This window comes from Pseudomonas sp. dw_358 (assembly GCF_018449655.1).
In the GTDB taxonomy this organism is placed as follows: domain Bacteria; phylum Pseudomonadota; class Gammaproteobacteria; order Pseudomonadales; family Pseudomonadaceae; genus Aquipseudomonas.
The window spans coordinates 1-112,198 of the sequence record NZ_JAAVUX010000018.1 but is presented as its reverse complement, the minus strand read 5'-3'; the positions used below and the strand labels follow the sequence as shown (position 1 = coordinate 112,198).

The 112,198-nt window shown below is 63.8% G+C and carries 109 protein-coding genes (1 of these 109 cut by a window edge); 39 read left to right on the top strand and 70 right to left on the bottom strand.

The features are described 5' to 3' along the window. The 10 genes from HB675_RS21560 to HB675_RS21515 all read right to left on the bottom strand — a co-directional run. Positions 1-539: the start of an ABC transporter permease gene (locus HB675_RS21560; protein WP_213881164.1), read on the bottom strand. The gene continues 547 nt to the left of window position 1, outside the view; only the first 539 of its 1,086 coding nucleotides appear in the window; the start codon lies at positions 537-539; the stop codon falls past the left edge of the window. Next, positions 532-2,040 carry an ABC transporter ATP-binding protein gene (locus HB675_RS21555; RefSeq protein WP_213881163.1) on the bottom strand — a complete coding sequence of 503 codons (1,509 nt, stop codon included), beginning with the start codon at positions 2,038-2,040 and terminating at the stop codon, positions 532-534. The genes HB675_RS21560 and HB675_RS21555 overlap by 8 nt, the downstream gene beginning before the upstream one ends. A gap of 5 nt (positions 2,041-2,045) precedes the next feature. After that, positions 2,046-3,008, bottom strand: a complete 963-nt coding sequence (locus HB675_RS21550) for a BMP family protein (RefSeq protein ID WP_213881162.1) — start codon at positions 3,006-3,008, stop codon at positions 2,046-2,048. A 141-nt stretch (positions 3,009-3,149) separates the two neighbouring features. After that, positions 3,150-3,542, bottom strand: a complete 393-nt coding sequence (locus tag HB675_RS21545) for a RidA family protein (protein WP_213881161.1) — start codon at positions 3,540-3,542, stop codon at positions 3,150-3,152. Then, positions 3,542-4,660, bottom strand: coding sequence for an LLM class flavin-dependent oxidoreductase (locus HB675_RS21540; protein ID WP_213881160.1), 1,119 nt, complete (start codon positions 4,658-4,660; stop codon positions 3,542-3,544). Before HB675_RS21540 ends, HB675_RS21545 begins: the two co-directional genes overlap by 1 nt. A 15-nt stretch (positions 4,661-4,675) precedes the next feature. After that, entirely contained in the window at positions 4,676-5,482 is an 807-nt protein-coding gene (locus HB675_RS21535) for an alpha/beta fold hydrolase (protein WP_213881159.1), read from the bottom strand. Between the two features lie 132 nt (positions 5,483-5,614). After that, complete coding sequence (locus tag HB675_RS21530; protein ID WP_213881158.1) at positions 5,615-6,517, bottom strand: LysR family transcriptional regulator; 903 nt, start codon at positions 6,515-6,517, stop codon at positions 5,615-5,617. A 336-nt stretch (positions 6,518-6,853) separates the two neighbouring features. Beyond that, positions 6,854-7,534, bottom strand: a complete 681-nt coding sequence (locus tag HB675_RS21525) for a peroxiredoxin-like family protein (protein ID WP_213881157.1) — start codon at positions 7,532-7,534, stop codon at positions 6,854-6,856. A gap of 30 nt (positions 7,535-7,564) precedes the next feature. Continuing rightward, on the bottom strand, positions 7,565-8,536 hold the full coding sequence (locus HB675_RS21520) for an ABC transporter substrate-binding protein (protein ID WP_213881156.1): 972 nt from the start codon (positions 8,534-8,536) through the stop codon (positions 7,565-7,567). A 64-nt stretch (positions 8,537-8,600) separates the two neighbouring features. Beyond that, complete coding sequence (locus HB675_RS21515) at positions 8,601-9,671, bottom strand: LLM class flavin-dependent oxidoreductase (RefSeq protein WP_213881155.1); 1,071 nt, start codon at positions 9,669-9,671, stop codon at positions 8,601-8,603. A 256-nt stretch (positions 9,672-9,927) separates the two neighbouring features. Here HB675_RS21515 and HB675_RS21510 point away from each other — a divergent pair, with 256 nt between their 5' ends. From HB675_RS21510 to HB675_RS21500, 3 genes are read left to right on the top strand one after another with little or no spacing between them, the layout of a single operon-like run. Then, positions 9,928-11,022, top strand: a complete 1,095-nt coding sequence (locus HB675_RS21510) for an ABC transporter substrate-binding protein (RefSeq protein ID WP_213881154.1) — start codon at positions 9,928-9,930, stop codon at positions 11,020-11,022. Next, positions 11,009-12,007, top strand: a complete 999-nt coding sequence (locus HB675_RS21505) for an ABC transporter permease subunit (protein ID WP_213881153.1) — start codon at positions 11,009-11,011, stop codon at positions 12,005-12,007. Before HB675_RS21510 ends, HB675_RS21505 begins: the two co-directional genes overlap by 14 nt. Continuing rightward, complete coding sequence (locus HB675_RS21500; protein ID WP_213881152.1) at positions 12,001-12,777, top strand: ATP-binding cassette domain-containing protein; 777 nt, start codon at positions 12,001-12,003, stop codon at positions 12,775-12,777. Before HB675_RS21505 ends, HB675_RS21500 begins: the two co-directional genes overlap by 7 nt. A gap of 1,091 nt (positions 12,778-13,868) precedes the next feature. Here the strand turns inward: HB675_RS21500 and HB675_RS21495 are convergent. The 5 genes from HB675_RS21495 to HB675_RS21475 are packed head-to-tail and all read right to left on the bottom strand — an operon-like array spanning position 13,869 to position 19,344. Next, a complete protein-coding gene (locus tag HB675_RS21495) occupies positions 13,869-14,810 on the bottom strand; it encodes an SMP-30/gluconolactonase/LRE family protein (RefSeq protein ID WP_213881151.1) in 942 nt (313 codons plus the stop codon). Continuing rightward, the gene (locus tag HB675_RS21490) at positions 14,807-15,760 is read right to left on the bottom strand and encodes an ABC transporter permease (RefSeq protein WP_213881150.1); all 954 of its coding nucleotides are present in this window, start codon (positions 15,758-15,760) and stop codon (positions 14,807-14,809) included. Before HB675_RS21490 ends, HB675_RS21495 begins: the two co-directional genes overlap by 4 nt. Continuing rightward, positions 15,757-16,770 carry an ABC transporter permease gene (locus HB675_RS21485; RefSeq protein ID WP_213881149.1) on the bottom strand — a complete coding sequence of 338 codons (1,014 nt, stop codon included), beginning with the start codon at positions 16,768-16,770 and terminating at the stop codon, positions 15,757-15,759. The genes HB675_RS21490 and HB675_RS21485 overlap by 4 nt, the downstream gene beginning before the upstream one ends. Then, positions 16,767-18,242 (bottom strand): sugar ABC transporter ATP-binding protein, encoded by a 1,476-nt coding sequence (locus HB675_RS21480; protein ID WP_213881148.1) that lies wholly within the window; start codon positions 18,240-18,242, stop codon positions 16,767-16,769. Before HB675_RS21480 ends, HB675_RS21485 begins: the two co-directional genes overlap by 4 nt. A 46-nt stretch (positions 18,243-18,288) precedes the next feature. Then, positions 18,289-19,344 (bottom strand): substrate-binding domain-containing protein, encoded by a 1,056-nt coding sequence (locus HB675_RS21475; protein WP_256737636.1) that lies wholly within the window; start codon positions 19,342-19,344, stop codon positions 18,289-18,291. A gap of 205 nt (positions 19,345-19,549) precedes the next feature. Between HB675_RS21475 and HB675_RS21470 the strand changes: the two genes are divergently transcribed. Continuing rightward, entirely contained in the window at positions 19,550-20,800 is a 1,251-nt protein-coding gene (locus HB675_RS21470) for an ATP-binding protein (protein ID WP_345945789.1), read from the top strand. After that, positions 20,801-21,538 (top strand): response regulator transcription factor, encoded by a 738-nt coding sequence (locus HB675_RS21465; RefSeq protein ID WP_213881147.1) that lies wholly within the window; start codon positions 20,801-20,803, stop codon positions 21,536-21,538. 127 nt (positions 21,539-21,665) lie between these two features. Here HB675_RS21465 and HB675_RS21460 read toward each other — a convergent pair whose 3' ends face one another. The 8 genes from HB675_RS21460 to HB675_RS21425 all read right to left on the bottom strand — a co-directional run bounded on the left by HB675_RS21460 (position 21,666) and on the right by HB675_RS21425 (position 32,399). Beyond that, positions 21,666-22,241, bottom strand: a complete 576-nt coding sequence (locus tag HB675_RS21460; RefSeq protein ID WP_213881146.1) for a hypothetical protein — start codon at positions 22,239-22,241, stop codon at positions 21,666-21,668. Positions 22,242-22,816: 575 nt separating this feature from the next. Then, complete coding sequence (locus HB675_RS21455) at positions 22,817-23,614, bottom strand: SDR family oxidoreductase (RefSeq protein WP_213881145.1); 798 nt, start codon at positions 23,612-23,614, stop codon at positions 22,817-22,819. Between the two features lie 15 nt (positions 23,615-23,629). Next, on the bottom strand, positions 23,630-24,385 hold the full coding sequence (locus HB675_RS21450; RefSeq protein ID WP_213881144.1) for an alpha/beta hydrolase: 756 nt from the start codon (positions 24,383-24,385) through the stop codon (positions 23,630-23,632). 18 nt (positions 24,386-24,403) lie between these two features. Then, positions 24,404-25,303, bottom strand: a complete 900-nt coding sequence (locus HB675_RS21445) for an SDR family oxidoreductase (RefSeq protein WP_213881143.1) — start codon at positions 25,301-25,303, stop codon at positions 24,404-24,406. A 170-nt stretch (positions 25,304-25,473) separates the two neighbouring features. Further along, positions 25,474-26,901 (bottom strand): TolC family protein, encoded by a 1,428-nt coding sequence (locus HB675_RS21440; protein WP_213881142.1) that lies wholly within the window; start codon positions 26,899-26,901, stop codon positions 25,474-25,476. Then, the gene (locus tag HB675_RS21435) at positions 26,901-30,092 is read right to left on the bottom strand and encodes an efflux RND transporter permease subunit (protein WP_213881141.1); all 3,192 of its coding nucleotides are present in this window, start codon (positions 30,090-30,092) and stop codon (positions 26,901-26,903) included. Before HB675_RS21435 ends, HB675_RS21440 begins: the two co-directional genes overlap by 1 nt. Before the next feature lie 12 nt (positions 30,093-30,104). Further along, entirely contained in the window at positions 30,105-31,346 is a 1,242-nt protein-coding gene (gene mexE / locus HB675_RS21430; RefSeq protein WP_213881140.1) for a multidrug efflux RND transporter periplasmic adaptor subunit MexE, read from the bottom strand. Between the two features lie 150 nt (positions 31,347-31,496). Further along, entirely contained in the window at positions 31,497-32,399 is a 903-nt protein-coding gene (locus HB675_RS21425) for a LysR family transcriptional regulator (RefSeq protein WP_213881139.1), read from the bottom strand. A gap of 113 nt (positions 32,400-32,512) precedes the next feature. Here HB675_RS21425 and HB675_RS21420 point away from each other — a divergent pair, with 113 nt between their 5' ends. The 4 genes from HB675_RS21420 (at position 32,513) to HB675_RS21405 (ending at position 34,826) form a co-directional block, all read left to right on the top strand. Further along, a complete protein-coding gene (locus tag HB675_RS21420; RefSeq protein ID WP_213881138.1) occupies positions 32,513-32,929 on the top strand; it encodes a VOC family protein in 417 nt (138 codons plus the stop codon). Then, complete coding sequence (locus HB675_RS21415) at positions 32,926-33,513, top strand: glutathione S-transferase (RefSeq protein ID WP_213881137.1); 588 nt, start codon at positions 32,926-32,928, stop codon at positions 33,511-33,513. Before HB675_RS21420 ends, HB675_RS21415 begins: the two co-directional genes overlap by 4 nt. Positions 33,514-33,587: 74 nt before the next feature. Beyond that, complete coding sequence (locus tag HB675_RS21410; protein WP_213881136.1) at positions 33,588-34,046, top strand: RidA family protein; 459 nt, start codon at positions 33,588-33,590, stop codon at positions 34,044-34,046. Positions 34,047-34,115: 69 nt separating this feature from the next. Further along, complete coding sequence (locus tag HB675_RS21405; protein ID WP_213881177.1) at positions 34,116-34,826, top strand: FadR/GntR family transcriptional regulator; 711 nt, start codon at positions 34,116-34,118, stop codon at positions 34,824-34,826. A 5-nt stretch (positions 34,827-34,831) separates the two neighbouring features. On the opposite strand, the gene HB675_RS21400 is transcribed toward HB675_RS21405, so the two are convergent. Then, positions 34,832-35,782, bottom strand: a complete 951-nt coding sequence (locus HB675_RS21400; RefSeq protein WP_213881135.1) for a 2-hydroxyacid dehydrogenase — start codon at positions 35,780-35,782, stop codon at positions 34,832-34,834. A 187-nt stretch (positions 35,783-35,969) separates the two neighbouring features. Here HB675_RS21400 and HB675_RS21395 point away from each other — a divergent pair, with 187 nt between their 5' ends. Beyond that, positions 35,970-36,467: a GNAT family N-acetyltransferase gene (locus HB675_RS21395; protein WP_213881134.1), complete on the top strand. Its 498-nt coding sequence runs from the start codon at positions 35,970-35,972 to the stop codon at positions 36,465-36,467. Positions 36,468-36,665: 198 nt separating this feature from the next. Continuing rightward, on the top strand, positions 36,666-37,484 hold the full coding sequence (locus tag HB675_RS21390; RefSeq protein WP_213881133.1) for an alpha/beta hydrolase: 819 nt from the start codon (positions 36,666-36,668) through the stop codon (positions 37,482-37,484). Between the two features lie 40 nt (positions 37,485-37,524). On the opposite strand, the gene HB675_RS21385 is transcribed toward HB675_RS21390, so the two are convergent. The 7 genes from HB675_RS21385 to HB675_RS21355 all read right to left on the bottom strand — a co-directional run bounded on the left by HB675_RS21385 (position 37,525) and on the right by HB675_RS21355 (position 46,062). After that, a complete protein-coding gene (locus HB675_RS21385; RefSeq protein ID WP_213881132.1) occupies positions 37,525-37,866 on the bottom strand; it encodes an FKBP-type peptidyl-prolyl cis-trans isomerase in 342 nt (113 codons plus the stop codon). A gap of 17 nt (positions 37,867-37,883) precedes the next feature. Beyond that, positions 37,884-38,918 carry an ABC transporter substrate-binding protein gene (locus tag HB675_RS21380; protein WP_345945788.1) on the bottom strand — a complete coding sequence of 345 codons (1,035 nt, stop codon included), beginning with the start codon at positions 38,916-38,918 and terminating at the stop codon, positions 37,884-37,886. Then, positions 38,915-41,050, bottom strand: coding sequence for a TonB-dependent siderophore receptor (locus tag HB675_RS21375; RefSeq protein ID WP_213881131.1), 2,136 nt, complete (start codon positions 41,048-41,050; stop codon positions 38,915-38,917). Before HB675_RS21375 ends, HB675_RS21380 begins: the two co-directional genes overlap by 4 nt. 11 nt (positions 41,051-41,061) lie before the next feature. Beyond that, the gene (locus tag HB675_RS21370) at positions 41,062-41,829 is read right to left on the bottom strand and encodes an ABC transporter ATP-binding protein (protein WP_213881130.1); all 768 of its coding nucleotides are present in this window, start codon (positions 41,827-41,829) and stop codon (positions 41,062-41,064) included. After that, positions 41,826-42,848, bottom strand: a complete 1,023-nt coding sequence (locus tag HB675_RS21365; protein WP_213881129.1) for an iron ABC transporter permease — start codon at positions 42,846-42,848, stop codon at positions 41,826-41,828. Before HB675_RS21365 ends, HB675_RS21370 begins: the two co-directional genes overlap by 4 nt. A gap of 177 nt (positions 42,849-43,025) precedes the next feature. Further along, positions 43,026-44,291 carry a 3-phosphoshikimate 1-carboxyvinyltransferase gene (gene aroA, locus HB675_RS21360; RefSeq protein ID WP_213881128.1) on the bottom strand — a complete coding sequence of 422 codons (1,266 nt, stop codon included), beginning with the start codon at positions 44,289-44,291 and terminating at the stop codon, positions 43,026-43,028. Between the two features lie 148 nt (positions 44,292-44,439). Beyond that, positions 44,440-46,062: a methyl-accepting chemotaxis protein gene (locus HB675_RS21355; RefSeq protein WP_213881127.1), complete on the bottom strand. Its 1,623-nt coding sequence runs from the start codon at positions 46,060-46,062 to the stop codon at positions 44,440-44,442. A 311-nt stretch (positions 46,063-46,373) separates the two neighbouring features. Here HB675_RS21355 and HB675_RS21350 point away from each other — a divergent pair, with 311 nt between their 5' ends. Next, a complete protein-coding gene (locus tag HB675_RS21350) occupies positions 46,374-46,655 on the top strand; it encodes a DUF1652 domain-containing protein (RefSeq protein WP_213881126.1) in 282 nt (93 codons plus the stop codon). Positions 46,656-46,661: 6 nt separating this feature from the next. Here the strand turns inward: HB675_RS21350 and HB675_RS21345 are convergent, their stop codons facing one another. Next, a complete protein-coding gene (locus HB675_RS21345) occupies positions 46,662-46,880 on the bottom strand; it encodes a hypothetical protein (RefSeq protein ID WP_213881125.1) in 219 nt (72 codons plus the stop codon). A 112-nt stretch (positions 46,881-46,992) separates the two neighbouring features. Next, entirely contained in the window at positions 46,993-47,268 is a 276-nt protein-coding gene (locus HB675_RS21340; RefSeq protein ID WP_213881124.1) for a peptidylprolyl isomerase, read from the bottom strand. Positions 47,269-47,431: 163 nt separating this feature from the next. Between HB675_RS21340 and HB675_RS21335 the strand changes: the two genes are divergently transcribed. After that, on the top strand, positions 47,432-48,595 hold the full coding sequence (locus HB675_RS21335) for a PilT/PilU family type 4a pilus ATPase (protein ID WP_213881123.1): 1,164 nt from the start codon (positions 47,432-47,434) through the stop codon (positions 48,593-48,595). A 9-nt stretch (positions 48,596-48,604) separates the two neighbouring features. Here the strand turns inward: HB675_RS21335 and HB675_RS21330 are convergent, their stop codons facing one another. From HB675_RS21330 to HB675_RS21300, 7 genes are all read right to left on the bottom strand, one after another. Continuing rightward, the gene (locus tag HB675_RS21330; protein ID WP_213881122.1) at positions 48,605-49,375 is read right to left on the bottom strand and encodes a 3-hydroxybutyrate dehydrogenase; all 771 of its coding nucleotides are present in this window, start codon (positions 49,373-49,375) and stop codon (positions 48,605-48,607) included. Between the two features lie 42 nt (positions 49,376-49,417). Beyond that, positions 49,418-50,995, bottom strand: a complete 1,578-nt coding sequence (locus HB675_RS21325; RefSeq protein WP_213881121.1) for an ABC transporter ATP-binding protein — start codon at positions 50,993-50,995, stop codon at positions 49,418-49,420. A gap of 13 nt (positions 50,996-51,008) precedes the next feature. Continuing rightward, a complete protein-coding gene (locus HB675_RS21320) occupies positions 51,009-52,025 on the bottom strand; it encodes an ABC transporter permease (protein ID WP_213881120.1) in 1,017 nt (338 codons plus the stop codon). Then, positions 52,025-53,098, bottom strand: a complete 1,074-nt coding sequence (locus HB675_RS21315; protein WP_213881119.1) for a microcin C ABC transporter permease YejB — start codon at positions 53,096-53,098, stop codon at positions 52,025-52,027. The genes HB675_RS21320 and HB675_RS21315 overlap by 1 nt, the downstream gene beginning before the upstream one ends. Then, entirely contained in the window at positions 53,098-54,960 is a 1,863-nt protein-coding gene (locus HB675_RS21310; protein WP_213881118.1) for an extracellular solute-binding protein, read from the bottom strand. The genes HB675_RS21315 and HB675_RS21310 overlap by 1 nt, the downstream gene beginning before the upstream one ends. Before the next feature lie 123 nt (positions 54,961-55,083). Continuing rightward, positions 55,084-55,365 (bottom strand): peptidylprolyl isomerase, encoded by a 282-nt coding sequence (locus HB675_RS21305; protein ID WP_213881117.1) that lies wholly within the window; start codon positions 55,363-55,365, stop codon positions 55,084-55,086. A 62-nt stretch (positions 55,366-55,427) separates the two neighbouring features. After that, a complete protein-coding gene (locus HB675_RS21300) occupies positions 55,428-56,333 on the bottom strand; it encodes a LysR family transcriptional regulator (RefSeq protein WP_213881116.1) in 906 nt (301 codons plus the stop codon). A gap of 108 nt (positions 56,334-56,441) precedes the next feature. On the opposite strand from HB675_RS21300, the gene HB675_RS21295 reads away from it, so the two are divergent. Next, positions 56,442-57,614 carry a saccharopine dehydrogenase NADP-binding domain-containing protein gene (locus tag HB675_RS21295; protein ID WP_213881115.1) on the top strand — a complete coding sequence of 391 codons (1,173 nt, stop codon included), beginning with the start codon at positions 56,442-56,444 and terminating at the stop codon, positions 57,612-57,614. Positions 57,615-57,662: 48 nt separating this feature from the next. On the opposite strand, the gene HB675_RS21290 is transcribed toward HB675_RS21295, so the two are convergent. Beyond that, positions 57,663-59,132 carry an aldehyde dehydrogenase family protein gene (locus HB675_RS21290; protein ID WP_213881114.1) on the bottom strand — a complete coding sequence of 490 codons (1,470 nt, stop codon included), beginning with the start codon at positions 59,130-59,132 and terminating at the stop codon, positions 57,663-57,665. Positions 59,133-59,234: 102 nt separating this feature from the next. On the opposite strand from HB675_RS21290, the gene HB675_RS21285 reads away from it, so the two are divergent. Next, positions 59,235-60,086, top strand: coding sequence for a LysR substrate-binding domain-containing protein (locus HB675_RS21285; protein ID WP_213881113.1), 852 nt, complete (start codon positions 59,235-59,237; stop codon positions 60,084-60,086). A 264-nt stretch (positions 60,087-60,350) separates the two neighbouring features. Here the strand turns inward: HB675_RS21285 and HB675_RS21280 are convergent, their stop codons facing one another. Together HB675_RS21280 and HB675_RS21275 are read right to left on the bottom strand one after the other, a co-directional pair. Continuing rightward, on the bottom strand, positions 60,351-61,898 hold the full coding sequence (locus tag HB675_RS21280) for a UbiD family decarboxylase (protein ID WP_213881112.1): 1,548 nt from the start codon (positions 61,896-61,898) through the stop codon (positions 60,351-60,353). Positions 61,899-61,904: 6 nt separating this feature from the next. Continuing rightward, on the bottom strand, positions 61,905-62,303 hold the full coding sequence (locus HB675_RS21275) for an SRPBCC domain-containing protein (protein ID WP_213881111.1): 399 nt from the start codon (positions 62,301-62,303) through the stop codon (positions 61,905-61,907). A 231-nt stretch (positions 62,304-62,534) separates the two neighbouring features. On the opposite strand from HB675_RS21275, the gene HB675_RS21270 reads away from it, so the two are divergent. Next, the gene (locus HB675_RS21270) at positions 62,535-63,482 is read left to right on the top strand and encodes an aldo/keto reductase (protein WP_213881110.1); all 948 of its coding nucleotides are present in this window, start codon (positions 62,535-62,537) and stop codon (positions 63,480-63,482) included. Positions 63,483-63,533: 51 nt separating this feature from the next. Here the strand turns inward: HB675_RS21270 and HB675_RS21265 are convergent, their stop codons facing one another. Next, entirely contained in the window at positions 63,534-64,445 is a 912-nt protein-coding gene (locus HB675_RS21265) for a LysR family transcriptional regulator (RefSeq protein ID WP_213881109.1), read from the bottom strand. A gap of 99 nt (positions 64,446-64,544) precedes the next feature. On the opposite strand from HB675_RS21265, the gene HB675_RS21260 reads away from it, so the two are divergent. The 4 genes from HB675_RS21260 to HB675_RS21245 all read left to right on the top strand — a co-directional run bounded on the left by HB675_RS21260 (position 64,545) and on the right by HB675_RS21245 (position 67,988). Continuing rightward, positions 64,545-65,405 carry an aldo/keto reductase family oxidoreductase gene (locus HB675_RS21260; RefSeq protein WP_213881108.1) on the top strand — a complete coding sequence of 287 codons (861 nt, stop codon included), beginning with the start codon at positions 64,545-64,547 and terminating at the stop codon, positions 65,403-65,405. A gap of 316 nt (positions 65,406-65,721) precedes the next feature. Next, positions 65,722-66,321 (top strand): TerD family protein, encoded by a 600-nt coding sequence (locus HB675_RS21255; RefSeq protein WP_213881107.1) that lies wholly within the window; start codon positions 65,722-65,724, stop codon positions 66,319-66,321. Positions 66,322-66,339: 18 nt separating this feature from the next. Continuing rightward, on the top strand, positions 66,340-67,386 hold the full coding sequence (locus HB675_RS21250; RefSeq protein ID WP_213881106.1) for a TerC/Alx family metal homeostasis membrane protein: 1,047 nt from the start codon (positions 66,340-66,342) through the stop codon (positions 67,384-67,386). A gap of 26 nt (positions 67,387-67,412) precedes the next feature. Further along, positions 67,413-67,988, top strand: coding sequence for a TerD family protein (locus tag HB675_RS21245; RefSeq protein ID WP_213881105.1), 576 nt, complete (start codon positions 67,413-67,415; stop codon positions 67,986-67,988). Positions 67,989-68,065: 77 nt separating this feature from the next. Here HB675_RS21245 and HB675_RS21240 read toward each other — a convergent pair whose 3' ends face one another. The 6 genes from HB675_RS21240 to HB675_RS21215 all read right to left on the bottom strand — a co-directional run bounded on the left by HB675_RS21240 (position 68,066) and on the right by HB675_RS21215 (position 73,043). Further along, positions 68,066-68,596 (bottom strand): DUF1523 family protein, encoded by a 531-nt coding sequence (locus HB675_RS21240; protein ID WP_213881104.1) that lies wholly within the window; start codon positions 68,594-68,596, stop codon positions 68,066-68,068. 94 nt (positions 68,597-68,690) lie between these two features. After that, entirely contained in the window at positions 68,691-69,482 is a 792-nt protein-coding gene (locus HB675_RS21235) for an ATP-binding cassette domain-containing protein (protein ID WP_213881103.1), read from the bottom strand. Positions 69,483-69,509: 27 nt separating this feature from the next. Continuing rightward, positions 69,510-70,247 (bottom strand): ABC transporter permease, encoded by a 738-nt coding sequence (locus HB675_RS21230; RefSeq protein ID WP_213881102.1) that lies wholly within the window; start codon positions 70,245-70,247, stop codon positions 69,510-69,512. 9 nt (positions 70,248-70,256) lie between these two features. Next, complete coding sequence (locus HB675_RS21225; protein WP_213881101.1) at positions 70,257-70,973, bottom strand: ABC transporter permease subunit; 717 nt, start codon at positions 70,971-70,973, stop codon at positions 70,257-70,259. Positions 70,974-71,039: 66 nt separating this feature from the next. Further along, positions 71,040-71,897 (bottom strand): transporter substrate-binding domain-containing protein, encoded by an 858-nt coding sequence (locus HB675_RS21220; RefSeq protein ID WP_218626624.1) that lies wholly within the window; start codon positions 71,895-71,897, stop codon positions 71,040-71,042. A gap of 366 nt (positions 71,898-72,263) precedes the next feature. Beyond that, positions 72,264-73,043, bottom strand: a complete 780-nt coding sequence (locus HB675_RS21215) for a YkgJ family cysteine cluster protein (RefSeq protein ID WP_213881100.1) — start codon at positions 73,041-73,043, stop codon at positions 72,264-72,266. 275 nt (positions 73,044-73,318) lie between these two features. Between HB675_RS21215 and HB675_RS21210 the strand changes: the two genes are divergently transcribed. From HB675_RS21210 to HB675_RS21190, 5 genes are all read left to right on the top strand, one after another. Beyond that, positions 73,319-73,738: a response regulator gene (locus tag HB675_RS21210; RefSeq protein WP_213881099.1), complete on the top strand. Its 420-nt coding sequence runs from the start codon at positions 73,319-73,321 to the stop codon at positions 73,736-73,738. Positions 73,739-74,005: 267 nt separating this feature from the next. Continuing rightward, positions 74,006-74,614, top strand: a complete 609-nt coding sequence (locus tag HB675_RS21205) for a paraquat-inducible protein A (protein ID WP_213881098.1) — start codon at positions 74,006-74,008, stop codon at positions 74,612-74,614. Beyond that, positions 74,611-75,225 (top strand): paraquat-inducible protein A, encoded by a 615-nt coding sequence (locus HB675_RS21200; protein WP_213881097.1) that lies wholly within the window; start codon positions 74,611-74,613, stop codon positions 75,223-75,225. The genes HB675_RS21205 and HB675_RS21200 overlap by 4 nt, the downstream gene beginning before the upstream one ends. Beyond that, on the top strand, positions 75,218-76,882 hold the full coding sequence (locus tag HB675_RS21195) for an MlaD family protein (protein ID WP_213881096.1): 1,665 nt from the start codon (positions 75,218-75,220) through the stop codon (positions 76,880-76,882). Before HB675_RS21200 ends, HB675_RS21195 begins: the two co-directional genes overlap by 8 nt. 3 nt (positions 76,883-76,885) lie before the next feature. After that, positions 76,886-77,488, top strand: coding sequence for a PqiC family protein (locus HB675_RS21190; protein ID WP_213881095.1), 603 nt, complete (start codon positions 76,886-76,888; stop codon positions 77,486-77,488). A 10-nt stretch (positions 77,489-77,498) separates the two neighbouring features. Here HB675_RS21190 and HB675_RS21185 read toward each other — a convergent pair whose 3' ends face one another. Beyond that, positions 77,499-79,433: a DNA topoisomerase III gene (locus HB675_RS21185; RefSeq protein ID WP_213881094.1), complete on the bottom strand. Its 1,935-nt coding sequence runs from the start codon at positions 79,431-79,433 to the stop codon at positions 77,499-77,501. Between the two features lie 179 nt (positions 79,434-79,612). On the opposite strand from HB675_RS21185, the gene HB675_RS21180 reads away from it, so the two are divergent. Further along, positions 79,613-80,173, top strand: a complete 561-nt coding sequence (locus HB675_RS21180) for a DedA family protein (RefSeq protein WP_213881093.1) — start codon at positions 79,613-79,615, stop codon at positions 80,171-80,173. A gap of 4 nt (positions 80,174-80,177) precedes the next feature. On the opposite strand, the gene HB675_RS21175 is transcribed toward HB675_RS21180, so the two are convergent. The 4 genes from HB675_RS21175 to HB675_RS21160 form a co-directional block, all read right to left on the bottom strand. Further along, complete coding sequence (locus tag HB675_RS21175) at positions 80,178-80,483, bottom strand: DUF6482 family protein (RefSeq protein WP_213881092.1); 306 nt, start codon at positions 80,481-80,483, stop codon at positions 80,178-80,180. A gap of 80 nt (positions 80,484-80,563) precedes the next feature. Continuing rightward, complete coding sequence (locus HB675_RS21170) at positions 80,564-80,854, bottom strand: YkgJ family cysteine cluster protein (RefSeq protein WP_213881091.1); 291 nt, start codon at positions 80,852-80,854, stop codon at positions 80,564-80,566. A gap of 300 nt (positions 80,855-81,154) precedes the next feature. Further along, complete coding sequence (locus tag HB675_RS21165; protein ID WP_213881174.1) at positions 81,155-82,255, bottom strand: MltA domain-containing protein; 1,101 nt, start codon at positions 82,253-82,255, stop codon at positions 81,155-81,157. Between the two features lie 160 nt (positions 82,256-82,415). Continuing rightward, a complete protein-coding gene (locus tag HB675_RS21160; RefSeq protein WP_213881090.1) occupies positions 82,416-82,856 on the bottom strand; it encodes a CBS domain-containing protein in 441 nt (146 codons plus the stop codon). Positions 82,857-83,149: 293 nt separating this feature from the next. On the opposite strand from HB675_RS21160, the gene HB675_RS21155 reads away from it, so the two are divergent. Beyond that, the gene (locus HB675_RS21155) at positions 83,150-83,395 is read left to right on the top strand and encodes a hypothetical protein (RefSeq protein ID WP_213881089.1); all 246 of its coding nucleotides are present in this window, start codon (positions 83,150-83,152) and stop codon (positions 83,393-83,395) included. On the opposite strand, the gene HB675_RS21150 is transcribed toward HB675_RS21155, so the two are convergent. Then, on the bottom strand, positions 83,389-84,678 hold the full coding sequence (locus tag HB675_RS21150; protein WP_213881088.1) for an aminotransferase class I/II-fold pyridoxal phosphate-dependent enzyme: 1,290 nt from the start codon (positions 84,676-84,678) through the stop codon (positions 83,389-83,391). The two genes, HB675_RS21155 and HB675_RS21150, sit on opposite strands and share 7 nt — an antisense overlap. Positions 84,679-84,811: 133 nt before the next feature. On the opposite strand from HB675_RS21150, the gene HB675_RS21145 reads away from it, so the two are divergent. From HB675_RS21145 to HB675_RS21130, 4 genes are all read left to right on the top strand, one after another. Further along, positions 84,812-85,663 carry a LysR substrate-binding domain-containing protein gene (locus HB675_RS21145; protein ID WP_213881087.1) on the top strand — a complete coding sequence of 284 codons (852 nt, stop codon included), beginning with the start codon at positions 84,812-84,814 and terminating at the stop codon, positions 85,661-85,663. A 68-nt stretch (positions 85,664-85,731) separates the two neighbouring features. Then, positions 85,732-86,277 carry a DUF4174 domain-containing protein gene (locus HB675_RS21140; RefSeq protein WP_213881086.1) on the top strand — a complete coding sequence of 182 codons (546 nt, stop codon included), beginning with the start codon at positions 85,732-85,734 and terminating at the stop codon, positions 86,275-86,277. 202 nt (positions 86,278-86,479) lie between these two features. Next, on the top strand, positions 86,480-86,752 hold the full coding sequence (locus HB675_RS26010) for a helix-turn-helix domain-containing protein (RefSeq protein ID WP_345945787.1): 273 nt from the start codon (positions 86,480-86,482) through the stop codon (positions 86,750-86,752). Between the two features lie 60 nt (positions 86,753-86,812). Then, positions 86,813-87,691 (top strand): LysR family transcriptional regulator, encoded by an 879-nt coding sequence (locus tag HB675_RS21130; protein ID WP_213881085.1) that lies wholly within the window; start codon positions 86,813-86,815, stop codon positions 87,689-87,691. On the opposite strand, the gene HB675_RS21125 is transcribed toward HB675_RS21130, so the two are convergent. Then, complete coding sequence (locus HB675_RS21125; protein WP_213881084.1) at positions 87,684-88,616, bottom strand: cupin; 933 nt, start codon at positions 88,614-88,616, stop codon at positions 87,684-87,686. The two genes, HB675_RS21130 and HB675_RS21125, sit on opposite strands and share 8 nt — an antisense overlap. Before the next feature lie 201 nt (positions 88,617-88,817). Here HB675_RS21125 and HB675_RS21120 point away from each other — a divergent pair, with 201 nt between their 5' ends. Further along, positions 88,818-90,215 (top strand): ATP-binding protein, encoded by a 1,398-nt coding sequence (locus HB675_RS21120; RefSeq protein WP_213881173.1) that lies wholly within the window; start codon positions 88,818-88,820, stop codon positions 90,213-90,215. 6 nt (positions 90,216-90,221) lie between these two features. Here the strand turns inward: HB675_RS21120 and HB675_RS21115 are convergent, their stop codons facing one another. The 3 genes from HB675_RS21115 to HB675_RS21105 all read right to left on the bottom strand — a co-directional run bounded on the left by HB675_RS21115 (position 90,222) and on the right by HB675_RS21105 (position 93,180). Continuing rightward, positions 90,222-91,001: an ABC transporter ATP-binding protein gene (locus HB675_RS21115; protein WP_213881083.1), complete on the bottom strand. Its 780-nt coding sequence runs from the start codon at positions 90,999-91,001 to the stop codon at positions 90,222-90,224. Then, complete coding sequence (locus HB675_RS21110; protein WP_213881172.1) at positions 90,998-92,002, bottom strand: iron ABC transporter permease; 1,005 nt, start codon at positions 92,000-92,002, stop codon at positions 90,998-91,000. Before HB675_RS21110 ends, HB675_RS21115 begins: the two co-directional genes overlap by 4 nt. 68 nt (positions 92,003-92,070) lie before the next feature. Beyond that, a complete protein-coding gene (locus HB675_RS21105; RefSeq protein WP_213881082.1) occupies positions 92,071-93,180 on the bottom strand; it encodes an ABC transporter substrate-binding protein in 1,110 nt (369 codons plus the stop codon). Between the two features lie 193 nt (positions 93,181-93,373). On the opposite strand from HB675_RS21105, the gene HB675_RS21100 reads away from it, so the two are divergent. Continuing rightward, positions 93,374-94,081, top strand: coding sequence for a response regulator transcription factor (locus HB675_RS21100; RefSeq protein WP_213881081.1), 708 nt, complete (start codon positions 93,374-93,376; stop codon positions 94,079-94,081). Here the strand turns inward: HB675_RS21100 and HB675_RS21095 are convergent. The 9 genes from HB675_RS21095 to HB675_RS21055 all read right to left on the bottom strand — a co-directional run bounded on the left by HB675_RS21095 (position 94,074) and on the right by HB675_RS21055 (position 103,741). Further along, positions 94,074-95,267, bottom strand: coding sequence for an amino acid aminotransferase (locus tag HB675_RS21095; RefSeq protein ID WP_213881080.1), 1,194 nt, complete (start codon positions 95,265-95,267; stop codon positions 94,074-94,076). The genes HB675_RS21100 and HB675_RS21095 overlap by 8 nt on opposite strands. 77 nt (positions 95,268-95,344) lie before the next feature. Then, positions 95,345-97,462, bottom strand: coding sequence for a TonB-dependent siderophore receptor (locus tag HB675_RS21090; protein WP_218626623.1), 2,118 nt, complete (start codon positions 97,460-97,462; stop codon positions 95,345-95,347). 196 nt (positions 97,463-97,658) lie between these two features. Further along, positions 97,659-98,909: an NAD(P)/FAD-dependent oxidoreductase gene (locus HB675_RS21085; RefSeq protein WP_213881079.1), complete on the bottom strand. Its 1,251-nt coding sequence runs from the start codon at positions 98,907-98,909 to the stop codon at positions 97,659-97,661. 161 nt (positions 98,910-99,070) lie between these two features. Beyond that, positions 99,071-100,003, bottom strand: a complete 933-nt coding sequence (locus tag HB675_RS21080; protein ID WP_213881078.1) for a glyoxylate/hydroxypyruvate reductase A — start codon at positions 100,001-100,003, stop codon at positions 99,071-99,073. Positions 100,004-100,005: 2 nt separating this feature from the next. Then, positions 100,006-100,443, bottom strand: a complete 438-nt coding sequence (locus tag HB675_RS21075) for a type II 3-dehydroquinate dehydratase (protein WP_213881077.1) — start codon at positions 100,441-100,443, stop codon at positions 100,006-100,008. 32 nt (positions 100,444-100,475) lie between these two features. Further along, positions 100,476-101,090, bottom strand: a complete 615-nt coding sequence (locus tag HB675_RS21070) for a glutathione S-transferase family protein (protein WP_213881076.1) — start codon at positions 101,088-101,090, stop codon at positions 100,476-100,478. 13 nt (positions 101,091-101,103) lie between these two features. Beyond that, positions 101,104-102,114: an NAD(P)H-quinone oxidoreductase gene (locus HB675_RS21065; protein WP_345945786.1), complete on the bottom strand. Its 1,011-nt coding sequence runs from the start codon at positions 102,112-102,114 to the stop codon at positions 101,104-101,106. Positions 102,115-102,128: 14 nt separating this feature from the next. Further along, positions 102,129-103,289 carry an ABC transporter ATP-binding protein gene (locus HB675_RS21060; protein ID WP_213881075.1) on the bottom strand — a complete coding sequence of 387 codons (1,161 nt, stop codon included), beginning with the start codon at positions 103,287-103,289 and terminating at the stop codon, positions 102,129-102,131. Between the two features lie 26 nt (positions 103,290-103,315). Next, positions 103,316-103,741 carry a RidA family protein gene (locus HB675_RS21055; RefSeq protein ID WP_213881074.1) on the bottom strand — a complete coding sequence of 142 codons (426 nt, stop codon included), beginning with the start codon at positions 103,739-103,741 and terminating at the stop codon, positions 103,316-103,318. A gap of 250 nt (positions 103,742-103,991) precedes the next feature. Here HB675_RS21055 and HB675_RS21050 point away from each other — a divergent pair, with 250 nt between their 5' ends. The 5 genes from HB675_RS21050 to HB675_RS21030 all read left to right on the top strand — a co-directional run bounded on the left by HB675_RS21050 (position 103,992) and on the right by HB675_RS21030 (position 109,458). After that, positions 103,992-104,966, top strand: coding sequence for a LysR family transcriptional regulator (locus HB675_RS21050; protein WP_213881073.1), 975 nt, complete (start codon positions 103,992-103,994; stop codon positions 104,964-104,966). Positions 104,967-105,356: 390 nt separating this feature from the next. After that, the gene (locus HB675_RS21045) at positions 105,357-106,880 is read left to right on the top strand and encodes an amino acid ABC transporter permease/ATP-binding protein (protein ID WP_213881072.1); all 1,524 of its coding nucleotides are present in this window, start codon (positions 105,357-105,359) and stop codon (positions 106,878-106,880) included. Between the two features lie 52 nt (positions 106,881-106,932). Beyond that, on the top strand, positions 106,933-107,805 hold the full coding sequence (locus HB675_RS21040) for a phytanoyl-CoA dioxygenase family protein (RefSeq protein WP_213881071.1): 873 nt from the start codon (positions 106,933-106,935) through the stop codon (positions 107,803-107,805). Positions 107,806-107,832: 27 nt separating this feature from the next. Continuing rightward, a complete protein-coding gene (locus HB675_RS21035) occupies positions 107,833-108,663 on the top strand; it encodes an ABC transporter substrate-binding protein (protein WP_256737635.1) in 831 nt (276 codons plus the stop codon). 63 nt (positions 108,664-108,726) lie between these two features. After that, positions 108,727-109,458 (top strand): class II aldolase and adducin N-terminal domain-containing protein, encoded by a 732-nt coding sequence (locus HB675_RS21030; protein ID WP_213881070.1) that lies wholly within the window; start codon positions 108,727-108,729, stop codon positions 109,456-109,458. Between the two features lie 36 nt (positions 109,459-109,494). Here HB675_RS21030 and HB675_RS21025 read toward each other — a convergent pair whose 3' ends face one another. Then, on the bottom strand, positions 109,495-110,631 hold the full coding sequence (locus tag HB675_RS21025) for an alpha-hydroxy acid oxidase (protein ID WP_213881069.1): 1,137 nt from the start codon (positions 110,629-110,631) through the stop codon (positions 109,495-109,497). A 363-nt stretch (positions 110,632-110,994) separates the two neighbouring features. Between HB675_RS21025 and HB675_RS21020 the strand changes: the two genes are divergently transcribed. Beyond that, on the top strand, positions 110,995-112,198 hold a 1,204-nt coding region (locus HB675_RS21020; RefSeq protein ID WP_213881067.1), incomplete at its 3' end, for an ESPR domain-containing protein.

The window sequence follows — 112,198 nt, the reverse complement described above, 5'->3', positions numbered from 1 at the left end:
GAGCCGGCCGGGCGCATCGGCCCTTGCACCAGGTACTTGAGGAAGTAGATGGCGATGAAATTCATCAGCAGCGTGACGATGATCTCGTCGGCGCCGCGCCACAGTTTCAACAGCGCCGGAATCACCCCCCACAGGGCGCCGCACACCGCCCCACTGAGCACCGCCAGGGGCAGCAGGGCCGGACCGATGTCACCGAAGGCCAAATACGGCAGCATCGCGCCGATGGCGCCCATTTGCAGCTGGCCTTCGCCGCCGAGGTTGAACAGGCCGCCACGGATGGCCACCAGCGCACTGAGGGCCACCAGCAGCCGTGGGGTCATGAACACCAGGGTGTCGGCGATAGCGCGGGTGTCGCCGAACGAGCCCTCGGCGGCCACGCGCATGGCCGGCAGCAGCGGCACGCCGAGGCTGACAATCAAGGCCAGGCCGATCAGCATCGAGCCGATGAAGGCCGACAGGGTGACCCGCAGGGGCAGGGGCACCGTGAGTCGGGCCAGCAGCCGGCGCAGCCCGGCCATGGGGGATGTACGCTCAGGCATCGAGAGGCTCCAGGGAGGGGGTCGGAAGGGGATGGTGAAGCGTCATCAGTGGGCCGATGGCCTTGACCGACAGGCCCGCGCCGCTGACTTCGCCGGTGATGCGCCCGCCGTTGAGCACCACAATACGGTCCGAGACGCGGATGAGCTCTTCAATGTTCGATGAGATGATCACCACGCAGGTGCCGTTTTCGGCGGCCTCGGCCAGGCGTGTCAGCACCGCTTCGGCAGCCGCGACATCGAGGCCGCGGGTGGGCTGGTAGACGACGACAATGCTGGCCTGCTGATCCATGGCCCGAGCGATCACGATCTTTTGCTGGTTGCCGCCGGACAGCGAGCGAGCCGGGCTGTTGGCCGACCAGGTGCGGATGTCGGCGGCGTCGATCATCTGCTGGGCCTGCTTGCCGATGGCACGATGGTCCAGCAGGCCGAAGCGGCGGAACTGGCCGTCCATGATCCGTGGGTAGAGCAGGTTCTGCGCCACCGACAGGTCCAGCGACAGCCCCTCGTGATGACGGTCCTGGGGCACCAGCGCCACGCTGACTTCGGGGCCGCTGCGCAACACGTGTCCGGTTTCGGGTTGGCGCTGTCCGGCCAGCAGGCTGAACAACTCGCTCTGGCCGTTGCCCTCGACCCCCGCCACCCCAAGGACTTCGCCGCCGCGCAGGGTCAGGTCGACGCTGTGCAGGCCGGGCGAGCCGCTGCTGGGCCGCAGCGATGCGCCGGCCAGGCGCAGGCGCTCGCTGCCCGGCAAGCGAGGCGCGCCGATGCGCGCGTCGTTGGCCACGGCATGGCCGACAATGCGTTCGACCAGCTGTGCCGAGGTGGTGTCTGCCGTCAGCCCGCTGCCGTTGGTGCGGCCGCGCTTGAGCACGCTGTAGCGATCGACGTGGGTCAACACCTCGTCGACATGATGGGTGACCACCGCCACCGCCGTGCCCTGGTCGGCAATCCGGCGCAGGGTGGCGTAGAGGTTTTCGATTTCGGTCGGGGTCAGGATGGTGGAGGGCTCATCGAGCAACAACACCTGGCTGTCGTTGATCAGCGCCTTGAGAATTTCCACGCGCTGCTGCAAGGCCAGGGGTAGTTGGCCAACCACAGCGGCGGGGTCCAGGTCGACGCTGTAGCGGGCCATGAAAGCGCGCACGTCGGCCGGGCGGCGCAAGGTTTTGCGCCGCTCGCCGTTGGCCACCAGCGCCAGGTTTTCAGTCACGGTAAACGGCATCACCAGCTTGAAGTGCTGGTGGACCATGCCGATGCCATGGGCAATGGCATCGGCCGGGCGCCGGTGAATCACCTGGCGGCCGCTCATCAGAACGCCCCCTTCGGACGGCTCATGGACACCGTAGAGGATGTTCATCAGCGTCGACTTGCCCGCCCCGTTCTCGCCCAGCAGGCCGTGGATCTCGCCGGCATGAAAGGCCAGCGAGACCTGCTCCAGGGCCAGGAAGCCGTTGGGGTAGCGTTTGGAGACGTGGTCAAGCTCGATGATCGGGGCGTTCATGGGGCTCACTCTTCGATTTTGATCTTGCCGGCCGCCAGGTCCGCCATGACCTGCATGACCTTGGCCTGGACACCGGCATCGACGTGGGCGAAGGGCGTGGTCAGGGACCAGCCCTTGGACGCGAGGTTCTCGGTCACGATGTGGTTGCCCAGCTTGCCGGCGGCGTAGGCCTTGCCCATGTCGGCGTAGGATTTGCCGAAGTTCATGACGGTGGAGGTCATCACCGCGTTGGGGTAGAGCTTGGACTGGTCGCCGTACTCGCCCATGGTCAGCACACCTTCTTCGTCGGCGGCCTGCTGGATACCCGCGTCGGCGGTGTCGGCGGACGGGATGACGAAGTCGGCACCGCGGGCGATCAGCCCGGTGGTGATTTCCTTGGCCCGGGCCACGTCTTCGAAGGAGCCGACGTAGGCGCTGTCCACCTGGACCTTGGGGTTGACGTAGGCGGCGCCTTTCTTGATGAACTGCAAGGTGCGCTCGGCCGACGGAATCGGCTCACCGGCCACCACTGCGATGTGCCCGGACTTGCTGGCGGCGGCGGCCATGGCGCCGAGGATGAAGCCGTACTCGTCCCAATCCACCGACCAGGCCGTGTAGTTGGGCAGGTTGGCGGTGGAGCCCTCATAGGAATACAGGACAAACTGGGTCTTGGGGAAGGACGGTGCAACCTCCTTGATCGCGGCCGAGTAGCCCGACGAGTGCACGATGATCAGCTTGACGCCGTCCGCCGCCAGTTGGCGCAACGCGGCCGGGGCGGCCTCGTAGGTGGTGTGTTCCAGGTAGCTGGATTTGAAGCCCTGGGCATCGGCCATGGCCTTGAAGCCGTTGTAGCCGCCGCTGTCCCAGGTGCCCTGAGACACCGCGCCGGTGAACAGCGCCGCCGTGCGCGTGGCATCGGCGGCCTGGGCAAGGGAGACAAAGCCCAGGGTAGCGGTGACGGTGAGGGCCAATAGTGTTTTAACGGTCATGTCGAGACTCCTGGTCGCCTGGTGGTTGTCTGTCAGTTTTTCTCTGGAAGCTATCGGCCCAACTCTGTAGGACCAAGCTTGCTCGGGAACGGTGTTGGCCGAGTTCCCGAGCCAGCCAGGTCCTGCAGAAACAGGCCACGTTTACTCCGGCAAGATCACCGTCACCTCGATCTCTGCCAGCAAATCCGCATCGGCCAACCCAGCCACCATCACAAAGGTGCTGGCTGGCAGGTCATGCCCGGCGAAAAACGCCGCGCGGGCCCGGTGCAGCGAAGGGATGCTGTCGCGCGACAATGCAAAGGTCGTCAGCTTGACGATCGCTTCCGGCCCCACCCCCAGTCCCGTGATCGCCAAACCAATGTTTTCCCAGATCTTGTCTACCTGGGCATCGATGTCGCCTTTGCCGACCACGCGGCCGTCCGCGTCCCAGGCCACCTGGCCGGTCAGAAACAGCGGCTGGCCCCGGCGCACCACGCCATGGTTGTAGTAGGTCTGCTGCTTGACCCCTTGGGGGTTGAATGGACCGTCCTTCATCAGCGGTTCGCCTTCTGGTAAGCCCGCGCGTTGGTCTTTACGCCGTGGTGCTCAAGCACTTCCAGCACCTCGGTGCCGACCGTGCGCAGATCGTCGATGAAGTCCGGGACGATCACGGTCACGCCGTCCAATTGTGCGCCCTTGACGATGTGCGCCAGCTGATTGCCGATGGTCTCCGGCGAGCCCACCAGGGCGGCGCGGGTCATGGAGTTGCGCTGTTCGCCCTGGGAAACAAAGCGCTGTGCCATGGTGTTCTGTTTGAAGCTCTTGTCGCCGGAGTACTCGCGGGTCTGGTTGTCCAGCGCCACGGCGTCGACGCCGGCGTCATACAACGCGACGCGCTCGCGGGCCTCGGCATCGGTGGCGCCGGGAACGATGGTAAACAGGCCGTAGGTCTTGAAGTCCGGTTTGCCTTGCTGAGCGGCGAGCTCCTTGGCGCGCAGGCCGGTCTTGATGAAGTCGTCCTGGTCTGAGCCGAGCATGAAGCTGCCGGTGCAGTTGGCAATGGTGAACAGAAAGCCGCGGTCCGAGGCGCCGGCGCAGATGATCGGCGGCGCGCTGGCCGGCTTGGGGTTGGACATGCAGTCGGTGAGCTGGAAGTGCTTGCCCTGGTGATCGACCCGGTCTTCGCTCCACAGGCGCTTGAGTACCGTCAGCCATTCTTCGGCCATTTCGTAGCGTTCGGAATGGTCCAGGTCCATCCACAGGCCCATCTGCCCCTGATCGGTGGGGTTGGAGCCGGAGACGATGTTGAGGCCGAAACGGCCCTTGGAAATCTGGTCCAGCACGGCGCTCATCTTCGCCACCACGGCCGGGTGAAAGACCATGGTATGTACGGTGCCCCAGACGCCGATGCGCGAGGTGGCTTCGGCGATCCCGGCCATGGTGGTGAGGCTTTCCAGGGTTACGTCCCAGTGTTTGGACGGGCCGCCGTAGCCACGCCATTTGGCCATGGACAGGGCGAAGTCAAAGCCCAGGTTCTCGGCCAGAATGGCCACTTGCTTGTTGTAGTCGTAGGTGGCCGGCAGTTGCGGGCTGGTGGTGGAGGTGATCCAGCCGCCGTTGCCGACTGGCAGGAAGACGCCGAACTCGACGGTTTTTTCATCTTGGCCAGGCATGAAGCGCTCCTCGCTTTAAAGGACGGATGCGGCGTGGGCCGCAAAGAAATCGCGCGCAATGGCGTTGAACATGTGGGTCTGCGTTTCTGAAAAGCTATGGCCGCCCTTGGCGACGATGCGCAGCTCGGCGTCGGCAATGCCTTCGGCCAGCAAGCGTGACTGGTAGGGCGGGGTGAGGATGTCGTCCTCGGCGCACACCACCAGGGTCGGGATGCGGATCTGCGCAAGCAGGGCGCGGGCGTCATGGGCGGTGATGGCGTCGATGCGCGCCAGCACCGTTTCGCGCGCCGGGAACCTGGCCACCGAGGCCAGCAGCGCCGGGGACAGGGTTTCGGCGTGGGTCTGGACATACTCGGGCGGGTAAAGGAACAGCGCGCTGCCGTGCACATACTCTTCCAGCGAGGTGCCGGCGAGCAGCGCCCGGCGCATGCGGAAGCACCATTGGAAGTGCGCGTCGGAGAACGCCCAGCTGGCGTACTGGATCATCCCGCTGAGCAGTTCGGGTTCACGGGCCGCCAGCACCTGGCCAATGGCGCCGCCGGTGGAGTGGCCGATGAGCAGCGGGCGCACCAGACCAAGGCTTTCTATCAACGCTTTCAAGTCATCGGCCAACTCGCCGATGCTGTAGGGCCCGGCAGGGTGCTCGGAGCTGCCGGCACCGCGCTGATCGTAAGTGACCACGGTGTAGTCGTTGGCAAAGGCTTCGATCTGCGGCTTCCAGTAGGCCCCGGTGCCCCCCAGCCCGGAGGCAAAGACCAGCGCCGGGCCGCTGCCCTGCATCTCGTAGTGAGTCTGGATTCCATTGGTGATGATGCTCGGCATCTCGCTTCCCCTGTTCGGTGTCGGCGCGAAGGTGGGTGCAATGACTTTCGCGGATGACCTATTTAGGCACGGGCCTGAAAAGAGCGTGTAACCACCTTTGCTGCATGCCGTGTTGACCAGATTCGAACACCCCTACGCGCTGGCCACGAGCGGAAAGCGGCTTTTGAGAAACTTGACGAAAGCATTGGCGGCGTAGCTCGGCACCCGCTCCTGATGCACACAGACCGCCGAGCGCACATTGGCAAACGATTCCAGGTCGATAGGGATGGCCTTGAGCAGCCCGGCGTCGATCTCGCGGCGTGCGGAGATTGCCGGGCCGATGGTCACGCAACGTCCTTGCACGGCCATGGCCCGGAGAATGTCGAGGTTGTTGGCTTCGACGACAATGCGCAGCTTGTTCTGCCGTGCCTCGGCGGTGCGGTCGAACAACTGGCGCAGACCAAAGCTGGGGCGGGGCAAGGCAAGCGGACGCTTGCACAGTTGCTGCATGCTGACCCGCGACAGACCGGCGAACTCATCATCGGGGGCCACCAGGCACACCACCGGTTCCTTGCGCTCGGCAGCCACGTCGATTTCGAAGCGCAGCTCGGGGTTATAGATGATGCCGATGTCGGTCTCGTCGCGGATCAGCGCTTCCATGATCAGGTCGCTGGAACAGGTGGTGACCTGGAAGTCGATGCCGGGATGATGCTCCATGAAGGCGCAGATCGCTTCAGGCAGAAAATTGGAGAGCACGCCCTCCATGGCGTGGATCTTCACCTCACCCTGGTCCAGCGAACGGAATGCGGCAATGCCTTCGCGCACCCGATCAAGGTCGCGAAACAGGCGGCGGGTATAGCGCTCCAGCATGACCCCGGCGGCGGTCAGCTCGACGCCGCTTTTCGTGCGCTCGAACAAGGGCGCACCAAGCTGGTGCTCGAGCAGCGAAATCTGCCGGCTGATGGCTGACGGGGTGACGTGCAACCGATCGGCGGCACGGCGGATTGCCTTGGAATTGGCGACCTCGTTGAAGTAGCGAAACGCAGTAAAATTCACGGTGCACTCCGCAACAGCCCCGGCGGCAGACTGCGTCGCGACTGTTGCTATTTAGGCAACAGGCAAGGGAGCGCCTGCCCGCAGTGAAGCGGTAGGCGTGGCCCTGGGTAGGGAGGGACGGAGTGATCCAAGCATAAGTTGTGCCAAAGGGCTGGCAGCGCAGTGGCCGGACTTGCCTGCGATAGGATGACTGACTGTGCACAACCCACCTGAGCCGATCAATCATCAGGCGCATGTCCAGCACCCGCGAGCGCCAGCACAGCGGAGCACCCGAAGGGCCGTGGCCGTGGGGAAGCAGGATGATGGGCAGGTGGGTGCCGGTGGCTCGCTATTCCATCAGACTGCTACCTCGACCTCGCTGCCCACCAACGCCCTGACCGCCTCGATCACCGGCTGCACCTCTGCGCGTACCAGCCAGTCCGGGCTGACCTCGGCAAAGTACACCACCCGGTCCTGACCGATGACGACCACCGTCGGCTGGGGCAGTTCCCAGGTTCCGGTGCCAGTCACCTCGCCAATGCCCTTGCCTTTGGCCAAGGCCGCGGCCTTTGAGGCCTCGTCGAATTCATAGACGATGCCCAGGCGCCGAGCCAGGGTGTTGTCGGGGTCGCTGGCCACTTGCAAGGTCAAACGATGGCGCTCCTTGATCTCGATCAGCCGCTCCGGCACCTGCGGGCTCACCGCCACCAGCGGTATCCCCTGAGCCCGGAGCCACGGTTGCAGTTCCCGCTCGTAGTGGGGGATGGCCAGGTTGCAGGCCGGGCAGCCGGCGAAGCGAAAGAACACCAGCACCGCCGGGCCGTCGCTGACCAGGGCGTCGAGGCTCAAGGTCCCACCTTCCAGCTTCAGCAAGTCGAAAGGCGCCAGGGAGTCGCCGGCTCGCACGAAGCCACGACCCGGCGCTTCGTCCACCAGACGCTGGCGTTGCCGGACGTTTACCGCCAGCGCGGCCGGGTCCCAGCTGCGCTCGCGTTCGGCGTGCAAATCGGCCAGTTGCTGATTCAGGGATTCACTCATGGCAGCTTTCCTTAGAGGGGGACAAGAGGGTTACTGCGCCTGCGCCAGTCGTGCGCTGGTGTTGAAGCTGGGGTCGAAACCCTTGGAGACGTCCACGGGTTTGTCGAGGATGCCTTCGGACAGGTACAGGTCGGCCGTCTTCTGCAGGCCCTGGATGACGCTGTTGTCGATCTCGACCCGCTCCAGGTGGGTGTTTCTAGCGGCGGCGAGCTGGACGTCCAGGGGCAGGCCGGTGACCTTGGCCATGGCCGTGGCGTATTCGGTGGGGTGGTTGTTGACCCATTGCCAGGCGCGGTCGACCCGCGCGACGAAGTCATCCAATTGCACCCGCTTGTTGGCGATGGCCTGGCTGGTGGCGGCCATGTACAGGTGGTTGCTCAGCAGTTTCTCGCCGCTGATCAGCACCCGCTCTTCGCCTTGGGCGGTGGCCACGGTGGTGTAGGGGTCCCAGGTGGACCAGGCGTCGACGCGGCCACTCTCCAGGACCATGCGCGACTCGCTGGGCATCAGGTAGGTGAAGCTGACATCCTTGCCGGTCAAGCCTTGCTCGTGCAGGGCCTTGATCACCAGCAGGTGGCCGATGGAGCCTTTGGTGGTGACGATGCGTTTACCCTTGAGGTCGCTGACCTGGTTGATCGGCGAGTCCTTGGGCACGAGGATGGCGGTGGTGAGACGGCCTTGCAGGTGGGTGATGCTGATCACCTTGAGTGGCGCGCCGGCGCCCAGGGCGAAGACGTAGGGGCCGTCACCCAGGCCGCCGACATCCACCGCGCCGGCGTTGAGGGCTTCGCCCAGAGGGGCGGCTGCCGGAAACTCGGAGAAATCGAGGGTGTAGGGCACGTGTTCCAGCTCGCCGGACACTTGCAGCAGCACCTTGAGCGCGGACTTCTGGTTGGCAACCTTGAGCGGTGCGAGGTCGGCGGCCTCGGCGGTCACGGTCAGGCCGACGAACAGCAGGGCTGCGCTGGAGAGCGCGGCGCAGAGAAGGCGGGGCAGCGACATGGTTTGAGGTCCAAAAACAGGGGGAAAGCGGGGGCAGCAAGCGCCCCCGTAGCGCGGAGCGTGATCAGGCCACTTGTGCCTGACGCTGGGCCACCAGCTGGCGTGTCAGCGGGATCAGCGTGCGGCCATAGTCGATGGCGTCTTCCAAGGGGTCGAAGCCGCGGATCAGGAACGTGGTGATGCCCAGGTCGTAGTAGTCCAGCAGGGCATCGGCCACTTGCTCGGGGGTGCCCACCAGCGAGGTCGAGTTGCCTTGGGCGCCCAGCAGGCCGGCGATGCCGGTCCACAGGCGCTTGTCCAGGCGCGAACCTTTGGCTGCCGCCGCCAACAGCCGGCGCGAGCCTTCGTTTGGCGGTTCACGACGCACAAAGCCGCGCTGTTCGGCGAGCTCCGTAGCCTTGGCCAGGATGCGTTCGGCGCGGGCCCAGGCTTTTTCTTCGGTTTGCGCCAGGATCGGCCGCAGCGACAGGCTGAAACGCACAGTACGCCCGTGTTTGGCGGCTTCGGCGCGGACCTGGGTGACCACCTCTTTGACTTGTTCATAGGTCTCGCCCCACAGCGCGTAGACGTCGGCGTGTTTGCCGGCGACGGCGATGGCTTCAGCGGAGGAACCGCCGAAATACAACGGGATGGGCTTCGCCGGTTTGACCAGCGATTGGGCGCCTTCGAACTGATAGTAGGCGCCCTTGAAGTCGAACGGCTTGTCGCTGGTCCACTCCTGGCGCACCACGGTGAGGTATTCGTCGGTGCGGGCGTAGCGTTCTTCCTTGTTCAGGTAGCTGCCGTCGCCGCGCAGTTCCGTGTCGTCGCCGCCGGTGATGATGTGCACCGCCGTGCGGCCGCCGTTGAAGGTGTCGAGGGTAGCGAACTGACGGGCGGCCAGGGTCGGCGCGACAAAGCCGGGACGGTGGGCGATGAGAAATTGCAGCTTCTTGGTGACGCTGGCGGCATGGGAGGCGATCAACGTGCTGTCCGGGCTGTTGGAGTGAAACGCTACCAGCGCTCGGTCGAAGCCGGCTTCCTCATGAGCCTTGGCGACCTTCTCGACGTACTCCGGTTGCAGCACCGGGCCTTGGGCGGGGTGGATTTCCGAGGCGTGATGGCCGGCGATGTAACCGATGAATTCGATGCTCATGACAGATGTCCTTATGGCGTACGGGTGGGCCGGCCGCCATCCCGAGTGGCGCGGCCGTCATGGGAGACGAACATAAAGCGCAGTCACGGGGCTGTGAAATTCGATTTTTGCATAACCTAATTATTAAATGATTCGCATATTAGGATATGACGAAAATGAATTTAGAGAATATACGGTCTAGCGGTAAGGTTATAAGCATCTGTCTAAATCAAAAAAACACTTATAACCATACGCTGACTACCCAGGAAGAGTACCGATGGCCGGTTCCGTCACACAGAGTTTATCCCGTCGCACCTTGCTGGGCTTGGGGGCGGTCGCCCTGGCCAGCCCACTGCTGTTGTCGCTGCCGCGCAATGTCTGGGCCGCCGAGGCATCGGACAGCATGGCTGGCATGCCCGGCATGAGCCCGCTGGAAGGCGAGCCCAAGGGCACCGGTGAGTTCATCAAGCTGGACGCCCCGTACAAACTGAAACTGGCCATCAACCTCAACGCCGTGTGCCTGGCCCCGGTGGTCATCGCCCAGGGCCAGGGCTTCTTTACCAAGCACAACCTGGATGTGGAGTTCGTCAATTTCGGCAACTCCACCGACGTGCTGCTTGAAGCCATCGCCACCGGCAAGGCCGACGCCGGCATCGGCATGGCCCTGCGCTGGCTCAAGGCCCTGGAGCAGGGCTTCGACGTCAAGCTCACCGCCGGCACCCACGGCGGCTGCATGCGCCTGCTGGCGGCCAGCAACAGTTCGATCAGCACGCTGGAAGACCTCAAGGGCAAGACCATCGGCGTCACCGACATGGCCGCCCCCGACCGCAACTTCTTCTCCATCCTGCTCAAGAAGCACGGCGTCGACCCGGTGCGCGAAGTGGAATGGAAACTGTACCCGGCCGACCTGTTGAGCACCGCGCTGGACAAGGGCGAGGTGCAAGCCATCAGTGGCGCCGACCCGTTCATGTATCGGCTGATCAACGCTGGCCAGGCGCGCGAGCTGTCCAGCAACCTGGCGGACGAATATGCACACCTGTCCTGCTGCGTGGTGGGCGCCACGGGCAAGCTGGTGCGCGACAACCCCAAGGCCGTGGCCGCGCTGACCCAGGCCATCCTCGAAGCCCACGACTACGCTGCCCATCACCCGGATCAGGTGGCCAGAGGTTTCCAGCAGTTTGCCCTGAACACCAACGCCGCCGAAGTGGAGGCCATCCTGCATTCCCACACCCATGGCCACCATGCGGTGGGCGAGGCGCTGACCCAAGAGATTGTCACCTACGTCAGCGACCTGAAAACCGTCGAGGTGTTCGACGCCAGCACTGACCCGCTGCAGTTTTCCAGGGAGATTACCGCCGATGTCTTCAGTTGAATCGAGCAAGGCCTGGCCGATTACACCGGCCACCACCGCACGCGTCGGGTTCAAGCCGGCCGTGGCCGTGATCGCCTGGCTGGCCGCGGCGCTGCTGACCCGCTTCTATCCCGACGCCGCCCGGCACTGGCCGCTGACCGAGGGCCTGGCCAATGCCGAGCTGGCGCTGGCGCTGGTCATCGGTGCTCTGGCCCTGCTGGCGCCGCGTTCGCCACGCTTGCTGCGACGCTTGCGGTATCTGTCGCCGTGGCTGCTGGCGCTGGCGGTGTTGCTCAGCCTCTGGGAGCTGCTGACCGCCAAGCTGGGCCTGTTGCCGGTGCCGTTCTTTGCGCCGCCCCAGGCGTTGATTGCGGTGTACGTGCACGACTGGCCGCGGCTGCTGGACAGTCTCTGGCACTCGGCGTTGTTGCTGGGCAGTGGCGTGGCCCTGGGCGCGGTGTGCGGGTTTATCGCTGGCGTGTCCATTGGCTGGTCCAGCGCCATCGGTTACTGGTTGCACCCAGTGCTGCGCATCCTGGGGCCTGTGCCGTCCACGGCCTTGCTGCCGCTGTGCTTCTTCCTGTTTCCCAGCAGTTGGAGTGCCAGCGTCTTTCTGATTGCCCTGGCGACCTGGTTCCCGGTCACGGTGCTGACCTGGTCGGGGGTGGCCGGGGTCGACAAAGCCTACTATGACGTGGCCCGCACCTTGGGTGCCAAGCAGGGCTTTCTGATTTTCCGGGTGGCGATTCCCGCCGCATTGCCCCATGTCTTCGTCGGCCTGTTCATGGGCCTGGGGGCGTCGTTCTCGACCTTGGTGGTGGCGGAAATGATGGGGGTCAAATCAGGCATCGGCTGGTACCTGCAATGGGCCCAGGGCTGGGCCGCCTATTCGAATATGTATGCCGCGTTGCTGCTCATGGCCTTGGCTTGTTCAGGGCTGATCTCGGCGCTGTTCAAAATACGTGACCGGCTCTTGGCCTGGCAGAAAGGAGCGGTGAAGTGGTAGCGCTGAAGAAAACCGAGCTAGCCGGCCTGGCCCTGAGCATCGAGGGGTTGAGCCATGCGTTTCATCTGGACGACACACCGTTGCCGGTACTGGACAACGTCAGCCTCGACGTCGCCCCCGGCGAGTTCGTCGCCTTGCTCGGACCCTCCGGCTGCGGCAAGTCGACCCTGCTGCGGCTGGTGGCCGGGCTGGAGCCTGCCGATCATGGCGCCTTGCACGGCGACGGCGCGCCGATCACCGGGCCGGACCCCAGCCGCGTGGTGGTGTTCCAGGACCCGACGCTGTACCCCTGGCGCCGCGTGTGGGACAACGTCGCGCTCGGCCTGCAAGCCCAGGGGCTGCTCAAGACCCAGCGGCCCAAGGTGGATGCGGCGCTGGCCAAGGTCCACCTCAGCGAATTCGCCCGCGCCTGGCCGCGCCAGCTCTCGGGCGGCATGGCGCAACGGGTAGCGCTGGCGCGGGCGCTGGTCAACGAGCCACGCCTGCTGATTCTCGATGAACCGCTGGGCAAGTTGGACTCCCTGACCCGCATCGCCATGCAGAAGGAACTGACCGAGTTGTGGCAGCGCCAGGGTTACACGGCCTTGTTGGTGACCCATGATGTGGAGGAGGCCTTGTTGCTGGCCAACCGGATTATTGTTTTCAGCGAACGACCGGCCCGGATCAAGGCGCAGATTGTGGTGGAGCGTGGCTATCCGCGGCGGCGCGATGATCCATATCTGGTGGGCTTGCGGGGAGAGATTCTGGGGTTGTTGGGGTTGGGGGATTGAGGTGCTTTCTGCATCGCTCTCCCACTCCCGCGCTGCTCCAGGCGGCTTGCTGAGGGCGCGGACCATCAAGATCACAAGCAGATCAAAAGCCAGAGCCAAAGCAACAGCCAGAGCCAGAGCCAGAGCCAGAGCAACAGCGTTGCCGCGACCTCAGCCACGATCCGCTGTTGATCTGGCTTTTGATCTTGATTGTCCGCGCCCTCAGCAGGCCGAACGGAACAGCGCGGGAGTGGGGGAGCGAGGCAGGAAGCCGAGCTAGCGCCGTAGGCCATGGATGGCCGTACGGCGCGACCCCACGGAGCGCTGTGGAGTGAGGGAACCCGGAGCGAAGCGCAGGGCCAATGCGGGCGCGGAGGCCTTTTGCTTCCTTTTGGGCCTTTCCAAAAGGGAGTCGCCGTAAGGGCGAAAAGGTGAGTCTGCACCACTGCGTAAAACGGATTCGCTCACTTGAATTCGGGTCGCCATGACGATCTCAGAGTTGCTACTGAAATGCGGCTGGCTTATCCGGCATCTCCAGAGTGACCGAAGGCCCCTTTCGCTTTTACAGCGACTCCCTTTTGGAAAGGCCGGAGTGCCGGCCCAGCCAAAAGGAAGCAAAAGGCCTCCGCACCCGCATTGGCCCTACGCTGCGCTACGGGTTCCCTCCTTGCGCATCGCTCCGTGGGGGTCGCGCTGTACGGCCATCCATGGCCTACAGCGCTAGCTCGGCTTCCTGCCTCGCTCCCCCCACTCCCGCGCTGCTCCAGTCGGCCTGCTGAGGGCGCGGACCGTCAAGATCACAAGCAGATCAAAAGCCAGAGCCAAAGCAACAGCCAAAGCAACAGCCAGAGCAGCAGCAACAACAACAGCACCCCCACGCGCCCCGGGGCGCTGTGGAGTGAGGGAACCTGGAGCGTAGCGCAGGGCCAATACGGGCGCGGAGGCCTTTTGTTTCCTTTTGGCTGGGCCCGCACTCCGGCCCTTCCAGATGGGAGTCGCGGTAAGGATGAAACGGTGACTGCACACCGCCGCGTAAAATGAATTGGCTCACTGGGATTCGGGTCGCCATGACGATCTCGGAGTGGCGACTGAAATCTCCCCGATCCCCCTGTTCAAGGCCGCTGAATTCCTCCCACCGCCACATGAATCAAATACAACGAAGTATTGGCCGTAATAAACAACTGATTCCTGCGAGGCCCGCCAAAGGTCAGATTCGCCACCTTCTCCGGCAAGCGAATCTTGCCCAGCAAAATCCCCTCCGGCGAAAACACCTGAATCCCGTCCCCGGCGCTGGTCCACACATTGCCCATCTCGTCCACCCGCAAACCATCGGGAATCCCTGGCTCGATCTCGGCAAACACCCGCGAGGCGCCGAGCCGGCAGTGGTCCACCACTTCCATGGCGCGGATATGGTGAGGCCCGTCGGGCCGGTGGCTGCGGGCCGAGTCGGCGATGTACAGGGTGCGGCCATCGGGGGAGAAGGCCAGGCCATTGGGTTGGACGAAGTCGGCAGCCATGCAGGCCAGTTCGCGGGTCAGCGGGTCGACCCGGTAGACGTTGCGTGTCTCCTGCTCCGGTGTCGCCTTGAAGCCTTCGTAGTCACTGAGAATGCCGTAGGTCGGGTCGGTGAACCACACGCCGCCGTCGCGGTGCACCACCACGTCGTTGGGCGAGTTGAGGCGGCGGCCGTTGAACTGGTCGGCCAGCACAGTAAGGCTGCCGTCCGGCTCGGTGCGGGTGACGCGGCGGGTGCCGTGTTCGCAGGTGATCAGCCGGCCTTGCAGGTCGCGGGTGTTGCCATTGGCGAAGTTCGACTGGCTGCGAAAGGTGGTCACGCCGCCGTCCGGGGTCCAGCGCAGGATGCGCTGGTTGGGGATGTCGCTCCACAGCAGGTAACCGCCGTCGTTGAACCACACCGGCCCCTCGGCCCAGCGGCAGCCGCTGTACAGGCGCTCGAGTTGGGTGTTGGGCAGCACCAGGCTGTGAAAGCGCGGGTCGATGAATTCGTAGAAGTCGTCGGATACCAGCGGCTCTCGATGCAAAAAGCCATTCATGGGCGGGCTCCCTTGCGGCCACTCATGGCGGTGATCACGGCGATGATGATGACCCCGGTGAGAATCAGGCGCACCCCGGCACTGGCACCAAAACTGTTGAGCATGCTCACCAGCAGATAGAGAAACAGCGCCGCGCCCCACAGGCCCGGAATATTGGAAAAACCACCGGCCACTGAAGTGCCGCCGATCACCACCACGGCGATGGAAGCGAGCAGGTATTCGTCCCCCATGCTCAACGACGCGCCGCCGGAGAACCCCGCCAGTAGCAGGCCGCAGACGCTGGCGAACACGGCGCTGAGCACGTAGGTGGCAAAGCGCACCCGGCCCACCCGCACCCCGGCCAGTTCGGCGGCGCGTGGGTTCTGGCCCACGGCCAAAGTCCAACGCCCGTACAGGGTACGGCTCAGCACGTAGCCCATCAGCAGCGCCAGCAACATGACCGCCAGCGCCACGTAGGGAATACCCAGCACCCGGCCGGTGGCGAAGGCGTAGAAATCCTCCGGCGGCTGGATGCGCACGCTGCGGCCGTAGGCGATGGCCATCGACTGCAGCAGGAAACTGGCCGACAGCGTGGCGATGATCGGCGGAATGCGCAGCAGGCGGATCAAGGCATAATTCAGGCAGCCGATGAGCACCCCGGCGCCGAGCACCCCCAGCACGCCGAGCCAGATCAGGCCGTTCTGGCTGTCCATCAGCTTCATGGCGATGGCGCCGGTGAGGGCGACGTTGGCCGGGATCGACAGGTCGATGTTGCCAGGTCCCGTGCTGATCACGAACAGTTGGCCGATGCCGACGATGACGAAGAACGCCGAGAACGCCAGCGCTGCGGTCAGTAAAGAGCCGGCACCCACGCCCTGGCTGGCCACCAGGCTGGCGATGAAGATCAGCCCGGCGGCCACGTAGGACCACAACCAGGGTTTGCTTTTTACACTGTGCAGACTTAGGTTCATGGCTGACGCACCTCCAGGCGGTTGACGAAGGCTCGCAGGGCCAACACCAGAATCAAGATGGCGCCCTGGGCACCGATCTGCCAGTCCGGCGAAATGCGGATGAAGGACAACAGCGAGCCGGCCAGCACCAACGTCAGAGCGCCAAGTACGGCGCCGATGGGCGATACCCGGCCGCCGACGAATTCACCACCGCCCAGGATCACCCCGGCAATCGAAAGCAAGGTATAGCGCAAGGCGACATTGGCGTCGGCGGAGGTGGTCAGGCCCACCAGAAACAGCCCAGACAGCACGCCGAAACCGCCGGCCATGGCGTACAGGGTGACCTTGATGCGCAGCAGCGACCAGCCGGCCTTGGCAATCGCCAGCGGATTGCCGCCCGCGCCGCGCAGCACCACGCCCAGGGTCGAGCGCATGAGAAAGGCGTGCACCGCCAGCGCCAGCACTACGCAGACCACCACGGCGAAGGGCAACCAAGGCGTCTTGATTCGCACCAAGGTCTGCAACCAGGCCGGCGCGGTACCGCCCGGTGCCGGCAGCAAGAGCACGGCGGCCCCGGTCCAGATGAACGACATGCCCAACGTCACGACGATAGAGGGCAGGTTGCGCGCATGGATCAATGCCCCCAGCAGCGCATACACCAACACGCAGCCCACCAGCGCGAGCACGCCCAGCAGCGGGTGGGTGTCGAGCAGGGTGGCGGCCACGCAAGCGACGAAGCTGATGAAGCTGCCCAACGACAGGTCCAGGTCGTTGACCGTGATAATCAGCATCTGGGCGATGGTGGCGAGGGCAATCGGCACCGCCAGGTTGAGCATCAGGTTCATGCCCATGTAGCTCATGGCCCGCGGCTGCATGATGAAAATGCTGCCCAGGAGCACCACCAACGACAGCGCCGGCAGAGCACTGCGCAACAGACGCGCGCGATGGCCGGCGGGGGCCTTGGCGGCCGTGGGCAAGGGCGCGGCCACCGGCTTGCTGTGGGTCAGGTTCAGGGATGTGGGCAGGTTCATGCGCTCTCCTCGGCAAAGGAGCCGCGCAGGATGCGCTCCTCGCTCAGTTCGTCGCGGGGCAGGTCGACCACGGCCTGGCCGTCGCGGAACACATAAATGTGGTCGCAGTAGTCGAGCTCTTCAAGCTCCGTGGTGTACCAGATGAAGGTGCGGCCACGGGCGGCTTCTTCGAGAATGATCGAATACACCTCGCGCTTGGTGCCCACGTCCACGCCGCGCATGGGGTCGTCCATCAGGATCACGTCGCTGGACGAACCCAGGGCCCGGGCAAACAGGGCTTTTTGCTGATTGCCGCCCGAAAGCGACAGAATGCCGTTGGACATGTCCGGGGTGCGGATGGCCATGCGCTGCTGCCATTGCGCGGCCATGGCCGCGCTCGCGCCGGGGTTGATCAGGCTGCCGCGCTTGAGCTGGCTCAGAGAGCTGATGGTGATGTTTTCGGCGATGGACCACAGCGGGAACACTCCGTCGGTCTGCCGGTCGCCCGCCACCAGTGCGGCGCCGGTGCCGGCCTTGATGCGCTGGCGCAACACCTGGGTCAACAGCTGGCTCTGACCGTGGCCGGCGAGCCCTGCCAGGCCGACGATTTCGCCGCGATGGGCGACCACCGAACGGCCGTCACGCTGGGCAGCGGGTCGCTGGTCGATCACCGGGCTGCCGTGTGCGCGTTTGGAAGCAAAGCCGCCGGCCTGCTGGCTGGCACCCTTGGCCGCGCTGCCCATGCTTTCCACCAAGGTCGCGTGGGTGAAGCCGCTGGCGGCGCGAGTGTCCACCACGCGGCCATCGCGCATCACGGCGATACGGTCACAGGTGGCGAGCATCTCGCCGAGAATGTGGCTGATCAGGATGATGCTGCCACCGCTTGCGACGAAGCGCCGGACGAAGGCCAGCAACTGCCCGGCCACCCGCGAGTCCAGGGAGGAGGTGGGCTCGTCGAGGATGACCAGCGCCACCTGTTCATTGACCTGGCAAAAGGCCCGGGCGATTTCCACCATCTGCCGTTTGCCGATGGGCAGGTCGGCGACTACGTCCTCGGCGGCGATGCCGTGGCCGGGAAAGATCTCGTCCAGGCTCGCCTCGATCAAGGCACGGGCCTTGCGCCGCCAGCCGAAGCCGCGCACCGACGGGCACATTAACCGGGTATTTTCCGCCACGGTGAGATTGGGGCACAGCGACAGTTCCTGAAACACGCAGCGGATGCCGCACTGACGCGCCTGCTGCACGCCGTAGTCGCCGCGCCGGTCGGCACCGCCGATCCACAGGGCGCCGCAGTCGGCGGCCAGGGTGCCGGCCAAGACCTGCATCAAGGTGGATTTGCCGGCGCCGTTGTGGCCGATCAGGCCCAGGCATTCACCGGGCTGGACACACAGTTCGACGTCGTTCAGCGCACGGACGGCGCCAAAGGATTTGCCGGTCCCCTTGAAGGTGACCAAGGGGGTTGAATCAATCAGGGGGGTTGCTGAAGCAAACATGCACGCCTCCTCCTGGCCGCGCCCGCTGGCACGGCCCGGTGCGGGTTTATCGAGCGGCCGTGGCCTGCAGTTTGGCAACGTCGTCGACGCTGTAGACCTGGCTGACGATGCCACCTTTTTCCACGCCCTTGAGCGAGGATTCCAGGCTGTCCTGAGTCACGCTTACGGCAGGCGAGGTCAGGTCATGGGGCATCTGCTTGCCATCAAGCAACTGTTGCGCGACCCAGAAGGCCAGGCTGGAGATGCTGGGTGCGCTGGAGATGGAAAAGCTCTGGTAGCCGGTGGCGTCTTTCTGCTTCTTCCACCACGACAGTTCTTCTTCGCGGTTGCCGAAGATGATGGTCGGGGTCGGCCGGCCCGCCGCCGTGAAGGCCTGGGCGGCGCCGTAGCCGTCGTCGCCCTGGGTTACCACGGCGTCGATTTTCGGCAGGCTGGGCAGCACGCCGGCCACGGCTTTCTGGGCGGCGGTCTGGGACCAGTTGCCATTCACCGAGCCGACGATTTTCAGGTTGGGGTGCTTCTGCGCCCCGGCTTCGATCCCGGAGTGGATCAGCTCGTCCACCGAAACCCCGGCCAGTCCGCGCACCTCGAGGACGTTGGCGCCGGTGGGGTATTTTTTCGCCAGAAAATCCATCTGGTCCACGCCGCTTTGCTTGAAGTCCATGGAGATGCGGTAGGCGCAGGGCTCGGTGACCACACCGTCAAAGGACACCACGACGATCCCGGCGTCACAGGCCTGCTTCACCGCACCATTGAGGGCGGTGGGGGAGGCGGCGTCGATGACGATGGCGCTGTAGCCTTGCAGGATCAGGTTCTGGATCTGCGCGGCCTGTTCGGTGGCCTGATTTTCCCCGGTGGTGAAGGAGTCGGCGCTGGCGATCACGCCGGTCTTCACCGCTTTGTCCGTGGTCTGCTGCCAACTGGTCAGCATGTTCTGGCGCCAGGCGTTGCCGGCGTAGTTGTTGGACAGCGCAATGGTTTTGTCGGTGGTGGCCGCGTGGGCCGCGATGACAGGCGCGAGGAGCAAGGCACTGGATAGCAGGACACACCGCAATGGGTGACGTTTCATGGCAAGACCCTTGTTATTGTTGTGGGCTTTCATCGTCCACTCCCTTGGGGGAGTTGGCCGTACGGCATGAGTGACCAGTCTGCGCCGCGCCGACGGCCGGCGTCTTGGGCGTTCGGCGCAGATCGCCTGCGGGATCCCGCACACCGGTGGCGTTTCCGTGCACTGCTGCCACGCGGCCGTGGCAAATGTTTGCAGAGCGCGTATCGTGATCGCATAACGACAAATAGCAGGCACCATCGTGCAACGACCCCTGATCCAGGCCGAGAGCGTGTTGCATCACTTTCTCGGCATTTCCAGAGCCCTGGCCGGGCAGTTGGACTTCCAGTCGATGATCGACGCGGTGTCCGAGGAAATCCGCCACATCCTGCCCCACGATCACCTCGACGTGAGCTTGTTGTTGCTGGACGGCGAAAATCACCTGCAAGCCTATGAAAGCGGTGTGCACACCGCGTGGGGCGATTTCGTCTACCACCCGCTGCCGATTGTCGAAAGCCCGATCCGCACGCTGTTGCTGGGCGAGGTGCCGTACCTGCTCAGTGACGACGCCACCTGCGACCCGCGCTTTCAGTTCCCCAGCGCCTTCAACCAGCCGATCTTCGACGCCAACCTGCGCAGCCGGCTGCACGTGCCGTTGCGCGCCCAGGGTCTGATCATCGGCGCGTTGAGCTGCTCCAAGCACACCACCTGTTTCTACACCGAGGACGACGTGCGCCACACCCAGCACGTCGCCGACCTGTTGGCCTCCTATGTCTACGCCCTGCGCCAGACCGATCAGGCGAAGAAGCTGGAAATTGCCCAGGCGCAGATCCGTGCCCGGGAGGAGGGCCTGCGGCTGGGGGCACTGCGCCTGACCGAGGAGCTGGAAAACGAACGCCAGCGCATCGGCATGGATTTGCATGACCAGACCCTGGCCGACATGACCCGCCTGCATCGCCGCCTCGGTCGTCTGCAGTTGCACGAGTCGCTGCCCGGCAGCGATCTGCTGCCCATCAGCCAGGCCTTGCAGGAGAGTATGCAGGAGCTGCGCGGCATCATCGATGCGGTCAAGCCGACGGTGCTGCAGCTGTTCGGTTTCGAGGAAGGGCTGGAGGACCTGCTCCTGCGCAGTGTGCGCAACAGCGGCCTGCACATTGCCACGCACTTGCATGACCTCACCGACGGCGAGGCCAACTGCTTGGCCGAGCCGCAGAAAATTGCGCTGTTTCGCATCGTCCAGGAGGCGGTCAATAACGCCATCAAACATGCCTGCCCCGAGACCATCGACATCCACCTTGATTGCCAGGACGGCCAATTGGCCCTGACCATTGTCGACGATGGCCTCGGGCTGGACGACGAAGACCGGCGCAACAGCGGCGGCATTCAGAACATGCAAGTGCGCGCCCAGCTGTTGGGTGCTCAGGTACGGATCGACAGCGGCCCGCAGGGTAAGGGCACGCAGGTGCATGTGAGCCTGCCGATGCCGGCGGTGCTGTTGACGGAGGAAGCGTGAATGGACGTGCTGCTGGTGGAAGATGACCCGGTGCACCGGGTGTTTCTCAAGGAAGTGATCGAGCAGGCGCTGCCGGAATGCTCGCGCCTGTTCGAGGCCGAGGACGGCGTCAGCGGCGAGCGCCTGGCCCACGAACATCGGGTGGCGTCGGTGGTGATGGACTTGCAGATGCCCCGGCGCACCGGGGTGGAGGCGGCGCGGACCATCTGGAAAGAGCGGCCCGAGACCTCGATCCTGTTCTGGTCCAACTACGCCGATGAAGCTTACGTACGAGGCATCTCGCGCATCGTTCCCGAAGGCGCGGCCTACGGCTACATTCTCAAGACCGCCTCCGAGGAGCGCCTGCGCCTGGCCTTGCGCAGCCTGTTCATCGAGCAGCAATGCGTGATCGACCGGGAGATTCGTGGCGTGCAGCAAAAGGCTCAGGACCACCTGCTGGGCCTGAGCGACACCGAATATGAAGTGCTCCAGGACATTGCCCTCGGCCTGACCGATCGCAGCATCGCCCAACGCCGCAATCTGTCGCTGCGCAGCGTGCAGAACCGCTTGCAGCAGTTGTATGAAAAGCTGGGGGTGTATCAGCCGGATGTCTCGGGGGAACGTAGCTCTGCCTTCAACCTGCGTTCACGCGCGGTCAATGTGGCGCTGCTGCGCAAGGTGCTCAACCGCACGGCGCTGGAGCAAGCCGAGAGCGAGTTGCAGGAATGGTTGCGGGATCCGCGGTACCGCGTGGGCTGACAGAAAGTTCTGTAGGGCGTTCGTGTTCGTGCCGACGATTGCGGCCGCACAGCACGTGCCGGGCAAGGTGCGCCGCTCCATCGAACGCTGTGCAAGCGCTGGCGGGCACACCCGGCTGGGACACGGGTCAAACCGCTTCGGCCACTTCTTCTTCCAGCCGCGGGGTGAACACGGCAGGATGCAGCGCCCTGGGCCGCACGGCCTCGGGCAGCATGACGGTGGACGACCACCTGGCGACACCGCCGCCCTCGAGGCTGGCACCGAGGATGACCACTTCGACCAAAAACGCCTGGCTGTCAGACAGATTCAGCGGGTGGGCGAACAGCGCGGTGTCACCGGGCACCAGGGTCATGGCGTAGTCTTCATCGGCCTGGCTCGGCCACAAGGTCGGCAGGTGGCTGGCGCTGGTGCGGGAAGGTTGCAGGACAAACTTCTGCAGGCGCATGCGTTGTTGCAGGGGCTGGGTGTCGTGGGACACGGGGCTGATGCGGATGCTGATGTCTTGAATCCACAAACGGTCACGCGAGCTCTGATGCAGCCCGACCCTTGCACACAAATAGTCGCGCTCATCGGCGCACTTCACGCGTGCCAGGTCCACGGAGACTTTCAGTTGCGGGGCGTAGGCGTTCTTCCAGTTTCGACCGAGATACAGGCCAGCAGCAATCACGAGCCCGATTGCGATATTGATGATCATATAGTCCATGTGTGACGCACCTTTAGCGAGCTGGAGATCAGGCCGTACGACATGGAATGCTATGAACAAACCGGCACCTGGCTGGGAGTAGCCTTCACGGTAATGCGAGGCTGGACCGGCTTCGTTGCAGAAGCTACTTGAGCATAGGATCGGTTAGGAAAAGCACAAGGGTGTTTTGAAAATTTTCTTACGAGGGCGGGAACGAGTTTCTTGAATGTTGTCTAAAGCGCCGGTCTTGCGCTCTCGGGACCAATTGTGGGGTTGAGCGCGCGCTGATGAGAGCCGGCGGTGATGAAAGTCCTGCAAGCACACGAGGGTGCTCAGACTTGAAGTACCACTTCTGGCCGATTTAAAGGTTGCCTGCAAGAACTTAGGCTGGCACTGCCTCCGGTGGGAGCAAGGCTCGTCTGCGATGGCATCAACGCGCAAGACCGACATACCTTGTTGCCTGCGGTGCAGGCAACAAGTTTCTACTGTCCTTTGCGGTGATGCTATCGCGCCCAAGGACTGGTCCCACAGGTGGACTTCGAAGAGGCGATCAACCGTTCAGTCTTGCTGAGTTTGCCTCTGACTTCGACCACACCTCAATTCTGCACCGCCTGCACCGACCCGCCATCCACCCGAATGTTGCTGCCGTTGATGAACGACCCGCGTTCCGACACCAACAATGCAATGGCGGCTGCCACTTCTTCAACCGTGCCCCGGCGTTTCTGTACGATGCCCGGCCGTTCTTCATCGAGAAAGCTCTTCACCGCCTCATCGAAGGACACGCCTTTTTCCTCGGCACGTTTTTTCATCATGCCGTCGGTCATGCCGCTTTCGATGAAGGCCGGGGCCACGGTGTTGCAGAGCACGCCATGGGCGGCTTCTTTGTACGACAGGTTCTTGACGAAGGCGGCGAGGGCGGCCTTGGCCACGTTGTAGACAGCTTCTTCCCAGTACGGTTGTACGGCGTTTTCAGACGTGATACCGACAAACCGCCCCCACTTGCGGCTGCGCATGGCCGGAATAGTGGCGCGGGCCACGCGCACGGCGGAGAAGAAGTCAGTGCTCCAGGCTTTCTGGTAGTCCTCATCCGAGAGCTCCAGGGGGTCGCCTTTGGCCCCGGTGACACCGGCGGTGTGAACGACGATGTCGATCTTGCCAAAGCGCGCTTCACCCTGCTTGACCAGATGATCGATCTGCGCCTGCTGGGTCATGTCGGCGACCAGCAGCAGCGGTTCGCCTGGCAGCACTGCAGCGGCTTTTTCCAGCGTGGCCTGATCAAGGTCGCTGAGGACCAGATGCACACCTTCCTCACTGAGCAGCTTGGCGGTGGCCAGGCCCATGCCGCCGCTGGCACCGGTGATCAGCGCCACGCGCCCTTTGATTCCCAGATCCATAAAACACCTCGTTGATTAGTGAATATCGCGGGCGAAGTCCAGCATCAGCTTCGCCAGTGCCTGGGGCGTTTGCAGGGGCATCAAGTGCCCGGCCCCGGGGATGATTTTCAATTGGCTGTTGGTGAACGGCGCCAGCGTCGTACGCCGCTGCTCTTCGCTGCCTGGCACCTGTTGGTCATCGGCGCCGCACACCAGCAAGACCGGCAGATCCTGCGGCGCGATCCGCTGGCTCCAGTCTTCGCGACTGCCATGGGCGACCCAGGCGCGCCAGGCTTCGAGGTTGAGGCGCTGGGCGTCGGCGATGGCGACCTCGCGTATCGCGTCGGGCAGGCGATGGGCACTGGCCTGGTCGACGAATGCCTCGGCTTCGGCGCGGGTCTTGCCGTAGCTGAGTTGCTGCGCGCGCTCATCGTCGGTCATGGGCTGGGGGCTCGGTGGCGAGGGGCCAACCAGCACCAGCCCGGCCAAATAGTCCGGCCGACGCGCGGCCAGCACCACGGCCACCTTGCCGGTCATGGAGTGCCCGACCAGAATGCACCGCGTGATGCCCAGGCCACGAATGGTCGCGTCCACCTGATCAGCCATGGCGCTGACGTCATAGCCGCCCTCGGCACCGGCAGCATCACCGAAACCGGGGGTGTTCAATGCCACGCACTGATGGCTGTGGTCCAGATACGGCAAGGTCGGAAACCAGGTGCGGTGCGAGCCGCCGAGAAAGTGCATGAGCACAAATGTGGGCGAGCCTTGGCCTTGTTGGCTATGGGGCAGCATGGGCGTCTCCGAGCAGGTTCAGGGCAGGGTGTTGCCGCCGGTGACACCGAACACTTCGCCGGTGATATAGCTCGATTCCTGGCTGGCCAGCAGCACGTAGATCGGCGCGCATTCGGCGGGTTGGCCAGGGCGGCCGTAAGGCGTTTCCGAACCGAAGGCCGGGATCTTGTCCTGTGGCTGGCCACCGCTGGGTTGCAACGGCGTCCAGAACGGCCCCGGTGCCACGGCGTTGACCCGGATGCCCTTGCCGATCACCTGTTTGGACAAGGCCTTGGTGAAGGCGACGATGGCCGACTTGGTGGGGGCGTAGTCGAGCAGGGTTTCGGACGGCTGGTAGGCCTGGATCGAAGCCGTGTTGATGATGGTTGCGCCAGGTGGCAACAGCGGCAGGGCAGCCTTGCAGATCCAGAACAGCGCGGTGACGTTGGTGCGAAAGGTCAGCTCGAACTGCTCGGTGGTCAGGTCGGCGATGTCTTTCTGGGCGGTCTGTTTGCCGGCCACGTTGGTCACGATGTCCAGGCCACCCAATGCTTCGGCGGCTTGCTTGACCAAGGCTTGGCAGAAAGCTTCGCTGGTGATGTCGCCGGGAATGGCCACCGCCTTGCGCCCGGCCGCTTCGATCAGCGCCACCACTTCGCGGGCGTCGGCTTCTTCCGAAGGCAGGTAGTTCAGGGCGATGTCCGCCCCTTCGCGGGCAAAGGCAATGGCGGCCGCGCGTCCGATGCCGGAGTCGGCACCGGTAATCAGCGCCTTGCGCCCGGCCAGGCGGCCGAAACCTTTGTAGCTGGTCTCGCCGTGGTCAGCCTTGGGTTGCAGTTCATGGACAGTGCCGGGAGCCGTTTGTGGCTGTTTCGGGAATTCGGGTTGTGGGTACTGGGTCAGGGGGTTCTGCAGGGTGTATTGGTTTTCGGTCGCCATGGTGGCTGCTCCTGTCAGGATGAATGAGTCCTAATTGGGAGGCAGCAGGGCGCTTGAACGTTCATTTTGATTTACAGAGCGGTCTTTCCACGCTGCAGGACCGAGCAAGCAAGGTCCTGCAGGCAGCAGTCATTCGGGCGAAGCGCAACCGTGCCCAAGGGCCGGCGCAGTCAACGCACCGAAGCCACCTCCGGCCCCGGCACCTGCCACCCCCCACCCAGTGCCTTGTAGATCGCCACAATCCCGCGATACAGGTCGGTCTCGCCCTGGGCCTGGGCGTCTTCGGCGCTCAGGCGTTCACGTTCGGCGTCCAGCAGCACCAGGTAATCGGTGGTGCCTTCACGGTACTGGATCGAGGCCAGGCTGGCGGCGGCGCGGCTGGATTCGCTTTGTTTGATCAGCGAGACCAGCCGTTGTTGGCGCTTGCCGTAGTCGCTGAACGCATTTTCCGATTCTTCCAGCGCCAGCAGCACGTGCTGCTCGTAGTTGGCCAGCGCGCCTTCGGCCTGGGCATTGGCACCACGCAAGCGTGCGCGCACGCTGCCCATGTCGAAGGCCGGCCAGGTGATGCTCGGGCCCAGACCCCAGGCCGACGCGGCGCCGGAGCCGATCTGCGAGCCGCGGGCGGCGGTGAAGCCGAGGAAGCCGCTGAGGCTGACCCGCGGGAACAGGTCGGCGGTGGCCACCCCGACATTGGCCGTGGCCGCCGCCAGTTGCCGCTCGGCGCTGCGCACGTCGGGGCGGCGGCGCAGCAGCTCGCCCGGATCGCCAATGGGCAAGGCCTTGGAGATGGCCGGCAGCTGACGTGGGCTCAAGTCCACGGTCATCTGTTCCGGCCGCTGGCCGAGCAAGGTGGCGATACGGTTGCGCTCGCGCACCTGGTCAGCTTGCAGCTGGGGCACCGTGGCTTCGACAGCGGCCAGGCGCGCATCGGCGCGGACCACGTCCAGCTCGTTGCCCACCCCGTTATCCCGCAGGCTGACGGTGATGGCCCGCGAGTCCTGCTGGTTCTTCAGGTTGTCCAGGGCGATCTTCTCGCGCAATTGCGCGCCGCGCAGCTGGCCGTAAGCGTCCACCAGTTCGGCGATCATGCTGACCTGCAATTGATGGAGGTCTTCGCGGGTGGCATCCCGTTGCGCCTTGCTGGCTTCCAGCTCGCGCTGGATACGGCCGAACAAGTCGATCTCCCAGGCCATGTCCAGGCCCAGGTCATAGCGCTCGACCCGGACCCGGCTGTCGGTCTGGCCGGGCTGCTGGGCGCGACCGTTTTCGCTGCTGGCGCGGCTGGTGACCACCGGCCGGGCGTCGTTGGCCACGTCGTCGACGATGGCCCGCGAGGCTTTCAGGCGGGCGAAGGCCACCTGCAGGTCACGGTTGCCTTGCAGGGCCGTGGTGACCAATTGGTTGAGGGTCGGGTCATCGAACTGCTGCCACCAGACGGCATCGAACTGGCTGCGGTCGTAATGGGCCTGGTGGGTATCGTTGGCCTGGTCCAACGTGGCGGCGGCGGTGGCCGGGGCCTTGTAGTCCGGCCCTACGGCGCAGGCGGCGAGGGCCAACACCAACAGGCTCGGCATGAACAGCTTCAGGTGTTTCATCAATGAGCCTCCACAGCAGGCGTGGCACGGTGCAGCGTGCGAGCAGCCTTGCGCGCCTCGCTGCGTTCGACATGACGGCGGATCAGCACAAAGAACACCGGCGTCAACAACAGGCCGAAGAAGGTCACCCCGAGCATCCCGGAGAACACCGCCACACCCATGGCGTGACGCATTTCCGCGCCGGCGCCCGTGGAGGTGACCAAGGGCACCACCCCCATGATGAAGGCGAACGAGGTCATCAGGATCGGCCTTAGCCGCAGCCGGCAGGCTTCCAGCACGGCGGCGAGGGGATCGAGGCCTTCCTGTTGCTTGTCCTTGGCGAACTCGACGATCAGGATCGCGTTCTTGCACGCCAGGCCCACCAGTACGATCAGGCCGATCTGGGTGAAGATGTTGTTGTCGCTGCCCGACAGGATCACCCCGGTAATGGCCGACAACAGGGTCATGGGCACGATCAGGATCACCGCCAGCGGCAAACTCCAGCTTTCGTATTGCGCCGCCAGCACCAGAAAGGCCAGCAGCACGCACAGCGGGAATACCAGCAGCGCGGTATTGCCCGAGAGGATCTGCTGGTAGGTGATCTCGGTCCACTCATAGGTCATGCCATTGGGCAACTCGGCCGCGAGCAGTTTCTCCACCGCTGCCTGGGCCTGGCCGGAGCTGTAACCGGGCGCAGCCGCGCCATTGATTTCGGCGGTGACGAAACCGTTGTAGTGCATCACCCGGTCCGGCCCCGAGGTGGGGGTGACCTTGATCAGCGTGGCCAGCGGGATCATCTCGCCGCGATCGTTGCGCACTTTCAACTGGCCGATCTGGTCCGGCTCGAGGCGAAATTGCTGTTCGGCCTGGACGTTGACTTGGTAGGTACGGCCAAAACGGTTGAAGTCATTGGCGTACAGCGAGCCCAGGTAGACCTGCAACGTGTCGAAAATGTCGCTGATGGGCACGCCCAGGGTCTTGGCTTTTTCCCGGTCGATATTGGCCTCCACCTGAGGCACGTTCACCGTGTAGCTGGTGAACAGCCCGGCCAGTTCCGGCACGCTGCGGCTCTTGGCGATGATGTTCTGGGTCTGCTTGTACAGCTCGTCATAGCCCAGGTTGCCACGGTCCTCGACCTGCAGGCGGAACCCGCCGATGGTGCCCAGGCCTTGCACCGGTGGCGGTGGAAAGATCGCCATGTAGGCGTCCTGGATATTGGCGAACTGGCCGTTCAACGCACCGGCAATCGCACCTGCCGACAGGCTCGGGTCCTTGCGTTCATCAAATGGCTTGAGGGTGACGAACACCACGCCATTGTTGGGGCTGTTGGTAAACCCGTTGATGGACAGGCCCGGGAAGGCCACGGCGCTTTCGACGCCCGGTTGCTTGAGGGCGTAGTCGGACATGCGCTTGATCACATCCTCGGTGCGGTCCAGGCTGGCGGCGTCCGGCAACTGGGCGAAGGCCACCAGGTATTGCTTGTCCTGGGCCGGCACGAAGCCGGTGGGCGTGCTGGCGAAGCCGAAATACGTCAGCACCATGAACCCCGCGTAGAGCACCAGCGCAATACCGCTGCCGCGGATGACCCGCGCCACGGTGCGTACATAACCGTTGCTGGCCTTGACGAAAAAGCGGTTGAACGGACGGAACAGCCAGCCACCCAGCAGCCGGTCAAGCACCTTGGAAAAACGATCCTTGGGCGCGCCATGGGGCAACAGCAATACGGCGGCCAGGGCCGGCGACAGGGTCAGCGAGTTGAACGCCGAGATCACCGTAGAGATGGCAATGGTCAGGGCGAACTGCTTGTAGAACTGTCCGGTGAGGCCGGAGATGAAGGCGGCCGGCACAAACACGGCACACAGCACCAACGCTGTGGCAATGATCGGGCCGGTCACTTCCCGCATGGCCCGCTCGGTGGCGGCCACCGGTTGCAGGCCCAGTTCGATGTTGCGCTCGACGTTTTCCACCACGACGATGGCGTCGTCCACCACGATGCCGATCGCCAGCACCAGGCCGAACAGTGACAGGGCATTGAGGGAAAAGCCGAACAGGTGCATCACGGCAAAGGTGCCGATCAGCGACACCGGTACCGCCACCAATGGAATGATCGAGGCGCGCCAGGTCTGCAGGAACAGAATCACCACCAGCACCACCAGCACCAGCGCTTCGAACAGGGTGTGCACCACGGCCTCGATGGAGCCACGGACGAAGATGGTCGGGTCGTAGACGACGCTGTAGTCCATGCCTTCGGGGAAGCTCTTCTTCAGCTCGGCCATCTTGGCCCGCACTTCATTGGAGATCTGGATGGCGTTGGAGCCTGGGCGCTGGAAGATCGGGATGGCCACCGCCGGCTGGTTGTTGAGCAGCGAGCGCAGGGCGTATTGGTTGGAGCCCAGTTCGATGCGGGCGATGTCCTTGAGGCGGGTGATCTCGCCGTCCGGGCCGCTGCGCACGATGATGTTCTGGAACTCTTCCTCGCTGACCAGACGGCCCTGGGTGTTGATGGACATCTGGAAGCTGGTGGCGTTGGGCGAGGGCGGTGCGCCCAGTTGCCCGGCGGCGACCTGGCGGTTTTGCTCGCGAATGGCGGTCACTACATCGGTGGCGGTGAGATTGCGCGAGGCGGTCTTGTTCGGGTCCAGCCAGACCCGCAGCGAGTAGTCGCCCATGCCGAACAACTGCACGTCACCCACACCGCCCAGCCGCGCCAGTTCATCCTTGATGTTGAGGATGGCGTAGTTGGACAGGTAGAGCATGTCGTAGCGTTTGTCCGGGGAGGTCAGGTGCACCACCATGGTCAGGTCGGGAGAGGCCTTGTCCACGGTGATGCCGATACGGGTGACTTCCTCCGGCAGCTTGGGCTCGGTGCGGGTCACGCGGTTCTGTACCTGTACCTGCGCGTTGTCCAGGTCGGTGCCCAAGGCGAAGGTGATGGTCAGGGTCAGCTTGCCATCGGCAGTGGATTGCGAGGACATGTAGAGCATGTTCTCGACGCCGGTGATGGCCTGTTCCAGAGGCGCGGCCACGGTTTCGCCGATGACCTTGGGGTTGGCGCCGGGAAAGTTGGCGCGCACCACCACTGTGGGCGGGACCACTTCGGGGTATTCGCTGATGGGCAGCTGGAACAGCGAGATGGCGCCGGCGATCAGGATCAGCAGCGACAGCACGGCGGCGAAGATCGGGCGCTTGATAAAGAATTGCGAGAAGTTCATCGGTTCAGTCCTTTAATCGCGCGCGGTCGCGACGCCGTCGGCCTTGACGGCCGGCGCATCCTTGACGGGTAGCAGGTTGTTGGCTTGCAGCGCCTGGCGTTGTTCAGCCAGGGCGGCGAGGGTGGCGGGGTTGGCCATGTCGGTGCTTTGCGGGTCGACCTGGGCACCGGGACGGACCCGTTGCAGGCCGTTGACGACGATGGTGTCGTCCTTGCTCAGGCCGCTGCGCACAATGCGCAGGCCTTCGAGCTTGGGCCCCAGGTCGACGTTGCGATAGACCGCCTTGTTATCCTTGTCCATCACCAGCACGAACTTCTTGCCCAGGTCCGTGCCCACGGCTTCGTCCTTGATCAGCACGGCCGAATAGGTGGCGCTGCCCACCAGCTTCAGGCGCGCATACAGCCCGGGGGTGTAGCGCCCGTCGCTGTTGTCGAATACCGCACGGCCACGGATGGTCCCGGTCTTGGGATTGACCTGGTTGTCGACGAAGTTCATCTGGCCCAGGTGCTTGTCATCGTCTTCGTTGGACAGGCCCATGTACACTGGGGTGGTCTGGCCACGCTGGCCGTCGCGGGCCAGTTGGTTGTACTTGAGGAACACGCGCTCGTCGGCGTCGAAGTAGGCGTAGACCTTGTCGGTGGAGACCACCGAGGTCAACGGCGTGGTGTCGGCACTGACGATGTTGCCGGCGGTGATTTCGGCGCGGCCGACGCGCCCGGAAATCGGCGCGGTGACATGGGTGAAGCTCAGGTTGAGGCGGGCCAGGTCCAGCTGTGCCTGAATCGCGGCGACGCCGGCGCGGGCTTCCTGGGCAGTGGTGGTGCGGGTTTCGGCCAGTTCCGCAGAAATGGCGTTGGCGCTGCGCAGGCGTTCACCGCGCTGGGCTTCGCTTTCGGTGCGCACCACAGTGGCCTTGACCTGTTGCAGCTGCGCTTCCAGACGATGGACCTCGGCCTCGAAAGGCCGTGGGTCGATCTGGAACAGCAGGTCGCCTTTTTTCACCAGCGCGCCATCGGTGAAAGCCACCCGGTCGATCTGCCCCGAGACCCGTGGGCGCACTTGTACGGTTTCCGGCGCCTCCAGGCGCCCGGTGAATTCGTCCCATTCAGTAATGGGTTGCTCCAGCACCTTGGCCACACTGACCTTGGGAGCAGGGGGCGCACTGGCCACTGGCGGCGTCTTGCCGCAAGCACTCATGACCACGACCGCGAGCACCGCCAGGGGAAAACGAAAAGACTTTATTGACTGTTCCATGGGCTCGTCCGCCGGTTATCGAGAATGGGCGGATTCTGTGCGCGCGGCTGACCATCGACGAATCGAATGGTTCGAAGATAACTATCAGCCGGAATGATACGAAAGGGCCGCAGCCCTTGTGGGACGGGGCTTTCGTAAGCTTGCTAACGATTATTCGAGGCGTGGATCCGGCACCGATGCAGGCAGCTGAGCACTGGCCCATTCGACAAAGGTTCGCACCCGTGGCGATAGCTGCAGCGAATGCGGATAGACCAGATGGATCGGCAGGTCCGCCGGCTCGAAGTTCGTCAGGATCCGCACCAACTGCCCACTGGCCAGCGCGTCGGCGATCTGGTAATGCAGCAGCCGCGTCACCCCCAGGCCCTGAATACAGGCCGCCGCGACAGCACGCACCTGATTGCAGATCAACCGTGTGGTGACCTGAGCCGTCAACTCCTTGCCGTCCTGGCGGTAATGCCATTGGCGTCCTTGGGCCGCACTGGCGATGCAGGGATGCTCCGACAGTTGCAGCGGGTGCTCGAGGGCGGGGGCGCCCTCCAGGTAGGCTGGGCTGGCACAGGTCACCAGCCGGGTTGCGCCGACCTGGCGGGCCAGCAGCCCGGAGTCGGGCAGGTGGCCGATGCGCAGAGCCAGGTCCAGGCGTTCGTCCAGCAGGGGTACCACCTGATCATTGAAGTGAAGCTCGGCAGTGATCGCCGGGTGCTGCTGGAGAAACCCGTTGACCAGCGGCGCCACGTAGCGCTGGCCGAACTCCACCGGCGCGGTGATGCGCAGCAGGCCGCGCGCGACACCATCGCGGCCTTCCAGACGCTGCTCCATGTCATCGAAATCGGCGAGCATGCGCCGGCTCCAGGCCAGGTACTCCTCGCCCTCGACAGTCAAGGCCATGCGCCGCGTAGTGCGGTTGAGCAGGCGTACGCCGAGGTGCTGTTCGAGCGCGGCCAGCGAACGCACCAGCGAGGCCACCGATTGCCCGGTGGCTTCGGCCGCCGAGCTCAGACTGCCGCTCTCATTGATGCGCACGAAGTTGGCCATTGCCTTGAGTCTGTCCATGGTCACCCTTGTCATTAGTGCGATACCTGCACAGCTGTTGTCAGCCCGGCACCATAGGTGCGCTGCGGACTTGCAAGGATACTGCACCCACACCGTTCAATTGGAGTCAGATCATGAACCCTGCTCGTATCCTGGCCTACGATCATGTCGGCATCCGCGTCACCCGGCATGACCGCTCAATGGCTTTCTATGAAGCCTTGGGCTTTACCGAGAGCGCCCGCTTCAGCCGCAGCGAAGCCAATGAGATGGTCAGTGCCGATGGCGTACGCATCAACCTGATCTTCAACGGCAGCCATCTGCCCGAGCGTCATAACGTCCTGTTGGATGCGCCGGTCAAGTGGCCCGGCATCACCCACCCGGCCTTCATCGTCGATAACCTTGAGGCGCTGCAAGGCTGGCTGCACGAGCGTGGCATCGCCATCACCGAGGGCCCGCACCCGATCGGGCCGAGAAGGGTGGCACTGTTCATCCGCGACCCGGACGGCAATGTGCTCGAGTTCAACCAACTGATTGATGGAGTTGCGCAATGAAACTGTACAACGTCGACCCCTCCGGCAACTGCTACAAGGTGCGCCTTTTCGCCAGCCTGGCCCACATCGAACTGGATATCGTCGCGGTGGATCTGGCCGGTGGCGAGCATCTGCGCGCGCCGCTGATTGACATGAACCCCTTGGGCCTGCTGCCCATCCTGGAAGACAACGGCTATGTGCTGCGCGACTCCCAGGCCATTCTGGTGTATCTGGCCGGGGCCTGTGGCGGGCTGGCGTGGTGGCCGGGCAACCCGCACGGGCAGGGCGAGATCATGCAGTGGCTGTCGTTTGCCGGCAACGAAGTCCAGCACAGTGTCGCTACCGCCCGACTGGTGCAGCAGTTCGGCTACGACCTGGACAAGGCCCAGGCGCTGGCCAAGGCACCGCGGGTGTTGGGGGTGCTGGAGCGGCATCTGGCCGAGCGTGACTGGCTGGCCATCGGCCGTCCGAGCATTGCCGATTGTGCAGTCTATCCCTATGTGGCGCTGGCGCCGGAAGGGGGTGTGGATTTGACGCCTTATCCACATATTGCCAAGTGGATGGCGCGCATAGAAAGCTTGCCGGGCTATTTGGCCAAGCCATGACGCAAGCCTATGGACCCTGTGGGCTGCCCATGGGGTTACTATTGCCCACCGTTCACTGATCAAGGAATGCTGACATGACCGTACTTGAACGCCTGGCCGAACTGGGCCTGAGCCTCCCCGACGTGCCGACGCCGGTGGCCAACTACCTGCCGGGCAAGCGCGTGGGCGATCTGCTCTACCTCTCTGGCCAAGGCCCGCGCAACGAGCAGGGCGGCTACCACCTGGGCAAGGTCGGCAGCGACGTCAGTGTCGAGCAGGCCTACGAGCACGCCCGGCTGGCCGGGCTGGCGCTGCTGGCGGCAGCGCAGTCGCTGGTGCCGGACCTGGATCGCCTGGAAGCGGTGAAACTCCTCGGCATGGTCAACGCCTTTCCCGAGTTCGGCCAGCACCCGCAGGTGATCAACGGCTGCTCCGATCTGTTCGTGCAGGTGCTCGGCGAGCGTGGCCGGCATGCGCGTTCGGCAGTGGGCATGGGCTCGCTGCCCAACAACATGACCGTGGAGATAGAGGCTATCTTCAAGATTCACGACTAGCGTTTTCTCAGGTTCGAGGCGGGGAAGGTGAGTGCTACCATGCCGCCACCTACCGCCCTCGGATCGCCCATGCCAGAACACAGCAACACGCCCGCCCGCAAACGCGCCCCAGGCCTGGCCAATGACCTGGTGGCGCAACTGAGTCAGCGGATCCTCTCCGGCAGCATTCTGCCGGGCGAAAAAATGCCGTCCGAATCGATGATCGTCCGCGAGCATGGTGTCAGCCGTACGGTGGTGCGCGAGGCTATTTCCAAGTTGCAGGCCGCAGGTCTGGTCGAGACCCGCCACGGCATCGGCACCTTTGTGCTGGAGCAGGCGCAGCGCGAAGGCTTTCGCCTCAAGAGCGACACGGCGCTGAGCATTCGCGGAATTCTGGAATTGCGCATGGGCCTGGAGACCCAGGCGGCGGCCCTTGCTGCGCGGCGCCGTAACGACGCACAACTGGCGACGATGCGCCTGGCGCTGGACGAATACCAGGCGGCTTCAGGCGATGCCGAACGCACCGTGCAGGCCGACATCCGCTTTCATCGGGCGATCGCCGAGGCCACGGGCAACGCGTACTTCACCGAGATCATCTATCACCTCGGCAATTCGATGATCCCCCGCACCCGCATTCAGCCGGACGAGCGTGGCAGCCAGGACCTGACCCTGCTGGCGCTGGCCGCGATTGCCGAGCACGAGGCAATTTATGCGGCCATTCGCCGTCAGGACGCTGACGCGGCCCGCGCGGCCATGTTGCTGCACCTGTGCAACAGTCTGGAGCGCTTTGCCGGCGTGTGAGGGGCTCAGGCGACCCGGGTGATCAGCGTGCCGTCCTTGAGGAAGCCTTGCAGGTTGGCAAACACCAGATCGGCCATGGCCTGGCGAGTCTCGAAGGTGCCGCTGCCGATGTGCGGGGTGAGCACCACATTGTCCATGCTTAGCAGTTCGTCCGGCACGTTGGGTTCGTCCTCGAACACATCCAGCCCGGCGCCACCCATCTCGCCGGCTTGCAGCGCGGCGATCAGGGCTTTCTCGTCCACCACCGAACCCCGTGCGACGTTGATCAGCAGGCCTTTGGGGCCGAGGGCCTTGAGCACCTGGGCGTTGATCAGGCGCTCGGTGTCGGCGCCGCCGGGGACGATGATGACCAGGTGATCGGCATCGCGGGCCAGCGCCTCCAGGTCGGCGTAGTGGGTGTAGGGCACGTCGGGGTATGGCTGGTTACGCCGGTAGTAGGCGATCTTCATGTCGAAGGCGGCCGCGCGGGTGGCGATGGTCTTGCCGATCTTGCCCAGGCCGACAATGCCGCAGGTCTTGCCGGCCAGATCGCTGCCCAGCGGGAATTTGCCTTTGGGCCATTCACCGGCACGCACGAAGCGGTCGGCCAGGCTGATCTTGCGCGATACGGCGAGCATCAGGCCCAGCGCCGTTTCGGCCACGGCATTATTGAGCACGTCGGGGGTGTTGCTGACCGGGATGCCGCGGTCGGCCAGGTAAGCCATGTCCAGGGCGTCGTAGCCCACGCCAAAGCTGGTGACCACGCGCAGGTGGGGCAGGCGCTCGAGCACCGCGATCTCCGTACCATAGACACCGCTGGTGACGATGGCTTGAATGTTTTCGCCGTGCTGGTCGAGCCAGTGGTCCAGGTCAGCGATTTCCCAGCGGTTGTGCACCGTGTAATCGCGGGCCAGGTTGGCGGTCAGGGCGGCATGCATGGGGCCCCATACGAGAACGTCTGCGCGGGTGTCGGACATCTGCAACTCCTTTTTGTAATGGGCTCGGTCTATTGTCGGTTGTCGTACAACATTCAGTTGATCATAGACTGAGGGGGCTGTCATTCAAAGCCTGCGCTTGAGCCCTTTCGCCAATGCGCTTCATCGCTTAAAGTCATGGCTTTTTTCGGCCGAGCATTCGGCCTGTATTCAGGGGACGGTTGAGGCAATGGATAGGGAAGCACCCGAAGTACTGGTCTTGCAGGCAAGCTACAGCAATCCGCTGCATGCCAGATCGCTGGGGTTTTTACTGGATCATTACGCGCGTGACGCCATGGGCGGCGGCCACGGCCTGCCGGCCGACGTGCGGGAGAACCTGGCCCAGGAATTGAGCAAGCGCGCTCATGCATTCAGCGTGCTGGCGTTTGTTGCCGGCGAACCGGTGGGCCTGGTCAATTGCTTCGAAGGCTTTTCGACCTTCGTCTGCCGTCCGCTGGTGAACATTCATGATGTGGTGGTACTCGACGGCTTTCGCGGCCTGGGGATTGCCCAGAAGATGCTCGCCGAAGTGGAAAAGATCGCCCGCCAGCGCGGCTGCTGCAAGCTGACCCTGGAGGTGCTCGAAGGCAACGTCGGGGCGCAGGCGGCGTATCGCAAGATGGGCTTTGCCGGGTATGAACTGGACCCGCAGATGGGGCGGGCGATGTTCTGGCAGAAAGGCTTGTAGGCACCCCCGCAGGACCGAGCTTGCTCGGGCAGGCCTCGCCGCGAGCGGTCTTGAAAAATCGCGGTGGCGTGTTCCCGAGCAAGCTCGGTCCTGCAGAGACTGGCGCACATCCTCACCATTGCAGGCACGCCTATTCAATACCAGGGCGCTCGCAGCGTTCATGATCAGCTCATTCCCTTCCCATACCCGGAGCACGGCATGAGCACCTTCATCACCACCGACAACACCGAGATCTATTTCAAGGATTGGGGCACCGGCAAGGCCGTGCTGTTCAGCCATGGCTGGCCGCTGGATGGCGACATGTGGGACTCGCAGATGACTTACCTGGCGTCGCGCGGCTACCGCACCATTGCTTTCGACCGGCGCGGTTTCGGCCGCTCCAGCCAGCCGTGGGAAGGCTATGACTACGACACCTTCGCCGATGACATCCACCAGCTGATCGAGCACCTGCAACTGACCGAGGTGACCCTGGTAGGCTTCTCCATGGGCGGTGGCGACGTGGCGCGCTATATCGCCCGCCATGGCTCGGCCAAGGTCGCGGGGCTGGTATTGCTGGGGGCGGTCACGCCGATCTTCATCAAGACCGACGACCACCCCGAAGGCGTCGACCCAGCCGTGTTCGACGGTATCCGCGCCGGCCTGCTGAAAGACCGTGCCCAGTTCATTGCCGACTTCAACACGCCGTTCTACGGCATCAATGCCGGCCAGACCGTTTCCGAAGGCGTGTTGACCCAAACCCTCAACATCGCGCTGATGGCGTCGCTCAAAGCCACGGTGGATTGTGTCACGGCGTTTTCCGAAACCGATTTCCGCCCGGACCTGGCCCGCATCGACGTGCCGACCCTGGTCATCCACGGCGACGGCGACCAGATCGTGCCGTTCGAAGCCACCGGCAAGCAGGCCGCCGAATTGATTCGTGGCGCCACCCTGACGGTGTACGAAGGCGCGCCCCACGGTTTTGCCGTGACCCATCAGGACCGGCTCAACGAAGACCTGCTGGCATTCCTCTCGCGCTGATCGGCGCCAGCCTTGCGTTTCCTGCCCGTTGCTGCATCAATCAATCGTCCCGGGTCAGCACTTCCAGCAATTCGATTTCAAAACTCAGGTGGGAATGCGGTTTGATCAACGCGCCCATCTGCCGCTCGCCGTAGGCCAGATGCGCCGGTACCCAGAGTCGGCGCTTGCCGCCCACCTGCATGCCCATGAGTCCTATGTCCCAGCCCTTGATCACCCGTCCGGTGCCGATTACGCACTGGAACGGCTTGCCCCGCGAGCGGGACGAGTCGAACTCGCTGCCGTCTTCCAGCCAACCGGTGTAGTGGGTAGTGATCAGTGCGCCCTTGACCACGGCCTTGCCGTCGCCCGGGTGCAGGTCTTCGATGTGCAGTTCGTCGTTCATGCCGGTCTCGCTTTCGATCACTCAGGCCGCAGGCCGGCCATCATACGCCCGGCCTGAGCTGGCGTCAGGGGGTAGTCGAAGAAGCGCTGGTAGAAGTCCACGGTCATGGCATTCAGGTCGATGTCCTTGAACAGGTCCGGGTGCAGCTGCTGGGCGGCCCAGGGCAGTTGCAGGGCGATCTCGGTGCCGTAGCGATCCCACGGGAAGACCCCGGCGGGGTTGCGCAGGACGTGGCCCTGGCGCACGGCGGTGAGTTGTTGGAGCAGGGCGCTGGCGGGGGACTGAGCAATGTCGCCGGCATCGGCGGCGAGGATCAGCACGTCCGGTTGCCAGGCCAGTAGCTGTTCCGGGGAGACCAGTTGCAGGTTGCCGTGCAGCCCGGTGGCGGCATTGCGGCCGCCCGCCAGGTGAATCCAGTCGTCGATCAGGGTGTTGTCGCCATCCACCTTGAGTGGGTTCAGCGAGGCGATGTGCAAGACGCGCGGGCGTTGCTGTTCGGTCAGGTTGGCCGTGCGTGCCTTGACCGTCGCCCGTTGTTTTTCCAGGTAAGTGTTATAGGTGGCCGCGCGCTGCACGGCCACCGGGTCGCCCAAGGCCTGGGCGGTCAACGTCAAGGCATGCTCCAGCCCCGCCAGGTCCTTGAAGCCGACCCGCACCACGGGAATGCCGGCCTGCTGGTAGGCCAGAGCGTTGCGGTCGCCCGTGCTGACGAAGGCCAGGTCGACCTTGGCTGCCAGCAGGCTTTCGCCGCTGAAGGCAGTGCCGGGCACGCTGACGGCCTGGCGCAGCGACGGCTGCACCTGGAACATCCACGGCTGGGAGCGCTCATGGTTGACCGTGGCGACGATCTTGCCGCCGGCGCCCAGGGTCATCAGCAACACGTGGTGAGCGTACCAGCCGTCGGCGATGCGTTGGGCCTTGGCCGGGACTGTGACCGTTTGCTGGCTGTCGTCCAGCACCGTATGCGCCGGGCCCGCCCAGGCGAACGCAGCGCCGAGGCACAGGCTGATCAGACAGGGCGCGGCGAAGCCCAGCCAGGGATGCGGCCTCACAGGTCCACCTGGATCGACGCCTGGACTTCCCGCGGATTGCCCAGGGAGGCGCTGGTGGTGCCGGCGCCGGAGTAACCGTTGAGGGCGCCGGGCACGATGTTGGTCCAGTAGCGGCGGTTGGTCAGGTTCTCGACTTCCAGGCGGTAGGTGGTGTTGCGGTGCCACAGGGTGGTGGCCAAGCTTGCGCCGGCGTCGAAGGTGCTGTAGCCCGAGGCCCAGGACGAGTCATCGTTGGCCGTGGCGCGACGGTCGACGTAGCGGCTGTTGAGGTTCAGCGACAGGCCGCGCACTTGCGGGATGTCCACCACGGTCAGCAGGTTGGCGGTGTACTTGGCCAGGCCGACGATCTGGGTGTCTTCGGTGCTGGCGGTGCCGGTGTCGAGCAGCTTCGGGTCGAGCCAGGTCACGCCGCCGAACAGGTGGACGTTCTGCGAGGCCTTGCCGTCGGCCATGAACTCCAGGCCCCGGTTGCGTTGCTCGCCGCCCACGGCATAGGTGCCGTTTTGCACGTAGGCGTACGGGCGCTTGATCTGGAAGGCGGCCAGGGACAGGTTGATGCGGCCCAGTGCCCATTTGGCACCGACTTCGTCCTCGCGGCTGCGGTAGGGGGCGAGGATGACGTTAGGGTTGTTCAGGGTGCTCGAAGGGGCCGTGTCGCCCTGCTGCAGGCTGTCGGCGTAGGTGGCGTAGAGGGTCAGGTCCTCGATCGGCTTGTACAACAGGCTCACGGCCGAGCTCCAGCCGCTGTCGGCGGAACCGGGCTGCACGGTGATGCCAGTCTTGGCGTAGTTGCGGCTGGTCAAGCGGCTCTGGCTGCCGGTCAGCATCAGGCTCCACTGCGGGGTGAAGGTCAGGGTGTCGCCGATGATGATCGCCCGTTGGGTGGCCACGGCCGACTTGTAGCGGTCGGTGAAGTCCGGGTAGTCCGGCTCGGCAATGTTCTGCGGGTCGGCCAGGCTGGACGTGCCGATGTTGCGGTTGGCGCCGTCGACCGGGTTGTAGTTGCTCCAGCTGAAGCCGCTCAGGCCCAGGGTCAGGTCATGCTTGACCGGGCCGGTCCATTCACTGCCGTTGAGGCTCACCAGGTAGCTGTTGATCGTGAAGCGGCTGGCGGTGGCCGTGCCCACACTGGTGGTGTACTGGCCGGTATTGGAGGTCAGGGTGTTGGTCACTGCGGTGGCTTCACGGTCGGCAATCTGCCGCAGGCCGCCCACGTCCAGTTTCCAGTTGCCGTTGAAATCATGCTTCCAGTGGACGCTGCCGGTCTCGGTGGTGTTGTTGTCGCCCGCATAGCTCTGGCCGAGGTTGTTCAGGGTCGGGTTCAGCGCATGGGGCAGGCTGACACCCGTGCCCAGGGCAAATTTGCCCGGCAAGCCCTTGTCCAGGTAGTTGTAGTAGCTGAAGTTGGTTTCCAGCAGGTCCTTGTCGGTGATCTGGAAGTCCAGCGCCAGGCTCACCAGTTGGCGGCGCAACTGGCTGCCGGGGTTGTAGCCCTGGCCCTGCTCGTCGAGCAGGTTCAGGCGGTACTTGATGCGCCCGTTCGGGTCGAAAGGCCCGGACAGGTCGGCTTCCTTGAGCCAGGTCAGGCCGGTACCGACGCCCACGGTCACGCGGTTGCGGGTTTCATCGGTGGGGCGCTTGGAGACGAAGTTGAAGGTGCCTGCCGGGTTGGCCGGGCCGTACAACGAACCGGACAGGCCGTTGAGCACTTCGATGCTGGAAAACTGCTCGGCCGGGTAATCGGTGGTGGAGACAATGTTGAGGCCATCCAGCCGCGTGTTCTGCACCACGCTGCCTTGCATGCCGCGGGTCTGCGGGCGGGCGCCATCGCCCTGTACCGACGGCATCAGGCGCAGGATGTCTTTGAAGCTCTTGTACTGCTGGTTGTCGATGATGTCCTCGCCGACCACGCTGATGGCGTAGGGGATGTCCTGCAGCTTGCGCTCGCCCAGCGGACCCAGGGCCGTGGTGGTCTTGTCTTTGGCCAAGGGCGTGTCGTCATCGCTGGACGGGTTGGCCGTCACGTCGATGGGCGCCAGTTGCACCGTGTTGGAATCGGCAGCCTGGGCAATGCCCATGGAGACTGCAAGGCACAGTGGAGACAGAGCAAGACGGGCAAAAGTCGAGGGCATGGCGGCGAGGCTCACAAGGGGACGAAAAAACGGTGGGGCGGCAGGTCGATCTGACCGACTCGCCGTTGATAGAGACGTTCGATCAGGGGCGCGTCGATCACCTCGAACGGCGTGCCGTCAGCGATCAACTGGCCGTGTTCCAGCACCCATACCCGGTTGGCCCAGGCCAGCGCATGTTCCGGGTGATGGCTGCTGCACAGGATGCTCAGGCCCTGGGCGGCCAGGCGCTGCAAATGTTCCAGCAGGCGTTGCTGGTGGCCGTAGTCAAGGCCCGCCACCGGTTCGTCGAGGACGATCACCTGGGCTTCTTGCACCAGGGCCCGTGCGATCAGCGTCAGCTGGCGTTCGCCGCCGGACAATTCGGTGTAGAGGCGTGGCGCGAGGTGCTCGATGCCCAGTTGCGCAAGGGCCTGGTCGACCGCGAGGTGGTCGGCGGCGTTCGGGCCACGGCCCAGGCCGGTGCTGGGCAGGCGCCCCTGGCTGACCACCTCGCGGACCCGGTAGGGAAAGCTCGGCACATGGCTTTGCGGCACGTAGGCCAGGCGTCGGGCGATGTGCCGACGGCTCAGGCCGGTCAGCGGCTGACCGTCCAGCAGGACCTCGCCGTCATCGGTCTTGAGCAGCCCGAGCAGCAGGCGCAACAGCGTGCTCTTGCCGGCCCCGTTGGCGCCGAGCAGGGCGATGCAGTCTCCTTTGGCGACCTGCATGGACACCCTGTTCAGCACAGTGCGCGTGGCGATTCGGTAGCTCAGCCCTAGGGCTTCAAGAATCAGGCTCATAGCCAGCCCCGGCGCACGCGGCTGAGCACCAGCACAAAGGCCACGGCGCCGAACAGTTCGGTAATGATGCCCAGGGGGATTTCCCCGGCGCTGAGACTGCGGGCGATCGCGTCGGCCGCCAGCAGAAACACCCCGCCCAGGCAGGCGCTGATGGGCAGCAATCGAGCGCTGTTCGGCCCGACCAGAAAGCGCGCCAGGTGCGGCACCAGCAAGCCGACCCAGCCGACCATGCCGGCGATGCTGACGGTCAGGGCGCTGATCAGGGTGGCCAGGGCGATCACCCCGTAGCGGATCAGGTGCACTGGCACGCCGAGGCTGTGGGCTTCGTCGTCGCTCAGAGACAGCGCGTCGATGACTCGCCCCAGCCCGCACATCAGCACAATGGCCAGGGTCAGTACCGGTGCGGTCAGGGCCAAAGCATGGTGGTCCACGGCACTGAGACTGCCGAGCATCCAGTAGATGATGGTGGGCAATTGCTCCTGTGGGTCGGCCAGGTATTGCACGATGGACAACAGCGCGGTGAACAGGGCATTACTGACAATCCCGCCGAGCACCAGCATCAGTATCGACGGGCTGGTAAACAGCGCCGCCACGCCGACCCCGACCGCCACCGCCAGCAGCCCGGCCACGCAGGCCAGCACCGAGATCCACAGGCCGTGCAGCCCCAGCACGATGGCCAGCGAGGCACCCAGCGCGCAACCGCTGAGCACCCCGAGCAGGCCGGGGGACACCAGCGGGTTGCGAAACACCGCCTGGTACGCCGCCCCGGACACCGACAACCCGGCGCCTACCAGCGCAGCGGCGAGGATACGCGGCAGGCGGGTGTCGATGATGACGCTGTGCAGCAGGGACACGCGGTCGGCCGGCAGATTGCCGCTGGCGGTGAGGAAATGCAGCAGTTCGCCCAGGCTGATGGGGTATCGGCCCAGGGTCAGGGAGACGAGAGCGGTGACGAGAAGCAGGGCAAGGGCACTGATCAGCCAGGCCGAAAAACGGCGCGAGGGGTCTGGCACGGGCATCGAGAAAGCTCAAGGAGGAACGCTGTATAGAAGATCATATAGCGATGCCCGAGGCCTAATTGTCAGGGTGCTACATATTGTCGCACCAAGCCACCGACGCCTGTAGGACCGAGCTTGCTCGGGAACTGCTCAGTGCAAGGCTCCCCACTGAACACCGAGCAAGCTACAGCGCTGTGCTCAGGCCTTTACCCACTCCAGCTCCACCCCCAGCGACTCCAGCGCCTTCCAATACTGCGGGTAAGTCTTCCCCACGCACAGCGGGTCCTGGATACGGATACCGCTGACCTTCAACCCGGCCAGCGCAAAGCACATGGCAATGCGGTGGTCGGCGTGGGTGTTGATCGAGCAGTCGCTGTGGCTGCCGGCCAAGGCCGGGTCGGCGGCTACCAGCAGGTCATCGCCCTCGACCGTTGCCAGGCCCGGGCGAATGGCGTTAAGGCCGTCGTAGAGTGCCTGGACGCGGTCGCATTCCTTGACCCGCAGGTTGGCCAGCTCGACGAAACGCACCGGCGTACGGTTGAACGCGGCGAGCACGGCCAGGGTTGGAATGGCGTCCTGCATCTGCGAGCCGTTGATCTCGGCCTGCATGTTCGGGAATTGTGCGATGAAAGTCTGGGCCCGGGCGTCCGGCTGGGTGAAGGTGTCGCTGGCCACGCCGAGGTCGATGGCGCCCGCGGTCAGGGCTTCGGCGGCCCAGAGGTAGGTGGCGGCCGAGGCATCGGGCTCGACGTAGTAATCGGTGGCGACGTAGCCGGTCGGGGCCACGCGCCAGGTGTTGGCATCCAGTTCGGTGACGTCGGCGCCAAAGGCGCGCATGCAGGCCAAGGTCAGGTCGACATAGCCACGGGCACCGATGTCGTGGCCGATCAGGGCCACGTCCACCGCCTGCTCGCCACAGGCCGCCAGCATCAGCAGCGCCGAGACGTACTGGCTGGAAAGGCCGCCGTCGATCTCGAAGCGGGTGGCGGTGATCTTGCCACTGCCGCGCACCTGGATCGGCGGGCAGCCGGTGGGACTGTCGACGCTCAGGCCGGCCTGGCGCAAGGCCTGCACCAGCGGCCCGATGGGGCGCTTGCGCATGTAATCATCGCCGTCCAGGGTGACGCTGCCGTCCACGCTGGTCACTGCGGCGGTGAGAAAGCGCACAGCGGTGCCGGCGTTGCCGAGAAACAAGGCGGCCTCGGGGGCCTGCAAGCGGCCGCTGCCGGTAACGACGAAAGTCGTGGCGTCGGGCTCTTCGATGCTCACGCCCATCTGCCGCAGGGCGTTGGACATGTGCCGGGTGTCGTCACTCTTGAGGACGCCGTCCAGGCGGCTGGTGCCCTTGGCCAGGGCGGCCAGCAGCAACGCGCGGTTGGTGATCGACTTGGAACCCGGAGGGCTGACCTGGCCTTTGAGAGGCTGGCCCTTGGGGATCAAAGTGACGGTGTCATTTACGCTCATCGGATCGATTCTCTTGAAGCGGCAGTCGGAAAACGACAATGGTGCCAGTTCAAGGGGGTGGGGGCCAGTGTTGCGGGTAAATCGATGGTAGGGCGGCTGGCCTCATCGCAGGACAAGGCCTGCTCCCACAGTGTGCGGCGTATGCGCTTTACAACTTGAACCGCCCGACCATTCGGCTCAGTTCATGGGACAACCCGGACAACGCCTGGCTGGCGCTGTCGATCTGACTGGCGCCTTCGGAGGTCTGCAGCGACAGGTCGCGGATGTTGACCAGGTTGCGGTCGATTTCCCGTGAGACCTGAGCCTGCTCTTCGGCCGCGCTGGCGATCACCAGGTTGCGTTCGTGGATCTGCGAAATCGCGCCGCTCATCTCGTCCATGGCCTGGCCGGCATGCTGGGCCGAATCCAGGGTGGTGCGCGCCTGCTCGCTGTTGATGTGCATGGTGTCGACCACCTTGGCGGTGCCGGCCTGGATCGCGGCCACGACCTGTTCGATTTCCTGGGTCGAGCTCTGGGTACGGCCGGCCAGCGCCCGCACTTCATCGGCCACCACGGCAAAGCCGCGCCCGGCTTCCCCGGCCCGGGCCGCTTCGATGGCCGCGTTGAGGGCCAGCAGGTTGGTCTGTTCGGCCAGACCGCGGATCACGTCGAGGATCTTGCCGATATCGGCCGAGTGAGCCGCCAGTTGCTGCACCTGGGTCGCGGTCTGGGCCACGCGCTCGCTCATGTGGCGGATGGCGGCGATGGTGGTGTCCAGCCGCTCCCGGCCCGTGCGGGCTGCAATGGTCGAAGCCTGGGAAGCGTCGGCGGTGGACACCGCGTTGCTGGCCACTTCGTCCACGGCGCTGCTCATCTCGGTGACGGCGGTGGCGGCCTGCTGGATTTCTGCGTCCTGGTTGCCCAGGTCGGTAGACGTCTGGTGGGTGATGGCCGTCATTTCTTCGGCGGCTGCGGCCAGCTGGTGCGATGAATCGCTGATGGCGCGCAGGGTATCGATCAGGCTCTGCTGCATCACCGCCAGGGACTGCTGCAACTGGGTGGCTTCGTCGTTGCCGCTGACCTGTATGCGGCTGGTCAGGTCGTTGCTGGCGATGCGTTCGGCCAGGCCGATGGATTCACGCAAGGGCACGACGATGCTGCGGGTCAGGCACCAGGCCAGGAAAATGGTCAACAGCACAATGCCCGCCTGCATCGCCACGGTGGTGGTGATGGCCGTGTCGTAGCGGGCCTTGGCGGCGGCGGTGTAGTTGGCACCTTCCTGAGCGTTGATCTTCACCAGTTCGTTGAACAGGTCGCCGGTCTGGTTGGACAGGTCCTGAATGGAGCCGTTGAGCAGGGCCTGCATGGCCGCTATGTCATTCTGGTCGGACAAACTTTGGTAGCGGCCCAGCAGCTCCTGGTACTGGCTGACCACCTGCTTCATGCGCCCATAGGCACTTTGCGCCGCATCAGGCACGACGCTCGCATAGCCTTGCAAGGCCTTGTCCAGCTCGCCACGCAGAAAGGTCACGCGGTCGATGCCGGGTTTGAGCACGGCCGGGTCGCGGTTCATCATCAGGCGGAATGTCATTACCCGGATGCCCAGAGAGTTGTCGCGGATGCTGCCCAGGTAGCGAGTGCCCGCGTGGGACACTTCTTCGGTGTGCACCACGGCTTCGCGCATGTGATTGATCTGGACGATGGCGAAGGCGCCAAAGCCGAGCATCAGCACGCAGATGATGCCGAAGCTGAGGGCGGCTCGGGTGGAGATACGCAGTTGGCGCAGGTTCATGGGGCAGGTCCGTTACGCAGGAGGTTCCACCACCTATCGGCCCGCGATGCATGGACTTGAGGCGCAAATCACCAGGGCGGCGGGCTGTTTCGGTGCATGGCCCGGTCTAGACACGTCGCGTTGATTGGACCTTGCTCGGCGCCTTGACTGATGGCAGCTTGATATCCTTCGCCGTGCCACGGCGATGGACGCGCATAGCGCTGGCAGGGTATTTGCTGTCTATATCCCCAGCATTCGCCAGTTGCCAGAAAACCGCCGCAGAGAGGTCAGGCTTTGATCATGCTTTTTATTGCCTATACGGAGGTTCTGCCATGATTCCCACAGTCGAGCTGCGCCGCATCATCGAGGCGAGCTTCAACCCCATGACCTGCCACTGCACCATCAACCCGGGGGGCAACCTCACCGTTGAGGTCACCGATCCCAAGACCGGGCAGGTGGATCTGCTGGTGGTCGGCATTCCCACCGAGTCCCTGGCCACCGTGCGTGACATCAATGACTTGCTCGCGCAGCTGCGCGAGGAGCTCAAAGCCAATCAGGAATGGTTCCAGGCTGACTTCCACGGCCGCAACCTGTTACAGCGCCGGCATCACTGACCGGTATCAGCGCTTGCCCATCGACCGGCGTGTGCCATTGGGTGCACGACCAGGCGTCTTGTCGTGGGTGGATTTACCGGCGCCAGGGTAGTTGGGCGCCTTTTTCGCGGCATCCGCGAACTTCGCCGGGTTGAACGGGAAGCTGAACGCCGGCACGGCGGTTTTTTCAATGCCGACGGCTTCGGCGGTTTCGGCATCCGGTATGTCCGGGATGTGGGCGGTCATGGCATTCTCTCAAGGCTGGGCAGACGGGCGCGCGAGTATACCGACCGGCAAGGCCTTGTACAGCGGCTTTCGCCTGCCGCCCGTCAACTGGCCCAGGGTTGATCGCGGCACGTCAGTCGCGGTAGAACACTTGCACCAGGTGATAGCCGAACTTGCTCTTGATCGGCCCATGGACGACCCGCAGCGGCTTTTTGAAAATCACCTGATCGATCACCGAGACCATCTGCCCCGGACGCACTTCGCCCAGGTCGCCGCCGCGCTTGCCGGACGGGCAGGTGGAATATTGCTTGGCCAGCACATCGAACGCTTCGCCATTGGCGATGCGCTGTTTGAGGGCCTCGGCCTGCTCGGCGGTCTTGAGCAGAATATGACGAGCCTGTGCTTTCATGGAACGCTCCGGGCAAAAAGTCGCGGATTATGCCGCAAAGTGGCGTGCCGTGCGACGGCGTTGGTCGCCGCAGCCCTGCCATCCATAAGGTATCCTTTGTCTTTGTCGCCACTTGTGGCCAAGCTGCAAGCTTATCGCCTCTCCATTGTATTGCGGACCGCTTATGGAACTCCAAGCCCTGCTCAAGATTCTCGCCACCCAGGATGGGTCGGATCTGTACCTGTCCACCGGGGCGCCGCCCTGTGCCAAGTTCAACGGGGTGCTCAAGCCACTCAGTGGCGAAGCCCTCAAGCCTGGCGAGCTGGCGGTGGTGGCGGCTTCGATCATGGATGCCGAGCAGAAGATCGACTTCGAGCGCGATCTGGAAATGAACCTGGCGCTGTCGGTATCCGGGGTCGGCCGGTTTCGCGTGAACATCTTCAAGCAACGCAACGAGGTGTCCATCGTCGCGCGCAACATCAAGCTCGACATTCCGCGCTTCGAAGACCTCAAGCTGCCGGTGTCCCTGCTCGATGTGATCATGCAAAAGCGCGGCCTGGTGCTGTTCGTCGGCGCCACCGGTTCGGGCAAGTCCACCTCGTTGGCGGCCCTGATCGATTATCGCAACCGCAACAGCAGCGGGCACATCATCACCATCGAGGACCCGGTGGAGTTTATTCATCGGCACAAAAAATCGATCATCAACCAGCGCGAAGTCGGGGTCGACACCCGCAGCTTCCAGGCGGCCCTGAAAAACACCCTGCGCCAGGCGCCGGACGTGATCCTCATTGGCGAGATCCGTGACCGCGAGACCATGGAGCACGCTTTGGCTTTCGCCGACACCGGGCACCTGGCGATCTCTACCCTGCACGCCAACAACGCCAACCAGGCGCTGGACCGCATCATCAACTTCTTCCCGGAAGACCGCCGCCCGCAACTGCTCAACGACCTGGGCAACAACCTGCAGGCGTTTGTCTCGCAGCGCCTGGTGCGCACCACCGACGGCAAGCGCCGGGCAGCGGTGGAAGTGATGCTGGGCTCGCCCACGGTGCGCGACTTCATTCACCGCAACGAATTTTCCGAGCTCAAGGGCATCATGGAAAAGTCGGTGAACCTGGGCATGCAGACTTTCGACCATGCCCTGTTCGAACTGGCGGTGGAGGGCGCTATCGACGAAGAGGAAGCCCTGAAGAACGCCGACTCGGTGAACAACCTGCGCCTGCGCCTCAAATTGCATCGCGAAGGCGGTGTCGAGCAGACCAGCGCACCGGCCGCTCCCATTGCGGCCGCAGAGATCACCAGCGCCGACTGGGGCCTGGTGTCGGACCGAGACACGCCGGGCCAATAATGCTCGGCATCATTGCGCGAGCCAACCGCCGTCCATGTTCCACGCCGCACCTCGTACCTGGCTGCCGGCGTCGCTGCAGAGAAACAACACCAGTTCGCCGAGGTGCTGAGGCGTGACAAATTCCAGCGACGGCTGTTTTTCCGCCAGCAGGTCTTCGCGTGCCTGTTGTGGCGCGGTACCCGTCTGGACCCGCTCATCGATCTGCTTTTGCACCAGCGGCGTCAACACCCAGCCGGGGCAGATGGCGTTGCAGGTCACCTGGGTGGTGGCGGTTTCCAGCCCCACCACCTTGGTCAGGCCGATCACCCCGTGCTTGGCCGCGACGTAGGCCGCCTTGCCGGTGGAGCCGACCTGACCGTGGACTGAGGCGATGTTGATGATCCGGCCCCAGTTGCGTTCGCGCATGCCCGGCAGGGCCAAGCGGGAACCGTGGAACACCGACGACAGGTTGATGGCGATGATTGCGTCCCAGCGCTCGACGGGAAAGGCTTCGACGGCGGCCACGTGCTGGATGCCGGCGTTGTTGACGAGGATGTCCACCGGGGCGAACTGTTCGCTGGCGTAGGCAAACATCGCGGCGATCTGCGCCGGGTCGCTGACGTCGGCGGGGTGATGGCCGATGCGCGTGCCGTATTGCGCCAGGTCGGCGACCACGGCGCTGGCGTCACCAAAGCCGTTGAGTACGACATCGGCGCCTGCTTGAGCCAATACACGGGCGATGCCCAGGCCGATACCGCTGGTGGAACCGGTGACCAGTGCGGTCTTGCCTTTGAGGGTCATGTTGTTTTTGTCCTCTTTTCGGGGGGGTTGAGGCTGCCCTGTTCAATCCACATGCGCCGCCCGTAGCAACTCCTGGGTATAGGGATGCCGGGGTGCCTCGAACAGGTCATGGCTGGCGCCGCGCTCCACCACCTGGCCGTCGCGGACCACAATCACATCATGGGCCAGGGCGCGGATCACGGCCAGGTCGTGGCTGATGAACAGGTAGGTCAGGCCGTGGCGCTCCTGCAACTGGCGCAGCAGGGCGACCACTTGTTTCTGCACCGTGCGGTCCAGCGCCGAGGTCGGTTCATCCAGGAGGATCAAGGCCGGCTTGAGCACCAGCGCGCGGGCAATAGCGATACGTTGGCGCTGGCCGCCGGAAAATTCGTGGGGGTAACGAAACCGTGTGGCCGGGTCCAGGCCGACTTCCTCGAGGGCGCGGATCACCTCGGCGTCGCGCTGGCCGGCGTCGAGCTGTGCATGCACCTCCAGTCCTTCGCTGATGATCTGCGACACGCACAGCCGTGGGCTGAGGCTGCCGAACGGGTCCTGAAAGACCACCTGCAAGTGCTTGCGCCAAGGCCGCATCTGGTCGTTGCTCAAACCCTGCAAGGCCTGACCCTGAAAGTGGATGCCGCCTTCGGAGTCAAGCAGGCGCAGGATGGCCTGGCCGAGGGTCGACTTGCCCGAACCGGACTCGCCGACGATGCCAAGGGTCTTGCCCCGCTGCAACGACAGGCTGATGCCGTCCACGGCCTTGACGTATTCCCGAGGCCCGCGAAACAGGCCGCCGCCGATGGGGTACCAGACCTTCAGTTGGTCCACCTCCAGCACCGCCTCGCGATCGTCCCTGGGCAGGGCCTCACCCGCCGGTTCGGCGTCGAGCAACAGCTGGCTGTAGGGATGCTGCGGCGTGCAGAACAGGGTTTCACTGGCGGCCTGTTCGACGATTTCACCGGCGCGCATGACGCACACGTGCTGGGCGATGCTGCGCACCAGGTTGAGGTCGTGGCTGATCAGCAGCAGCGACATGCCCAGACGCTCCTGCAACGACTTCAGCAGCTTAAGAATGCGCCGCTGCACGGTCACGTCCAGCGCCGTGGTCGGCTCGTCGGCAATCAGCAGGTCCGGCTCGCAGGCCAGGGCCATGGCAATCATCACCCGCTGGCGCTGGCCCCCGGACAGCTGATGGGGGTAGGCCTTGAGGCGCTGCTCGGGGTTTTTGATACCCACCAGCTCCAGCAACTCGACGGTGCGCTGCAACGCCGCCTTGCCACTCAGGCCCTTGTGCACCAGCAAGGTTTCGCCGATCTGCTTGCGCACGGTGTGCAGTGGGTTGAGCGAGGTCATGGGCTCCTGGAAGATCATGGCGATGCGGTTGCCACGGATCTGCCGGAGGATCTTGCCGCTGGCGCCGAGCATTTCCTGGCCGCGAAAGCGGATGCTGCCGGTGGTCTGCAGGCCGACGGTGGGCAGCAGTTGCAGGATCGAATGGGCGGTCACCGATTTGCCCGAGCCCGACTCGCCCACCAGCGCCACGCACTGGCCCTCGGGGATGTCCAGCGAGACCTTGCTGACCACCTGCTGGCCGTTGAAGCCCACGCTCAGGTCACGGATCTCGATGAGGTTATGAATCATTGAGCGCTCCAGGTCAGGCACGGGGATCAAAGGCATCGCGCAGCGCTTCGCCGATGAACACCAGCAGCGACAGCACCACCGCCAAGGTAAAAAAGGCAGTCAAGGCCAGCCACGGCGCTTGCAGGTTGGTTTTGCCCTGGGCGATCAACTCGCCCAGCGACGCACTGCCTGCGGGCATGCCGAAGCCAAGAAAATCCAGCGCGGTCAGGGTCGAGATGGCGCCGGTCAATATGAACGGCAGGTAGCTCAAGGTCGCGTTCATGGCATTGGGCAGGATATGCCGCAGGATGATCTTGCGGTCGGTCAGGCCCAGCGCCCGCGCCGCTTTGACGTATTCCAGGCTACGCCCGCGCAGAAACTCCGCGCGCACCACGTCCACCAGCGCCAGCCAGGAAAACAGCACCATGATGCCCAGCAACCACCAGAAGTTGGGCAGCACGAAACCCGACAGGATGATCAGCAGGTACAGCACCGGCAGCCCCGACCAGACCTCCAACAGGCGTTGCCCGATCAGGTCGATCCAGCCGCCGTAGTAGCCTTGGAGGGCGCCGGCCGCAATGCCGATCAACGAGCTGATGACCGTCAAGGCCAGGGCAAACAGGATCGACACCCGGGCGCCGAAGATCACTCGGGCCAACACGTCCCGCGCCTGATCATCGGTGCCCAGCCAGTTCTCGGCACTGGGCGGGCTGGGTGCGGGTTTGAGCAGGTCGTAGTTGGGCGTGTCGGCGCTGAAGGGAATCGGCGGGAACAACATCCAGCCGCCGCCACGGGCGATCAACTGGCGCACGTACTCGCTGCGGTAGTCGGGCTGGAAGGGCAGTTCGCCGCCCAGTTGCTGCTCGGTGTAGCGCTTGAAGACCGGAAAGTAGTAACTGCCGTGGTATTTGAGCACCAGGGGTTTGTCATTGGCAATCAGTTCGCCGCCCAGGCACAGGGTGAACAGGCCGATGAACAGCCACAGCGACCACCAGCCGCGACGGTTGCTGCGAAAGCGCTGCAGGCGGCGTTGGCTGATACTGGACAGCATCAGGCGTTCCTCGCTGAAAAGTCGATCCGGGGGTCCACCAGGGTGTAGCAGAGGTCGCCGATCAGCTTCATCAAAAGGCCCGCGAGGGTGAAGATGAACAGCGAGCCGAACACCACTGGATAGTCCCGTGCCACCGCTGCCTCGTAACTCATGCGGCCCAGACCGTCGAGGGAGAAGATCACTTCGATCAGCAGGGAGCCGGCGAAGAACACGCTGACGAAGGCCTGGGGAAGCCCGGCCACCACCAGCAGGATGGCGTTGCGAAAGACGTGGCCGTAGAGCACGCGCCGCTCGCTCAGGCCCTTGGCCCGCGCGGTCACCACGTACTGGCGGGTGATTTCGTTGAGAAACGAATTCTTGGTGAGAATGGTCAGGGTAGCAAAGCCGCCGATCACCAAAGAGGTCACCGGCAGCACCAGGTGCCAGAAGTAGTCGGCCAGCTTGCCCACCAGGCTCAACTGGTCGAAGTTGTCCGACACCAGCCCGCGCACCGGGAACCAATTCAGCGAGGTGCCGCCAGCGAACAGCACGATCAACAGCATGGCGAACAGAAACGCCGGCATGGCGTAGCCGATGACGATGGCGCTGCTGCTCCAGATATCGAATGCGCTGCCATGGCGCACGGCCTTGCGAATTCCCAGCGGGATGGACACCAGGTAAGTGATCAGGGTGGCCCAGAAGCCCAGGGACAAGGTCACCGGCATCTTCTGCAGGATCAGGTCGGTGACCTTGGCGCCGCGAAAGAAGCTGTCGCCGAAATCCAGTACGGCGTAGTGCTTGAGCATCAACCACAGGCGTTCCGGTGCGGGTTTGTCAAAGCCGTACTGGCGCTGGATGTCGGCGATCAGTTTCGGGTCCAGACCGCGGCTGGCGCGGGAGGTGCCTTGTGCCGCGCCTTGGGCGCGGTCGCCGCCGCCGTCGCCCGCCGCGGCGCCGCCCAGGCCTTGCAGGTGGGCGATGGCCTGTTCCACCGGGCCACCGGGGGCGGCCTGGATGATCACGAAATTGACCAGCAGGATGATCACCAGGGTCGGCAGGATCAGCAGCAGGCGACGGGCGATGTAGGCGGGCATCAGGGCTCCTTGGGCGGTGCGAGGGGCTTTTGCCCATGGAGCGCCATCTGTGCGTTGGTCAGCGCTTGCGGGCTGATTTCCCACCAGGTTTCCGGCGCCTCGTCATTGCTGGCCGGTGTCGCGGGGATACCGAAGCGGTTCCACCACACGGTCGAGGTGCCGGGGGGATAATAGTTGGGTATCCAGTAATAGTTCCATTGCAGCACGCGGTCCAGGGCATGGGCGTAGAGCGCCATCTGTGGCTGGGTACGGGCGCGCACCAGGCCGTCGATGAGGCTGTCCACCGCCGGGTTCTGCAACGCCATGTAGTTGCTCGAACCGGGGTCGTTGGCGGCCTTGGAGCCAAAATAGTTGTACAGCTCGTTGCCCGGCGCCGGGGACACCGGGTAGCCGGTGACGATCATGTCGTAGTCGCGGGCCATCAGGCGGTTGAGGTACTGGGCCGAATCGATGCGGCGAATGTCCAGGGTGATGCCGATCTGCGCCAGGTTGCGCTTCCATGGCAGCAGCAGGCGCTCGAAGCCGCCTTGGGCGTTGAGGAAAGTGAAGGCCAGCGGCTCGCCCTTGGCGTTCACCAGCCGGTCGCCGTCCGGGTGCCAGCCAGCCTGCTCCAGCAGGGCCAGGGCTTGCAGCTGTTTGTCGCGGATCAGGCCGCTGCCGTCGGTGTGCGGCGCCTTGAACACCTGGGTGAAGACTTCGTCGGGGATCTGCCCGCGCAAAGGCTCCAGAAGCTTGAGTTCATCGCTGCCGGGCAGTTGGGTGGCGGCCAGCGGGCTGTTGGAGAAGTAGCTCTGCTGGCGCAGGTACATATTGCGCATCATCTGCCGGTTGGTCCATTCGAAGTCCCAGAGCAGGGCAATCGCCTCGCGCACGCGGCGGTCCTGGAACATCGGCCGTTGCAGGTTGAAGACAAAGCCCTGGGACGCCTGCAGCCCGGCGCTGGCCAGGTGGGCGCGTTGCAGGCGGCCGTCATCCAGGGCCGGGCTGGCGTAGCCGATGGTGTAGCCGGTGGCGGAAAACTCGCGGTTGTAGTCGTAGCCGCCGCCGCGCAGGATCTGCCGGGCGACGTCGGTGTCGCCGAAATACTCGATGCCGAAGTGATCGAAGTTGTACATGCCGCGGCTCACCGGCAGGTCCTTGCCCCACCAGTTCGGGTCGCGCTCGAAAGTGATGCTGCGCCCGTTGTCCACTTTGCCGACCTTGTACGGGCCGCTGCCCAAGGGCGCTTCAAAACCGCCGCCGTCGGCAAAATCGCGGGTTTTCCACCAGTGCTCGGGAAACACTGGCAGGGTCGCCAGGTCCAGTGCCAGGGTACGGTTATCGGCGTTCTTGAAGTCGTAGCGCACCACGCCGGGCGACTCGACCTGGACCTTGTCCACGTCGGCGAACTCGGTGCGGTACTTGAGGCTGCCCTGGGTCATCAACAGGTTGTAGGTGTAGACCACGTCTTGGGCGGTGATGGGTGTGTTGTCGGCGAAGCGTGCCTTGGGGTTCAGGTAGAAGCGCAGGGACAGCCCATCGGCGGCGCGCTCCATGCGCTCGGCCACCAGACCGTAGACGGTGTAGGGCTCATCCAGCGAACGGACGGCGAGCGGTGCGTACACCAGGCCGTCGATTTGCGACACGCCGGTGCCTTTGTCGATGTAAGGCAGCATGTGGTCGAACTGCCCCAGTTCCACCGCTGAGCGTCGCAGGCTGCCGCCTTTGGGCGCATCCGGGTTGACGTAGTCGAAATGCTGGAAGTTCTCGGGGTAGCGCGGCGCTTCGCCGTAGACGGTCAGGGCATGCAGCGGCAGGCAGAACGCAGCCGGGGCGATGAACGCAAGCATCGTCAGCAGAAGGGAGGCGAAAACCGTGCGCATGGAGTGTATGGCTATCCCGTCGGTAGGAAACGTGCCCCCATCATGCGCGAATAGTCATGCAAACAAAACGACCCACGCGAAGGTGGGCCGTTTTTTTTACAGCGGTTCAGCACTGTGCAGGGATCAGTCCTGACGGCTGGTCACTTCCAGCAGGTGGTAGCCGAACTGGGTCTTGACCGGGCCTTGCACCACGTTCAGTGGCGCGCTGAAGACCACGGTGTCGAATTCCTTGACCATCTGGCCAGGACCGAACGAACCCAGGTCACCGCCCTGACGGCTGGACGGGCAGCTGGAGTTGGCCTTGGCCACGTCGGCAAAGCTGGCGCCACCTTCGATCTGGGTTTTGAGTTCGTTGCATTTGTCTTCGCTGGAAACCAGGATGTGACGGGCAGTGGCTTTAGGCATGGGAGACTCCTAGGGTCATGGAAAGGTGTTCAGTTCATAGGTGGGGGCTTTCTTCCACACATTCAACTGGCTGCGGCATTCTGACCGCGGAGGATATCCAGCAGCAAGCGAAAGGCCGGCTTCATCTGGCGGCGACTGGGGTAGTAAAGGTGATAACCGCGTTCGACGGTGCACCAGTCGTCCAGTACCTGCACCAGTTGTCCACTGGCCAGTTCGTCCTCCACGTAGTGCTCCGGCACACAGGTCAGGCCCAGCCCACCCAGGGCCAGGTCGACCATCAGCGGCAGGTTGTTGCAGACCCGCTGCCCTTCGGCGCGCACCTTGATCTCTTGACCGTTCCTGCTGAACGGCCACGACCACATCCCGCCGGAGGTGGGCAGGCGCAAGTCGATGCGCCGATGGTGGATCAGGTCATGGGGCGTACGCGGGCGCCCCCTGCGCGCCAGATAGGACGGGGCGCCCACCACCATCAGCCGGAAATCCGGGCCGATGCGCAGGCTGATCATGTCCTTGGCCAGCTGTTCGCCCAGCCGAATGCCGGCATCGAAGCGCTCGGCGACGATGTCCACCAGACCGTAATGGTTGCTGATCTCCACATTGATCTCGGGGTAGTCGCTCATCAATTGGCACAGGGCAGGGGCCAGTACGGTCTTGCTCGCGTGCTCCAGCGAGGTGATGCGCAGGCTCCCGGCCGGCCGTCCACCCAGCTCGCGCAGCTCGGCGACGCCGGCTTCGATGCCGTCGAAGTGCGGCTCCACGGTTTCGATCAGGCGCAGCCCGGCATCGGTGGGTGCCACGCTGCGGGTGCTGCGGGTCAGCAACTGCACGCCCAGGCGTGCCTCCAGCTTGCGGATGATGCGGCTCAGGGCCGGTTGCGAGATACCCATCTGCGCCGCGGCCTTGGTAAAGCTGCGCGCGCGGGCCACCAGCAGGAACGCGTTCAGGTCGTTAAGGGACTCGCCCACCATTGATGCCTCAGGGTTATAAGTGCATGGCCATCATAGCCTCTAATCATGGGTGAGAGGGGCTGTTAGATTGGCGGCCTCTCAACCCGTGCCCCGGAGCCTTTGCGTACCATGAGCCAGAAAGAATTTGATGTCGTCGTGCTGGGCGCCACCGGTTACACCGGTCAGCTAGTGGCCAACTACCTGCAAGGCCGTTATGGCAATGGCCAACTGAAATGGGCCATTGCCGGGCGCAGCCTGAGCAAGCTGCAGGCGATACGCGGCAGTTGGCCCGCCGACAGCGGCGTGCAGTTGATCGAGGCCGACGCCGGCCAGCCGGCCACCTTGCGTGACCTGGTGGCGCGCACGCGGGTGGTGATTTCCACGGTCGGGCCTTATCAGCGCTACGGCAGCGCCTTGGTGGCTGCTTGCGCGGAACTCGGCACCGATTATGTCGACCTCTGCGGCGAGCCGAACTGGATTGCCGAGATGATCACCACCCATCAGGCCACCGCCAACGCCAGCGGTGCCCGACTGGTGTTCTCCTGCGGTTTCGACTCGGTGCCGTTCGACCTGGGCGTGTGGTTTGCCCAGCAACAGGCTCTGGGTCAGTTCGGCCGCTACGCCCATCGTGTTCGCGGTCGTGTGCGAGCCATGCACGGTGTGTTGTCTGGCGGTACCTTTGCCAGTGTCGGCGCGACCGAAGAGGCCGTGGCCAGGGACCCGGCAGTGGCGGCTGTCCTGGCGGATCCGTTTGCCTACACCGCCGGCTTCAAGGGGGTTGCACAACCCGATGGCCAGACGCCTTATGAAGACGAACTGGCCGGCACGTGGGTTGGGCCGTTCATCATGGCCGACATCAACCCCAAGACCGTGCACCGCAGTAACCTGATGCTGGGCCAGCCGTGGGGCGATGCTTTCCAGTACGACGAAATGCTGATGCTGCCTGGCGCGCCGTCCGCCGATGCCGGGCCGAGCCTGCAAGGTTTCTCCTTCAACGAAGGCGGCCATCCGCAGCCAGGGCAAGGCCCGACCCAGGCAGAAATGGAGGCGGGGTTCTATGATCTGCTGTTCATCGCCGAGCTGGGCGACGGCCAGGTACTGCGGGCTTCGGTGAGCTGTGACGAGGACCCGGGCTACCTGTCGACCTCGAAAATGCTTGCCGAATCGGCGTTGACCCTGGCCTTCGACGTGGACCAGACCCGCACGCCGGGCGGGTGCTGGACACCGGCTTCGGCCTTGAACGAAGCACTGGTGGCGCGGTTGACCGCCCATGTCGGCTTGCGCTTCAGCGTGGAGGGCTGACCCTCGGCCGCCGCCCCCACACGGTTGCAGTGTGGGGGCGGTGGTCACTTACCGGTTGTAATCCAGGTAGGTCACTTTGGTGCGCACATAGGTGCGATAACCTTGCTCGCCATCATCGCCGCCCAGTCCCGAACGTTTCCAGCCCGCATGGAAACCGTTGATTTCTTCCGGACCGATCCGGTTGACATAGACCTCGCCGCTTTCCAGTTCGTCTACCAGGCGCATGGCCGTGCCCAGGTTCTGGGTGTAGACGTAGGCACTCAAGCCGTACTCGCTGTCGTTGGCCCACTCTATGACTTGTTCTTCATGCTCGAACGCCACGATCGGCAATACAGGCCCGAACACTTCGGCACGCAGCACATCAGCGTCGGCGCCCACGCCGGTCAGTACTGTCGGTGCGACCCAGTATCCTTTCTCCAGCCCGGCCGGTAAGGTCTGTGAGCCGCCAAAGGCGATCTTCGCGCCTTGCTCCAGCGCGCGCTTGAGGTGCGCGTTGACGCTATCACGTTCGGCCGCACTGACTTTGGGCCCGATATCGGTACCGTCATCCTGCGGGTTGCCAAGTTTAAGGTGCTGGACCTCGCGCACCACGGCCTCGACGAAACGGTCATGAACAGAGGCGTGGACGTAGGTGCGTTCGTTGGCGATGCACACCTGACCGCAGTTGGTCATGCGCGAGGCCACAGCATCCTTGGCCGCACGCTCGAGATCGGCATCGGCCATGACGATGAACGGCGCCTTGCCACCCAGTTCCAGGGAGACGGGGATTACCTTCTCGGCAGCAGCCTGCAAGATCTGCACGCCGGCACGGGTGGAGCCGGTCATGGTGACCAGTTGAGTCTTAGGATGACGGACCAACGCATCGCCCAAGGATTTGCCGGGGCCGGTGACCACGCTGACCACGCCCGCCGGGATGCCGGCGCGCTGGCACAGGGTTGCCATGGCCAGTGACGAGAGCGGCGTGTTTTCGCTCGGTTTCACCACGATGGCATTGCCCGCAACGATAGCCGGGGCCACCTTGCGCAGGAACATGGCCAGCGGGAAGTTCCAGGGGATGATCGCGGCGACGACGCCGTAGGGTTCTTCACGGATGCTGATGGTTCGGCCCGGCGTGCCTGAGGCCATGACCTGGCCGGTCTGGCGAAAGCCCAGGCCGGCGTGATAGCGCAACATGGTCAGGGCCATCTGCACTTCGGCACGCGCTTCCTTGATAGGTTTGCCTTGCTCGGTGACCAGCAGGCGAGCCAAGCCCTCGGCGTTGCTCTGTACCTGCTCCAGCAGACGCTGCAGATGGTCGGCGCGCGCTGCGAGACCCAGACGTGCCCAGGCTTTCTGCGCCTTGGCGGCATGGCTGACGGCCAGTTCGGCCGTGTGCTCATCGCCCTCGGCAACTACGCCGATCACGCGCTCGTCAGCCGGGTTCAGGACGTCGCGGGTCTCGCGGCCGGGGTGCCATTGGCCGCCGATGAACTGGGCGGGTTCGCGGGGCAGCAGGGCCTGGATCAATTCGTCGTACATGGAAGTTTCTCCGCAGGTTCATGTGAGGTTCAGCCTAGGGCTTTGCAGTTGTTGTGGAAATTGAAATATATTGAGTCGACCGTTTCCAAGAAGAGAATATCTATGCAGCTTTCGCAATTACGTGCCTTCTGCGCGGTGGCCCGCACCGGCTCGGTGACGGTCGCCGCCAAGGAATTGCACCGGGTACCGTCCGGTGTGACCCTGCGCATTCAGCAACTGGAAGCCGATCTGGATTGCCAGTTGTTCGTGCGAGAGAAACAGCGCCTCACCCTGGCGCCGGCCGGCCGGGCGCTGCTGGAGCGGGCGTTGCAGATTCTTGAGTTGAGCGATGGTGCCAAGGCATTGGTGCGCGAGGAGGAGATTGGCGGACACCTGACCCTCGGCGCGTTGGACGTCGGCCTGGTGGCCTTCATGCCGCAGTTGGTGGGACGCTTTCGCCAACGCCATCCCCAGGTCAGCATGGATATCCGCAGTGACGTCTCCGAAGTCTTGATGAGTCAGGTCGCCGAGGGGTTATTGGACATCGCCCTGACCGACGGTCCGGTGCAATCACCGGCGCTGGACAGCCGCTATGCGTTTTCGGATGACCTGCTGCTGATCACTGAGCGTGCCCACGGCCCGGTGCGGTCAGCCGGTGACCTCCAGTGTCGGGAAGTGTATGGCTTTCGGCAGAACTGCTCGTTTCGCCTGCGTCTGGACCGATGGCTCCAAGCCACCGGGGGCGAGCGGCTGCCGCTGATCGAAATGGAGTCCTATCACACCATGCTCGCCTGCGTGGGCGCTGGTGCGGGTGCCGCCTGGGTGCCCCGGGCGATGCTCGATACGCTGCCGGGGCGGGCGGCGGTGCGGGTGCATTCGTTGGGGGCAGCGGGGCGTACGGACCTGTACTTTGTCTGGCGCAGCGGGCATTTGCGGGGCAATGCGCAGCGCTTGCTGGATTTGCAGGAGGGCTGAAATCCTCCAGCTGTTGCAGATTTCTCCACCCTGGGGCGGGGTGTATTGCCTGATTGACCGGGTCCAGATTTTCGACTTCCTCAGAGACCACGCGGCAAGTGAGCTGTCGGCGATCGGCTGACCCTGAATCCGCTGGGCGGCGGGCTCCCTTGGCCACGCCGCAGACAAGCGCCTGAAAAACTGACGGCCCAACAACACTTCGAGCTCTCCTCGGCCGCCGATTCAGACCCGGGGCAACCGTCGTCCGCAGTGCTTGCCGGTGCCTCAACGGCTGAACAACTCTGGCGCCCACAGGGCCGGGTCCACTTCCTTGAATTGCGCGCGCACGAAGTGCTCCTTCAGATGGAAGGGCGCCGTGCAGTCGAAGATGGTCTTGGTGGTGGTGCCCTTGCTCGACACCCGCGGGTCGTACTCGGGGGTTTGCGAAGGGTCCAGCACGTGCCCGGTCACCCCTGGCAGGAAGGTGGTGTCCAGATCACCGACGAAACGTGTCTGCATGGCCCAGAGCACGTCGTTGGTATCGAACAGGTCCACGTCTTCGTCCACCAGAATGACGTTCTTGAGCTCGCGGTACACCGCCAGGGCGATCACGGCTGCCTGCTTGGCCATACCGTCGTCGGCGGCGTTGCGCTTGGCGACCTGGATGACCGCGAGGAATTTGCCGCCGCCGGAACTGTGGGCGTACACGTTCTTGACCAGGCCTGGCAGGGCGTCCTCGCAGGCCAGGTGGATACTGGCTTCGGTGGGGATGCCCGCGAGGCTCACGTGCTCTTCGCCGGGCCCGACCAAGGTCTGCAGGATCGGCCGGGTTCGGGTGGTGATGGCCTTGACCTTGATCACCGGCAGCGAGGGGTTGGCGTTGCCGTTATAGCCGGGAAACTCGGGCATGGCCTTGCCGGTGCCGGTGTTCTGGTCTTCGGCCACGCGCACGTCGGGCAGGATCTCGCCTTCGATGACGATCTCGGCGCGGGCAATGGCCACCTGCGGCACGGTCAGGCACTCCACCAATTCCACCGCGCGGCCGCGCAGTCCGCCGGCGACACACAGCTCATTGAAGCCGAACGGCGTGGTCGGCGCTTCGAAGGTGGCGCCGATCAGGATTGCCGGGTCCAGCCCCATGTTGATCGAGACCGGTAAGGGCTTGCCCTGGGCTTCGGCTTTCTGTCGAAAAGCATCGATGTGGCGACCTGGGGCAAAGAAGATCGACATTTCGTCCTTGCCTTGCACGCACAGACGGTGAATGGTCACGTCGACGTTCTCACGGTCGTCGGGATCGCTGCCCAGGACCAGCCCCAAGCAGAAGAACGGGCCGGCGTCGTCCGGGGTGTTGGTGGGGGCGGGCAGCAATTTGCGCAAGTCGAAATCAGGGTCGCTGGCCCGGTGCACCACTTGCTGGCAGGGCGCCTTGCTGGCGTCGACGATTTCTGGCGGCAGAATATGCCGGCGCGCTTCGGCCATCTGGATGCCAAGCTCGCGCACCGGCGCGCCCAGCAGCGCACTGACCCGCTCGCGACTGGCCATCATGCCTACCAGTACCCGGGACTCCGCAAACCCCTTGATGCTGTTGAAGGTCATGGCCGGGCCGATTCGGGTCGGCCGCATCACCGTACCGCCGGCGCCGATGTAGCGGTAGACACCTGCCAATTCGGCAATGGGGTCCACCTCGCGGTCGGTCTCGATGTACTGGCCGGGCAGGCCCTTGAGCAGCTCGATGGCCGAGCGCAGATCATTGACGGGCGGGACTTCCCAGCCCATGGGATGGGGTTCGCCGGGCTTGCTGACCTTATAGGAATCGGGTTTTTTCTGGGGCATGGTCGTTCACTCCTCGGTGAAATTTTTCAGGCGGTTGAGGACGTCGCCCCAGTGGGTGTTGCAAAAGGCTCGATGAGGATCGCCCTCGTGCCATTCGCCGTCACTGAGCTGCACCAGCGTCAGGCCGCCCGGCAGATCACTGAGCGTGAAGCTGAGTTGTTTACCGGCCGAGCTGCCGGCACCTTCGGTGCAGGTCTGCACGATAGCCTGGTCGGTTTGCAGGGATTCAGTGCGCCAGCTGAAGCGCTGCCCGGCGCGCGGGCTGAGGGTCAGGGTGCTCCCCGGGGCTATTTCGCCGCCGACCTCGCCCAGATGCCACTGGCCCATCTGGGCAATGTCTGTAAGGGCGCGATAGACCTTGGCGCGGGGCGCCTGAATCTTGATGGCGTGGTGCAAAGTGCTCATGGCCTTCTCCGGCAGCAGTGGATGAATTCGCTGGTGGTGTGAGTACAGGGTAGCGGCGAGAGTTCGGTGCCAGAGCCTCGCAAACGGTTTTGTGCAAAAGGTTTAATGCAGACCGACCGCAGGTGAAACGGCTTTCATCCGCGAGCGGCGAACCAATGGGCAAATCTGACGTCTGGACTTAAGCCCCTGCCAGGTCTGCGTACGTTTCAATTCACTCGCAAGGAGAACGACATGCAAAAGCGTCCACTCGGCAAGACCGGATTCGACATCGCCCCGTTGGTATTCGGCGGCAACGTGTTCGGCTGGACCATTGACGAGGCCACCAGCTTCGCGGTGCTCGATGCCTTCGTCGATCATGGCTTCAACGCCATCGACACGGCCGACGTCTACTCGGCCTGGGCCCCGGGCAACAAGGGCGGCGAATCGGAAACCATCATTGGCCGCTGGCTCAAGGCACGGCCTGGGGTGCGGGACAAGGTAGCCCTCTTTACCAAGGTCGGTTCGGACATGGGGGAGGGCAAGAAGGGCCTGTCGGCGGCCTATATTCCCAAGGCGCTGGAAGCATCCTTGGAACGCCTGCAGACCGATCACGTCGAACTGTATTTTTCCCACTGGCCGGACCCTCAAACCCCCTACGAAGAATCCCTTGGCGCCTATCAGCAGTTGCTCAAGGCCGGCAAGATTCGCTCGGTCGGTGTTTCCAACCTGGATGCCGAGCAGTTGCAGGCGTCGCTGCTGGCCGCGCGCGAGCATCAGTTGCAGGCCTATCAGGTGCTGCAACCCGAATATAACCTGTACGACCGCAGCCAGTTCGACGGTGCCCTGCGCGATACGGTGATTGCCAATGACATAGGTGTGGTGACTTACTACAGCCTGGCATCGGGGTTCCTTTCGGGTAAGTACCGTAGCGAGGCGGACCTGAGCAAGAGCAAGCGCGGCAAGGGTATCGCCAAGTACCTGGACAAACGTGGCCTGGCGCTGCTGGAGGTGCTTGATGGCGTGGCGGCCGAGCATTCAGCCAAACCGGCGGAAGTGGCGCTGGCGTGGTTGATCGCCCGTGAAGGGGTGACCGCACCCATTGCCAGCGCCACCAGCGTCGAGCAGGTGGCGAGCTTTGCCAAGGCGGCAACCTTGAGGCTCAGCCCGCAGCAGATCGCCGCTTTGACTGACGTGAAGTAGGCCGGTACTCCTGCTGGACCGAGCTTGCTCGGGACCGATGCGGTGCTATCTTCACGAGCACGCACGGTCCTGCAGTTTGATGAACGCCACGAACGCCCGCAACGGCGAGGGTACATAGCGCCGCCCGGGGTAATACAGGAACGGCCCGGTAAACCTCGGCCACCAGGGCTCCAGCACCGGTTCCAGCTGCCCTCGGTCGATGTACGGCCGCAACCAGTCCTCGAACAGATTGACAATGCCCAGTCCGGCCACTGCCGAATCCACTGCCAGGTCCACGGCGCCGCCAATGTTGACGATCAGCGGTCCGCTCGGCTCGATGCGCAGGCTTTCGCCGTCGCGCTCGAATTCCCACGCCGGCAGGGCACCACTGCTGAACCTGCCTCGCAGGCAGGCATGCTTGAGCAGCTCGCGTGGATGCTCCGGGCGCCCTGCGCGGTCCAGGTAGCCCGGTGAGGCCGCCGCAGCGAAGCGTTGCCAGCGTGGCCCGATGGGCACCGCGATCATGTCCTGCTCCAGGCGTTCGTCATAGCGGATACCGGCGTCGCAACCCGCCGCCAGCATGTCGACGAAACTGTCGTCCACCATCACCTCCAGACGGATGTCCGGGTACAGCTGCAAAAACGGTGTGACGATCGCCGGCAACACCAGCCGCGCGGCGCTGACCGGAACGTTGAGCCGCAATGTCCCGGAGGGGCGATCGCGGAAGTCATTGACCACGTCCAGCGCCGCGGCCACTTCGCCCAAGGCCGGCACGATCCGCGCCATCAGTTGCGCGCCGGCCTCGGTAGGCACCACGCTGCGGGTGGTACGGTTGAGCAGGCGCACTCCCAGTCGCGCTTCGAGGCGGCGCACGCCGTCGCTGAGGCTCGATGCCGATTTTCCGCTGGCCCGCGCGCCTTCGCGAAAGCCGGCGCCCTGGACCACCGCGACAAAGGCCAGCAAGTCTTGAATGTCGGTTGCCATTGTCCATTCCCCCGTACAGCCTGTGCTGATTGCAACGGATTACCCTTGCAGTGGTCAAGGCTTATAGTGGTTCGACACCCATTCGACGAGGTATTTTCCATGACCCACGCCCTGCAAGCCGGCACCTTTCAACTGGGCGACCGTAGCGTCAACCGCCTGGGCTTTGGCGCCATGCAACTGGCCGGCCCCGGTGTGTTCGGGCCCCCCAAGGATCGCGCCAGCGCGCTTGCCGTGCTGCGTGCGGCGCTGGCCGCCGGGGTCAATCACATCGACACCTCGGACTTCTACGGTCCCCATGTCACCAACCAGTTGATCCGCGAGGCCTTGCATCCATATGCGGACGAGCTGGTGATTGTCACCAAGGTCGGCGCGGTGCGCGGTGCGGATGCGTCGTGGAACCCGGCGCAATCCCCCGCCGAGTTGACCCAGGCGGTTCATGACAACCTGCGCAACCTTGGGCTCGATGTGCTGGAGGTGGTCAACTTCCGTGCCTGGGGCACCTTGCACGCCCCGGATGAAGCGTCTATCGAGGCCCCCTTTACCGCGCTGGCCCACCTGCAGGATCAGGGGCTGATCCGCCATTTGGGCCTGAGCAACGTCAGCGCCGTTCAGATACGGGAGGCGCAGGGGATCGCCAAGGTGGTTTGCGTACAGAACCACTACAACCTCACCCACCGGGACGATGAAGCGCTGATCGACACGCTGGAGCAGCAGGGGGTTGCCTACGTGCCGTTCTTCCCGCTGGGGGGATTCACCCCGCTGCAATCCCAGGCCTTGAGCGATGTGGCCGCACAGCTGGGCGCATCGCCGATGCGCGTCGCGCTGGCATGGCTGCTGCAACGGGCGCCGAACCTGTTGCTGATTCCGGGCACGTCGTCGGTCACCCATCTGCACGAGAACCTCTCGGCGGCGCAACTGGTGTTGTCGGCCGACGTACTGGCCCGGTTGGAAACGTTGTAACCTTGCATGGGCATTCATGACCTGCGTCTGCCCATGTCACTTCTTGTCATACCTTAGTTGCCAAACATCCTCCTGAATAGCACTCGCCTTATGCATAATGGCGCTCGCTTGTGTGGACTAACAGATAAGAGAATTAGACCGGTGTGCACTGTTATCGGTGCACCCGGTCACGTGTCTCTTGATGTTGCAAACTGTCGCGAGTGTTCAAACTGTAACCGCATAAATGCCACTGTCTGATTGAATCAGAAAGTTACCTTTAACGGGGCACTTTCGTTTCAGGCTTGCAGTGATGGCGAGACTATCGAGGAACTGTGAAATGGCGCTTTCGCTGAGCAAGAATCAGACAATCTCTCTGGACAAGACCGCGGCCGCCAGGCTGCACAAGATCACCCTCGGTGTGGGCTGGGACCCGCTCCAGAGCGGCTTTTTCGGCAAGTTGATGGGACAGGGCGGCGCCATTGACCTGGATGCTTCCTGCATCCTGTTCGATCAACAGTTCAAGCCTTTCGACCTGGTCTGGTTTCGCCAACTGACGTCCCGAGATGGCGCTGTGCAACACTCTGGCGACAACCGCACGGGTGACGGCGAAGGTGACGACGAATCCATCGTGGTCGAACTGGATCGACTGCCTGCCAATATCCAGTATCTGGCATTTACCGTGAACAGTTTTACCGGGCAATCCTTCGAGAAAGTCGGCAATGCCTACTGCCGGGTCATCGACACGGCACGCCATCAAGAGTTGGCACGGTTCAACTTGTCCGAACAGGGCGCACACACCGGCATTGTCATGGCGTGCCTGACACGCAGTGCGTCGGGCTGGGACTTCCGCGCCATCGGCCAGACCACCCACGGCCGTACGGCCGATGATCTGGTCAACCTCGCCGCCGAGGCCTTGTCCCCGGCGAGCGCCCACTGATCCGGCCGGGGCGCACACGTGGATACGCAAATCGGTTTTCCGCCTCTGACCCTGGCCGTGTTCGCCGGGATGGCCATTGGCGCGATGCTGCTGGACATGCTTACTCACCGGGGCGACCGGCCTGTGTCGCTAGGCAAGGCGGCGCTCTGGTCGGTGTTCTGGATCGCACTGTCGCTGGCCTTTGCCGGGTTCCTCCATGTCGAGCACGGCGCGGAGGTCGCCAGCCTGTTCATCACCGGCTATGCCCTGGAAAAGGTCCTGAGTGTCGACAACCTCTTTGTCTTCATGGCCATCTTCGCCTGGTTCAAGGTGCCCGACGGCTTGCGCCATCGCGTGCTGTATTGGGGGATCCTCGGTGCCATTGTCTTTCGTGGCGTCTTCGTCGCGATCGGCACCGGCCTGCTGGCCCTTGGGCCGTGGGTCGAGGTGGTGTTCGCGCTGATCGTGGCGTGGACGGCGGTGATGATGCTCCGAGCCAGCGGCGATCAGGAGGCTGAAGAAGACTACTCGGCGCACATGGCCTATCGCTTTGCCGCCCGCCTGTTTCCGGTCTGGCCCAAGCTTTACGGCAACCAGTTTTTCGTCACCCGCAAGACCCTCGAAGCCGAGATCCTCAAGCCCGAGCATGCCGGCATGAGCCTGGCGGCCAAGGGCACGATCTTCGCCACGCCGCTGTTTCTGTGTCTGGTGGTGGCGGAGGTCTCCGACGTGCTGTTTGCCTTCGACTCCGTCCCGGCGGTGATCGCGGTGAGCCGCGAGCCATTGATTGTCTACTCGGCGATGCTGTTCGCCATTCTTGGCCTGCGCACCCTCTACTTCGTGCTCGAAGCGCTGAAACGCTACCTGGTGCATCTGGAGAAAGCGGTGATCGCGCTGCTGTTCTTCATTGCCGTCAAACTCGGCCTGAGCGCCACCGACCACCTCTTCGGCCACGGCTACAAGATCGCCGCCAACGCCAGCCTGCTGGTCGTGATGGGCGTTCTGGTCATCGGCGTGATTGCCAGCCTGGTGTTTCCTGGCAAAGCCCCTGCGCCGCAAGACCCTCCTCTGAACGAAACGCAATAACCCATCCCACAATCAGGAGCTGCAACATGACATTGTCTCTGCAAAAAGGCGGTAATCTTTCCTTGAGCAAAACCGACCCTGCGCTCAACCAATTGCTGATCGGCCTGGGCTGGAACCCGCGGGCCACCAACGGCGCCGAGTTCGACCTGGATGCCAGCGCACTGCTGCTGGGCACTGATGGCAAGGTGCGCAGCGATGCCGACTTCATTTTCTACAACCAGCTGAAAAGCACCGACGGCTCGGTCGAGCACACTGGCGACAACCGCACCGGCGCCGGTGACGGTGATGACGAGGTGCTGAAGGTCGACCTTGGGGCGGTGCCTGTCGACGTCGATAAAGTGCTGTTCCTGGTGACCATCCATGACGCCGAAGCGCGCAAGCACAGCTTCGGCCAGGTCGGCGGTGCCTACATCCGTGTCCTCGACGAGGTGACCAGCGCCGAGGTGGTGCGCTACGACCTGGCAGAAGATGCCTCGGTGGAAACCGCGATGATCTTTGCCGAGTTGTACCGCAGTAACGGGGAGTGGAAATTCCGCGCCATTGGCCAAGGCTACGCCGGAGGCCTGAAGTCCGTCGCCAACGCCTATGGCATGAATTTCTGATCGGCGTTCAACATAGGCCAAAAAAGCCCCTGCCACCTGCAGGGGCTTTTTTTGTGGATGACGTAACGGGCAACTCCCTACTTGGCGCGCCTGCGGCGCCCCTGTCGGCGGATGGCCAAGGTGGCCGCCCCGACCGCGCCCAGCACGCCCGCGGCGAACAGGCTATTGAACCAGGGAAGCGGCTCGGCGCGGCTACTGACCGCTTCGATGTGGGTGATGTTGGCAAACATCGACAGGATCTGAATACGCCAGCCATAGTGACGAATCAGCGCCAGTTGCTCGGTGTCTCGCGAATAGCCCTGGGCCTTGGCCTGCAGGTCGGCGGCGTCGAATTTGAGGTACCAGGGGAAGCGCCAGCCGGTGTCTTCGTTGCGATAGACCACCACTTTGCCGGTGTCCGGGTGTTGAGTATTGATGAAATAGACATCCCGAGTCGGCCCATCCGCCGGGCTCTTGGCGTTGATCACGCCTTGACTGTCGATGCGCTTGACCTCCACGCCGGTCACCAACACCACCTCGTGTCGGGGCAGCACATAATGGAGCCCAAGCGCCGTAGCGGTGGCTGTCACCAGCACCAGACCGGCCATGGACCGTTTGAACCAACGCATTGCATTTCCCCCTTGACTGCAAAAAGTCCGAACTATGCGCTAATGCCGGCGGACTGGCTGCAACAGGGTTATTACAAGCTTTTTCCTATGCCGGTTACTCGCCGTTGCGCTGCTGATGGCCCCCGACAAACTTGCGAAAGCCCTCGGTCGGCAGACCCTCGAACAGCTCCCCCGGGGTGCCTTGGGCGTCGATCACCCCGTGCTGCATGAACACCACCCGGTTGGACACATGACGGGCGAAGCCCATTTCGTGGGTGACCACCAGCATGGTCCGGCCTTCCTCGGCCAGCGAGCGCATCACCCGCAGGACTTCACCCACCAGTTCCGGGTCCAGCGCCGAGGTCGGCTCGTCGAACAGCATCACCTGTGGGTTCATTGCCAGCGCTCGGGCGATGGCCACGCGCTGTTGCTGGCCGCCGGACAGATGGGCAGGGTAATAGTCGCGTCGGTCGTACAGGCCCACCTTGTGCAACAACTGTTCGGCCTCTTCGACGCATTCGGCGCGGGAGCGTTTGAGTACCCGCAGTGGGCCCTCGATGACGTTTTGCAACACGGTCATGTGCGACCACAGATTGAAGCTCTGGAACACCATGCCCAGGCGGCTGCGCATGCGCTCGACCTGGCGAGCATTGCCGGCCACCAGACGACCGTCGCGGTGGCGTTTCATCTCGATGGTTTCGCCATCCAGGCTGATGCTGCCTTCATCCGGTGTTTCCAGCAGATTGATGCAACGCAGGAAGGTACTCTTGCCTGAACCGCTGGCGCCAAGGATGGAAATGACGTCGCCTTTGTGCGCTTCCAGGGAGATGCCTTTGAGCACATGGGTCTGGCCGAATGACTTCTGGATGTTGCTGACGGTCAACGCGGTGGCCGATGCACTGTTCATGAAAACTCCAAAATCGGTAAGCGGTTGTCAGGAAGCGCTCGGCTCTGGCGCTTTGGGTTGCGCGGCCGGGCTGTTCGGGCGGGTCCGCAGATGGGGCGTCAGACGGTGCTCCAGCCAGGCGACGGCGCGCACGATGAGAAAATTCAGCACCAGGTAGATCAGGGCGGCGCAGAGGAACACCTCCATGGTCCGGTAGGTGCGCTGAATGATCTGCTGCGCCACCCCGGTCACGTCCCAGACCGTGACCAGGCTGGCCAGGGCCGTGGACTTGACCAGCAGGATGGCCTCGGTGGAATAAGCGGGCAGGGCCTGGCGCAAGGTCACGGGGGCGATGATCCTGCGAAGCAACTCCCAACGCGACATGCCGATTGCCAGCCCCGCTTCGATCTGCCCGTGGGGCACGCTCTGCAGGCCGCCACGGATGATTTCGGCGGTGTAGCCGGCGGTGCACAGGGCCAGGGATATCACCGCGCAGCCGAAGGGCGAGCGCAGCACCACCCAGGCGAAACTCTCGCGGACCACGGGGAACTGGCCCAGGCCGTAATAAATCAGGAACATTTGCACCAGCAGCGGCGTGCCGCGAAACAGCATGATGTAGAAGCGCGCCGGGTAGCTGGGCCACCGCCAGCGGCTCACGCGCATGGCGACGATCCCCAGCGACAGCAGCAGACCCAGTGCCAGGGAGCCGAAAAACAGCTCCAGCGTGGTGGGCAAGGCGCCCAGCAGCTTGAGGAGCGTGTCGGCCAAAAAGGGGAAATCGATCATCGAAGGCTCCTAAGGCTGCGCGCGGCGTTGGGTGCGTTGAACCCGCGCCTCGGCCAGGTTGAACAGGCGTCCGGAGAGCCCGGTCAGCACCAGATACAGGGCCCCGCCAACGATATAGAAGGTGAAGTACTGACGGGTCGACCCGGCCGCCACCTGGCTGGCACGCATCAACTCCACCAGGCCGATCACAGAGATCAGTGCCGAGTCCTTGAGGCTCATTTGCATGACGTTGCCCAGCCCCGGCAAGGCGTAGCGCAGGATCTGCGGGATCAGCACCCGGCGTACCCGCAGCGCCTTGGGCATGCCGATCGCCAGCGCGGCCTCCAATTCGCCCTTGTTGACCGCGAGAAAGGCGCCGCGAAACACTTCGGCTTGATAGGAGCCACTGATCAGGCCGACGGCGATGGCGCCCACCAGAAACGGCGGCACGTCAATATAGCCTTCGGCGCCAAACCAGTGACCGACGGCGGAGACCACGCTGGCCCCGCCGAAATAGAAGAGATAGATGATCAGCAATTCCGGGATGCCCCGAAACAGAATCGAATAGAGGTCTCCGAGCACCCGCAGCAGGCGCCGCCGGGACAGTTTGGCCGTGGCCACCAGGCTACCGAACACGGCGCCGACGCAGAGTGCGGCCAGAGTCAGCACCAGGGTCATGCCGGTGGCCTTGAGCAGTGCCATGCCCCAGCCAGTGTCACCGAAACTGAGCAGTTGCAGAATATTCATGGTTCACCTATTGCCTCTGCGAAGGAAGCGGCCAGGATCAACCCGGCCGCCAAGGGGCACGGGCGGTCAGGCGCCTGGCGTCAGGTCCACCTTGAACCATTTTTCGCTGAGTTTCTTGACGGTGCCGTCAGCCATGGCTTTCTGCAATTCGGCATCAAAGCGGGCTTTGAGGTCGGTGTCCTGCTTGCGAAAGCCCAGGGCTTCGCCTTCACCGAAGATCGGGCCCTTGATCTGCGGGCCGGTGTAGGCGAGGTCCTTGTTCTCGGGTTTGGCCATCAGCGAATCGAGAAAGGTCACGTCATCGAACACCACGTCGATGCGCCCGGCTTGCAGGTCGAGCACGGCCTCGGCCGAGGAGTTGTATTCGCGCACGGTGGCGACGTCCTTGAATTGCTCGTCGATGAACGCGGTGTAGACGGTGCCCGAGGCAATGCCGATGGTCTTGCCGTCCAGCGCCTTGTGAAGGTTGGCAATCGATGCCTTGGTATGGGTGGCATCCAGATCCAGGCTCAGAGCACCGGCCGGCCCGGACTTGCCGGGCAGCAGGTCAGCCTTCAGGGCCACGAAACTGGCGGGAGTGCGGGCATAGGGCACCGAGAAATCCATGACCTGCTTGCGTTCGTCGGTGATGACGATGGCGTCCATCAACACATCGAACTTGCCGGCATTGAGACTGGCGATCATGCCATCCCAATTCTGCACAGCGACGTTGCACTTGAGCTTCATGCGCTCGCACAGCACGTCCATCAGCTCGGGCTCGAAGCCACTGATCTTGCCCCCGGGCAAGGTCAGGTTCCACGGCTCGTAAGAGCCTTCGGTCGCGATATTCACCGACGTCCACTCCTTGGCCTGCGCCAGCGGCAAGCCCGCCACTACCGCCAAACCAAATACTGCCGAGCCCCACCAAGCGATTTTTCTGGACATCGTTGTCGTTCCTGCTGGTCTATGAATTCGTCTGTGAAGGTGCCGGAAAAAGCACTCCCCTATGCTTGTACATACAGGCGTGTACATACTGAAAGCAATTTGGACGCCAGCTTTCCGTTTGGTGTTTCAAGCCAATGAAAAACAAGGTGTTTTTCAGAAGATAGTGGGCGCGACGTGGTCATCGAACAGTTACCGATGCACCAAACCGGGGAGCTGGCGTTACCCTTTGAACCATGGGCGGGCAAAAAGTTGTTGCTCGCGCAGGGGTGAACTCGACAGCGAAGTTCACCGCTGTGGGAAACCCCAAAGTGTCACGCAACCGGCAGAGCCGACCCCGGTCACGAAGCAGGCGGCAACGTGCCCGACTCAAGCCGCCGCGCGGCGCAACGAGATGAACACGCAATCGTTGCTCAGCAATGCTTCGAGCATAGCCCCGGTCTGCGCCAGGCGTTGCGCCAGTTCAGGGTCGGGGATGTGCAGCGACCAGTCCCTGGCGGCTTCCTCGTTCAGCACCGAGCCTTTGCGCTCGACCTGGTCCATGGCGAAGAGGAAGGCGTCCATGCGCGGCAGGTAAGTGGTAAAGCCATCCCCCTTGAGAGCAGCGGTACGGATGCCCAGTGCCGAGCAGATCAGCCCCTTGGCGGCAATCTGGTCACGGTCGGCCTGACGTGACGCTTCGATCAGACTGGCCAGTTCAGTGTCCACCAGGCGACCGCCATGGATCAGCGGCAAGCCGGTATCCCAGGCTTCAGTGGGGCACTCCTTGGCCTCGGGGCGCAGCGGGATGTGCGGATTGATTTCCATCGGGTAGATGCGACAGACCAGCGGCCGCTCCTCGTAGATGGCGCAGCGGTTGTCGGCCATCAGGTTGCGGCAGCGGCCTTGATTGAAGGCGGCAAAGGTGATGGACACAAACGCCGGTGCTTGTCCGCATAGCACCGGCAACGAACGGCGCCGGGCATGCTCCTGCTGATCGGCAGGCAGGCGCAGGCTGCTCGGGCCTTCGCCATCACGCAGGAAAGCTTCCACCAACACAATGACCTGGCCACCACCCAGCGCCCAGCGGCGCGCTTCGGGCAGAGTCAGTGGAACATGGTGATCGGTGCAGCATTTACCGCAACCGGTGCATGAAAAACGTGTCGTCATCGAGCAGTTCCTGGTTGAGGCGTGGCAATTAACTGACGTTTGAAAGCCTTTCCGACACTGGAGCAGCTTCCATGCCATTTCGCGCTTTTTTGTAAGCGTGTTTATACAATTTGGCGATGACCGGCCCGCCATGCAGCCCGCCTGCTACCGGTCAGTCGATACGTGATTGATTTAGCGCTTTTTAAATTGAATTTCCGGCGTTTGTTTCGCTCACAGCATGGTGACAATGACGAACCTCGGCGCAGTCGGGGAGGCAGACGATGGAAATGATGAACATGACCCTGACTTCGATGGAACGACCCCAGCACACAGGTGGCTTGATACTGGTGGTTGAAGACGAACCGATCATCCGTGACTTCGTCTGCGAAATTCTGCAAGGGGAGGGCTTTACCACCCACCCTATGGAAAATGCCGACCAGGCCATGGCGTTTCTCGAGGCCCAGGCCGACCAGGTGGGGTTGCTGCTGACCGATATCCGGATGCCGGGCAGCATTGACGGTGCCGAATTGTCCAATCGTTCGGGTGACCAGTGGCCGCAGATTCCTATTCTGGTGATGTCTGGCCACGAAACGCCGGAAAGTTCCGGGGTCAAGCACGTGGTCACTTTTATCCGTAAACCCTGGACCATCGGCCAGATGATCGACGGGGTCGAAAAAGCCTTGGGCCTGGACGCACCGACTTTGCATAACCTGTAGGTCAGAAGTCTTTGATGTGCAGGAAAATTCCTGCACGAGAAGCCGTTCGCGAAACGCGGCAATTGTATCAACCAAGTGGTCGCAATCATTCTGGATGAGCGGTACTCTTGCCGTCTCTATGCGCAGCCCATGCCCACCTCACGCGCTTGTGTCGGTGGGCTCAGTTCGAAAAATACTGTGTCTTCTTGTTATCCATCGTGCTGGTGACGCCTTACTTGCGCCTATTCGACAAACTTGCCAGGAACGACGCATGTCAGGAGAGCGGTCATGAGCGGTCCTGACTGGATTATCTGCGAGCACTGTGATTCGGTGTATGCCCCTGTGCCGCTGGTGCGCGGCGAGGCGTCCCGGTGCGCCCGCTGTGGCGCGATTCTCGAACATGGCGGCCGCTTGAGCATCCAGCAGCAACTGGCGCTGGCCATTTCCGCGGCGATCCTGTTCGTCTTCGCCAATGTCTTTCCGGTGATCACCATCAGCCTGCAGGGCATGAGCAACGGCGCCACGCTGTGGGAGTCAGTGGAGGCGCTGGCGCAAGGGCGCATCACCCTGATCGCGGCGGTGGCGGGCCTGGCAATCATTCTGGCGCCGATGCTGCAGATCATTCTGTTGTGCTGGGTCCTGAGCTTTGCCTTGGGCGGTCATGCGGCGCCCGGCTTTCGACGGTGCATGCGTGCCCTCGAACACCTGCGGCCCTGGAGCATGCTGGAAGTGTGTCTGCTGGGCATACTGGTTGCCATCGTCAAGCTTTCCGGCATGCTCGACGTGCACCCCGGCGTGGGCTTGTGGGCGCTGGCCATGCTCACGGTACTGATTTTGCTGATTTCCGGCAAACAGGTACGGCGCCTGTGGGATGACCTGGAGGACCGCATCCCATGAGCCTCCCGCCCTTTGCCCGCGACCTCGACCTGACGCTCTGCCACACCTGCAGCCTGGCCTGCCAGGCCGAGTCCCAGGCATGCCCACGCTGTGAATCGACCCTGCACCGGCGCAAACCGGACAGCCTGTCCCGCACGTGGGCATTTCTGATCGCTGCGTTGATCTGTTATGTCCCCGCCAACCTTTTGCCGGTGATGTACACAAGCATTTTTGGCAGTGCCAGTGAAAACACCATCATGAGCGGTGTCATCGAGTTCTGGCACAGCGGCTCCTGGGACCTGGCGCTGCTGATCTTCATTGCCAGCGTCGCCGTGCCCTGCATCAAGTTTCTGGTGCTGGGCACCTTGTTGATCAGTTGCCAGCGCCGCAGCCAGTGGGCCATGCGCGAGCGCAGCAAACTTTTTCGGCTGATCGAAGTGATCGGCTATTGGTCGATGCTCGATGTGCTGGTGGTGGCCCTGGTGGCCGCGCTGGTGCAATTTCGCTCGTTGAGTAGCATCGACCCACGGCTGGGGATTCTGTTCTTCGGAATGGTGGTGGTGTTTACAATGCTGGCGGCGATGAGTTTCGACCCTAGGCTTATCTGGGATGCAGAGGTAACAGATGACTGATTCAGGTTCCACCCCGGTGCCGAGTAACCCGGAAATACGCCGCCGGCGATTCAACGTGTCGCTGGTGTGGATCGTGCCGATCGTGGCCGCGCTGATCGGGCTGTCGATGGTGGTGCATAACGCGCTGTCGGCCGGTCCGACCATCCAGGTGAGTTTCCAGACCGCCGAGGGCCTGGAGGCCAACAAGACCCAGGTCAAGTACAAGAACGTGGTCATCGGCATCGTCACGGCCATATCCCTGAGCGATGACCGCAGTCATGTCGAGGTGACTTTGCAGCTCAACCAGACCGCCAAGTCCTTCACGGCCAAGGACTCGCGGTTCTGGGTGGTGCGTCCGCGTATTGGCGCCGGCGGTATCTCCGGGGTCGATACCCTGCTGTCTGGTGCCTTCATCGGCGCCGATGCCGGTTCAGACTCGAACACCGAGAAGGATTTCGTCGGCCTGGAAACGCCACCGCCGGTCACCTATGGCCAGCAGGGCAGGCGGTTCACCCTGCACACCGATGACCTCGGTTCACTGGACATCGGCTCGGCGGTCTATTACCGGCGAATCCCGGTGGGGCAGGTGGTGTCTTACGCACTGGCCAAGGACGGCAAAAGCGTCGACGTCGATATTTTCGTCAATGCGCCCAACGACCAATACGTGACCACAGACACGCGTTTCTGGAACGCCAGCGGCGTGGACATCAGCCTCGGCGCCAATGGCCTGAAGGTGAACACCGAATCGGTGTCGTCCATTGTGTCGGGCGGGATCGCCTTCATCGAGCCCAAGTACAGCCCGAAACCCGTCCAGGCCGACCCTGGCGCGCAGTTCACTCTGTTCGGCGATCAGGAGGCCGCGCTGGCGCCACCGGACGGCGCACCGCGTTATATCAAGATGCGCTTCGATCAGGCCCTGCGGGGCCTGGCCGTCAATGCGCCAGTGGAATTCCTGGGGGTGAATATCGGCCGGGTGGTGTCGGTGGACCTGGACTACGACGAAAGGAACCAGACCTTCCCGACCATGATCGGTGCTGTCATCTACCCCAGCCGCCTGGGCAAGGTGCATGAGAAACTGTTGCAGGAGATCGCCGACGATGACGACGCCAAGTCTGCCGTTTTGCTGGGCCAGTTCGTGGCGCATGGCTTGCGCGCGCAGGCCCGCAGCGCCAACATCCTGACCGGCCAGCTGTATATCTCCATGAGCTTCGTGCCAGACGCCAAACCGGTGAAATTCGACCTCACCGCGCGTCCGTTGGAAGTGCCCACGGTGCCGGGCAGTCTGGACAAGTTGCAGGAGCAACTGCAGAGCTTCGTCGACAAGGTCAGCAAGCTGCCGATCGACCAGATTGCGGCGAACCTCAATGGCAACCTGACCGAGCTGCAGAAGACCCTCAAGCAGGTCAATGGCGATGTGTTGCCGCAAATGCGCGATACCCTGGAGCAGACCCGCAAGACCCTGGCCAGTGCCAACAGCACATTTGCCGAAGACTCGCCTCAGCGTCAGGAACTGAGCCAGGCCATGGATGAAGTGCAGCGTACCGCGCGCTCGGTGCGGACCCTCACGGACTTCCTGGGTCGCCATCCCGAAGCGTTGATCCGCGGTCGTCTCAAGGACAACCAGCCGGACGCCTACCGCTCGACCAACAACACTTCCCGTGATCCGGGTCAGGACTGATCCATGAAAAAGACCTTGTCGATACTGCTCGCGGCCGCCAGCCTCGGCGCCTGCAGTCAGGTGGTGACCCACTATTACACCCTGACGCCGACGGCCACGGCGGCCCCGGCAGCCACGGCGGCCCCGACCTTCCAGTTCGAAATGTTGACCGTGCGCATGCCGGTTCAGGTGGACCAGCCACAGCTGGTGGTGCGCCAGACCGGCGGTACGTTGTCGATTCTGGAGAATGACCGCTGGAGTGCACCCCTGGCCGACGAGTTCCACGATGCCCTGACCAGCCAGGTCGAAGCACGCCTGGGCACTCGCGATCTTGCCGGCATGCCCAAGGTGCCGGGGCGGCCCATTGTGTCCTTGCAGACCGATGTACGCCGTTTCGATTCCTTGTTGGGCAGTTACGCGCTGGTCGATGCCGTATGGAGCCTGAGCTTGCGGGGCGACGGGCAGCCCCGGCGCACGCTGACCTGTTCAAGCGTGTTCCGCCAGCCTGCTGGCACGGCCCTCACCGACCTGGTCCAGGCTCATCAGCAGGTGATCGCCCAGCTGGCCACCGCCATGGCCGGGACCGCCAAACGATTTGCCGCAGGGGAGGGTGCGCAATGCCCTTGAGGCATGCGCCTTACGCAGTCTGACGCGCTTTGCGCGGCGCCTTGTTCGCCGTGCGCTTGGCCGCTGGCTTGCGCTTGTTCTTCCAGGGGGTTTGTGCTTTGCCCGGGGGGGCGCTGATGGTCAGGCTCATCCCCAGGCAGCGCACCACCTGTTTGCTCATCCACGCCGACTGACGCTGCACGAATGCGTCCAGGGTCATTTCCCCACTCTGCACCATGTCCAGTGCCTGCTCCCAGATCGCGGTGGTACCCGGGTCGGCGATGGCCCGAGGCACCGCATCGATCAGGCTGAACGCCGCCGATGTCGCCGCCAGCGCCTTGCCTTGCTTGCTCAGGTAACCGCGATCGATAAGTCCCTGGATGATCCCCGCCCGGGTAGCTTCGGTGCCGATGCCGGTGGTGTCCTTGAGCTTCTGTTTGAGCAGCGGGTCTTCCACCAGCTTGGCGACGTTTTTCATGGCCTTGATCAAATCGCCCTCGGTGTAGGGCTTGGGCGGCTGGGTCCATTGATCCTTGACCGTGACCGCCAGCACCTTCAGCCGCTGCGCTTCGCTCAGCGCAGGAAGCACCTGAGCCGGCGGGGCCTCGCGGCCCCTGGTTGGCGCCAGGGCTTCTGGCAACGCGCGCTTCCAGCCCGGCTCGATCACCACTTTGCCCACGGTGCGCAGCGCGTGCCCCGCACAGTCGAAGTCGGCCTGGGTGCGGTCGTACTCGTGATGGGGCAGAAACTGCGCCAGGTAGCGCGCGCGTATCAGGCTGTAGACCGCGCGCTGTTTTGCGCTGAGGCGCTCGATGCCCTTGGCCGCTGCGGTGGGAATGATGCCGTGGTGGGCACTGACCTTGGCATCGTTCCAGGCCCGGGAGCGGCGCAGCGGATCAGTGTGACGCAACACCTCGGCGAGGCTGTCGTCGGCTGTCCCCAGCGCGGCAAGAATGCTGCGGGCTTCGCCATGCTGGCTCAGGGGCAGGTAGCCACAGTCGCTGCGCGGGTAGGTGATCAATTTGCAGGTTTCATAGAGCGACTGGGCGATGTCCAGGGTTTCCTGGGCGCCCAGCCCGAGCTTTTTCGAACAGACCTCCTGGAGTGTGCCGAGATCGAACGGTAGCGGTGCCAGGTCTTTCTGCCGCTCGATCTGAACCTTGACGACTCGCGCATCGCCCGCGCGCTCCATGGCCTGGGCAGCCTCCCGAGCCAGCGCCTGATCGAGGCAGCGGCCCTGATCATCGGAGGCATCGGCTGGCGGCCGCCATTGGGCGGTGAATACCTGAAGATGGCACTGCAGCTGGACCTCGATCGGCCAGAAGGGGACCGGAACGAAGGTGGCGATGCTGCGATCACGGTCGACGACCAGGCGCAGGGTCGGCGTCTGCACCCGGCCGACCGGCAACACCCCTTGATACCCGGACTGACGCCCCAGCAAGGTGAAGAGCCGACTCATGTTCATGCCGATCAGCCAGTCGGCGCGCGAGCGCCCCAGCGCCGAATGATACAAGTTGAAGGTGGCATGGCCGGGGCGCAGGTCCGCCAGTGCCTTGCGAATGGAGGCATCGTCCAGCGCCGAGAGCCACAGGCGCTGTATCGGCCCCTGGTAGCGGCAATGGTCGAGCAGTTCGCGGGCGATCATTTCCCCTTCCCGGTCGGCATCGGTGGCGATGACCAGGTCGCCGGCTTCGCCCAGCAGACGCTTGACAGCCTTGAACTGGCTGGCGGTACGCGGTTTGACCAGCATCTTCCACTGTTCCGGGACAATGGGCAGATCCGCCAGCGCCCAGCGCTTGTAGCGAGCATCGTAGGCATCTGGCGGAGCCGTCTCCAGCAAGTGGCCGATGCACCAGGTGACCGTGACCTGCGGGCCGATCCAGCACCCATCGCCACGGCGTGTCGCGCCCAGGACCTTGGCGATGTCCTTGGCCTGGGACGGCTTTTCACACAGGTAGAGGCGCATGGCGCAAAATCCGGAGACTGGATGGGCGTACAGGATGCGCAAGCTGCTGCCGGGCTGCAAGCGATATCTGTATGTCCATACAGTCTGGTAACATATTCGCGAACTATCGACGACCCGCAGCGGTCTGGTAAAAGCCCGGCGCGCAGTTCCGCGCGCGGTTTCAGGTGAGGAAGGCAGGCATGGCAGGTGAAAGCGATCTGATCGCGCATTACGGTTACTTTGCCGTTTTGGTGGGCAGCGTGATCGAAGGCGACGGCATTGCCATCATGGGCGGCATTGCCGCACGCCACGGCTACCTGGAGTTTTTCGCCACGGCATTGATGGCGGCGCTGGGCGGGATGACGGCTGACCAGACCTTGTATTTTCTGGGGCGACGCTACGGTGACTCGATCCTGTCCAGGTTTCGCCGGCACCAAGCCAAGATCGAGCGCATGCGCGAGCTGGTCCACCGCCACGAATCGCTGTGGGTGGTGGGGGTGCGGTTCGCTTATGGCTTTCGCATCATCGGCCCGCTGATCCTCGGCACCAGTGGGATCCCGCCCAAGCGCTTCATCCTGCTCAATATTTGCGGCGGGCTGCTCTGGGGCTCGGTGATGGTGGGCTTCGGCTATTTTGTCGGCGAACTGCTGCACCGCTTCGTTGCTGGCCACAAGTCGCTGGAAGTGTGGCTGCTGATCGCGGTGGTGTGGGTGGTCTCGCTGACCTTGGTCATGCGCCGCCTGTTGCGTCCTCGCGGGTGAGTGATCAGAGGCTGGAACGCAATTGCAGCGGCTCGCGGGTCGCAGTGTTTTCGCTCGGCGCATGGCCGACCATTTCATCGTAGACCGCAGGCTGGATCAGAAAGAACGGCAGTTCCGGCACGTCGATCAAAAGCTTGCGCGCCTGCTCCACCGAGGCCAGGTGCAGCGGCTCGGCATGGGCGTCGAGTACGGGGTGGGAGCGGCCCTCGGTAATGGCGTGCAAGACGTAGGAACCGCCTTCCACGGACACCAGGTCGAGTTCGGTGACCTGACCGCTGGCAACCTGTTTGCTGAGTTCATCCAGTTTCATGACGGTGCTACCTCGAATCGGCCGGGCAGCGATACGCACCTGGCACAAGGTTTCGAGCCAGCAGCGAGGGGCGAGTTCCGTCAGACAGCGTTGCGTTCTTCGGCGCACTCTGCGCTGCCCATGGCAAATTCCCGGCAGATCAGCGGTCGATTGGCGTAGATGCTGCAATTCATGCTGCGCCGGTCCAGCGCCGCGCACCAGCCGTCGTCCAGCCTGGCCATGGTCTCGCTGCCCCATTCATCGACGTCGATGAAGCGTTCCGGCACCCCCGTGTCGGTGATGAGCATTACTTCCAGGCGGCAACATTTGGCCGCGCAGGCACTGCAGCTGACGGTCGGGTCGATGTCGGGTAGAGCATGAAGCACAATCAAGGGCGGTTCCCGGGCGAGCGCGAAGGAGGTTGCCGAGGGTACCGGGCTGGTGGCCGTTTACAAGGGCTAAGTGGCGGTCACCGTGGTTTGGCGACGATCAGTCCGGGTGCGCCCCGGGCCACTCGGCATAAAGCGAGGAGTAAGGCGACAGTTCCACCAGGCGGAGCAGATGCTGAGTGACCCCCGGAAATCGGCAGACAGAAGGGCGGGTCGCGCTGGGGGCCGGGGCCTGCACCCGAGTCCGGCCGCCGCAGGCCCTGATGGCGGTCGTCCGGATCGCCGTTCCGAATGACGCCATTGTCAATGGATTTGCGGCAGCGCGGCGCCCTTGGGCCACAGGAGCCAGATCTGCCCGCTCTGCTTCATGTTGCCGGCCAGTTCGCCGGCGGCGTCGCCAGTGCCCCAGAACAGATCGGCGCGCACCTCGCCGGCGATCGCGCCGCCCGTGTCCTGGGCAGCGACCGGCCGTACCAGCGCGCTGCCATCAGGGCGCGTGGTGTTCAGCCACAGCAGGCTGCCCAGCGGAATCACCTTGCGGTCGATGGCCACGCTGTAGCCAGGCGTCAAGGGCACGTTGAGCGAGCCGCGCGGGCTTTCGTTGCTGTCGGGGCGAACGCTGAAGAATACATAGCTGGGGTTGCTGCCCAGCAGCTCGTTGACCCGCTCGGGGTGCATTTGCGCCCACTCATGAATCTTGCCCATGCTCACTTCGTCCTGCTTGAGCTGGCCCTGTTCCACCAGCCAGCGGCCCACTGGCTTGTAGGGGTAGCCGTTCTGGTCGGCGTAGCCGAGGCGCAACTGCCGGCCGCTGTCGAGCTGGATGCGTCCCGACCCTTGAATCTGCAGAAACTGCAGGTCCATGGGGCTGCTCAGCCAGGCAAGGATTGGCGCCTTGGGCGTGGTGGCCGACGCAATGGTCGTGGCGTCGTCATAGGGTTTGAGCACATGGCCCTCCAGGCGCCCGCGCAGGCGCTTGCCCTTGAGTTCCGGGTAGATGCTGTCCAGCGACACCACGATCAGGTCATCCGGTACGCCCAGCACCGGCACGTTATCGGTGGACGTACGGGTCAGGCTGCCGCGGTAGACCGGCTCGTAATACCCGGTGATCAGGCCTTGGTCTCCCTTGCCAGGCGACCGCAGGCTGTACACTTGCAGGTTGGTCTGGAGGAACGTGCGGATCGCCTCGGGAGTGGCGTTCACCTGGGCTGCGCTGCTGCAGGACACCGCCCAGACGGGGTCCTTGGTCAGCCGTACGCAGGATGACACCCAGGCTTGAAATCCCGCCACCAGGTCATTGTCGGACACGGGCGGCAATGCCTCCCAGGTACTCGGGGTGTAAGTGGCGACGGCGGGCGGCGGGGTGCTTTTGCCGCCGTTGCAGGCAGCCAGCAGGGTCAGCATGGAGACGCACAAGGTGGCCAGACAGCGCCGCAGCGGCTGCCTGAAGCGAGGGGAGATCACGCGCGGCGGTTCCTGAAAGGAGGGTGGGGCGCACAGCTTGGGGAATGTGGGGGAAAATGTCCAATGGGACCACCGCCGAGACGGTGGTCCCCCAAGGCGCTTACTCGCCGCGGATGTACTGCTCAAGCTGCTGAATCAGGTCGCTCTGCTCGGCGATGGCTTCCTTGACCAGGTCGCCTATGGACAAAAGCCCTAACAATTTGCCGTCATCAACCACCGGCAGGTGACGCAGGTGACGCTCGGTCATGATACCCATGCAAGCTTCGATGCTGTGCTGGGGCGATACGGTGATGACCGGCGAGCTCATGATCGCGCTGACCGGCGTGCCGATGGACGAGCGACCCTTGAGCACCACTTTGCGCGCATAGTCGCGCTCGCTGACGACGCCGACCACCTGGCCATTTTCCAGCACGGGCAGGGCGCCAATATTCACCTCGGCCATCAGTTTGAGCGCGTCAAGCACCATCTGCTGGGGGGCGATGGTGTGCACGTGCTGGTGGTCGAGATCCTTGAGTTTGAGCAATTCGGCGACGGTTTTCATGGCAGTGCCACTCCGTTGTTTTTCTAATAAGGGTTTATCTGTGCGCGAATAGCCAGTGGCTACGGAACCTAGAATGACACCAATTTCATCCCGCATGAAACCCCCGCACCTAACAGCAAGTTCACGAGGTTCGCCACCGTCGTGCTGGTAACTTCTGAGTCATGGGAGGACGCAGGACGACGAGCAATGATCATTCTCGTCAATGTTCAGTATGCCCGTACTTGGTTTCTCAAGACGAGCGCAAGCCAATAGGATTGACCCCATCAACTCGTTCAACCCTTTGGAGAATCACCATGAAAAACGTATTTGCTTTTACCTTGGCATTGTCGGCTCTGGCCACTTCCGCCGCCTTCGCCAGCCCGCAGCACAGCACTGTGGCTGCCAGCAGCAATAACGCCCACGCCGCTCTGGTGCAATCGGTAAAGGTCGCTCAGACCGGCAGCGTCAAGTCCTCCGACGGCTTCAAGCACGCTGCCGACGGCGACGTGATCGTCGCGGACAACGCCAAGGCTTTCGGTTCGCAGTATCAGCGTTATTGATAGTCCCCGGCAGTGGCCTGTTGCGCAGCCGCCAGGTTTGCGCACAGCGCCACGACGGCGCAGGCCTGTGCCAACTCACCGATCCCTACGCAGGTAGGGGAAATCCGGATGAGATTGTCGTGGGCATCGCGTCCATAGGGGAAAGGGGCACCGGCGGGGGTCAAGGCAATACCCGCTTCACGGGCCAGCTCCACGGTGCGCCGCGCGCAACCGGGCTGCACTTCCAGACTGACGAAATACCCTCCCAGCGGACGGCTCCAGCGCGCCGCACCTTCGGCGAAGTGCTCGCCAAACACCTGATCGACACACGAAAATTTCGGTGCCAGCACCTGCTGTTGCGCCTGCATGTGCCGTTCGATGCCTTGGCTGTCGCCGAAAAATCGCACGTGCCGAAGCTGGTTCAGCTTGTCCGGACCGATGGTACGCAAGCTGCGATGACGCAGCCACCAATCCACGGTGCTCGGTGAGCCGCCAAACACGGCCAGGCCGGCACCCGGAAACAGTACCTTGGACGTCGAGGCGAACATCAACACCCGATCACTTTGCCCGGCGGCTGCCGCGAGGCCGCAGATGTCCAGGTTCTGCGGACGTGCCGCGGTGAGGTGGTGGACCGCATAGGCGTTGTCCCAGAAAATACTGAAATCCGGCGCTGCCGTGACCATGGCGGCCAACCGCGCGACCACGGCCTGGCTATAGATCACGCCACTGGGGTTGCTGTATTTGGGGACGCACCAGACGCCTTTGATGGCCGGATCGGCCGCCACCAGGGCTTCGACCTGATCCATGTCCGGGCCATCTTCCAGCAGCGGCACCGGCAACATCTGGATGCCGAACCCTTCGCACAGGCTGAAATGCCGATCGTACCCCGGTACCGGGCAGATGAATTTGACCTCCGCTTCCCGGGACCAGGGCCGCTCGCTGCGTGGCATGCCGTGCAGCAGCGCATTGCTCAAGGCCTCATGCATCAACGCCAGGCTCGAGTTTTCACCGATCACTACCTGCTCCGCCGGCAGCCCCAGCAACGGGCCCGCCAGCAGTTCACGCACTTCGGGCAAACCCTGCAGGCCGCCGTAGTTGCGCGCATCGCTGCCGTCGCGGGTGTGCCAGCCGTCGACGCCGGGCAGCGCCAGAAAGGCTTCGGCCAGGTCCAGCTGTTCGGCCGCCGGCACGCCACGGGTCATGTTGATGGCCAGACCTCGTGCGCAGACTTCCAGGTGTTGCTGGGTCAGGCGAGCGAGTGCGGTCGGTTCGCTGGCGGGGGCGTTGCGCAGGAGTGCAGGCATTTCGGGGTCTCGGGCAGGGAAAAGAGGCGCGAATTGTCCAATGGGTGAAGTCAGTGGTAAAACGAATTAAATTTAAGGGACTCGTCAGGTTTTCTGATCAATGGAAACCCGGAACCCTTTCAGGATGCCACTGATGAAAAAGTTCGACCTGGACCTGCTGGCCATGTTTGTCGCCGTCGCCGATGGCGGCAGTTTCGTGCGCGGCGCCGAGCAGGTGCATCGCTCGCAGTCGGCGGTGAGCATGCAGATCAAGGCGCTTGAAGGCCTGGTGGGCAAGGCGCTGTTCGTGCGCAACACGCGCAACCTGGCGTTGACTGCAGAGGGGCAGACCTTGCTGGGTTATGCGCGGCGCCTGTTGCAGCTGCGGGACGAGGCGTGGGGCGCGGTGGTCCACCCGCAGGTCACCGGCCGCGTCGCCATCGGCGTGCCCGATGACTACGCTGCAACCTTGTTGCCGCCGGTGCTGCGACGCTTCTCGGCGAGTTACCCCGGGGTCGACATCGAGGTGGTCGGCTTGCCCAGTGCGGCGCTGGTGCCGCTGCTGCGTAACAACCGCCTGGACCTTGCGTGCATGACCCGTATCCCTGGGGTCACCGGCGAATTCGTGCGCAACGAGCCGATGATCTGGGCCGGGTCGCCGAACAGCCGGCAGATCTGCCGCGAGCGGCCGCTGCCCATTGCCGTGTTCGGCGAGGGCAGCGTGTCGCGTACCCATGCAATCCGCGCCTTGCAGAGCGCCGGGATTGCCTACCGCATGTCCTACGAAAGCCCTAGCCTGATGGGCCTGTTGAGTATGGTGGATGCCGGATTGGCGGTGGCGCCCCTGGCACGCTGCGCGGTGCCGGAGCGCCTGATACATCTTGATGCAGGGGAAGGCTTGCCCGCTGTCCAGTCCCTTGAAATAGTACTGGCCCGTAGTGCCCGGTCGACACGCCCGCCTTGCGACTATCTGGCAGAACAGATTCTCCTGGAATTGCGTCTTTGACGGCGCGCACTGGATCTTTTGCCCTTATGAACAATCATAAAGGCACGAAAACGAAAAAGGAGACGAGCATGCTAAGCCGGTTTTGCACCCTCACTGCCCTGTTGGCCGCCGCAGTGGCCGCCCCGGTCCTGGCTGCCGACAGCGACTCGCCGTTGCTCAAGGACCGCGGCCAATATCGGCCGCTGATCGTGATTGCCCGTTCCAGTGCCGACCCGGCCATCACCGGAGTGAAGAAGGCCCTGGAAGACCCGGCCACCAACAAGGCGTTCAAGGACCGCAATATGGTCCTCTACACCGTCGCCGGCACCATCGGCCAACGCGACGGCAAGTACCTCGACCCGCAACCGACCATGGCCATGATCCGTGAGCTCAAGCTGGGGGCCAGCGACGCGGCGTGGGTGGTGCTGGTGGGCAAGGACGGCGAGAAGAAGCTCGAAGACAAGGGTACGGTGGATCTCAAGAAGATCTTCGCCGCCATCGATCAGATGCCGATGGCCGAGAAGCAGGCCACTCCTGCCCCTGAAGAGGCGCCGGCCAAGGCAGCACCAGCCGGCAAGGGCGCCAAGGCTGGCAAGGCCGCACCGGCCGAGCCACCTTCCGGGCTGGATGACTGACAGGCCAATGCAGGGGCAGTTGGACGTTCATGACTGCATGGGCTGCCCATTGCGGCTGGGCGCCACTGCGCAATTGACCGGCCAAAGTGGGGGAGTTGCCGCTGGCCGTACAGGCCAAGCTGCTGCGGGTTCTGCAGGACGGTCACTTGCAGCGGGTCGGCTCGGACCGCGAGCACCGGGCCGACGCCCGCACGGCGCCGGCGTGCCCGAGATTGTCACCTTGCACGCCGATGACCTCGACCTGATGCCCACCGAGCGGCTGGCGGCGGCCGATCAGACCCGGCCTGCACCCGAGCTGGATCAGGGTGACCTGCGCACTCGCGTGGACGACTTCCAGCGTCAACTCATCCGCCAGCGGCTCATCGCCCAAGGTGGCAATGTCGCCGCAGCGGCTCGCACGCTCGGGATGGACCGGGGCAATCTGGTACGCCTTGCCAATCGCCTGGGCCTGGACGTCGGTCCGCGCCGTGGTTGATCTTGGCGCAACCCAAGCCTAGTCTGAGCACCTCTGAACCCAGCCTGGCCGAGGTCGCCGTTGGATTATTTCGTTGCATTGACGGCGTTCGTGGAAGCCGCGCAAAGCCGCAGTTTTTCCCAGGCGGCCGAGGGGCTGGGGATCAAGGCCTCGACGGTGTCGCGCTACGTCAAGGAGCTGGAGCAGGACCTGGGCATTGCCTTGTTCAACCGCTCGACACGGATGCTGCACCTCACCGAGGGCGGTGAAACCTTCCTGCTCCATGCCCGTCGAGTGCTGGATGAGCTGGAGCAGGCCAAGGCCGCCACCTCGGCCTTGAACCAGCACCCTCGTGGCCTCCTCAAACTGAGCTTGCCACCGGCCTTCGCCCGCCGACATGTGTTGCCCGCCCTGCCGGAGTTCCTCCAGCGCTTTCCCGAAGTGCGCCTGGAACTGCTGTTGGACGAAGCCCAGGCCAACCTGATTCAGGCCGGTATCGACCTGGCCATTCGCATCGGCACCTTGGCCGACTCGGGCCTCAAGGCGCGCAAGATCACCGAGCAGCGCCAGCTGCTGGTGGTCAGTCCGACGTTTGCCGCGCAACATGGCGAGCCCGCATCGCCCGACGGCTTGATCCGCTTGCCGGCGGTCATCGGCACTGCCCTGCTGGCCGAGCCTGAATGGGCCGGGGGGCAGCAGATCCGGATCAACGACCTTGAAGCCCGGCTATTGGCGGTGCGCCAGGGGCTTGGCGTGGGGCTGTTGCCTGACTGGCTGGTGGCCGACAGCCTGGCGGCGGGCCAGTTGTTGAAATGGCTGCCGGATTGGCAGCCCGTGGCGCCGGTGGCCGTGTGGTTTGTCTACCCGCCCAAGCGGATCGTGTCGTCCAAGGTGCGCTGCTTCATCGACTTCATGATCGAGCGCATCGGCATTCAACCGGACGGGCAGGGCCTCAGCTGAAGCGGATGTCCAAGGCCCGCAGGTAGGTCTGCAACCCGGCATCCTGAATCGGAATCAGGAAGGCCTCGGTGCCCGATTCGTTGAAATGCGCGTGCCAGTAGCCGGGCGGCGTGACAAAGGCCAGGCCGGGCGCCCAGTCGACCTTCACCGGGTTGCGTATCTTCCCGTCGGCATCCAGTTCGGTCCCTACCAGTGAATAGCAACCGGGCGGGCAGTCGATGATGAAGTCCAGGGCAATGGACTGGTGCCGATGGGGTTTCTGCACGGAGCCGGCCGGCAAGATCCCGTACATCGCCCACAGCACATGGGTCACGGTGCGGGTCTGGGGGAAGTTGCGGTTGCCCAGCAGGATACTGATGCGGCTGCGGTCCTGGGCCCGTGGGTCAGCGGCGGCTTCGCGCAGTTTGCGGTTGGCGACGTCCGCCGGGTACAGGGTCGGCGCAAAGCGATCGCTGCTGTGAGTCACGCCCAGGTAACGCAACAGCGGCTCGTCGTGCACGTAGTACAGGCGAGCGTCTTCGCTGGCGGTAAAGCGCGCGGGATCAAGGCCAGGCAGGGCGATGAAACAGCCTGCGGTCCAGGCCATGGAAGCGTCACCCTGTTGGGTCACGCCGACGCCGGCGATCACGTAGAACACTTGGGAGGTGGCATTGGGCGCCAGGGTCAGGGTGTCGCCCGCGTTCAGGCGGACGAAGTTGGCGCACAGGCCAGGCCCCGTGGCCGGCCCTTCGCAGCCCAGGGCCTCGCTCAGATCCAATGGCACCACTCGCGACGGGCCGGCATCGTAGAGCGCAGCCGGGAAGCTCTGGTACGGAATCCGGGTGATCAGGTTGGCGCTGATGGGGTTGGCGGCCTTGCTGTATTCGAAATACTCGGCCTCCTGATCATGGGTGTCGAGAGGGGTGGGCTGCAAAGCAATGTTCATGGTCGGATCCTTTTTGCTGTTGTTGTGCTGTACAGACTATAGGCAGCTGCTTCCCGGCCTTGAATCCCTCCGTCGGCACAGCACCTGTGCAGAAAGGGGCAGCTTCATTGGGCCTGTGTGGCGTATTGCAGTACAGTCAAACGTGTTGCAGGGCACATGAGGAGCCTTGCCCAGACAGGTTACCGCTCCTTCGTCATGTCCATGCTCAAACGGATCCCGCGATTCATCCCTGACAGCCTGTTTGGCCGTCTGGTCATCATTCTGGTGCTCGGCACCTTGGCGGCGCAGATGGCCACCAGCAGCATCTGGTTCGACAAACGCCACGGCCAGGCGCTGGAAATCCCCACTCGCCTGATCGGCACGCGACTGGGCGACATCCTGCAGATGGTGCGGCGTCAACCCGATCAGCTCCAGACCTTCATCGACATGGTCGGTGGCCCGCAATTCAAGGTCCGCCTGACCCCGCCGCCGACCTTGCCGGTCGCCTCGTTGAGCGACGCCGGCCGCGCCACCGAACAGTTGCTGCGTCAGGTCATCGAGGCTCGCACTGGCCATCCGGTTATCCTGTACCTGCGTCAGCTACAGTTGCTTGACGGCAGCGCGGCGCCGGCAGGGCTGGCTGCGCTGCTGAGCGCTAGCGGCACCCTCGGACGCTTTTCGCTGGATGTGCAGGTCGCAGACGGGCGCTGGCTGCAGGTGGACGCCGAAGAGGCTCAGGGCTGGACCAGTAATGACCCCTGGGACCTGGTATTGGACTACGTGGTGCGCATTTACTTGCTGCGGATCGGGGTGGTGGTGCTGATCGCGCTGCTGGCCGTGCGCCTGGTTATCGCCCCCCTGAACCGTATGGCCCGCGCGGCCCAGGCCCTGGGCAAAAATCTCCACCGTGAGCCCTTGCCCATCGACGGCCCCCAGGAAGTTCGACGGGCTGCCGAAGCCTTCAATGCGATGCAGCAGCGCCTGATCGAAACCATCGCCGAGCGCACCCGGGTGGTGGCGGCCATCTCCCACGACCTGCGCTCACCCATCACGCGTATGCGCCTGCGTGCCGAACTGGTGAACGAAGAACCGCTGCGCGATGCGCTGTGCCGGGATATTCAGCAGATGGAACAGATGGTCGCCAGCACCCTGGATTTCGCCTCCAGCAGTCAAAGCAACGAGGCACGGCAGACGGTGGACGTCAATTCGCTGGTATCCAGCCTGCAAGCCAATCTGGAAGACGAAGGCCACCCTGTGCAGGTGCTCGGCCAGGCCAGTCGCCCCGTTTCTGGCTACCCGCGCAGCCTGGGTCGCTGCCTGCAGAACCTGATGGAAAACGGCCTGCGCTACGGTGCCCAGGTGCAGGTGGTGATCAGCGAGACATCGCACCGCGTACGCATCGTCATCAGCGACAAGGGCCCCGGGATTCCCGAGGCCATGCTCGAGCAAGTGTTCGAGCCGTTCTTCAGGCTGGAAAGCTCACGCAATCAGGGCACCGGGGGCTATGGGCTGGGCCTGAGCATCGCGCGTTCGGTGGCCGAGGCCCATGATGGCACTCTGGTGTTGAGCAATGCGCCGGGAGGTGGGTTGCAGGCGGTGTTGGAACTGCCTGCCGGGTAAGGGTCTTCAGCCCAGCGCGTGATCGACCCTCACCCGAACCCCACCCAGCTCATCGCGATCCAACCGCGCACTGACCTTGTACACTTCGGCAAACAGCTGCGCATCCAGCACCTGCGCCGGCGAGCCAAAGCCGTACAAACGCCCGTTCTGCAGCACCGCCAGGTGGTCGGCGTAGCGAGCCGCGAGGTTAATGTCGTGCAGCACCACCACCGCCACGGCCTGATGTTCACGCACTTGTTGACGCACGCATTCCATGACCTTGAGCTGGTAGTTCAGGTCAAGGGCGCTGGTGGGTTCGTCCAGCAGCATCACCTGCGGGCGGCGCAGCACCAGTTGCGCCAGGCTGACCAACTGCCTCTGGCCACCGGACAGGCGGCTGAGGTAGGCGTCCGCCAGCGCGGCGATACCCAGGCGGGTCAGTACGTTGCGAGCCTGTTCCAGCATGGCCGCCGAAGTGCCGCCGTCGCCCCGGGCGCGAAGGGCGGCCAGCAAGCATTCGAGGACGCTGAGGTCCAGATTGGGCGGCAGCGTCTGCGGCATGTAGGTCACGTGGCGGGCTCGCTCGGCGATGCTCATGTGGGCCAGGTCGGCGTCACCCACCTGCACCTGGCCGGCAAAGCGCTCCAACCCGGCCACCGCCCGCAGCAGCGTGGATTTGCCGGCGCCGTTGGGGCCGATCAGCGCAGTCACACTGCCCGGTGGCAGGGCGGGCAGGCTCACTCCGTGCAGAATGCGCTTGCGCCCATAGGCCACCTCGATGCCCGAGATCAACAACGAAGGGCTCATACTGCACCCCCTTTCTTGAACACCAGCGCGACAAAGAACGGCACCCCCACCAGAGCAGTGACAATGCCTACCGGCACGATCATGCCGGGGATGATCAGCTTGCTGGCAATGGACGACAACGACAGCAGCAAGGCCCCTACCAATGCACTGGCGGGCAGCAGAAAGCGCTGATCCTCACCCACCAGCAGCCGCGCCACATGGGGCCCGACCAGACCGATGAAGCCGATGGTGCCGACAAACGCCACCGCCACCGCGCTTAGCAGGCTGATGCGTAGCAGGGCGATAAAGCGCAGCCGCTTGACGTCCACGCCGAAGCTCTGCGCCCGGTCCTGGCCCATGCGCAGCAGGGTCAGGCGCGGGGCAGCCGCCAAGGAGAAGGGCATGACCACGGCGATCACGGCAGCGAGCACCCCCAGCTTGCTCCAGTCGGCGCGGGTGACGCTGCCCAGGGTCCAGAAAATAAGCTGTTGCAGGATGTCTTCAGTGGCCATCATTTGCAGCAGTGCCACCAGCGCGTTGCAACTGAACACCAGCGCGATGCCGAACAGCACCAGGCTTTGCACCCCGGCGCCGCGCAGGCGCGACATGGCCTGCAGGAGAAACACCGAACCTGCCGCGAAGACAAAGGCCGCCAGGGAAATACTGGCGTTGTTCGACAGCCAGCTCAGGCCCAGAGGAAACATGATCACCAGTGAAGCGCCCAATGCGGCTGCCGAGGACACCCCCAGCGTGAAGGGGCTGGCCAGCGGATTGTCGAGAATGGCCTGCATCTCGGCGCCGGCCAGGGCCAGCGCGCAGCCCACCAGCACTGCCATCAAGGCGTAGGGCAGGCGTACGTTCCAGATAATCACGCGGTCCATGGCGTCCAGCTGGCCAGGATGCAGCACGCCATGCAGCAGCGCGCCCAGGCCCATGCCCGACGGGCCGCTGGCCAGGTCCACCAGCACCGAGCAGAGCAAGGCCACCGCCAGCACCGCAATCAGCCACACGCGGCGTCGCATGCGCTGACGGTGGGCCAGGCCGAAGCAGGAGTCCTGGTCAGCGTCCAGGTTGACGGTCAGGGGCGCGTTCACTTGGCTTTGTCGACCCAATACTGGCCCTGCAGAGGGACTTTGAGGAATTGTTGATTGATTTCGCTCTGGGTCTGCGCCGGATCGAGGCTGGCCAGGGCTTGCGGGTTGACCCACTTGGCCAGGGCTTCGATGGCGAGGATGTCGAACGGCGAGTTGTAGAAGTCATGCCACAGGCCATGCACGTGACCGTCGTGAACGGCGCGCAGGCCGGCGAACTCTGGACGCTGCAGGACCTTGTCCAGCGACGCCTGAGCGGTCTTTTCGTCCACGCCGGCGCCCAGCACCAGCCCGGGGGCATGGTTACCGGTGACCACATACAGGTCAGGGTCGGCCTTCAGCGCGTATTCGACGCTGATGTCGCCGAGCGCACCCGGGATCACGCCGGCGGCGATGTTGCGGCCACCCACCAGGTGAATGATTTCGCCCATGCCGCTCTGGCCGGTGGTGTGGCCCGGTGCCTGCCAGACGCCGGCCAGCAGTTCGAGGAAGACTGTCGGGCGCTGGGCATCGGCAGGGTTGCCGACCACGTCCGTGATGCGCTTGAGGTGCTCATCATAGAAGTCAAGATACGCCTTGGCTTCCTTCTCGCGGCCCAGGGCCTGGCCCATGGCGGTCAGGCTGGCGTGGGTGCCGGCCACCGGGTGGATGCGAAAGTCGACGAACAGCACCGCGACACCGGCCTGGATCAGGGCATCGGCCACCGGGCTGTGTTCGGTCGGGCCGTGGCCCGAGACGCTGAAGATCGCCAGGTCAGGCTTGAGGGACAAAACCTTTTCCGCGCTGACGCTTTGTTCGGATGCTTCGCCGATCAACGGAATGTTCACGATTTTGGGAAAGCGCGCCTGATAGGCTGCGAACCCTGCGGGGTCGAGTTTGTGCAGATCGTTCTGCCAGCCGACGATGCGGCCGAAAGGATCATCGCGGTCGAGCAAGGCCACGGCGCCGATCAGGCGGCTTTCGCCGAGGATGATGCGCTGTACGTGATCCGGTACCTGGACCTTGCGGCCCAGGGCGTCGGTGACTGCCTGCGCCTGGGCGCCTTGAATGAAGGCCAGGGTCAAGAGAAAGGCTGCGGCCAGACGCTGCAGGTTGAACAATCGCGACATCGTGAGTCTCCGGGGGGGCAGGCACAAGCCAATACTGGCGAGATGACATTTCCAGATTGGAATCGATATTATTTCGATTCGGCAGTCTAATGACTGACCCCGCGCCACAAGATGTCGCTTTGTAATAAAGTGGGCGCCAACGGGCTCTCAACACATTCCATTACATTTGTATTGGCAGGACTTCTTCATCTTTATGCTCAAGGCTAATCACCTGCTGGTCGTCGACGACGACCCGGACATCCGTCAACTGCTCACCGACTACCTGCGCGCCGAAGGCTACGAGGTGAGCACCGCTGCGGATGGCCGGGAAATGCGCCGGCGCCTTGAATTGAATGTCATTGATCTGGTGGTGCTGGACATCCTCATGCCCGGCGAAGACGGCCTGATCCTGTGCCGTGACCTGCGCGCGCGCAGCCACACGCCGGTGATCATGATCTCGGCTCGCGGGACGTTGATCGACCGTATCGTGGGCCTTGAAATCGGCGCCGATGACTACCTGCCCAAGCCGTTCGATCCGCGGGAGTTGCTGGTGCGGATCAAGGTGGTCTTGCGCCGGGTGCAGAGCTTTCCCGACCGCGCCCGGGTGGACGAGGTGGCGTTGCTGGACTTCGCCGGCTGGCGCCTGGACACCCGCGCGCGCCATGTGCTGTCACCGCAGGGGGTGGTGGTGTCACTGGGCAATTCGGATTTTCGCTTGCTGCGCCTGCTGCTTCAGCACCCGAATCGACCGCTGAGCCGCGAGTTTCTGCTCAACCACGTGTTCGACAAGGACAGCACACCGTTCAACCGCTCGATCGACGTGTGCGTCAGCCGTTTGCGCCAGCAGTTGTCGGCGGGGTTGATCAAGACGGTGCGCAACCAGGGGTATATGTTGCAGGCCGACGTACACCCCGCTACGTAGGCGCTACTACCGCCGCCCACGCGTCGCAGACCCGTTCGGTGTTCTCGGCCGTGAGCCCGGCGATGCAGATGCGCCCGGTGCGCAGCGCATAGATCCCGTGCTGCTCGCGCAACGCATCCACCTGTTCCGGGCTCAGCCCGGTGTAGCCGAACATCCCTTGTTGATGCAGCAGGTTGGAAAAGTCGCGCTGGGGCATGCGTGTGGTCAGACCTTCGAACAGCCCGCGGCGCAGGTCGATGATGCGCCCGCGCATGGCCGCCAGTTCCGTACGCCACAGCGCGGCGCGAGCCGGGTCACCGAGGACGCTCTTGACCAGCAGCGAACCGAACAGCGGCGGGCTGGAATAATTGCGCCGAACCGCGCGCTTGAGCTGACCCATGAGGGTCGTCGCCTGCTCCTTGCGCACCACCACGCTCAAGGCACCGACCCGTTCGGCATACAGGGAAAAGGTCTTGGAAAACGAGTTGGCCAGCAAGAACTCCAGGCCGCGACGGGCGCACTCGCGCACCAGCCAGGCGTCTTCATCCAGCCCCAGGCCCAGGCCTTGGTAGGCCATGTCCATGAACACCACCGCATTCCTTGTCTGCAACGCATCCAGCAGACCGTGCCATTGCGCTTGGCTGGGCTGCACGCCGGTAGGGTTGTGGCAGCAGGGGTGCAGAACGACGATGCTGCTCGCCGGCAAGGCCTCGAAGGCCGCCAGCGCGGCAGGGTAATCGAAGCCTTGAGTAGCCGCGGCGTAATACGGGTAGCGCCGCACGCTGAAACCCGCGCCTTCGAAAATGCCGTAGTGATTGTCCCAGGTCGGGTCCGAGACCCAGACCGTCGCCTGGGGATAGGCACCCTGGAGGAAGTCTGCGCCGACCTTGAGCGCACCGGAGCCACCCACGGTCTGCACCGTGACCACGCTGAAGGTCTGAGTATCGACGCTGTCGGCAAACACCAGCTGGCCGACGCAGCGGCGATACTCGGCATCGCCCTCCATGGGCAGATAGCTGCGTGAGGGCGCAGCCTCCAACACTGAGTGCTGGGCCTGCGCGACGCTCTCCAGCAACGGCACCTGACCGTGTTCGTCGTAATAGATGCCGACGCTGAGGTTGACCTTCTGCGGCCGGGGGTCGGCAATGAAGGCTTGCAGCAGGTCCAGGATGGGGTCGCCAGGGACAGGTTCCAGGTGTTCGAACATGGGCAGGGGGCTCACAGAGGGATGTTTTCCGAGGGCGTACCTTACCTAATTCACACCCCCTGAAACAGTCACCGCACTCAGTACTTCCAGGTCAAGGTCGCGCTGACGTTGCGCGGTGCGCCATAGCTGCCGGCGGTCTGGCTGTACAGTGACAGCAGGTATTTACGGTCGGTAATGTTGTCGAAGTTCAGCGAGGCGTTCCAGTGACTGTCGATGTCGTAGCTGGCCATCAGGTCCACCAGCGCGTAGGCGTTCTGGCGCACATCGCCGAGATTGTCGGCCTGGGTTGCGCTCTGCCAGCTGACGCGGGTGCCGATGCGAGCCTTGGGCAGGCCGGGCAGGCGATAGGTGGCCATGCCGTGGAAGCTGTGGGTCGGTACGTATTCACGGGACTTGTCGCCGTCCTCGTTATCGATCCGCACATACGTGTAGCCGCCCAGCAACTCCAGACCCGGCAAGGCTTCACCCGAGGCCTGCAACTCGACGCCATGGCTCTTGTAGTCCTGGGTGCCGTACAGGTACTGACTGCCCGAAATCACGTAGTTGGCAGTGTCGGCGGCGTTATCCTGCTCGGCCTTGAACACCGCCGCGGTCAGGTCCAGCTTGCGGTCCATCAAGCTGCCCTTGACCCCGGCTTCCAGGCTCTTGCCTTCCAGCGGGTCCAGTGGCTTGCCGTCAAAACCGACGTAGGCGTATTGCGGGCTGAAGATTTTCGTCCAGCTGGTGTAGACGGTCCATTGATCATTGATGTCGTAGACCAGCCCGGTATAAGGCGTGACTTTGCCATGCTCGCGCTGATAGTGGTCCGAACCGTAGTTGTCACCCGAGCCATCAAGGCTCATCAGGCGTGCCCCGGCAATCCAGTGCAGGTCGTCGGTCAGGCTGAAGCGTCCGGCGGCGAAAAGGCTTTTCTGGGTATCGGTGAAGTTCTGCCCGTCGATTGACGGGTCGCTGTACTGAAACGAGGGTTCAGGGGTGGTCCCGGCCAATAGCCCCGCAAAGGAGGTCGTGTAGTAACCGACATCCGTGGGCATGGCGTCGGTTTCCCTCGCCGTCTGATGGGTCCGGCCATAGGCCGCACCGACGGTCAGTTCGTGGTCGCGACCCAACAGGCTGAACGGCCCCGTGACCTTGGCTTCACCGAGCATTTCATGGGTTCTGCTGCTGGTATGGGCGGCAAACACCGACGCATCGTCAGCGTCCACAGAGCCCACGTAGGCCATGTTGGTATCCTGGTACTCGGTGATCCCGGTGGCCGTCACCGTGGCGTTCCAGCCGCCGCCGAAGTCATGCTTGAGCTCGGCGAAGGCACGTTGGGTGTGCACGTCCCAGTAGGTCCAGTCCTGGCCAATGTTGGCGCTGCGGCCGCTGTAGTGCACCGGCACGTTGTTGGCGTCCACCAAGGGCAGGTTGCCCCAGCTGCTGCCATTGGAGTCGCTGTCATGCTGGGAAAAACCCACGGTCAGGGTGTCGGCAGCGGACAGGTCAAAGGCCAGCAGGCCAGCGGCTACGGTGCGTTCATGGCTGTAGCGGTCCATCCATGAGTCGCCCTTCTCGTGGGCATAGATGAAGCGACCGCGCACGTTGCCGCTGGGGGTCAGCGGGCCGGAGACGTCGACGTCTTCACGGCGGCTGTCAAAAGAACCCGCCGTCACACTCACCTGTGCCTGGAAGTTGTCGGTGGGGCGTTTGCGTACAAAGTTGACCGTGGCCGAGGGGTTGCCGGTGCCGCTCATCAAGCCGTTGGCGCCGTGCAGCACGTCCAGCTGCTCAAACTCGGCCATGTCCTGATCCCCCACCAGGAGTGTCTGGGCGAAGGGCATGCCCATGCCGTCAAACTCGAAACTGGTGATATCGAAACCCCGCGAGGTGAACTCGGTGCGGTCGGTTTCGCTTTGCTCCACGGTCACCGACGGCGCCGAACGCAAGGCGTCCTTGATCCCGGTGATCTTGAAATCATCCATTTCGGCGCGGGTGATGGTGGTGATGGCCTGTGGCGTCTGTTGGTTGGTGAGGCCCATCTTGGTGGTACTGGTAGCAGGTTTGCCTTGATAACCCTGACTCTGGGTGTCATCCCGGGTGTTGGTGTCCTCGATCTGGGTGGCGGGGAGGGAGATGACATCGTCAGCGTGGGCGGCCGGTATGGCGTTGCAGAGACCGGCCAGGATCAGGCTGGCGGAGAGGCGGGCATTCAAGATCGCGTTTCCAAATGTAAAAGATGGGAACGTGATTCTGCTGACAATGCGAATCGTTAGCAATATGATTTAACAAATTTTTGACGGCGCGTTGACACCCTTGAGCGTCATCACCGCAGTTTCCCCCCGTAAGGCCGAGCTTGCTCGGGAAATGTGTACCCGAGCAAGCTCGGCCTTACAGGGGAAACTCAGGTCTTTATGACTTGCTATACGCCATGTAATCGTTCTGCTGCACGATATGGTCCGCCACGTACTTCGCGTCGTGCCACACGCCGTAAATGAACGACGACGCGCGGTTCACCAAGTTGGGCAGGCCGAGGAAATACACGCCACTTTCGGCAGCGATGCCGCGTTTATGGAACGGGTTGCCCTGCTCGTCGAAGGCATCGACCTTCAACCAGCTGAAGTCGAACTTGAAGCCCGTTGCCCAGAGGATGGTGGTGATGCCGGCTTCGGCCAGGTCCAGCTTCAGGATCGGGTGGGTCAGGCATTCCGGGTCGGGCAGCAGTTCCCAGGCCTCGGGCTCCGGCGGGAACGGCAGGCCATTGCGCTCGATGTACGCATCGGCATCGCGCAGCACGTCGAAGTAGGCCTTGTCACCCTCGGCGACGTTGGTGGCCAGGCCCGGCGCGAAGGTCAACGTGCCGTCAGCGAACGACTCGGTCAGGCCCACCAGATTGATCCCGGCATGGGCCAGGCGGCGGAAGTCCACGGTGCGGCCGCCGTCATATCCACTCACGGCAAAGGCCACGTGTTGTTTCTTTGGCTTGATCTTGACCTCATCCCACAGGCCCAGGGCACCCAGCCACCAGCAGTAGTCGCGGCCACGGTAGGCGCGGGGAGGGCGGTAATGTTCGCCCACCGACAGGTACACGGTCTTGCCGGCCTTGCGCAGTTCTTCGGCGATCTGCGAGCCGGAAGCACCCGCGCCCACCACCAGCACCGCACCTTCAGGCAACTGGCCGGGGTTCTTGTAGGTGGAAGAATGCAATTGGTGCAGGCCGGCCGTTTCCGGCACCAGCGCGGGCATGGACGGGCGCTGGAACGGACCGGTGGCGGCGATCACGTTGGCCGCCTCGATCACGCCTTCGGAGGTGGTCACCTTGAAGCCCGGGCGGCCGACGTGGCGTTCGGCGCTCAGCACTTCGACACCGGTACGGATGGGTGCCTTGATCATCGCGGCGTAATCTTCGAAGTAAGCGGCCATGCGCTCCTTCGGCGGGAAGGCCTCGGGGGAAATATTGTCGAATTTGAGGCTGGGGAAACGGTCGTGCCAGGCCGGGCCGTTGGCCACCAGCGAATCCCAGCGTTCCGAGCGCCAGCGTTCGGCAATGCGGCTGCGCTCCAGCACGATGTGCGGCACCCCCATGAGGGAAAGGTGCTCGCTCATGGCGACACCCGCCTGGCCAGCGCCGACCACCAAGGTGTTGATTTTTTCGACTGACATTTGAGTTTCCTAAAAATAATCGACCCGGAGCGGTTCGCCGATCTCGTGCAGGCTGCATTTATCGACAGGTTCAGTGTGCGGGAGGGGCCGTGATAGCGAAATTCCGCTTTTTGAACGCAGAGCTTAGGAAAAACCAAAGCCCCGTTTGACGGGGCATCGGCTCAGTAACCGCGGGCCGGATCGATCAGGTTGTGCAGCGGCTCGCCGCGCTTCAGGCGCTGAATGTTGGCCGCCACCTGCTCGGCGGCGGAGGCAGCAATCGCCACCGACGCCATGTGCGGGGTGATCAGCACATTGTCCAGGGCCCACAGCGGATCCCCCGGTGGCAGCGGCTCGCGGTCGAACACATCGAGGGTGGCCTCGGCGATCTGCCCGCTGGACAGCGCCGCAGTCAGGGCCGTCTGGTCGACCACGGCGCCCCGGGACACGTTGATGAAGCAACTGCCGACGGGCAACCGCGCCAGCCGTTCGGCGTTCAGCAGGCCACGGGTCGCAGGCGTCAAGGGCAGCATCACCACGAGGATGTCGCTGCTGGCGAGAAAATCGTCCAACTGCTCCAGGCCGTTGACGCAGCGCACGCCGTCCAATTGCTTGGCCGAACGTGACCAGCCGCGCACATCGAAGCCCTGTCGCACCAGTTCGGCGGCGGCGTATGCGCCCAGCTCACCGAGGCCGAGTACGCCGACCCGAATACTGGCCGGCACGCGCGGGTGCAGGTAATGCCAGCGCCCTTCACGCTGAGCGCGTTCGAAGGCGGGAATGTCCCGGGCGTAGCGCAGCACGGCAAACAGCACGTAGCTGGCCATCATGCGGCCCATGTCCGGGTCGGAAATTCGTGTGATGGGGATCGACGGCAAGTCGTCACGGGCCACCAGCGAGTCCACGCCGGCCCCCAGGTTCACCAGCAGTTTGAGGTTCGGGTACTGGGCGAAGTAGCCGGGGGCCGGCTTCCAGGTCAGGGCGTAATGCACGCTGGCCGGATCGGTCACCGCTTCATCGCGGCAGATCTGCACGCCCGGCAGTCGCGGCGCCAGCAGCGCCTGCCACTCTTCAAAGCTGTCGGACTGGCTGTTGAATACCAGGGTCGAGGTCATGGTCAGGCTTCCAACAGTTCGGCCACGGCGGTCAGCGCCAGGCGATAGCCCATGGCTCCCAGGCCTGCGATCACGCCGGTGGCCGCCTTGGACACATAGGAATGATGGCGGAAGCTTTCGCGCTTCCAGATATTGCTCATGTGCGCCTCGATGATCGGGCCGTCGAAGGCCAGCAAGGCATCGAGGATCGGGATCGAGCTGTAGGTCAGGCCGGCCGCATTGATGATGATCGCGTCGGCGTCCAGGCGGGCCTCCTGAATCCAGTCCACCAGCACGCCTTCGTGGTTGCTCTGGCGAAAGTCCAGGCTCAGGCCCAGTTGCGTGGCGTGGCCTTCGCAGCGCGCCTGGATGCTGGCAAAGCTCTCGCTGCCATAGGTGCCGCTCTTGTCCAGGCCGTAGAGGTTGGCGTTGGGCCCATTGAGGAAAAATACGCGGGGCATGTGCTGACTCCTGAGTTTCAAGCGACTGTTTGTCAAGCGACCGGGCGGGTCGCGAGCATGGCGGGGTGCTGGTCGAATTCGGCGAACCAGGCGGCGGTGGCCGGGTGGCGGTCACGCCAGTTCAAGTGGGCAAAGCGAAAGTCCAGGTAGCCAAGGCCGCAGCCAATGGCGATCAGGCCGATGTCATCGGGCACCCGGCTCCAGTGCGCGGCCTGGGTTTCGATGTCGGCCAGCGCGGCGCGGACCTTGACCAGTTGGCCGTCGATCCAGCCGTCCCATTGCTTGTCGACCGGGCGCGCGGTGCTCTCGTAGCGGGCCAGCAGAGCAGCGTCCACCAGGCCGTCGCCCAGCGCCAGGCGGGTCAGGCTTTGCCAGCGCGGCGTGCCGGCAGCGGGAAACAACGTGCCCCCGGCGTAGTCGTTGAGGTATTCGCAAATCACCCGGCTGTCGAACAACGCCAGGCCGTCGGCGGTTTGCAGGGCCGGGACCTTGGCCAGCGGGCTGAAGCGGGCGATGCGTTCGTCGCGCTGGATCGGGTGGGCCGCCGAGTCGAGTTTCTCGATCTGCTCGGCCAGGCCCAGGCAATGGGCAGTGACCATGACCTTGCGCACGAAGGCGGAAGTCGAGGCGAAATACAGTTTGAACATGCCGGTTCTCCGCTCAGGCGCCAAGGGTCAACAGCACTTTTCCAATATTGGCGTTGGCTTCAAGCATGCGATGGGCCTCGGCCGCCTGCTGCAACGGCAGCTGTGCGTAGATCACCGGGCTGACGTCGCCGCTGGCCAGCCAAGGCAACAGGCGCTCGCGGATGCACGCGGCCAGACGGGACTTTTCCTCGAGACTCTTGGGTCGCAGGGTCGAGGAGCTCAGGCTCAGGCCTTTGCGCATGAGGGTCTGCAGGTCCAGCTCGATCTTCGCGCCTTGCAGGAACGACAGGCTCACATGCCGTCCGCCCATGGCCATGGCCTGGAGGTTGCGGGCCACGTAAGGGCCGCCGACGTTGTCGAGGACCACGTCCACGCCGCGCCCTTCGGTGCAGGCGTGAACCACCTGGACAAAGTCCTCCTGATAGCGGTCCACGGCCCGCAGGATGCCCATGGCCTGAAGCATCGCCACTTTGTGCGCCCCTCCGGCGGTGGCGATCACCTGGGCACCCGCCGCCTGGGCGCATTGCACCGCGAAACTGCCGACACCGCTGGCAGCGCCATGGATCAGCACGCTGTCGCCGGCGTGCAGGCGGCCCAGTTCAAACAGGTTGTGCCACACGGTGAAGGCCGCTTCCGGCACCCCGCCCGCGCTTTGCAGCGACAGGCCGACGGGAACCGGCAGGCAGTGGGCGGCGATGGCCACACAGTACTCGGCGTAGCCGCCGCCGTTGAGCAGGGCCATGACCCGGTCACCGAGGGCAAAGCCTTCGACCCCGGCACCGAGGGCGACCACGGTGCCGGCCGCTTCCAGACCGAGCACGTCGGTGCTGCCGGGGGGGATGGGCATGCCGCTGCGCTGCATCAGGTCCGGGCGGTTGACCCCGGCGGCTGCGACGCGGATCAGCACTTCGCCGGCCTGTGGGGTGGGCACCGAGCGCTGGACCCATTGCAGCACATCCGGGCCGCCCGGTTCGCGGGCGATCACGGCATTCATGGTAGCGGGAAGCGAGTTGATGGCAGTCACAGTAAGGTTCCGGTTCAAGAAGAAGGTGGCGTGACGGCGGCAAAGGCGCAGACCCCGTCGGTCGCGAAAGACAGGCCGGCAGCGGTGCCGACAGGCCAGCGGAGCAGGGCGTCGAGCCCCGGCTGGCGGGTGAAGATACGGGTGTTGCCCAGTGCCGAGACATCCAGATGAATGTCCATGTGGTCACCTTGAAACACGTGGGCCACCACCGTGGCGCTGAGCAGGGCGTTGGGACCCAGCGGCCCCAGGCGGATGTGCTCCGGCCGCACAAAGATATCCAGGCGTTCGCCGACCTGGGCATGCACGCGCTCGCTGGGCACCCGCAGGGCGCTGGCGCCGACATCGAGCGTGGCGCGCGAGTCTCGGCGCAAATACCGCCCGGGGAGAATGTTGACATCGCCGACAAAGCCGGCGACGAAGGCATCCTGGGGGTGGCGATAGAGCGCGTCGGGTGTACCGACCTGGCGCACACGGCCGGCCCTCATCACCACCACGCGGTCGCTCAGGCCGAGGGCTTCGCTCTGGTCATGGGTGACCAGCAACGTGGTCATCCCCAACTTGCGTTGCAGGTCCTTGAGCTCGATCTGCAGCGCCAGGCGCAGGGGCTTGTCCAGGGCCGCAAATGGCTCGTCCAGCAAGAGCACCTTGGGCCGGGTCACCAGTACCCGGGCGAGGGCTACCCGCTGTTGCTGGCCGCGCGACAGCGCCCGTGGCTTGCAGTCGCCGTAGCCGTCGAGCTTGACCAGGGCCAGCGTCTGTTCCACCCGCTGGGCGATCTCGGCCTTGGACACCCCACGCAGTTGCAGTCCGTTTGCGACGTTTTTGGCCACTGTCAGGTGCGCCAGCAGTGCGTAGTTCTGGCTGACAAGGCCAATGTCCCGTTGTGCGGGTGGGGTATCGGTGACGCGCACGCCGTCGATGAACAGCTCGCCAGCATCGGCCTCTGCAAGGCCTGCCAGCAGATTGAGCAAGGTGCTCTTGCCGCACCCGGAAGGGCCCAGCAGGGTGACGAACTCACCCTCGAAGATGTGCAGCGACACCCCGTGCAGGGCTGTCGCGCCGCCCAGGCGCTTGGACACGCGGTCCAGTTGCACGGCCACCCGAGTGGCTGCAGCCGGCGTGACGGCATGGGCCTTGGCAGCGAGCACGTCAGGCTGGATCGGGACTATGGCCATCGGTGCGCTCCGTTGTCGTGGGGCGCTCAGGCCGGTTTCCAGTCATCCGGAATCACCGCGATGACGTCGATTTCCATCAGCCATTCCGGCTGCCCCAGCCCGGAAATCACCAGCCCGGTGGAGATCGGGAACACGCCCTTGAGCCATTTGCCCACCACTTGATAGACCGGTTCGCGGTAGCGCGGGTCGATGATGTAGGTGGTGGTCTTGACGATGTGGGACAGGTCGGAGCCAGCTTCTTCCAGCAGTTGCTTGACGTTCTTCATCGCCTGTTCGGTCTGCGCGCGCGGGTCGCCGAGGCCGATCAGGTTGCCGTCGAAATCAGTGCCTATCTGGCCCCGGACATAGACGGTGTTGCCGGCGCGCACGGCCTGGCAGAGGTCATTGTCCAGCGACTGGTTGGGGTAGGTTTCCTTGGTGTTGAACATGCGAATGCGGGTGTGGGTAGGCATGCCGTGAGGACTCCATGGGGGGGACGGGCGGTGAGCACCGCAATGGCATGAGCTTTACATCGCGCCTGCGCAGGCGAAACCAGCATTTGCGCAGGGTAGTGCTTAGGAAAAACCGAAGCCCCCGGCTGCCTGCGCTTCGTCGTCGCAGGTAAGCTGCGCGGCATGAACCGTGCAACACTCCTGGTGGCGGTCTGTTCAACCGGCCAGCGCAGGTTTCTGTGCTGGCTCATAAAGAAGATGTGGAGACGAGATGCTCAGTCGTATTACTCAGCGCCAACTGGAATATTTTGTCGCTTCCGGCGAGGCAGGCAGCATCAGTGCGGCATCTGAAAGGATTCATGTGTCATCGCCATCGATTTCGGCGGCTATCACCCACATGGAAACCGAACTGGGCATCCAGTTGTTCATCCGTCACCACGCCCAGGGGATATCCCTGACGGCGGTGGGGCGCCAGGTCCTGCAAGAGGCGAAGTTGATCCTCGACCAGATGAACAACCTCTACACCATCGCCTCCGAATCCCTCAATACCGTGCGAGGCCCCTTGCGGGTCGGCTGCCTGGAATCGCTGGCACCGATGATCACCCCCGAACTGGTGTTCGGCTTCGGCCGGGCCTTTCCGGGCGTACGTATCAGCCAGATCGAATGCAACCACGAGGAGCTGCTGGAGAAACTGCGCAGTGCCGAGATCGACATCGCCCTGACCTACGACCTGGCCAGCAGCGACGACATCGATTTCCAGCCTCTGGCCAACCTGCCGCCCTACGTGGTGGTGGGCGAGCATCACCCGCTGGCAAGCATGCCGGCGGTGACCATCGATGACCTCGAGGGCCACCCCATGGTGTTGCTGGACACACCCTGGAGCCGCGAATATTTCCTCAGCCTGTTCAGGCACGCCGCCTCGCCGCCCAATGTGGTGATGCGTTCCAGCAACCTTGAGACCGTGCGCGCCATGGTCGGCAACAGCATCGGCTACAGCATCGCCAACGCCAGGCCAAAGGCGACCCTGTCCCAGGACGGCAAGCGCCTGATCCGCATTCGCCTGGCCGGCGATGTGCGGCCGATGAAGCTCGGCTACGCCACGGCCACCAACGCGCAGCTGTCGCGGGTGGTGGGCGCCTTTACCGAGCGCTGTCGCATGTTCGTCTCCGACCAGTACATCCCCGGCATGGCCGCCCCCAGCTTCTTCGATCCCCATGCGGTCCGGCCGCTGTCCAGCGCCACCTGAAAGCGCACACCCACCGAGGGCGCTCGCCCTCGGCTCTGCTTCGGATTTGCTCGCCCCAATCGTGAACCATAAACGAATTTATGCCGTTGCCAGGGCGGGGCATCCTGTTCTCGACACGATGCATGGACCGTGTCGCCTGCATCGCGGGTACGCCTTGAAGCACCAACAAGGTGCTCGGTGGCGATTTCGGGGCGCAAGGAGCACCACTACAGGGCGCAGCAAAAGGAGCCATACCCCTGCATAGGTTCTGCCTACTCAATAGGCCAGTTATTACGAATTGACCGCGAGGGCCCCTCGCCACGAATCTCGCTACCACGGTGTACGCCGTCAGCGGATTGTCCGGGCGGCATCCGGTTGCACCTTCTGATTCACTTGTAGAGCGCGGCGACGATGACATTCAACTGGAATTACATGTTTGGGCTGGTGGCCGATGCCGAGTTCTGGCGGGCGACCTGGACCGTAGTCAAGCTGAGCTTCCTGACCTGGATCATCAGTATCGCCCTGGGCTTCTTTCTGGCGCTGGCCAAGCAGTCCAAGCGTCGATTGTTCAACCTGCCGGCGCGGGCTTACATCTGGCTGTTTCGCAGCCTGCCGTTGCTGGTGCTGTTGATCTTCATCTACAACGTGCCCCAGGCCTGGCCGGCCAGCACTGTGGTGTTGTCCGATCCCTTCTGGGCCGGGCTGATGGCCATGGTCCTCAGCGAAACGGCCTACGTCGCCGAGATCCATCGCGGCGGCCTGCTCTCCATCCACAAGGGCCAGACCGAAGCGGCGCGGGCCCTGGGCCTGGCGTTCTTCGGCACGCAGTGGCGGGTGATCATTCCCCAGGCCCTGCGCGTGGCGCTGCCGTCCCTGGCCAACGAATACATTTCCATCGTCAAACTGACCTCGCTGGTCTCGGTGATCTCCCTGACCGAAGTGCTGATGGTCGGCCAGCGCCTGTACTCGGAGAACTTCCTGGTCATGGAAACCATGGCGGCGGTGGCCTTCTATTACGTGTTCATCGTCACCGTGATCGACTTCCTGTTGAAGCGCCTGGAGCGGTTCCTCGACGTCAACCTGCGCAATGTCTCTCGGGTGCCGGACGCCGAAGTGCTGGCCCTGGCCACCCAACAACGCCCGGTGCTGGCCCGCGCGGCGGCCACCGGCAACGAAGTCCCGGCGCTGCAGGCCACCCGCCTGCACAAGGCCTTCAACGATGTGGAAGTGCTGGGCGCGGTCAGCCTGGCGATCCAGCCCGGCGAAGTGGTCTCGGTGATCGGCCCGTCCGGCTCTGGCAAGACCACGCTGATCCGCCTGCTCAATGGCCTGGAGCAGATCGACAACGGCGACATCAAGATCAACGGCCAGCCCTTCATCCACCTGGAAAAGCAGGGCGCGCAGAAACCTCGTTTCATCGAAAACCCGGCCTACCGCCTGAACATCGGCATGGTCTTCCAGAGCTTCAATCTGTTCCCGCACCTGACCGTGCTCGACAACCTGCTGATGGCCCCCCGTTACCACAAGCTCGGCCCGGTCGAGGAATTGAAACAGCAGGCCTACGCCTTGCTGCACAAGGTCGGCATGCTCGACCACACCTGGAAGTACCCGCATCAACTGTCTGGCGGCCAGCAGCAACGGGTGGCCATCGCTCGCGCACTGATGATGCGCCCGCAGATCATGCTGTTCGACGAGCCGACCTCGGCGCTGGACCCGGAAAAAGTCAACGAAGTGCTGCAGGTCATCGAGGCTCTGGCCCAGGACGGCATCACCATGGTCATCGTCACCCACGAAATGAACTTCGCGTTCAAGCTCTCCGATCGCATTGTGTTCATGGAGAAAGGCCGGGTGGTCTGCGATGACAAACCCCAGGTGCTGCGCAGCGGCCACAACCCACGGGTCGAAGCCTTCCTCAAGGATGTGCAGCTGGCTTGAGCGAACACGCGTCAAGATTGAAGTCTCACCCGACAAGAGAGAGGACAGGGCAATGATCGAGCAACGGCAAGTCGAGCAGTTTCAGAAGGACGGTTTTCTGGTGGTCGAAGACGTGCTGTCGGCCGATGAAGTGGCGGCGCTGCAGCATGATTTTGACCAATGGGTAGAAGAAAGCCGCCGCCACGATGCCGGCTGGGGCGAGACCATCGACGGCCGTGCTCGCTTTGACCTCGAAGGTGACCATCGCCCCGATCACCCGTCGCTGCGTCGGGTCAGCTCGCCCACCGAGATTTCCCCCGTTTACCTGCGTGTAGCGTTGCAGTCGCGCATGGCGACCATCTCTGCGCAGTTGGTGGGCAGCGCCGGTGCGCGCTTTCACCACAGCAAGATCAACTCCAAGCTGCCCCACACCGCCACCCAGGTGAAGTGGCACCAGGACTTTCCGTTCACGCCCCACAGCAACGATGACCTGGTCACGGCCTTGCTGATGATCAGTGAAGTGACCCCGGAAAACGGCCCGTTGCAGGTCATCCCCGGCAGCCACAAGGGCACCCTGTGGTCCCACTGGCACAACCAGAAATTCACCGGATCGGTGGCCGACGAGGTGGTCGAGGCGCTGTGCCAGGCCCCGGTCGCTTGCTTCGGCCCACCCGGCTCGGTCTGCTTCATGCACACTCGTTTGCTCCATGCTTCAAGCCCTAACGAGACCGAACTGCCGCGCACCCTGTTCATCAGCGTCTATGCCGCTGAAGACGCGCTGCCCATCGGCGACAACCCATTGCCCAGCGAGCACGCCGGCCTGATGGTGGCCGGCGAGGAAAGCGGTCTGGTGCGCATCACGGCCAACCAGCTGCGCTTGCCGCAGAAGCCCCGTGGCGCCTCTTTCTTCGTGCAACAGGCCGGTCAAGACACTTCTGCCGCTTAACCTCACTCATCCTTGCAGGGAATTACCATGACAGTACTGAACAAGCTTGCTCGCCCGTTTGCCCTGAGCCTGATGGGCGTTGCCGTGGCCATGACCTCACTGGCCGCGTCGGCTGATTTCCTCAAAGACGGCAAGATCGTGGTCGGGTCCGACGTGACCTTCTTTCCCTACGAATACATGAAAGATAACAAGCCGATGGGTTTCGACATCGAGTACATGGACGGCCTGGCCAAGATCATGGGCCGCACCGTCGACACCCAGGACACGCGCTTTCCCAACCTGATCACCGGCCTGACTGGCGGGCGCTTCGACGTCACCAACTCGTCGATGTACATCACCGCCGAGCGGGTCAAGGTCATCGACATGATCCCTTACCTGAAAAGCGGCGAGTCGATCCTGGCCCTCAAGGGTGCTCCCTTCCAGCCGAAGAAGCCTGAAGACTTCTGCGGGCACAAGCTGGGCTCCATGGGCGCCACCTCGTGGCTGGCACAGATGCACAAGGTCTCCGACGAGTGCGTCAAAAATGGCATGAAGCCCATCGCGATCAGCGAATACAGCACCGACCCGCAGACCACCCAGGCCCTGTTGGCCCACGCCGTGGAAGCGCAGATCACCGACGCCGCCGTGGCCAATGGTGTGATCGAGAAGCTGGGTGACCGCGTGGTGATCTCTTCCGACACATTGATCTACCCTGTCCTCAACGGGTTCGGCGTGAAAAAAGGCAATGATGCGGTCAAGACCGCCCTGGAAGACGGCATGAAGAAATACGCCGCCACCCCGGAATACGCTGCCTTGCTGAAGAAATACAGCTTCGTGGCCCCGACTGCCGACGACATCGCGACCTTGATGCCAAAATAACGTTCACCCCTGTCACCTGCACCGCACGCCCGTGCGGTGCAGGTCTTTCGGAGAAACTGACCCATGGCGTTATCCCTTGAAGAACAGGCCCGTATCGATCTGGCGGCGACCTTTCGCATCATTGCCCACGAAGGCATGCACGAAGCGGTGGCCAACCACTTCAGCGCCGCTGTATCGGCCGATGGCAAGAAATTTCTGATCAACCCGAAGTGGAAGCACTTCTCGCGCATCCGCGCCAGCGACCTGCTGCTGCTGGACGCCGATGATCCGAGCTGCGCCAGCCACCCGCAGGTGGACTCCACCGCCTGGTCGATCCATGGCCAGATGCACCAGCACCTGCCTCACGCCAAGTGCGTGCTGCACCTGCACCCGGTCTACACCACGGCCATTGCCTGCATGGCCAAGCCCCACGTACCGGCCATCGACCAGAACACCGCGCGCTACTTCAACCGCATTGCGGTGGATGAGGTGTACGGCGGCATGGCCGACACCGAAGAGGAGGGCGCGCGCCTGGTCGGGCTGCTGGATGGCAAGAGCCGACTGCTGATGGGCAACCACGGGGTCATGGTGGTGGGTGCCACCATCGGTGAAGCCTTCGACGACATCTGGACACTGGAAAGGGCCTGTCAGATCCTCGTCACCGCCTGGTCCACCGGCCAGCCGCTGCGAGTGTTGTCCGACGAAGTGGCGGAGAGGACCGCCCGTGGCTGGGAAGGGATTGCCGATTTCTCCCAGCAGCACTTCGAAGAAATGAAGCAGATGATGATCGACGCCGACCCTTCGGTACTGGACTGAGCCTGCCGTGCCAGCCCCTCCCTGGGGCTGGCTCGATCACCTGAACAGAATCCCGCCATCCACGTCGCGGATGTCGGTCTTGCCGCAGAAGGCCATGGACAGGTCAAGCTCGTTGCGGATGATCTCCAGCGCCGTGGCCACTCCCGGCTGGCCCATGGCACCCAGGCCATACATCATCGCCCGACCGATGTACGTGCCGCGCGCACCCAGCGCCATCGCCTTCAATACGTCCTGCCCTGAACGAATGCCGCCATCCAGATGCACTTCGGTGTGGCGGCCCACCGCCTCGACGATGGCCGGCAGCGCCGCGATGGAGGAGGGTGCGCCATCCAATTGTCGACCGCCGTGGTTGGACACGACGATGGCATCGGCGCCGGCCTGCACCGCCAGGCGCGCATCCTCGGGGTCGAGGATGCCCTTGACGATCAGCTTGCCGCCCCAGCGCGCCTTGATCCACTCGACGTCCTGCCAGGACAGGCGCGGGTCGAACTGTTCACGGGTCCAGTCCACCAGTGACGCGATGTTATCCACGCCCTTGGCGTGTCCGACAATGTTGCCGAACTGGCGGTTGCGCGTACGCAGCATGTTCAGGCACCACCGCGGTTTGCTGGCCATGTTGACGAGGTTGCGCAAGGTCGGGCTCGGCGGGATCGACAGGCCGTTCTTTTTGTCCTTGTGGCGCTGGCCGAAGACCTGCAGGTCCATGGTCACAACCAAGGCCGAGCAGCGGGCCTGACGGGCTCGTTCGATCAGGTCCTCCATGAAGCTACGGTCGCGGGTGACGTAAAGCTGGAACCAGAACGGGTGCCGCGTGGCCTCGACCACCGCTTCGATGGAGCAGATGCTCATGGTCGACAAGGTGAACGGAATGCCGAAGGCCTTGGCCGCCCGGGCGGCGAGGATCTCGCCGTCGGCATGCTGCATGCCGGTCAGCCCCGTGGGCGCAATGGCCACTGGCATGCTCACGGTCTGGCCGAGCATTTGCGTGGCGGTGCTGCGCAGGGTGATGTCCCGGGCCACGCGCTGACGAAAGCGAATGCGCTGAAAGTCCGCCTCGTTGGCGCGGTAGGTGGACTCGGTCCACGAGCCGCCGTCGACATAGTCGTAGAACATTCGCGGGACGCGCTGGCGGGCCAGCAGGCGCAGGTCTTCGATGCAGGTGATTTCGGCCATGGGGCGACTCTGGACAGGGCATCGCTCAAGCTTTGCATTCAGGACACATCGGCGAAACCAGCATTTGCCTAGGGGGTGGTTAGGCAAACCTGAAGCGTCAGCATCCGCTGTAGGGAACGCCGTAAATCCGACGGTTTTTTCAACCATGTTGAATTAATGACATGGGGCTGTCGTTTTTCGTGCGTATCACGGGATCCATATTCGATAGCGAAACCGAATAAGCCAAAAAAATGCCATAAAACTAAATGTGAAAATTTTGAAAAAATAATGTGCCAGCACATTGACGATTCGTCATCGGACAACTAGAAATGTGTCTACCTCGCCACATCTAGCGACAATCGCGCTTGCACAGGACGCAAATCAATGAACAAGGCTCACCGGGTGATCTGGAGCAGCGTGCGCTGCGCATTTGTGGTCACGGACGAACATGGCAAGACGCGCGGCAAACCTTCTTCCACCCGCAAAGCCTTGGCCACGGCCATTGCCCTGGGGCTCGGCAGCCTGGTGGGGGTGCCTTATGCCCTCGCCGATGGCATTGTCCTGGACCACACCAGCACCCCGGGCAATGTAGTCAACCCCGGGCCGCTGCTGGCCACCAACGGCATCACCATCAACAGTTCCACGGTGGGCGGCTCGGTGCTGAACCCGGGCAACATCGTCAGTGATCTCGATGCAATCACCGCCACCAACAGCGTGATCGCCGGCGACATCAAGCTGCAAGGCAGCACCTCCGGCGGCGCCGATGCCCTCAGCCTGTCGGGCACCACCGTCGGCGGCTCGATCAACAACACCGGCACCCTGTGGGGTCAGACCAACGGTATCCATCTGGACACCAGCGTGCTCGGCGGCGACATCACCAACAGCAATCAGTTGCTCGAAGGCGCCACGGCGATCAACGTCACCGACAGCAGCGTGGGTTCGATCATCAACACCGGCAAACTCAACGGCCTGGGAGTAGGCTCTACCGGCGTGCTGGTACAGGGCTCGACCCTGCGCGGCAACCTCGACAACGAGAACGTCATCACTGCGTTCTATGGCCTGCACGTCACCGATGGCTCGACCATTGACGGTTCGATCATCAACAAGGGCAACATCGTCGGCCAGTGGTATGCCGTGGCGGTGGACGGCAGCCATGTGGTCGGTGACGTCGACTTGTCAGGCAGTGCGTCCGGCGGCGCCGATGCGGTGACCCTGACCAACAGCACGATTGATGGCGCGGTGAACAACACCGGCACGGTCTGGGGGCGTGATGTCGGGGTACTGGTGTCCGCAACGCAGATCGCTGGCAACGTGAGCAACAGCAACCTCATCCAGGGCGGTGACGTAGGGCTCCAGGTACAGGGCAGCACCTTGGGCAGCCTGGTCAACAGCGGCAGTATTTCCGGCGCCACCGGCATCAGCCTGGTCAACGCTGCCGGCCAGACGGGCTCAAGCGGCCAGACCACCCTGAACGGCGACTTGGCCAACCTCGGTTCTGGCGTGATCAGCGCCACCGGCACCGGGGTTTCGGCCGACGGCGTGCTGATCAAAGGCAGCCTGATCAACAATGGGCTGATCAGCAGTACTC

Excerpts from the sequence above, each read along its gene's own strand:
- HB675_RS21490 (WP_213881150.1), bottom strand. The coding sequence starts at position 15,760 with ATGAACCTAAGTCTGCACAGTGTAAAAAGCAAACCCTGGTTGTGGTCC.
- HB675_RS21405 (WP_213881177.1), top strand. The coding sequence starts at position 34,116 with ATGCCAGAACACAGCAACACGCCCGCCCGCAAACGCGCCCCAGGCCTG.
- HB675_RS21545 (WP_213881161.1), bottom strand. The coding sequence starts at position 3,542 with ATGAAGGACGGTCCATTCAACCCCCAAGGGGTCAAGCAGCAGACCTAC.
- aroA (WP_213881128.1), bottom strand. The coding sequence starts at position 44,291 with ATGAGCGTAAATGACACCGTCACTTTGATCCCCAAGGGCCAGCCTCTC.
- HB675_RS21460 (WP_213881146.1), bottom strand. The coding sequence starts at position 22,241 with ATGGACTATATGATCATCAATATCGCAATCGGGCTCGTGATTGCTGCT.
- HB675_RS21410 (WP_213881136.1), top strand. The coding sequence starts at position 33,588 with ATGACCGTACTTGAACGCCTGGCCGAACTGGGCCTGAGCCTCCCCGAC.
- HB675_RS21140 (WP_213881086.1), top strand. The coding sequence starts at position 85,732 with ATGCTAAGCCGGTTTTGCACCCTCACTGCCCTGTTGGCCGCCGCAGTG.
- HB675_RS21150 (WP_213881088.1), bottom strand. The coding sequence starts at position 84,678 with ATGCCTGCACTCCTGCGCAACGCCCCCGCCAGCGAACCGACCGCACTC.
- HB675_RS21540 (WP_213881160.1), bottom strand. The coding sequence starts at position 4,660 with ATGCCTGGCCAAGATGAAAAAACCGTCGAGTTCGGCGTCTTCCTGCCA.
- HB675_RS21230 (WP_213881102.1), bottom strand. The coding sequence starts at position 70,247 with ATGATCGATTTCCCCTTTTTGGCCGACACGCTCCTCAAGCTGCTGGGC.
- HB675_RS21115 (WP_213881083.1), bottom strand. The coding sequence starts at position 91,001 with ATGAGCCCTTCGTTGTTGATCTCGGGCATCGAGGTGGCCTATGGGCGC.
- HB675_RS21495 (WP_213881151.1), bottom strand. The coding sequence starts at position 14,810 with ATGAATGGCTTTTTGCATCGAGAGCCGCTGGTATCCGACGACTTCTAC.
- HB675_RS21165 (WP_213881174.1), bottom strand. The coding sequence starts at position 82,255 with ATGCTGACCCTGCTGGCTGCCTGCAACGGCGGCAAAAGCACCCCGCCG.
- mexE (WP_213881140.1), bottom strand. The coding sequence starts at position 31,346 with ATGGAACAGTCAATAAAGTCTTTTCGTTTTCCCCTGGCGGTGCTCGCG.
- HB675_RS21215 (WP_213881100.1), bottom strand. The coding sequence starts at position 73,043 with ATGACGACACGTTTTTCATGCACCGGTTGCGGTAAATGCTGCACCGAT.
- HB675_RS21125 (WP_213881084.1), bottom strand. The coding sequence starts at position 88,616 with ATGAACATTGCTTTGCAGCCCACCCCTCTCGACACCCATGATCAGGAG.
- HB675_RS21355 (WP_213881127.1), bottom strand. The coding sequence starts at position 46,062 with ATGAACCTGCGCCAACTGCGTATCTCCACCCGAGCCGCCCTCAGCTTC.
- HB675_RS21285 (WP_213881113.1), top strand. The coding sequence starts at position 59,235 with ATGCAGCTTTCGCAATTACGTGCCTTCTGCGCGGTGGCCCGCACCGGC.
- HB675_RS21440 (WP_213881142.1), bottom strand. The coding sequence starts at position 26,901 with ATGAAACACCTGAAGCTGTTCATGCCGAGCCTGTTGGTGTTGGCCCTC.
- HB675_RS21205 (WP_213881098.1), top strand. The coding sequence starts at position 74,006 with ATGAGCGGTCCTGACTGGATTATCTGCGAGCACTGTGATTCGGTGTAT.
- HB675_RS21075 (WP_213881077.1), bottom strand. The coding sequence starts at position 100,443 with ATGCCCCGCGTATTTTTCCTCAATGGGCCCAACGCCAACCTCTACGGC.
- HB675_RS21555 (WP_213881163.1), bottom strand. The coding sequence starts at position 2,040 with ATGAACGCCCCGATCATCGAGCTTGACCACGTCTCCAAACGCTACCCC.
- HB675_RS21100 (WP_213881081.1), top strand. The coding sequence starts at position 93,374 with ATGCTCAAGGCTAATCACCTGCTGGTCGTCGACGACGACCCGGACATC.
- HB675_RS21320 (WP_213881120.1), bottom strand. The coding sequence starts at position 52,025 with ATGCTGTCCAGTATCAGCCAACGCCGCCTGCAGCGCTTTCGCAGCAAC.
- HB675_RS21465 (WP_213881147.1), top strand. The coding sequence starts at position 20,801 with ATGGACGTGCTGCTGGTGGAAGATGACCCGGTGCACCGGGTGTTTCTC.
- HB675_RS21225 (WP_213881101.1), bottom strand. The coding sequence starts at position 70,973 with ATGAATATTCTGCAACTGCTCAGTTTCGGTGACACTGGCTGGGGCATG.
- HB675_RS21400 (WP_213881135.1), bottom strand. The coding sequence starts at position 35,782 with ATGTCCGACACCCGCGCAGACGTTCTCGTATGGGGCCCCATGCATGCC.
- HB675_RS21185 (WP_213881094.1), bottom strand. The coding sequence starts at position 79,433 with ATGCGCCTCTACCTGTGTGAAAAGCCGTCCCAGGCCAAGGACATCGCC.
- HB675_RS21455 (WP_213881145.1), bottom strand. The coding sequence starts at position 23,614 with ATGGATCTGGGAATCAAAGGGCGCGTGGCGCTGATCACCGGTGCCAGC.
- HB675_RS21040 (WP_213881071.1), top strand. The coding sequence starts at position 106,933 with ATGATCGAGCAACGGCAAGTCGAGCAGTTTCAGAAGGACGGTTTTCTG.
- HB675_RS21330 (WP_213881122.1), bottom strand. The coding sequence starts at position 49,375 with ATGACCCTCAAAGGCAAGACCGCACTGGTCACCGGTTCCACCAGCGGT.
- HB675_RS21175 (WP_213881092.1), bottom strand. The coding sequence starts at position 80,483 with ATGAAACTGGATGAACTCAGCAAACAGGTTGCCAGCGGTCAGGTCACC.
- HB675_RS21290 (WP_213881114.1), bottom strand. The coding sequence starts at position 59,132 with ATGTACGACGAATTGATCCAGGCCCTGCTGCCCCGCGAACCCGCCCAG.
- HB675_RS21080 (WP_213881078.1), bottom strand. The coding sequence starts at position 100,003 with ATGACCTCGACCCTGGTATTCAACAGCCAGTCCGACAGCTTTGAAGAG.
- HB675_RS21060 (WP_213881075.1), bottom strand. The coding sequence starts at position 103,289 with ATGGCCATAGTCCCGATCCAGCCTGACGTGCTCGCTGCCAAGGCCCAT.
- HB675_RS21050 (WP_213881073.1), top strand. The coding sequence starts at position 103,992 with ATGCTCAGTCGTATTACTCAGCGCCAACTGGAATATTTTGTCGCTTCC.
- HB675_RS21350 (WP_213881126.1), top strand. The coding sequence starts at position 46,374 with ATGATTCCCACAGTCGAGCTGCGCCGCATCATCGAGGCGAGCTTCAAC.
- HB675_RS21240 (WP_213881104.1), bottom strand. The coding sequence starts at position 68,596 with ATGCGTTGGTTCAAACGGTCCATGGCCGGTCTGGTGCTGGTGACAGCC.
- HB675_RS21480 (WP_213881148.1), bottom strand. The coding sequence starts at position 18,242 with ATGTTTGCTTCAGCAACCCCCCTGATTGATTCAACCCCCTTGGTCACC.
- HB675_RS21275 (WP_213881111.1), bottom strand. The coding sequence starts at position 62,303 with ATGAGCACTTTGCACCACGCCATCAAGATTCAGGCGCCCCGCGCCAAG.
- HB675_RS21035 (WP_256737635.1), top strand. The coding sequence starts at position 107,833 with ATGACAGTACTGAACAAGCTTGCTCGCCCGTTTGCCCTGAGCCTGATG.
- HB675_RS21365 (WP_213881129.1), bottom strand. The coding sequence starts at position 42,848 with ATGCCCGTGCCAGACCCCTCGCGCCGTTTTTCGGCCTGGCTGATCAGT.
- HB675_RS21195 (WP_213881096.1), top strand. The coding sequence starts at position 75,218 with ATGACTGATTCAGGTTCCACCCCGGTGCCGAGTAACCCGGAAATACGC.
- HB675_RS21315 (WP_213881119.1), bottom strand. The coding sequence starts at position 53,098 with ATGCCCGCCTACATCGCCCGTCGCCTGCTGCTGATCCTGCCGACCCTG.
- HB675_RS21180 (WP_213881093.1), top strand. The coding sequence starts at position 79,613 with ATGGCAGGTGAAAGCGATCTGATCGCGCATTACGGTTACTTTGCCGTT.
- HB675_RS21435 (WP_213881141.1), bottom strand. The coding sequence starts at position 30,092 with ATGAACTTCTCGCAATTCTTTATCAAGCGCCCGATCTTCGCCGCCGTG.
- HB675_RS21475 (WP_256737636.1), bottom strand. The coding sequence starts at position 19,344 with ATGAAAGCCCACAACAATAACAAGGGTCTTGCCATGAAACGTCACCCA.
- HB675_RS21390 (WP_213881133.1), top strand. The coding sequence starts at position 36,666 with ATGAGCACCTTCATCACCACCGACAACACCGAGATCTATTTCAAGGAT.
- HB675_RS21420 (WP_213881138.1), top strand. The coding sequence starts at position 32,513 with ATGAACCCTGCTCGTATCCTGGCCTACGATCATGTCGGCATCCGCGTC.
- HB675_RS21340 (WP_213881124.1), bottom strand. The coding sequence starts at position 47,268 with ATGAAAGCACAGGCTCGTCATATTCTGCTCAAGACCGCCGAGCAGGCC.
- HB675_RS21345 (WP_213881125.1), bottom strand. The coding sequence starts at position 46,880 with ATGACCGCCCACATCCCGGACATACCGGATGCCGAAACCGCCGAAGCC.
- HB675_RS21520 (WP_213881156.1), bottom strand. The coding sequence starts at position 8,536 with ATGTCGCTGCCCCGCCTTCTCTGCGCCGCGCTCTCCAGCGCAGCCCTG.
- HB675_RS21375 (WP_213881131.1), bottom strand. The coding sequence starts at position 41,050 with ATGCCCTCGACTTTTGCCCGTCTTGCTCTGTCTCCACTGTGCCTTGCA.
- HB675_RS21525 (WP_213881157.1), bottom strand. The coding sequence starts at position 7,534 with ATGAGTGAATCCCTGAATCAGCAACTGGCCGATTTGCACGCCGAACGC.
- HB675_RS21105 (WP_213881082.1), bottom strand. The coding sequence starts at position 93,180 with ATGTCGCGATTGTTCAACCTGCAGCGTCTGGCCGCAGCCTTTCTCTTG.
- HB675_RS21200 (WP_213881097.1), top strand. The coding sequence starts at position 74,611 with ATGAGCCTCCCGCCCTTTGCCCGCGACCTCGACCTGACGCTCTGCCAC.
- HB675_RS21310 (WP_213881118.1), bottom strand. The coding sequence starts at position 54,960 with ATGCGCACGGTTTTCGCCTCCCTTCTGCTGACGATGCTTGCGTTCATC.
- HB675_RS21300 (WP_213881116.1), bottom strand. The coding sequence starts at position 56,333 with ATGGTGGGCGAGTCCCTTAACGACCTGAACGCGTTCCTGCTGGTGGCC.
- HB675_RS21305 (WP_213881117.1), bottom strand. The coding sequence starts at position 55,365 with ATGCCTAAAGCCACTGCCCGTCACATCCTGGTTTCCAGCGAAGACAAA.
- HB675_RS21415 (WP_213881137.1), top strand. The coding sequence starts at position 32,926 with ATGAAACTGTACAACGTCGACCCCTCCGGCAACTGCTACAAGGTGCGC.
- HB675_RS21370 (WP_213881130.1), bottom strand. The coding sequence starts at position 41,829 with ATGAGCCTGATTCTTGAAGCCCTAGGGCTGAGCTACCGAATCGCCACG.
- HB675_RS21260 (WP_213881108.1), top strand. The coding sequence starts at position 64,545 with ATGACCCACGCCCTGCAAGCCGGCACCTTTCAACTGGGCGACCGTAGC.
- HB675_RS21270 (WP_213881110.1), top strand. The coding sequence starts at position 62,535 with ATGCAAAAGCGTCCACTCGGCAAGACCGGATTCGACATCGCCCCGTTG.
- HB675_RS21245 (WP_213881105.1), top strand. The coding sequence starts at position 67,413 with ATGACATTGTCTCTGCAAAAAGGCGGTAATCTTTCCTTGAGCAAAACC.
- HB675_RS21145 (WP_213881087.1), top strand. The coding sequence starts at position 84,812 with ATGAAAAAGTTCGACCTGGACCTGCTGGCCATGTTTGTCGCCGTCGCC.
- HB675_RS21210 (WP_213881099.1), top strand. The coding sequence starts at position 73,319 with ATGACCCTGACTTCGATGGAACGACCCCAGCACACAGGTGGCTTGATA.
- HB675_RS21425 (WP_213881139.1), bottom strand. The coding sequence starts at position 32,399 with ATGGACAGACTCAAGGCAATGGCCAACTTCGTGCGCATCAATGAGAGC.
- HB675_RS21095 (WP_213881080.1), bottom strand. The coding sequence starts at position 95,267 with ATGTTCGAACACCTGGAACCTGTCCCTGGCGACCCCATCCTGGACCTG.
- HB675_RS21120 (WP_213881173.1), top strand. The coding sequence starts at position 88,818 with ATGCTCAAACGGATCCCGCGATTCATCCCTGACAGCCTGTTTGGCCGT.
- HB675_RS21025 (WP_213881069.1), bottom strand. The coding sequence starts at position 110,631 with ATGGCCGAAATCACCTGCATCGAAGACCTGCGCCTGCTGGCCCGCCAG.
- HB675_RS21280 (WP_213881112.1), bottom strand. The coding sequence starts at position 61,898 with ATGCCCCAGAAAAAACCCGATTCCTATAAGGTCAGCAAGCCCGGCGAA.
- HB675_RS21220 (WP_218626624.1), bottom strand. The coding sequence starts at position 71,897 with ATGTCCAGAAAAATCGCTTGGTGGGGCTCGGCAGTATTTGGTTTGGCG.
- HB675_RS21325 (WP_213881121.1), bottom strand. The coding sequence starts at position 50,995 with ATGATTCATAACCTCATCGAGATCCGTGACCTGAGCGTGGGCTTCAAC.
- HB675_RS21265 (WP_213881109.1), bottom strand. The coding sequence starts at position 64,445 with ATGGCAACCGACATTCAAGACTTGCTGGCCTTTGTCGCGGTGGTCCAG.
- HB675_RS21055 (WP_213881074.1), bottom strand. The coding sequence starts at position 103,741 with ATGCCTACCCACACCCGCATTCGCATGTTCAACACCAAGGAAACCTAC.
- HB675_RS21070 (WP_213881076.1), bottom strand. The coding sequence starts at position 101,090 with ATGTTCAAACTGTATTTCGCCTCGACTTCCGCCTTCGTGCGCAAGGTC.
- HB675_RS21030 (WP_213881070.1), top strand. The coding sequence starts at position 108,727 with ATGGCGTTATCCCTTGAAGAACAGGCCCGTATCGATCTGGCGGCGACC.
- HB675_RS21485 (WP_213881149.1), bottom strand. The coding sequence starts at position 16,770 with ATGAACCTGCCCACATCCCTGAACCTGACCCACAGCAAGCCGGTGGCC.
- HB675_RS21550 (WP_213881162.1), bottom strand. The coding sequence starts at position 3,008 with ATGACCGTTAAAACACTATTGGCCCTCACCGTCACCGCTACCCTGGGC.
- HB675_RS21515 (WP_213881155.1), bottom strand. The coding sequence starts at position 9,671 with ATGAGCATCGAATTCATCGGTTACATCGCCGGCCATCACGCCTCGGAA.
- HB675_RS21445 (WP_213881143.1), bottom strand. The coding sequence starts at position 25,303 with ATGGCGACCGAAAACCAATACACCCTGCAGAACCCCCTGACCCAGTAC.
- HB675_RS21295 (WP_213881115.1), top strand. The coding sequence starts at position 56,442 with ATGAGCCAGAAAGAATTTGATGTCGTCGTGCTGGGCGCCACCGGTTAC.
- HB675_RS21535 (WP_213881159.1), bottom strand. The coding sequence starts at position 5,482 with ATGCCGAGCATCATCACCAATGGAATCCAGACTCACTACGAGATGCAG.
- HB675_RS21190 (WP_213881095.1), top strand. The coding sequence starts at position 76,886 with ATGAAAAAGACCTTGTCGATACTGCTCGCGGCCGCCAGCCTCGGCGCC.
- HB675_RS21505 (WP_213881153.1), top strand. The coding sequence starts at position 11,009 with ATGTCTTCAGTTGAATCGAGCAAGGCCTGGCCGATTACACCGGCCACC.
- HB675_RS21450 (WP_213881144.1), bottom strand. The coding sequence starts at position 24,385 with ATGCTGCCCCATAGCCAACAAGGCCAAGGCTCGCCCACATTTGTGCTC.
- HB675_RS21255 (WP_213881107.1), top strand. The coding sequence starts at position 65,722 with ATGGCGCTTTCGCTGAGCAAGAATCAGACAATCTCTCTGGACAAGACC.
- HB675_RS21235 (WP_213881103.1), bottom strand. The coding sequence starts at position 69,482 with ATGAACAGTGCATCGGCCACCGCGTTGACCGTCAGCAACATCCAGAAG.
- HB675_RS21335 (WP_213881123.1), top strand. The coding sequence starts at position 47,432 with ATGGAACTCCAAGCCCTGCTCAAGATTCTCGCCACCCAGGATGGGTCG.
- HB675_RS21155 (WP_213881089.1), top strand. The coding sequence starts at position 83,150 with ATGAAAAACGTATTTGCTTTTACCTTGGCATTGTCGGCTCTGGCCACT.
- HB675_RS21160 (WP_213881090.1), bottom strand. The coding sequence starts at position 82,856 with ATGAAAACCGTCGCCGAATTGCTCAAACTCAAGGATCTCGACCACCAG.
- HB675_RS21045 (WP_213881072.1), top strand. The coding sequence starts at position 105,357 with ATGACATTCAACTGGAATTACATGTTTGGGCTGGTGGCCGATGCCGAG.
- HB675_RS21395 (WP_213881134.1), top strand. The coding sequence starts at position 35,970 with ATGGATAGGGAAGCACCCGAAGTACTGGTCTTGCAGGCAAGCTACAGC.
- HB675_RS21110 (WP_213881172.1), bottom strand. The coding sequence starts at position 92,002 with ATGCGACGCCGCGTGTGGCTGATTGCGGTGCTGGCGGTGGCCTTGCTC.
- HB675_RS21510 (WP_213881154.1), top strand. The coding sequence starts at position 9,928 with ATGGCCGGTTCCGTCACACAGAGTTTATCCCGTCGCACCTTGCTGGGC.
- HB675_RS21385 (WP_213881132.1), bottom strand. The coding sequence starts at position 37,866 with ATGAACGACGAACTGCACATCGAAGACCTGCACCCGGGCGACGGCAAG.
- HB675_RS21085 (WP_213881079.1), bottom strand. The coding sequence starts at position 98,909 with ATGTCAGTCGAAAAAATCAACACCTTGGTGGTCGGCGCTGGCCAGGCG.